Source organism: Paraburkholderia aspalathi, from assembly GCF_900116445.1.
In the GTDB taxonomy this organism is placed as follows: Bacteria; Pseudomonadota; Gammaproteobacteria; order Burkholderiales; family Burkholderiaceae; genus Paraburkholderia; species Paraburkholderia aspalathi.
The window spans coordinates 115,343-200,764 of the sequence record NZ_FPBH01000016.1 but is presented as its reverse complement, the minus strand read 5'-3'; the positions used below and the strand labels follow the sequence as shown (position 1 = coordinate 200,764).

68 protein-coding genes, 7 pseudogenes and 2 riboswitches are annotated in these 85,422 nt (G+C 61.9%); of the genes and pseudogenes, 36 read left to right on the top strand and 39 right to left on the bottom strand.

The window, feature by feature from the left end; translation table 11 throughout:
• Nucleotides 1–634: 634 nt before the first annotated feature.
• Nucleotides 635–1,558 carry a flagellar brake protein gene (locus BM438_RS23835; protein ID WP_093638806.1) on the top strand — a complete coding sequence of 308 codons (924 nt, stop codon included), beginning with the start codon at nt 635–637 and terminating at the stop codon, nt 1,556–1,558.
• Between the two features lie 47 nt (nt 1,559–1,605).
• On the opposite strand, the gene BM438_RS23830 is transcribed toward BM438_RS23835, so the two are convergent.
• From BM438_RS23830 to cobW, 4 genes are all read right to left on the bottom strand, one after another.
• A complete protein-coding gene (locus BM438_RS23830) occupies nt 1,606–2,196 on the bottom strand; it encodes a vWA domain-containing protein (protein ID WP_093638803.1) in 591 nt (196 codons plus the stop codon).
• Nucleotides 2,197–2,276: 80 nt separating this feature from the next.
• Nucleotides 2,277–3,338, bottom strand: coding sequence for a magnesium chelatase ATPase subunit I (locus tag BM438_RS23825; RefSeq protein WP_093638800.1), 1,062 nt, complete (start codon nt 3,336–3,338; stop codon nt 2,277–2,279).
• The gene (gene cobN / locus BM438_RS23820) at nt 3,335–7,135 is read right to left on the bottom strand and encodes a cobaltochelatase subunit CobN (protein WP_093638797.1); all 3,801 of its coding nucleotides are present in this window, start codon (nt 7,133–7,135) and stop codon (nt 3,335–3,337) included. Before cobN ends, BM438_RS23825 begins: the two co-directional genes overlap by 4 nt.
• A gap of 6 nt (nt 7,136–7,141) precedes the next feature.
• Nucleotides 7,142–8,242 carry a cobalamin biosynthesis protein CobW gene (gene cobW / locus BM438_RS23815; protein ID WP_279630559.1) on the bottom strand — a complete coding sequence of 367 codons (1,101 nt, stop codon included), beginning with the start codon at nt 8,240–8,242 and terminating at the stop codon, nt 7,142–7,144.
• A 184-nt stretch (nt 8,243–8,426) separates the two neighbouring features.
• Nucleotides 8,427–8,699, bottom strand: a riboswitch (cobalamin riboswitch).
• 79 nt (nt 8,700–8,778) lie between these two features.
• Nucleotides 8,779–9,006: riboswitch (cobalamin riboswitch) on the top strand.
• Nucleotides 9,007–9,230: 224 nt separating this feature from the next.
• Between cobW and cobA the strand changes: the two are divergent.
• The 5 genes and pseudogenes from cobA to bluB form a co-directional block, all read left to right on the top strand.
• Nucleotides 9,231–9,953 (top strand): annotated as a pseudogene (gene cobA / locus BM438_RS46855) (uroporphyrinogen-III C-methyltransferase); the annotation flags it as partial.
• Nucleotides 9,954–10,481, top strand: a complete 528-nt coding sequence (locus tag BM438_RS46850; protein ID WP_406550530.1) for a cobalamin biosynthesis protein — start codon at nt 9,954–9,956, stop codon at nt 10,479–10,481.
• Nucleotides 10,478–11,080, top strand: coding sequence for a cob(I)yrinic acid a,c-diamide adenosyltransferase (gene cobO, locus BM438_RS23805; protein ID WP_093638791.1), 603 nt, complete (start codon nt 10,478–10,480; stop codon nt 11,078–11,080). The genes BM438_RS46850 and cobO overlap by 4 nt, the downstream gene beginning before the upstream one ends.
• A 3-nt stretch (nt 11,081–11,083) precedes the next feature.
• Nucleotides 11,084–12,382: a cobyrinic acid a,c-diamide synthase CobB gene (locus tag BM438_RS23800; RefSeq protein ID WP_093638788.1), complete on the top strand. Its 1,299-nt coding sequence runs from the start codon at nt 11,084–11,086 to the stop codon at nt 12,380–12,382.
• The gene (bluB, locus tag BM438_RS23795) at nt 12,366–13,025 is read left to right on the top strand and encodes a 5,6-dimethylbenzimidazole synthase (RefSeq protein ID WP_093638785.1); all 660 of its coding nucleotides are present in this window, start codon (nt 12,366–12,368) and stop codon (nt 13,023–13,025) included. The genes BM438_RS23800 and bluB overlap by 17 nt, the downstream gene beginning before the upstream one ends.
• 23 nt (nt 13,026–13,048) lie before the next feature.
• Here the strand turns inward: bluB and BM438_RS23790 are convergent, their stop codons facing one another.
• From BM438_RS23790 to BM438_RS23775, 4 genes are all read right to left on the bottom strand, one after another.
• The gene (locus BM438_RS23790) at nt 13,049–13,645 is read right to left on the bottom strand and encodes a DUF4136 domain-containing protein (protein WP_244179443.1); all 597 of its coding nucleotides are present in this window, start codon (nt 13,643–13,645) and stop codon (nt 13,049–13,051) included.
• Between the two features lie 34 nt (nt 13,646–13,679).
• Nucleotides 13,680–16,202, bottom strand: a complete 2,523-nt coding sequence (locus BM438_RS23785; RefSeq protein WP_093638778.1) for a CHASE2 domain-containing protein — start codon at nt 16,200–16,202, stop codon at nt 13,680–13,682.
• A 66-nt stretch (nt 16,203–16,268) separates the two neighbouring features.
• Complete coding sequence (locus BM438_RS23780; protein WP_093638848.1) at nt 16,269–17,654, bottom strand: FecR family protein; 1,386 nt, start codon at nt 17,652–17,654, stop codon at nt 16,269–16,271.
• A 62-nt stretch (nt 17,655–17,716) separates the two neighbouring features.
• Entirely contained in the window at nt 17,717–18,454 is a 738-nt protein-coding gene (locus BM438_RS23775) for a response regulator transcription factor (RefSeq protein WP_093638774.1), read from the bottom strand.
• Between the two features lie 1,627 nt (nt 18,455–20,081).
• Here BM438_RS23775 and BM438_RS23765 point away from each other — a divergent pair.
• Together BM438_RS23765 and BM438_RS23760 are read left to right on the top strand one after the other, a co-directional pair.
• Nucleotides 20,082–20,693, top strand: a complete 612-nt coding sequence (locus BM438_RS23765) for a rhomboid family intramembrane serine protease (protein ID WP_093638770.1) — start codon at nt 20,082–20,084, stop codon at nt 20,691–20,693.
• A 334-nt stretch (nt 20,694–21,027) separates the two neighbouring features.
• Nucleotides 21,028–21,354, top strand: a complete 327-nt coding sequence (locus tag BM438_RS23760) for an H-NS family nucleoid-associated regulatory protein (RefSeq protein ID WP_093638766.1) — start codon at nt 21,028–21,030, stop codon at nt 21,352–21,354.
• Nucleotides 21,355–21,417: 63 nt separating this feature from the next.
• Here the strand turns inward: BM438_RS23760 and BM438_RS23755 are convergent, their stop codons facing one another.
• The 4 genes from BM438_RS23755 to BM438_RS23740 all read right to left on the bottom strand — a co-directional run bounded on the left by BM438_RS23755 (nt 21,418) and on the right by BM438_RS23740 (nt 27,245).
• On the bottom strand, nt 21,418–22,032 hold the full coding sequence (locus tag BM438_RS23755) for a hypothetical protein (RefSeq protein ID WP_093638761.1): 615 nt from the start codon (nt 22,030–22,032) through the stop codon (nt 21,418–21,420).
• Between the two features lie 507 nt (nt 22,033–22,539).
• Nucleotides 22,540–23,868, bottom strand: a complete 1,329-nt coding sequence (locus tag BM438_RS23750) for an NAD(P)/FAD-dependent oxidoreductase (protein ID WP_093638758.1) — start codon at nt 23,866–23,868, stop codon at nt 22,540–22,542.
• 465 nt (nt 23,869–24,333) lie between these two features.
• Nucleotides 24,334–26,445: an acetate--CoA ligase family protein gene (locus BM438_RS23745; protein ID WP_208620701.1), complete on the bottom strand. Its 2,112-nt coding sequence runs from the start codon at nt 26,443–26,445 to the stop codon at nt 24,334–24,336.
• Between the two features lie 17 nt (nt 26,446–26,462).
• Nucleotides 26,463–27,245, bottom strand: coding sequence for an enoyl-CoA hydratase/isomerase family protein (locus BM438_RS23740; RefSeq protein ID WP_093638755.1), 783 nt, complete (start codon nt 27,243–27,245; stop codon nt 26,463–26,465).
• 247 nt (nt 27,246–27,492) lie between these two features.
• On the opposite strand from BM438_RS23740, the gene BM438_RS23735 reads away from it, so the two are divergent.
• Nucleotides 27,493–28,827, top strand: coding sequence for an MFS transporter (locus BM438_RS23735; protein ID WP_093638752.1), 1,335 nt, complete (start codon nt 27,493–27,495; stop codon nt 28,825–28,827).
• A gap of 18 nt (nt 28,828–28,845) precedes the next feature.
• Here the strand turns inward: BM438_RS23735 and BM438_RS23730 are convergent, their stop codons facing one another.
• Nucleotides 28,846–29,637 (bottom strand): IclR family transcriptional regulator, encoded by a 792-nt coding sequence (locus BM438_RS23730; protein WP_093638748.1) that lies wholly within the window; start codon nt 29,635–29,637, stop codon nt 28,846–28,848.
• A 405-nt stretch (nt 29,638–30,042) separates the two neighbouring features.
• Here BM438_RS23730 and BM438_RS23720 point away from each other — a divergent pair, with 405 nt between their 5' ends.
• Nucleotides 30,043–30,843: a substrate-binding domain-containing protein gene (locus tag BM438_RS23720; protein ID WP_093638742.1), complete on the top strand. Its 801-nt coding sequence runs from the start codon at nt 30,043–30,045 to the stop codon at nt 30,841–30,843.
• 665 nt (nt 30,844–31,508) lie between these two features.
• Here BM438_RS23720 and BM438_RS23715 read toward each other — a convergent pair.
• From BM438_RS23715 to BM438_RS23705, 3 genes are all read right to left on the bottom strand, one after another.
• On the bottom strand, nt 31,509–32,108 hold the full coding sequence (locus BM438_RS23715; protein WP_093638739.1) for an NADPH-dependent F420 reductase: 600 nt from the start codon (nt 32,106–32,108) through the stop codon (nt 31,509–31,511).
• A gap of 76 nt (nt 32,109–32,184) precedes the next feature.
• On the bottom strand, nt 32,185–33,231 hold the full coding sequence (locus tag BM438_RS23710) for a zinc-dependent alcohol dehydrogenase family protein (RefSeq protein ID WP_208620700.1): 1,047 nt from the start codon (nt 33,229–33,231) through the stop codon (nt 32,185–32,187).
• An 86-nt stretch (nt 33,232–33,317) separates the two neighbouring features.
• Nucleotides 33,318–34,334, bottom strand: a complete 1,017-nt coding sequence (locus BM438_RS23705; protein ID WP_093638732.1) for an alcohol dehydrogenase catalytic domain-containing protein — start codon at nt 34,332–34,334, stop codon at nt 33,318–33,320.
• Between the two features lie 96 nt (nt 34,335–34,430).
• Between BM438_RS23705 and BM438_RS23700 the strand changes: the two genes are divergently transcribed.
• Nucleotides 34,431–35,099 (top strand): TetR/AcrR family transcriptional regulator, encoded by a 669-nt coding sequence (locus tag BM438_RS23700; RefSeq protein ID WP_244179442.1) that lies wholly within the window; start codon nt 34,431–34,433, stop codon nt 35,097–35,099.
• 901 nt (nt 35,100–36,000) lie between these two features.
• Here the strand turns inward: BM438_RS23700 and BM438_RS23690 are convergent.
• Both BM438_RS23690 and BM438_RS23685 read right to left on the bottom strand, forming a co-directional pair.
• Nucleotides 36,001–37,092: a TIGR03118 family protein gene (locus BM438_RS23690; RefSeq protein ID WP_093638722.1), complete on the bottom strand. Its 1,092-nt coding sequence runs from the start codon at nt 37,090–37,092 to the stop codon at nt 36,001–36,003.
• 561 nt (nt 37,093–37,653) lie between these two features.
• Nucleotides 37,654–38,083, bottom strand: a pseudogene (locus tag BM438_RS23685) (arginase family protein); the annotation flags it as partial.
• Between the two features lie 2 nt (nt 38,084–38,085).
• Between BM438_RS23685 and BM438_RS23680 the strand changes: the two are divergent.
• Nucleotides 38,086–38,394 (top strand): annotated as a pseudogene (locus tag BM438_RS23680) (ATP-binding cassette domain-containing protein); the annotation flags it as partial.
• Between the two features lie 226 nt (nt 38,395–38,620).
• Here the strand turns inward: BM438_RS23680 and BM438_RS23675 are convergent.
• Complete coding sequence (locus BM438_RS23675; protein ID WP_167378445.1) at nt 38,621–39,205, bottom strand: TetR/AcrR family transcriptional regulator; 585 nt, start codon at nt 39,203–39,205, stop codon at nt 38,621–38,623.
• A 690-nt stretch (nt 39,206–39,895) separates the two neighbouring features.
• Between BM438_RS23675 and BM438_RS23665 the strand changes: the two genes are divergently transcribed.
• The 6 genes and pseudogenes from BM438_RS23665 (at nt 39,896) to BM438_RS23640 (ending at nt 46,264) form a co-directional block, all read left to right on the top strand.
• Nucleotides 39,896–40,480 (top strand): cysteine hydrolase family protein, encoded by a 585-nt coding sequence (locus BM438_RS23665; protein WP_167378444.1) that lies wholly within the window; start codon nt 39,896–39,898, stop codon nt 40,478–40,480.
• Nucleotides 40,481–41,077: 597 nt separating this feature from the next.
• A pseudogene (locus tag BM438_RS23660) lies at nt 41,078–41,272 on the top strand (MarR family transcriptional regulator); the annotation flags it as partial.
• A gap of 56 nt (nt 41,273–41,328) precedes the next feature.
• Nucleotides 41,329–42,870: an efflux transporter outer membrane subunit gene (locus BM438_RS23655; protein ID WP_093638713.1), complete on the top strand. Its 1,542-nt coding sequence runs from the start codon at nt 41,329–41,331 to the stop codon at nt 42,868–42,870.
• A 53-nt stretch (nt 42,871–42,923) separates the two neighbouring features.
• The gene (locus tag BM438_RS23650; protein ID WP_093638710.1) at nt 42,924–44,336 is read left to right on the top strand and encodes an HlyD/EmrA/EmrK family protein; all 1,413 of its coding nucleotides are present in this window, start codon (nt 42,924–42,926) and stop codon (nt 44,334–44,336) included.
• Nucleotides 44,333–45,883: a DHA2 family efflux MFS transporter permease subunit gene (locus BM438_RS23645; protein WP_143131745.1), complete on the top strand. Its 1,551-nt coding sequence runs from the start codon at nt 44,333–44,335 to the stop codon at nt 45,881–45,883. Before BM438_RS23650 ends, BM438_RS23645 begins: the two co-directional genes overlap by 4 nt.
• Nucleotides 45,884–45,985: 102 nt before the next feature.
• On the top strand, nt 45,986–46,264 hold the full coding sequence (locus tag BM438_RS23640; protein WP_167378443.1) for a DUF3331 domain-containing protein: 279 nt from the start codon (nt 45,986–45,988) through the stop codon (nt 46,262–46,264).
• Nucleotides 46,265–46,291: 27 nt separating this feature from the next.
• Here the strand turns inward: BM438_RS23640 and BM438_RS47060 are convergent.
• The 6 genes and pseudogenes from BM438_RS47060 to BM438_RS23605 all read right to left on the bottom strand — a co-directional run.
• Nucleotides 46,292–46,622 (bottom strand): annotated as a pseudogene (locus BM438_RS47060) (phage integrase family protein); the annotation flags it as partial.
• A 56-nt stretch (nt 46,623–46,678) separates the two neighbouring features.
• Nucleotides 46,679–46,981 (bottom strand): annotated as a pseudogene (locus BM438_RS23630) (protein mobD); the annotation flags it as partial.
• Nucleotides 46,982–47,681: 700 nt separating this feature from the next.
• Nucleotides 47,682–51,167 carry a DEAD/DEAH box helicase gene (locus tag BM438_RS23620; protein WP_093638704.1) on the bottom strand — a complete coding sequence of 1,162 codons (3,486 nt, stop codon included), beginning with the start codon at nt 51,165–51,167 and terminating at the stop codon, nt 47,682–47,684.
• Between the two features lie 201 nt (nt 51,168–51,368).
• A complete protein-coding gene (locus BM438_RS23615) occupies nt 51,369–52,148 on the bottom strand; it encodes a DeoR/GlpR family DNA-binding transcription regulator (protein WP_093638701.1) in 780 nt (259 codons plus the stop codon).
• A 114-nt stretch (nt 52,149–52,262) separates the two neighbouring features.
• Entirely contained in the window at nt 52,263–52,664 is a 402-nt protein-coding gene (locus BM438_RS23610) for a type II toxin-antitoxin system MqsA family antitoxin (RefSeq protein ID WP_093638698.1), read from the bottom strand.
• Nucleotides 52,665–52,666: 2 nt separating this feature from the next.
• Nucleotides 52,667–52,962: pseudogene (locus BM438_RS23605) on the bottom strand (type II toxin-antitoxin system MqsR family toxin).
• A gap of 166 nt (nt 52,963–53,128) precedes the next feature.
• On the opposite strand from BM438_RS23605, the gene BM438_RS23600 reads away from it, so the two are divergent.
• Nucleotides 53,129–55,633 carry a GcvT family protein gene (locus BM438_RS23600; protein ID WP_093638695.1) on the top strand — a complete coding sequence of 835 codons (2,505 nt, stop codon included), beginning with the start codon at nt 53,129–53,131 and terminating at the stop codon, nt 55,631–55,633.
• Here BM438_RS23600 and BM438_RS23595 read toward each other — a convergent pair.
• The 3 genes from BM438_RS23595 to BM438_RS23585 all read right to left on the bottom strand — a co-directional run bounded on the left by BM438_RS23595 (nt 55,630) and on the right by BM438_RS23585 (nt 57,641).
• Nucleotides 55,630–56,169: a cytochrome b gene (locus BM438_RS23595; RefSeq protein WP_093638692.1), complete on the bottom strand. Its 540-nt coding sequence runs from the start codon at nt 56,167–56,169 to the stop codon at nt 55,630–55,632. The two genes, BM438_RS23600 and BM438_RS23595, sit on opposite strands and share 4 nt — an antisense overlap.
• A complete protein-coding gene (locus BM438_RS23590) occupies nt 56,166–57,257 on the bottom strand; it encodes a catalase family peroxidase (protein ID WP_093638689.1) in 1,092 nt (363 codons plus the stop codon). The genes BM438_RS23595 and BM438_RS23590 overlap by 4 nt, the downstream gene beginning before the upstream one ends.
• Nucleotides 57,258–57,371: 114 nt before the next feature.
• On the bottom strand, nt 57,372–57,641 hold the full coding sequence (locus tag BM438_RS23585) for a DUF4148 domain-containing protein (protein WP_093638685.1): 270 nt from the start codon (nt 57,639–57,641) through the stop codon (nt 57,372–57,374).
• A 167-nt stretch (nt 57,642–57,808) separates the two neighbouring features.
• Between BM438_RS23585 and BM438_RS23580 the strand changes: the two genes are divergently transcribed.
• From BM438_RS23580 to BM438_RS23570, 3 genes are all read left to right on the top strand, one after another.
• Nucleotides 57,809–58,534: an anti-sigma factor family protein gene (locus BM438_RS23580; RefSeq protein WP_093638682.1), complete on the top strand. Its 726-nt coding sequence runs from the start codon at nt 57,809–57,811 to the stop codon at nt 58,532–58,534.
• A 143-nt stretch (nt 58,535–58,677) separates the two neighbouring features.
• Nucleotides 58,678–59,196 carry a sigma-70 family RNA polymerase sigma factor gene (locus BM438_RS23575; protein WP_093638677.1) on the top strand — a complete coding sequence of 173 codons (519 nt, stop codon included), beginning with the start codon at nt 58,678–58,680 and terminating at the stop codon, nt 59,194–59,196.
• Nucleotides 59,193–60,020 carry an anti-sigma factor family protein gene (locus BM438_RS23570; protein ID WP_093638673.1) on the top strand — a complete coding sequence of 276 codons (828 nt, stop codon included), beginning with the start codon at nt 59,193–59,195 and terminating at the stop codon, nt 60,018–60,020. Before BM438_RS23575 ends, BM438_RS23570 begins: the two co-directional genes overlap by 4 nt.
• Before the next feature lie 28 nt (nt 60,021–60,048).
• Here the strand turns inward: BM438_RS23570 and BM438_RS23565 are convergent, their stop codons facing one another.
• From BM438_RS23565 to BM438_RS23555, 3 genes are all read right to left on the bottom strand, one after another.
• The gene (locus BM438_RS23565) at nt 60,049–61,107 is read right to left on the bottom strand and encodes a lipase secretion chaperone (RefSeq protein WP_093638669.1); all 1,059 of its coding nucleotides are present in this window, start codon (nt 61,105–61,107) and stop codon (nt 60,049–60,051) included.
• 4 nt (nt 61,108–61,111) lie between these two features.
• The gene (locus BM438_RS23560; RefSeq protein WP_093638666.1) at nt 61,112–62,206 is read right to left on the bottom strand and encodes a triacylglycerol lipase; all 1,095 of its coding nucleotides are present in this window, start codon (nt 62,204–62,206) and stop codon (nt 61,112–61,114) included.
• Between the two features lie 105 nt (nt 62,207–62,311).
• Nucleotides 62,312–63,247: an AraC family transcriptional regulator gene (locus tag BM438_RS23555; protein ID WP_093638661.1), complete on the bottom strand. Its 936-nt coding sequence runs from the start codon at nt 63,245–63,247 to the stop codon at nt 62,312–62,314.
• A 207-nt stretch (nt 63,248–63,454) separates the two neighbouring features.
• On the opposite strand from BM438_RS23555, the gene BM438_RS23550 reads away from it, so the two are divergent.
• Nucleotides 63,455–64,375 carry an NmrA family NAD(P)-binding protein gene (locus BM438_RS23550; RefSeq protein ID WP_093638657.1) on the top strand — a complete coding sequence of 307 codons (921 nt, stop codon included), beginning with the start codon at nt 63,455–63,457 and terminating at the stop codon, nt 64,373–64,375.
• Nucleotides 64,376–64,401: 26 nt separating this feature from the next.
• On the top strand, nt 64,402–64,602 hold the full coding sequence (locus tag BM438_RS23545) for a hypothetical protein (RefSeq protein WP_093638653.1): 201 nt from the start codon (nt 64,402–64,404) through the stop codon (nt 64,600–64,602).
• Nucleotides 64,603–64,746: 144 nt separating this feature from the next.
• On the opposite strand, the gene ribA is transcribed toward BM438_RS23545, so the two are convergent.
• Complete coding sequence (ribA, locus tag BM438_RS23540) at nt 64,747–65,397, bottom strand: GTP cyclohydrolase II (protein ID WP_054036395.1); 651 nt, start codon at nt 65,395–65,397, stop codon at nt 64,747–64,749.
• Between the two features lie 267 nt (nt 65,398–65,664).
• Between ribA and BM438_RS23535 the strand changes: the two genes are divergently transcribed.
• Nucleotides 65,665–66,108: a CBS domain-containing protein gene (locus BM438_RS23535; protein ID WP_054036399.1), complete on the top strand. Its 444-nt coding sequence runs from the start codon at nt 65,665–65,667 to the stop codon at nt 66,106–66,108.
• 336 nt (nt 66,109–66,444) lie between these two features.
• Here BM438_RS23535 and BM438_RS23530 read toward each other — a convergent pair whose 3' ends face one another.
• Together BM438_RS23530 and BM438_RS23525 are read right to left on the bottom strand one after the other, a co-directional pair.
• A complete protein-coding gene (locus BM438_RS23530) occupies nt 66,445–66,789 on the bottom strand; it encodes a DUF4148 domain-containing protein (protein ID WP_093638649.1) in 345 nt (114 codons plus the stop codon).
• Nucleotides 66,790–67,059: 270 nt separating this feature from the next.
• A complete protein-coding gene (locus BM438_RS23525; protein WP_093638644.1) occupies nt 67,060–67,707 on the bottom strand; it encodes a DNA-3-methyladenine glycosylase in 648 nt (215 codons plus the stop codon).
• 394 nt (nt 67,708–68,101) lie between these two features.
• On the opposite strand from BM438_RS23525, the gene BM438_RS23520 reads away from it, so the two are divergent.
• Together BM438_RS23520 and BM438_RS23515 are read left to right on the top strand one after the other, a co-directional pair.
• Nucleotides 68,102–68,464, top strand: coding sequence for a BON domain-containing protein (locus BM438_RS23520; protein WP_093638639.1), 363 nt, complete (start codon nt 68,102–68,104; stop codon nt 68,462–68,464).
• A 436-nt stretch (nt 68,465–68,900) separates the two neighbouring features.
• A complete protein-coding gene (locus BM438_RS23515; protein WP_093638634.1) occupies nt 68,901–69,983 on the top strand; it encodes a calcium:cation antiporter in 1,083 nt (360 codons plus the stop codon).
• A gap of 46 nt (nt 69,984–70,029) precedes the next feature.
• On the opposite strand, the gene BM438_RS23510 is transcribed toward BM438_RS23515, so the two are convergent.
• Complete coding sequence (locus BM438_RS23510) at nt 70,030–70,923, bottom strand: LysR substrate-binding domain-containing protein (protein ID WP_093638630.1); 894 nt, start codon at nt 70,921–70,923, stop codon at nt 70,030–70,032.
• A 564-nt stretch (nt 70,924–71,487) separates the two neighbouring features.
• On the opposite strand from BM438_RS23510, the gene BM438_RS23505 reads away from it, so the two are divergent.
• The 7 genes from BM438_RS23505 (at nt 71,488) to BM438_RS23475 (ending at nt 77,942) form a co-directional block, all read left to right on the top strand.
• The gene (locus BM438_RS23505) at nt 71,488–72,582 is read left to right on the top strand and encodes an ABC transporter substrate-binding protein (RefSeq protein ID WP_093638626.1); all 1,095 of its coding nucleotides are present in this window, start codon (nt 71,488–71,490) and stop codon (nt 72,580–72,582) included.
• Nucleotides 72,579–73,562, top strand: a complete 984-nt coding sequence (locus BM438_RS23500; RefSeq protein WP_093638621.1) for an ABC transporter permease — start codon at nt 72,579–72,581, stop codon at nt 73,560–73,562. Before BM438_RS23505 ends, BM438_RS23500 begins: the two co-directional genes overlap by 4 nt.
• Nucleotides 73,559–74,422 (top strand): ABC transporter permease, encoded by an 864-nt coding sequence (locus tag BM438_RS23495; protein ID WP_093638616.1) that lies wholly within the window; start codon nt 73,559–73,561, stop codon nt 74,420–74,422. The genes BM438_RS23500 and BM438_RS23495 overlap by 4 nt, the downstream gene beginning before the upstream one ends.
• A 49-nt stretch (nt 74,423–74,471) precedes the next feature.
• Nucleotides 74,472–75,545 (top strand): ABC transporter ATP-binding protein, encoded by a 1,074-nt coding sequence (locus tag BM438_RS23490; RefSeq protein WP_093638613.1) that lies wholly within the window; start codon nt 74,472–74,474, stop codon nt 75,543–75,545.
• Nucleotides 75,546–75,635: 90 nt separating this feature from the next.
• Complete coding sequence (locus BM438_RS23485) at nt 75,636–76,460, top strand: transporter substrate-binding domain-containing protein (protein WP_093638610.1); 825 nt, start codon at nt 75,636–75,638, stop codon at nt 76,458–76,460.
• A gap of 67 nt (nt 76,461–76,527) precedes the next feature.
• On the top strand, nt 76,528–77,283 hold the full coding sequence (locus BM438_RS23480; RefSeq protein ID WP_093638605.1) for an amino acid ABC transporter permease: 756 nt from the start codon (nt 76,528–76,530) through the stop codon (nt 77,281–77,283).
• A 2-nt stretch (nt 77,284–77,285) separates the two neighbouring features.
• Complete coding sequence (locus tag BM438_RS23475; RefSeq protein WP_093638600.1) at nt 77,286–77,942, top strand: amino acid ABC transporter permease; 657 nt, start codon at nt 77,286–77,288, stop codon at nt 77,940–77,942.
• A gap of 80 nt (nt 77,943–78,022) precedes the next feature.
• Here BM438_RS23475 and BM438_RS23470 read toward each other — a convergent pair whose 3' ends face one another.
• From BM438_RS23470 to BM438_RS23460, 3 genes are read right to left on the bottom strand one after another with little or no spacing between them, the layout of a single operon-like run.
• Nucleotides 78,023–79,303, bottom strand: a complete 1,281-nt coding sequence (locus BM438_RS23470) for a c-type cytochrome (protein WP_093638596.1) — start codon at nt 79,301–79,303, stop codon at nt 78,023–78,025.
• A gap of 9 nt (nt 79,304–79,312) precedes the next feature.
• Complete coding sequence (locus BM438_RS23465) at nt 79,313–81,547, bottom strand: xanthine dehydrogenase family protein molybdopterin-binding subunit (protein WP_093638593.1); 2,235 nt, start codon at nt 81,545–81,547, stop codon at nt 79,313–79,315.
• A gap of 1 nt (nt 81,548) precedes the next feature.
• Nucleotides 81,549–82,004 carry a (2Fe-2S)-binding protein gene (locus tag BM438_RS23460; protein ID WP_093638590.1) on the bottom strand — a complete coding sequence of 152 codons (456 nt, stop codon included), beginning with the start codon at nt 82,002–82,004 and terminating at the stop codon, nt 81,549–81,551.
• A gap of 348 nt (nt 82,005–82,352) precedes the next feature.
• On the opposite strand from BM438_RS23460, the gene BM438_RS23455 reads away from it, so the two are divergent.
• Nucleotides 82,353–82,751 (top strand): hypothetical protein, encoded by a 399-nt coding sequence (locus BM438_RS23455; protein ID WP_093638585.1) that lies wholly within the window; start codon nt 82,353–82,355, stop codon nt 82,749–82,751.
• 468 nt (nt 82,752–83,219) lie between these two features.
• On the top strand, nt 83,220–84,038 hold the full coding sequence (locus BM438_RS23450) for an alpha/beta fold hydrolase (protein WP_093638581.1): 819 nt from the start codon (nt 83,220–83,222) through the stop codon (nt 84,036–84,038).
• Between the two features lie 169 nt (nt 84,039–84,207).
• Here the strand turns inward: BM438_RS23450 and BM438_RS23445 are convergent, their stop codons facing one another.
• The gene (locus BM438_RS23445) at nt 84,208–85,173 is read right to left on the bottom strand and encodes a peptidoglycan DD-metalloendopeptidase family protein (protein WP_093638577.1); all 966 of its coding nucleotides are present in this window, start codon (nt 85,171–85,173) and stop codon (nt 84,208–84,210) included.
• Between the last annotated feature and the right edge of the window lie 249 nt (nt 85,174–85,422).

Below are 85,422 nucleotides of genomic sequence, written 5' to 3'. Positions count from 1 at the left end.
GAGTCCGCATTCACTACCGAAGCGCCGCCCACTTCAACCACCCGGCACCGCTTCGTTCTGCGTCGCTGCATCAGCAGCAGAGAAACGAGATTATGGAGATCGGTCGGCACGTCGTCAATCCCCTTTGCGCAATTATTTTCAAAAAGTTGAGAGACACTCGAACAGCCCCTGTCCACGGCGACAGAAAAATGCTTAGGTATCCAAGTTAATTTCAAGCGATAGCAGTGATCGCAATTTTTTGCAAGCGAGAGGCGCCAATAACTAACGAGCGAACTCACGCCACAGAAGCGCAACCGAAGGGAGTGGCGTTATGAAGAACTCTTCGGCGCGCGCAGCGCCGCCGGAAGTATGACTCCCTTGTCACTAGCGCATGCATGGGCACGAACACAGATTCCAGATGCACCACTACCCGTGGCAGACCACGGTGCCCACTTAGCATTAGCGGTTTGAGCCGCTTTCTTTGCTTATCTTTCTTTGCGGCGGCAAAGAAAGTAAGTGCCGCCCCGCACAGGGGCAACGCTAATAGACCACTAACAATTCAAGGAAAACCACAAGCCCTAAGCAAACAACCCCTAAAGCTCCCAGCCAGCACAGCCGTAAACAAGTAATCCCGCCACATATTTACCCACCGACCATGGAAAACCAGACAGAAGCCCAAGCGACGGCCCCAACACCGTCACTGACTCTGGAAGCCGTGCCGGTAGGCACCCCGCTAAACTGGCCGATCGCAGACTCCAACGGCACACTCCTCTTCGCCGCCGGCACCATCCTGGCGACCACGGACGAGCGCCAATTCCTCTTCGCCAACTTCCACCCGCACCGCGGCGACCTGTTGGAAAAGGCCCCACAACCAGAGCCCCAGGCCGATCAACCCACCACCGCCAGCCTCACACTAAAAGACATGCACCTGACAATAGGTGCATTAGTCGGCGTGCGCTCCCAACTCGGCAGCGGCGCCCCGATGCATCCATGCCGCATCATCGGCTTCGCGCCCAACCATGCGCTCTTCGTCACGCCGCCGCTGCAAGACGGCCGCATCCTCCCGCTACGCCTCGGTGAAAACATCGAGATCGTCGCCATAGCGAGCCATGCCGTGTTTCGCTTCGTCTGCACGGTCGAGTCCGTGTGCCGCGCCCCATTCGACTACGTGGTGCTATCGAAGCCTGGCGTGATCCGCCGCCTGCGCGAACGCAAGTCGATCCGCGTCCACGCGCACCTCCCGGTGCGCTTCGGCATCGGCGAAACCGGGGATTCATATGACGGCCTGGGCCTCGCCAAAAGCATCAGCGCACTCGGTATGTCGCTGGCCGCTTCATGGACGCTGGGTGCAGTCGGCGAACGACTACGCATCGCCTTCAGCCTCAAATCGGCGGAGATGCAAACGGAGATCGAAACCACAGCAGTCATCCGCAACGTGCAGAAAGGCAGTGCGCCGGGCGAGCCTTCAACCCACGGGCTCGAGCTCGATCAACTCGACGCCGCTCAGCAGATGGCGATGAAAGTCTTCGTATTCGACCGCCAGGACGATGTGCAGTACTGGTCCAACGGTTTGAAATAAGCGCACGAAAAAGACGTGCAGCAGCACGTCGCCCGTGACGCTCAGACTCAGGCGATCAGTTCGTCCGGCGTAAACAGCGCCGCGCCCCATGCATCGGCAAGCGTCCGGCAACGGCCCAGCCGTATTGCCGCTCGCTCGAAGTCGACGAATACCACCTCGTCCGCATGACGCGGCCGCGCCGGCTGATCGCCACTGCGGCCGTCGGTCAGGATCCACAGCCAGCGCTGCTGCGCGGGCTTGCGTCGGGCGCTGCGCTCGAGCACCTGCGCAGCCTGACGCACACCGGACGCCAGCGGCGTCCCACCGCCACCGCCCACCGGCCTTAGCCACCGTTCATTCCACCAGCGCGGCACAGCCGGACCGAAACGCAGATCAGCGCCAGCCCCGCCAAAACACACCAGCGCCGCCTCGGCGCGAGCAGCGCTTGCGCGATCGAACAGCGCGATCAACAGACCCTTGGCGAGCGCGAGGCGTTGCCCGCCGAGCATGGAACCGGAGCAATCGAGCACGAAGCAATGCAGCACACCGCTCCGTGGTGCTTCTCGCGCGAAACGCAGATGCTCGGCGCGCAACGTGTCCCGACGCTTTGCGATGAGCGTCGGCAGCCATGCAATGCGCTTGCCCGGCGCACCTTGCAAGCGGCTGCGCGGACCTGCACCGGCACCTTGCCGCCATCGAAAACCGCTGCGCGAGTCAGCGGCGGCGCCCTTCCGATGGCTCAGCGTTTTTTTGCGTTGAGCGGAATGACGCCTTTCACCTGCGCGACGCCCGCAGGCTGCGGCGGCAAGTAACCCCAATCGCTATCGCCGGCGGCAGCGCCTGGCGTTGCATCAAGCGAAGATGACGAGGACGCTGCATCCGCGTCGGCAGCCTGCCGCGGCGCTTCGCTCTCACGTGCGTCGCCACCTGCACGCGCCTCGCGATCGTGGCGCCGATGCATCAGCACCGACTCAGCGACACGCTCGACATGCTCCGTCGTCACCGCATCCGCCTGCTCCAGCGCCGCCAATGCCCGCGCCGCGCGCAACATCACGAGATCGGCACGCAACCCATCGACCGCCGCGTCGATGCACAGTGCACTGACATGCGCATGCACGGCGTCGTCGAAATCGAGTTGCGGCAGCGCTTCACGCGCCGCGCGAATCCGCTGAACATACGTTTCCTGTTGCTGCGTATATCCCGCGCGAAAGCCTTGCGGATCGAGATCGAACGCCAGGCGCGCCTTGACGATCTGCTGACGCACCTGCGGCTCAAAACAGTTCTGCAGCCCGACCATCAAACCAAAACGATCGATCAGTTGCGGCCGCAACTCGCCTTCTTCCGGATTCATCGTGCCGATCAGCACGAAGCTCGCATCGTGGCTATGCGAAACGCCATCGCGTTCGATCGTATTCACACCACTGGCCGCCGCATCGAGTAACGCATCGACGAGCGCATCGGGCAGCAGGTTCACTTCATCGACATACAGCACGCCGCGATGCGCTTTCGCGAGTAACCCAGGCGAAAAACGCACTGAGCCGTCGCGCAGCACGGTTTCGATATCGAGCGTGCCGATCAAGCGGTCTTCACTTGCACCGAGCGGCAAATTCACCAATTGCCCTTCGGGCAACAATTCAGCAAGCGCGCGCGCCGCGGTCGATTTCGCCGTGCCACGAGGCCCGCTCACCAGCACGCCGCCCAGACCCGGATCGATCGCAGCGAGCAGGAGCGCCTGCTGCAATGGCGTCTGGCCGATCAGCGCGGCAAAGGGAAAGGCGGGCCGTTGGGTCGCAGCGTTCATGTTTGCATTCCTTCAATCTGCTGCTCGCTCGCGAGCAGATGCTGTTCGACTTGCGCGCGATAGTCGCCGGGCGCCTGCCACAAACCGCGCTGCATCGCTTCGAGCAGACGCTCGCAGATCGAATGCATGGCGTGCGGATTGTGTCGCTGCAAGAACTCGCGTGTGTCGGGGTCGTTCAGATAAGCATCGGTGACAAGCGCATATTGATGATCGGCGATCACCCGCGCGGTTGCATCGTAGCCGTAGAGATAATCGACCGTCGCCGCAATTTCAGCGGCGCCCTTATAGCCATGGCGTTTCACGCCATCGAGCCATTTCGGATTGACCACGCGCGAGCGGACCACCCGCGCGATCTCTTCGTGCAGCGTACGCACACGCGGCGCGGCCGGATTGCTGTGATCCGCGTGATAGATCTGCGGTTGAGTGCCAGCCAGGTGCCGTACCGCCGCGACCATGCCACCCTGGAACTGGTAGTAATCGTTCGAATCGAGCAGGTCGTGTTCGCGGTTGTCCTGGTTCTGCAGCACGACGTCCATCGCGGCGAGGCGTGTGCCGAACGCCTGGCGCGCTTCTTCGCCGGCGCTTTTCTGCGTGTAGGCGTAACCGCCCCACGCCTGATAGGCATTCGCGAGATCGGCGTCGGTTTGCCATTGCTGCGAGTCGATCATGTCCTGCAGACCCGCGCCATACGCGCCGGGCCGCGCGCTGAACACGCGCCAGCCGGCGCGCTTGCGCGCCTCGGCGGCGTCCATACCGCGCGCCATCAGCGCATCACGTTCGCGCAGCACGCGCGCGCGGATCGGGTTCAGGTCCTCGGGCTCGTCGAGTTCGGCCACGGCCTGCACGGCGGCGTCGAACAGATGCATCACGTTCGCGAAGGCATCGCGGAAAAATCCGGATACGCGCAACGTGACATCGATACGTGGCCGATCGAAGGCTTCGATCGGCATGATTTCGAAGTCAGTCACGCGATGACTGCCTGGCGCCCATTTCGGCCGCACGCCGAGTAAAGCAAGTGCCTGAGCGATATCGTCGCCACCGGTGCGCATGGTTGCGGTGCCCCATACCGAGAGGCCGATCGCGCGCGGATAATCGCCGTTCTCCTGCAAGTGCCGTTCAATCAACTGCTGCGCGGATTTCAAACCGAGCGACCATGCCGCTTGCGTCGGAACGGCGCGCGTATCGACCGAATAGAAGTTGCGGCCGGTAGGCAGCACGTCGGGCCGTCCGCGCGACGGCGAACCGCTCGGCCCCGGCGGCACGAAACGCCCTTCAAGACCGCGCTTCAGGTTCAGCATTTCCTGCGAACCGCAGGCGTCTAGCCGCGGCAATACGTCGTTGCGCAGGCGTTCGATCACACGTTCAGCTTGCGGCAAAGTCCCGCTTGCGGGCGCCGTACCGGACGTTTCATGGCCGCACACTTCACGCAACATCTCAGCCGCCAGCAGTTCCAGACGCTCGCGTGTATCGCCACAATGCCGCCAGGGCGCATCGCTCACCCGCTGCAATACCTCGGGACGTGGACCGTCCCACGCCGCAGCCCAATCCACCGACAACGGATCGAATAGATGGTCCATCAGCAGATCACGCGCCAACGCGTCGATCAAACCAGCCTTGCCGCCCTGGCCATCGCCGACCGGGAAACGCCCCAGCGCCAGCAACGTATCGCGCCGCTGCACACCTTCAGGCGACTGTCCGAACGTATGCAAGCCGTCGCGAATCTGCGCCTCCTTCAACTCGCACAGCCACGCATCGACGCGCGTCAGCAGCGCATCTTCATCGTCCTGACCGTTCGGCTCCGCAAGACTCAACTCGTCATGCAGCTTGTGCTCGACGATGGTCGCGAGAATGGTGCGCCTCAACAGCTTCGAGCGGCGCGGGTCGACCATCAGTGCTTCATAGTATTCGTCGACCTGGCGCTCGAGGTCCTGCAACGGCCCGTAACTTTCGGCGCGCGTGAGTGGCGGCATCAGGTGATCGATGATGACGGCCTGCGCGCGACGCTTCGCCTGACTACCCTCGCCCGGATCGTTGACGATGAACGGATACAGATGCGGCATCGGACCGAGAATCAGATCGGGCCAGCACGCATCGCTCAACGCGACGCTCTTGCCCGGCAGCCATTCGAGATTGCCGTGCTTGCCAACATGCACGACCGCGTCGATGCCGAACTGATGACGCAGCCAGAAATAGAACGCCAGATAGGCGTGCGGCGGCACGAGTTCAGCGTCGTGATAGCTCGCGTAGTCGCCCTGCTCGCGCGAACGCGAAGGTTGAATGCCAACGAACACTTGCCCACAACGCCAGCCCGCGATCATGAAACGGCCGCGCCGCAACGTTGGATCCTGCTCGGGCGAGCCCCAACGCGCGTTCAGCGCATTGCGAGCTTCCGCCGGCAACGCGTTGAAGTACACAAGATAGTCGTCGAGCGCGAGGCTTTGCAACGCAGGCCGCAAATCACGCACGACCGGATCGTTGGTCACGCCTTCGGTCAGCTTCTTCAACAGTGCGTCGCCGTCGGTGGGCAGCTCAGCCACGCGATATCCCTCATCACGCAACATTGACAGAAGTCCGACCACCGAGGCCGGCGTATCGAGCCCCACGCCATTGCCGATGCGCCCTTCGCTCATCGGATAGTTGGCAAGGATCAGCGCGAGTTTCTTGTCCGCGTTATCGAGCGTGCGCAGGCGGCACCAGCGGCGGCTCAGTTCGGCCAGAAAGCCGACGCGTTCGAGGTCCGGTTGGTAGCGGACCACATCGACTTCGGTATGCGGACAACGATAGGCGAGCCCCTTGAAACTGATCGCCCGCGTGATGATGCGGCCGTCCACTTCCGGCAGCGCGATATGCATGGCGATATCGCGCGAATTGAGACCCTGATTGTCCTTAACCCAATCTTCACGATTACCGCCGCTCAGGATCACCTGCAGCACCGGCGCGTCGCCGGCGAGCGCAAGCGGCTCGGGGTCGTCGATAGCAGACGCGGCGAATGCGGTTGTATTCAGCACCAGCGCAACATCATGTTGCGCGCACAACTGCTGTACGACGTCGCGGCTCATCGCATCTTTAAGCGAAGTAATTGCGATCGGCAACGGATTCAGACCTTGTGCTTCGAGTGCATCGATCAGGGCGTCGAACACCGCTGTGTTGGCCGCCTGCAAATGCGCCTTGTAGAACAGAATCGCAGCGACCGGCGCGTCATCACGCCAGCGCGCCTGCCAGTCGGCAATGGTCGGTGTGTCGCGTTCGGGATGGTAGAGCGTCGCGGCAGGCAAGGCGCGCGGCAGCGCAGGCTCGCGCCCCCAGCCAAGCGAGCGGTACGCGATAAAACGCAGGAACGCCTCGGCATTCTGCGGTCCGCCTTCACGCAGATAGCGCCATAGCTGATGGCACAGATCGGCGTCAGCGGTGCTGCGCGCGAGCAGATTCGGGTCTTCCTGCAGATCGCCGGAGAACATCGCGAGCGTCTGCTGCTTGCGTTCGGCAAGGGCGACCACCTGTTCGATGCCGTACGGCCAGTACGCCTCGCCGCCGAGATGATCGACCACCACGACACGCGCATGCTGCAACACGTCTTCGACATAGAAATCGATCGAAGCCGGTTGCCGCAAATACGTGACGTTCGCAAGCCGCACGCTCGGAAAACCCTCGCCCAGACGCGGAAACACGCTCGCGAGCAATGACAGCGTGGTATCCGCAGAACTGAGCACCACGATATCGGCGGGCTGCTGATCGATCCGGATCACGCCCTGGGTATCGTCGACAAAACCGCCCGGCGTGGTGCGCAGCAGATGCATGACCGGTTACGCCTGTTGCGGCTGAGCGTTCGCCACGGCGCCCAAGGCGGCGTCGAATGCCTGTTGCAACGCGGCCTGGTCGAGGTCTTCGCCGATCAGCACAAAGCGGCTTTGTTGCTCGGCGCCCGTTTCACCCGCTTGCCAGCGCCGGTCGAAGTAACTATCGAATCGGCGGCCCACGCCCTGTATCACCAGACGCATCGCGGCACCCGGCAGCGCCGCGAAACCTTTGACGCGGTAAATCGTGTTGGTTTCGACGAGCCCTTGCAACGCGGCGATCACAGCTTCGCGCGACGAAACATTCGCGTGCACCACCACCGAATCGAACTCGTCGTGATGATGATCGGCGTCTTCTGCCGAACCATGGTGATCGTGACGCAGATGAATCGTTTCTTCCGACGCCGCTTCGAGGCCCAGCAGCGTATGCAGATCAAGTTGACCCATCTGCGCGCGCACGATCTTCACTTGCGGCGGAATTTCTTCGCGGATAACGGCTTCGACAGCAGCTTGACGCGCTTCGTCGAGCAGATCGGTTTTGTTCAGAATCACCAGATCGGCCGCCGACAATTGATCTTCGAACAATTCGTGCAGCGGCGATTCGTGATCGAGATTCGGATCGGCCTTGCGTTGCGCATCCACGGCGACCGGGTTGTCGGCGAACTGGCCGCTCGCCGCGGCCGGGCCGTCTACCACGGTGACGACAGCGTCGACGGTAAAGCTATTCTTGATCTGCGGCCAGTTGAACGCCTGCACCAGCGGCTTCGGCAACGCGAGACCTGACGTTTCGATCAGCACGTGATCGATCTGCTCGCGGCGCTCCACCAGCTTTTCCATCACCGGGAAAAACTCCTCTTGCACGGTGCAGCACAGGCAGCCGTTCGCGAGTTCATACAGTTGCCCTTCGGTCTCGACGCCGTTCTCATCGCAGCCGATACCGCAACCCTTGAGGATTTCCCCGTCGATGCCGAGCTCGCCGAACTCGTTGACGATCACCGCGATGCGCTTGCCGCCCGCATGCTGAAGAATGTGCCGCAGCAGCGTGGTCTTGCCGCTGCCGAGAAAGCCCGTGACGATGGTGACGGGGATCTTGCGCATTTGAGTTTGCATCGTGAGGTCCATCCGTAGGAGTTGCTCGTGCACGCCGGTGCATCGTGTATAGGCCGGGCAAACGGGGCACATACCCCAAACCACGACATTAACAAAACACGGGGACGAACAACGGCGTTGCCGAGGCAACAAAAAACTGGAAACGAGAATGAGGTCATGAACGCGCCACCGCATCCCCGCGATGGTCGTTCTTCGTAGTCTGGCCGGTATCCGGGCTGGCGAAAGCGCCGCTTCCCCTTCCCGGACGAGTGGTTTCTCGCCCAGTGGTTATATGCCGACGCGGCCTTGCGCGTGGACATCGAAGCCGGCTCCGCGGCGCTCAAGAACGCACCGCTTTTCGCTTACCGTTGCGGGGGCAGCACAGGTTGACCCGGTCCATTGCAGGTAGGCACCCTGTTTCCCGTTTAACTGCATGCGCACGAGCGCGCACACGAGCACCAAAGTGCGTGCGAGTTTAGGCCGAGCGCCCCCTGCCGTCAAGGAAACGCGGGCTTCGGCAAGGCCTTTCCACAGTGCCGGCGCGGCCTGCCGTGTGCTATCGTATGCGCGCGTTTGGTGCCCGCATATGCGATCGCATGTGCAGTTAAACGGGAAACAGGCCGCGCTCGCTGCGCTCAACCTGTGCTGTCCCCGCAACGGTAAGCGACCTGCGGTGCTTTCGCATCGCGCATGCGTTTTTGATGCCACTGTCCGACGAATCCGGACGGGAAGGCAAAACGCATGAGGCCGCCAGCCCGGATACCGGCCAGACGCGGAGGCAGCGAACGTCACGCTGCCGGCCGCCGGAATCCGCGAGGGACGGATGTGAAGGCGCTGAAGCACGACGTGGCGCGGCCGTTGGCGTTTTCCTGTGGGAAACGCGGCGAGCGGCGTTTTTCGTTGCGCGTAATCTGTTGCACCGCATGACCTCAATTTCTGCCGCCTCCGGCATCTTCGCGCCTCGCCCGCTCCCGCTTGTCACGACATGGCGTGCGCCATGCACGCCGCGATGAGCCGCGCCTGGCTGATCGGCGCCGGCCCCGGCGACGTCGAACTGATGACGCTCAAAGCGACGCGCGCGTTGGCGCAAGCCGATGTGGTGCTGGTCGACGATCTGGTGAATCCTGAGGTACTGCAGTTTGCGCGCGCCGACGCACTGGTCGTGTATGTCGGCAAACGCGGCGGCCATCCGTCGACGCCGCAGGCCGGCATCGTCGCGCAAATGCTCGAGCATTTGCGGGCGGGACGCAGCGTCGCCCGTTTGAAAGGCGGCGATCCGTTCGTATTCGGCCGTGGCGGCGAAGAACAAGAAGCGCTCCATGCCGCAGGCATTAGCGTCGACGTGATCAACGGCATCACCGCCGGGATTGCGGCGCCCGCGGCAATCGGCATTCCTGTGACGCATCGCGATCACGCGCAAGGCGTGGTGTTCGTCACCGGACACGGCGCCGGCAGCGGCGAGCCGGACTGGGCCGCGCTCGTCGCTACGCGAATGACGCTGGTGATTTACATGGGCATGCGGCGACTGAACGAAATCGTCGACGCATTGCTCGCAGCCGGGATGAGCGCCGATACGCCGTGCGCCGCGATCGAATCGGCGACGCGCCCCGAGCAACGGCATGCGCTCGCGCGGCTCGGCGAGTTCGCCGATACGGTCTCCCGCGCCGGGCTCGGGTCGCCGGCGATCGTGGTGATCGGCGGTGTGGCGTCGTTGGCTTTGGCACGGGATGCGGTGAAAGTCGGCAGCGAATCCCAGCGCCACGCAAGGAAAACGCTAACCGTCGGCATCGGTTGTCGTTTGCACAGCTCCGCCGAGGAAATCGAAACGGCTGTGCGCGCCACGCTCGGCTCGCATTCATTCGACGAAATCAGTACGATCGCCTCGGTTGACCTCAAAGCCCACGAAACCGGCTTGCTCGAATTTTGCGCACGTCATGCGTTGCCGCTGAAGCTGTTCAGCCGCGAGCAGATTGCGGCGATCTCCGTGGAGGATCCGTCGGCGGCCACACGCGAGCACCTCGGCATAGACGGCGTCTGCGAGCCGTGCGCCTTGCTCGCTGCGGCGACCGAATCTGATGCGGCCCATGCCTCAATTAGCTCAATGACCCCAGTTGCCTCGTTTGCAGCCGATACCGCCAACGCACGGCTACTCGTGCGCAAAACCGTACATGCCGGCATCACCGTCGCGATAGCATCGACCACCGCCCGCCTCGCCTGCGAACACGCAAACAACGACACTCAAGAACAGGACCTTCCATGAAGACCGATCCCGAATCGCATCAACGCATGACCGAGCGCCGGCGCGAGGGTCACGAGAAGAAGCAGGCCAGCGCCACCGTCGAAAAAGGTCTGCTGATCGTCAATACCGGCACCGGCAAAGGCAAAACCACCGCCGCGTTCGGCATGGCCGTGCGCGTGCTTGGACACGGCATGCGCCTCGGCGTCGTGCAATTCATCAAGGGCGCGCTGCATACCTCGGAGCGCGACTTTCTCGGCGCAATCGCCAATTGCGACTTCGTCACGATGGGCGACGGCTATACCTGGAACACGCAGAATCGCGACGCCGACATCGCCACCGCGCGCAAAGGGTGGAACGAAGCACGCCGCATGATCGAAAGCGGCGACTATCAGATGGTGATCCTCGACGAACTGAACACCGTGCTGAAGTACGAATACCTGCCGCTCGACGAAGTGCTGTCGGTACTGACCGGGCGCGCGGAGATGCTGCACGTGGTGGTGACCGGCCGTCACGCGCCGGACGCGCTGATCGAAGCCGCCGACCTCGTCACCGAAATGCGCATCGTCAAGCACCCGTATCGCGAGCAAGGCGTGAAAGCGCAGCGCGGCGTGGAGTTCTGAGCGATGTCCGCTTGCCCCGCCCTGTTCATTAGCGCTCCCGCGTCGGGCCAAGGCAAGACCACGATTACCGCGGGTCTCGCGCGCTACCATCGGCGGCTGGGGCGACGCGTGCGCGTATTCAAAACCGGCCCCGACTTTCTCGACCCGATGATCCTCGCGCGTGCCAGCGGCACGCCGGTGCTGTCGCTCGATCTGTGGATGGTGGGCGAAACCGCCTGCCGGAACGTGCTCGCGCAGGCGGCGGCCGAAGCGGATCTGATCCTGATCGAAGGCGTGATGGGCCTGTTCGACGGCACACCGAGCAGCGCGGATCTGGCAACTACGTTCGGCGTGCCGGTGCTCGCGGTGATTTCAGCGAAAGCGATGGCGCAGACCTTCGGCGCGGTCGCTTTCGGCCTTGCGCAATTCAGGCCGGAGGTACCGTTTTACGGCGTGCTCGCCAATCGCGTCGGCTCACCAAGGCACGCGCAAATGCTCGAAGAGGCTTTGCCGCCAGACCTGCGCTGGTGCGGACACATCAGCGGCAACGACGAAATCGAACTGCCCGATCGCCATCTCGGCCTGCATCAGGCGGCGGAAATCGACGATCTGGACGCACGTCTGGATCATGCCGCCGATGCGCTCGCGCAAACCGCGCTGGCCGAATTGCCGCCGCCGGTCGAATTCGGCACGCCTATAGAAGAAGCGCCGCCGCGTCTTCTGGAAGGCAAGCGCATCGCCATTGCGCGCGATGCCGCGTTCTCGTTCATCTATCCGGCCAACGTCACGCTGCTGGAGACACTCGGCGCGCGCATCGACTACTTCTCACCACTCGCCGACGAAGCGTTGCCGGAGCACGCCGACGCCCTGTACCTGCCAGGCGGCTATCCCGAACTGCATGCTGAATTGCTCGCTGGCAACACACGCAGTGCCGCAACGATCCGCGCACACGCTGCAGCAGGCAAACCGGTCGTTGCCGAATGCGGCGGTATGCTCTACCTGCTCGATGAGCTGACCGACACGGGCGGCACCACAACGCCGATGCTAGGCCTCCTGCCCGGCCATGCAACAATGCAAAAGCGCTTCACCGCGCTCGGCATGCAACAGATCGACAGTCTGCACGGTTCAATGACCGGCCACACGTTTCACTACTCGAAGCTGACGACGCCGCTCACGCCGCTGCGTACAGCCACCCGGCCAAATCTCGATGCCCCCGGCGAGGCCGTGTTCCGCGCAGGCTCGATCGTGGCAACCTATATGCATGCTTATTGGCCCTCCAACCCGGCCTTCACGGCCGCCCTGTTCCATGGCGAAGCCTTTTAACGATTCCGAGCGCGAAGCCGTCTACCGCGCGATTTACGAGCGGCGCGACATGCGCCATTTCGTGCGCGACCCGGTTGAGCCTGCCGTATTGCAACGTCTGCTCGATGCAGCGCATCACGCACCGAGCGTCGGCTTCATGCAGCCGTGGCGCATCGCGCGCATTACCGACGCGGCCTTGCGCAGCGCGCTGCACGCAACCGTCGAAAGCGAACGCCTCGCCACTGCCGATGCACTCGGCAAGCGTCGCGAAGAGTTCATGAAGCTGAAAGTGGAAGGCATGCTGGAATGCGGCGAACTGCTGGTGATGGCGCTGATGGACGGCCGCGAGCGTCACATCTTCGGACGCCGCACCTTGCCGGAAATGGATCTGGCTTCCGTAGCGTGCGCGATCCAGAACATGTGGCTGGCCGCGCGCGCGGAAGGTCTGGGAATGGGCTGGGTGTCGCTATTCGACGTCGACACGGTGCGCACGCTGCTACATATGCCCGAGGGCGCACGGCCGGTGGCGATTCTGTGTCTCGGCCACGTCGATCAGTTCTACAGCGAGCCGATGCTGGAAACCGAGCGTTGGGCGAGCCGCATGCCGCTTGCCGAGTGCGTTTTCGAAAATCGCTGGCCGGAAGACGACAAAGCGCCGGAGTAAATGCGGGCGCAGAAGTCTGACTGCTATGGCTGGAGAGGCTTGAGCGAAACCACAGCCGGCACGCCGCCCGCCTGATCGGCCCGCAGTTTCACGCGCCAGTCCGGCGGCGCATCGAACGGAAATTTTGCCAGCGCGCTTTTCACGAGCACCGGCATCGCATGCAATGGGTCGGGATCTCGATCGCTGCTGGCCGCACTCACCTTGTAGACTTCCTGTCCGCTCGACTGCTCGAAGAACCGCAGCGTCAGCCCGTGCTGATAAGCGCGTCCGCCGAATAGCGAAAACGGCGGTTCGGGCGAGCGATTGCACGCACCGGGCGCGCAGTCAGTCGCGCCCACGCCGATCGCGGCCGGCCGCGTGTCATACGCAATCGACAGTAAATAGTGCGCAGACTTGGCCGCCGAATCGGTGAAGCCGTTCTTCGCCAGCTCATCGCGCAGCATGGTTTCAAATTGCGGATGATCCGCGCTGGAATCCTGCGACGGTATGCGCGCAATCGTATAGGTGCGCTCGCCCTGCAGCACGGCTGAAGGATTCGCCGTGTGCACGTCGGCGTTCAAACCCGCGCATCCGGTCAGACTCGCCGCGGCGAGCGCGGCACAGATCAATATCGCTTTCACCGGCTTCTCGCTTCGATAAGATGAGTGTTCATAGTCATAAGCGTGGCGTTGTGGACACGTCGGCTTGCGCTTCGTCGAGTGCCGGCAGGGAAATCGTAAATGCAGTCCCCTTGCCTGGCGCGCTGACCACCTCGACGTCGCCGCCATGGCGCGTCACGACGGTCTTGACGAATGCCATACCCAATCCGGCGCCGCCCACTTCCGGCCGCTCCGTCTCGTGAAAGCGCCGGAAGCGCTCGAACAGGCCCGCCTGCTGCTCCTCGGGAATCCCATAGCCTTCGTCGCGAATCGTGCACGATACACGTTTTGCCGCAGCGGGCGCGGCCATTTGCGCAAGGCCGCCTGGAGCGCTGGGACCGCCGAGGCTCGTCAGGCTGCACGTGATCTGCGTATCCGGCGGACTGTACTTGACCGCATTGTTCAGAATGTTGACGAGCGCGCGCGTCATCAGCGACCGGTCGGCGCAGATCCAGTGGCCGTCGTCGGCATCGGTTCCGTCGGCCGTATCGGTTTGCAGCGTGATGCGCTTGGCGTGGGCCTGCGGCCAGACTTCGTCGCTGGCGTCGATCAATAGCTCGGTCATGCTCACCGGTTCGAGCACATAGGTTTGCGATTCGGCGCGCGCGAGTTGCACGAAATCGTCGGCGAGCGTCAGCGCGCGTTGCGCATAACGCTCGATGCGTTCCAGCAGGCCACGCGCGAGCACCGGCTCGCTGCGCGCCCGCTCGATCTCCACCAGCGCAAGAATCGAAGCCTGTGGCGAACGCATATCGTGCGACAGCAGCCGCAACGCGTCTTCGCGTTGACGCTCGGCGGCGTGCAAGGCCGATACGTCGACGAGGCCCGCGATCCAGCCCGTCGTCTCACCTTGTTCGTTCGTGCAATTCGCATAGCGCAGCAGATGGTCGCGCTCGTCGGCGTCGCGCACCTCGACGCCTTGCGCCATCAGCTCGGCGAACTCGCTGCGTGCGGGATCGAGCAGCGCCGGCCACTGGGCATGCGCGAGAAGATTGTTTTCGGCGTCCGACGCTGCGCCACTGTCGATGGTCTTGACCAGCGTCAGTCCGCCCAACACCGCCCGCATCGGCCGGCCTTCCGGCAGCGGCGCGCCAAGCCGCGCGAAATGCGCCTTGGCGGCATGGTTCGCAATCAGCACGATGCCTTCCACGTCGCTCACCAGGATCGGCTCGGGCATGCTGTCGAGGCTGTCCCATACGAAACGCTTCATGTCCTGCACGCGCTGCGCAGCCTGCGCCATCAGCGCCATATGCTGCTCCAGCACGTCGCCGCCGAACTCGCGGCGGCGCTGTGGCGTTTCCGGCAGGAGGTGCGGTTCGTCGGCGAGGCGCTGCAGCTCTTCGCGCAGATAAGCCATCGTCATTTCGAGGCGCCGCCAGTTCCAGATCGGATACACCACGATCAATCCGGCGATCGCCGGCACCGGCGACATCCACAGCCGCGCGCCGTACAGCAGCGCCGCGCTGCCGACGGTGGCAAGCGCGCCCAACGCGACGGTCAGCAGCAACGACCGTCGCGGCGAAAGCACCAGAAAGCCTGCGAGCAGCGCGGCGAGCGGCACCAGCGACACCACGAACAGCACCCACGGCCTGGCGGGTTCGAGCTCGCGACCGGTCAGCAGCGTATCGAGCACGTTCGCGTGGATATAGACACCGGGCAGCGGCCCCAGCTCACCCGACACCGGTGTGGCAAAACGGTCGTACAAGCCGGACGCGGTCACGCCGATCAGCACGATGCGTCCGCACAGCTTGTCCGCGGGGACGTTGCCGGCGAGCACATCGGCGAAACTCAGCTTCGCATAGTTCTGCGCGTTCGGACCGAAAGGAATCAGGAAGCGGTCCTCGCCTGCGTCATGGTCATCTGATTGGGCCGCCGCCTCGCCGGAAGACGGCCGGGGCGGCCGCTCGTTCAATTGCAGAGCGCCACGCTCGACATCCTGTGCGACCGGCACCATCAATTGCGGCCAGCGCGAATTTGCGTCGCCCTCGAACCGCGCGACGCTGCGCACAATGCCGTCGCTATCGACTTCAAGGTTAATATGCCCAAGCCCCGCTGCCGCATGCGCGAGCGGCGCCACCGGCTCGACCGCGACGCGCCGACCGGCGCTGTCCGGCGGCGTCAACAGCATCGGCAGATAGGTGGGACTCAGGGCGACCGCGCGCGCGAGCTCGGCGTCTTCAGCATTGGCTTCTGTAAACAGCACGTCGTAGATCACCGCGGCGGGCTTCGCCTTCGCAATCTGTTCGAGCAGCCTCGCGTGGACGCTGCGCGGCCATGGCCAGCGGCCAAGCTGCGCAATGCTGGCGTTGTCGATTTCGAGCACTACGATATCGCGCAGCAACGGTTGCGCGCGCAGACTCAGAAAGCGGTCGTAGACCAGATGATCGACGCCGGCGGTCAGCCGGCCGAGCGAACTGAGCAGAATCACCACAATGCCCAGGCAGCCGATCGCCACCCACTCGAGCAGGAAGCGGCGGCCGGCGCGCCGTCCGAGACGGGCGCGCGGGTCGAGGCTCAGGCGCGTGTGTGTGGTCGGCAAGGCGTGGCGTGGTTGAGAGCTAAGGAACGGGTCGGTTGTCGACCCGGCCCCGTGAATCTACCAGCGTCAGCGTGCAAGCGTAAACGAGCGGACCGCGCTGCTCTTCTCGTAGAAGCGGCCGTTTTCGAACTGCTCGGCGACGATCGTCCAGTAGTAGACGCCGCCCGGCAGATCGCTCACCACGATCTGGCCGCCCGTCAGATCGGTCTTGTCGACGAGCGGGTGACGCAGGTCGGCAGTCGTGGCCAGCACAAAGCGAAAACGCGTCTCGACCGTGGAGCGGCTGACGAACCAGCGGAACTCGTAATCGCGACTGCCGGCGCGTGGGCCTGCCGACGCATTCAGACCCAGTTGGCGCCGCTCGAAACCGTAAACCTGCGGCAGGCCTTCGAGGCCGTTCGAGTCGACCGCGGCAATGCGCACGAAATATGTACCGTCGGCCAGATCGCCGAAGTCGGCATGCGGCGCGTTCACGCGCAGATCGCGGATCAGGTCGAGCTGATCGGCATCGCGCGCAATCTGGACGCGATAGGCCACGGCGCGCTCAGCGGGGACGAGGTCGAACGCGACGGTTTTGCTGTCCTGCACTTTGGCCGGGTCGGTAAGCGACGGCGCGGCCAGCAATTCCACCGGACCGCCGATCGCGCCGCCGGCCCGCGTGACACTGCCAAAGCGCGCCTTGACGAGTTGCGCCGACGCCTGCAGCGGTACGCCGGGTGGAGGCGCGGCGATCCGGCCATTGACGGCCGCCGGGTCGACGCCGACCGCTCCGTCCAGCACCTCCACCGCCGTCGTTTGGGCGTCGCCGTCGTAGGCGACCTTGAAGCGCGTGCCGCGTACGCCCGCTACAACCGATGGCGAGCGGATCTGGAAGCGGTCGTCCTTTTTGGTGGCATGCGTGACCTGGCTTTCGACTTCGCCATGCTGCAGATCGAGTACGCGATCGCCCGAGCCGGTCAGCACGGTGCGCCGCAGCGTGCCGATATCGAGCACACCGTCCTGCGACACCGTGATGTGCGAGCCATCAGGCAACTCAAGCGTGACAAAGCCGTTATGGCCGGTGCGAATGCGGTCGCCCTCGCCGAGCGTCGTGCCCGCGGTGAGCGGCGTAAAAGGATTCTTGCCGAAAGCGTGCTCCACCGGACCGCTCGTCGCGATCACGCGCGCCGACTCGGGGTCCTGTTTGAGCCTGTCGGCCGGCAGACGCAGCGTGATCCCGGCCGGCATGCGGCGTGGCGCGGGCACATGATTCAGACGGCTCAACATGGCCCAATCGCCGGAGTCGCGCAGATAGCGGCCGGCGATTTCGTACAACGTGTCGCCGTCGTGGGTCACGTAGGACACATAGACGGGCACAGTCGTTTTGCTTCGGGGCTTCGGCGCGCGCGACGGTTGCGCATCCGCCGACACCGGCGCGAAGCACGTCATTGCAATCAGACCGGCGGCCAGCATCGCGCCGGCGCGCCAGCCCGCTGAACCTGCACGGCCGGACACTACCCCATCGAAAGCAACCGTCACGCATCCCCCGCTTCGGGGCGTTCTTCGGTCGCCGCGGGCGGCGAGCCGGATTCGATCCGTTCGAGCCGGTACCCATAGCCGTAGATCGGCGTCAGACGATAGCCATGCTCCGGGCGCAAGCCGAGCTTGCTGCGCAGCATCGACACGTGCGTGTCCATCGTGCGCGACGGAATGTCCGTCGCCTGCTTCCAGATCACATCGAGAATGTGCGCGCGCGAGAGCGGCCGGCTCAGATGCTGGAACAACAGCAGCGCGAGCTCAAACTCCTTCTGCGTCACGGCGACGGTCGCGCCGCGCACCACTACGTGCTTCGCGCCCAGATCGAATTCGAATTCGCCGAAAACTTCTTTCGCCGCAGCCGGCTTCAGGTGATACGCCCGGCGCAGCAAGGAGCCGACACGCGCCAGCAGAACCGCCGCAGAGACCGGCTTGACGACGTAATCGTCCGCGCCGGTGTTGAGGATCGAGGTGATATCGGTTTCGCGGCCGCGGCTTGTCATGAACAGGACCGGCAAGCGCTCGGAGAGGCTTTCGCGCACCCAGCGCAGCACCTCTTCGCCCGACATATCGGGCACGTTCCAGTCGAGCACGAGCAGGTCGAAGGTCTGGCGCCGCAGTTGCCGCACCAGTTCACGGCCCGCGCCGAAAGCATGACAGACGTGGCCGGCCGCAGACAGCGTTTGGCAAACTAGATCGGCTTGAGCCGAATCGTCATCCAGGACTGCAATTCTCATAAAACCCCGCAACGCGACATCGTCCTTCGTAACTGTTGGCCGGTGAGCCGGCAGATGGCCGGGATGGCGGTGCGAACACCGACGATCCAGCTTCCTGTTTTCATCTTCGGCTGCACTCTTTTTCGATTAACGGTCCTTTGCCTCGCGCCCTGTTCAGCTCTGCCGCCCCACTGTCTCGAAATTAGCGCGCATTTTTTGGCTTTAACGCGCTGATTACCGAAGGGGCAGATCATCATAATCGAAAACGGCCGTTCTTTTTCCCGGATGCACTTATGCGCTTATGCAGCTATCCGGCCCGGCTCGGCCACTGCGGGCCGCTCTATGGGATTTTCCCCGACGTCTCTCAGGTTCTGCCTGTTATTGAAATCGACCTCAATGGGTCGTTATACGAGTCAGTTGGTCTCGCTCGCACGGTGATTGGCCCCGTCTGCCTTTTGTCCTATCGGGCTGTGCCCCCCGGCGTTCAGGAAACAGCGATTTGACAATTTGCGAGTCAGTATAGGAACAGTCTCAAAATAAATCGTTTAAGAATTGTTAGATCGGTTTGAGGGTGCGATTGCAGATATACATCGAAACACACAGACACCACAAAAACAACTTTAAAAACAATTGCTTATGACAAAAATCGGATCAATCAACGTAGTGGCGACGTGCGCTATCGCGTTGCAAAACTTCGCGGCCAGCGTAACGTTTAGCGTAGGTTTTTTTGCAACTGAAAGTAGTCCGAAAACCGACATCAGACCGAAGATGAAGTTCGACGCCAGACGGGCCAAGCTCCTCCAGCCGCAACAACACATAGCGTTCGACGACTTCCCCGGCTTACGACTCGAAGCTACGGCGACGCGACGCACTTGGACGTACCGATACCGATCGCCTCTCGACGGTAACATGCGACAAATCAAGCTCGGGGATTGACCAGCAATGCCTCTCGCCGCCGCAGTCGTTCAGTGGGAGACAAAACGGGGCATCCGTGATACTGGCGAAGATCCCGCCCTCGCGCGACGCCGGGCCAGGGGGCACGTCGCCGTACTGGACGCCAAACATGGTCTCGGTGCATATACCGTTCGGTGACTGACTGGCCCCGAGATCACTGCTACGAAAAACAAGCGCATAGAACGTGCGACTGCGCATCGCGTACCGCTCGTCGGTCGGGCTGAGCTGATCGTCCGGAGGCGATGAGCGATTTACGGCGCCAGCTATTTATTTCCTTACACTGCGCCGAAACCGGGACGCCGCCCAGCCAAGTCACGCAAATGCATTACTCAGGCGAGTGTCCGGCAGATCATTGCCCGCTGCCAACCCTACTGGAAGGGAAACAACAAGCTGGTGACTGATCGTCCAATCCCTGTGACGGGACGGACGCCACACGATCTTCGTCGTACCGCGCGCACGATGCTCGGCGCGATGGGATGCGCAAACGCGGTAACTGAAGAGATAATTGGACACATCAAGCCGGGTATCGTGGGGGTCTACAACCTTTATACCTACGATGCCGAAAAGCGAGAGTGGCGCCCGCCTTGAGGAACTGGCCTTTTAACAGTGTATCGATCAGCCGTAGGCTTTCCTCCGAGTTCCGCGGTAGTCCTTTACCAAATGAGGCTGAGCCGAAATCTTTGGAGAATCGGACATGTCGCAACCCGGTGTTTCATTCGCCCCATCGCGAGCCGCTGGTTCATTCGTCGACCAGCTCAAGGCCCGGGTCGTGCTGCTCGCCGTCTTTGTTGGCTCCATTTGGGCGACGTTCTTCCTGTCGGTTTCGATGCCTTTCCTGCATCTGAATCGGCATGGCGTTGTCCCGCGCACGCTAAGCGGCCTGCAGGGCATCCTGTTTGCGCCGTGGCTGCACGCCGGGCTGTGGCACATCACCGCCAACACAGGCGGGCTGCTAGTGCTCGGCTGGCTCACGATGTGGCCGCGCATTGCTAATTTCTGGCAGGCGACCGCCGGCGCCATCCTCGGCGCGGGACTGTGTGCGTGGCTGCTGGGCGCGCCCTATTCTGTGCACATCGGCGCGAGCGGCGTGGTGTTCGGATACGCAGGGTATCTCGTCGCACGCGGTGTTTACACGCGCAGCATCATCTCGATTCTCGTCGCCCTATTCGTGGCCAGTAGCTACGGACTGAGTATGCTGCTCGGCGCGCTGCCCCTCTACCCGGGCGTATCGTGGCCAAGCCATCTTGGTGGCGCGATTGGCGGCATCATCGCCGCGCGACTGTCGCGACAAAGCCTGCGCCCCTAGAAGGGTGACGACTGCTTCTCATTGTGGACGAGACATCGAGAGTAGACACCGCGTAACAACGCAGTCGAAAGGCCCATCAGTAGCACCAGCAGCAACGAGTTACATCCACCGGCACAGATGCCGCGGTCTCGGTACGCTTCATCATCAAACTAGTTGAGACGAACGAGCCAGCCGGTTTTGCCACTCTGCCTGCAACAGTGTTTTCAGGAATCGCACATCGACGGCAGCTTTTCTCAACAGGATACTTCGCATGTTCAAATCATCTGGTAGCAGCGCGCGTCGGCGAGACGACACGAGGCCGCTACGAGGCTGGAATTTCGAAGGGGAAACAGACATGGATGAGCAAAAACGCCAAAGTATGATTGCATACCTTCGTCGCAAGATGGCTAAGGTTGGCATCAAGGTCGGCGACGTCGCGTTGGCCATCGCCGAAGAAAGAGCGCACCGAAAGTCGGCACGTTACCGCAATGCTTTCGGCGACACTTGGGATGGCAAGGGGGATATGCCTCAGTGGCTTAGGCAAGCCACAAGCGCCGGGCAGTCACTGGCCCACTTTGCTGTCGAGAAGTCGTCTACATCGACTAGCCGCGGACGTCCGGCGATTGACTGGAGTCGGGATCCGTTCGCTGGCACGCGCCTGGCGACAGTTCGGCCGTCGTAAGCGCCATGTACTAGCGGTCTCACTCTTGTTATTCATCAAGTTGCCGAAGAAAACTGCAAAAAATCAGGATGGCGATCGCTTCCTCGTCGCGACCTTAGGTGCAGCGCGGCGAGGCTTGGTGGTCTCGAGAGAGGATAGCGGGCGCTTCCGCGTCGCCGCCTGGTTTGCGACGGTGGTCGCGAGTTGCGATCTCAGCGCGTCGAGTTCCCTGACGTATGCCACATTCGAGCTGCGAAGCGCTTCCGGATTTCCCTCCACGACGCCTGCGCGATGACGCGCGTCGCCAAGCTGAACCTGCAGCGCCCGGATTTCCTCCCGGTGCCGGGCCTCGCCCTGCTCCGCCCTGCGCGCGGCCGCTTCAAGCTCCTTCTGGAACCGCGCGCTCACGCCCCGCTCACGCTCGATCTCAAGGAGCGCCCGCTTCTCGGCTGCCCGTAAACGCCCTTCCGCGAGCTCGGCGCTGCTCCGCAGTTTGTCGAGTTCACCCGAAAAATCGGCCCTCGCCTGCACCAGTGCCCGGTCACGCGCACCGATCTCGTCCTGCTGTCGCGCGACTTCAGCCTCAAGCGCCTGACGCATCGCCTCCCCGGCGGCCTGCGCCTGTTCAAGCTCCTGAATGCGCACCTGTGCCGCCAGCAACGCGCCGGTGCGCTGCTCGAGCGCCGTTTCGGTCCGCACAAGCTCAGCCTGCAGTGATGCTGCCTCGTTGCACGCGCTGGCCTTCTCTGCCTCGGCGTCAATCCGCAGAGCCTCGAGCGCCGCCTGCGCCGATGTGGTGGACTTCCCCCACAGCGTCGCGACCAGTTCTCCTCGGGCATGCGTCGCTCACGACCACCAGTCAGTATCTTCACGTGGACGACGATCGTCGTCATCGCGAAACAGATGAAAAGCACCGCATTGACTGGTAGTCCAGACGGCTGAAGTTCGGCCTTGGCCGTCATTCGAGGATCGACGTCGGTCTGGCCGCTACGGATCCTTTTCCTGACATTCGAAGGTTGGCATTCGCGAATGATCGGCTCCACCGCTAGCGAATGCGTACTGCGACCCTTCTCCGTCATACGAGGTCAATCTAGATACCCGGCCGCTTTTCGAACTGCAACGGCCGCTAATCAATACAGTTGAATCGTGCTGGAGGTTCAATCTCCCGGGGCAGACTGCCGCGATAGGCTCGCCCGCGGCGTCGACTCACATCATTTCGGGGCTGCCCAGTTTCGTTCCGTCGGAAAAGCGGGCCAGTCTGTAGGGTTCAATGTCGAACTGCGGCGCCTCGTCCATTACCAGCCGGCTCGCGAGCATGCCTGCACCTGGCCCTAGTCCAAAGCCATGTCCGCTGAAGCCGGATGCGATCACAAGACCGGGTTTCGCATTAACCTTCGAGATGACGGGAACGAGGTCCGGCGTCGTGTCGATCGCGCCCGCCCATGCATGAGCGATCCGCAAGCCCGCCAGCTCGGGAAACACGCTGGACACATTTTGCAGGGCACGTTCGAGCCATTCGGTATCAGGCCGGGGATCCAGCACCCGCGTTTCTTCGAACGGCGAGACTTCATCGTCGCGCCAGGTTGCGCTTGCCTCCGGTCCGTGGAAGAAGCTGGCGCCGACGCGAATCTTCAGTTTTTTCTTCAGCTTGCTGCGGAACATGGTGCGGAACTTCACCGAATGCCGCAGGTTTTGCGGCGCGAGTTCCACGCGTCCGTAGCCGGGAACAGCGATGGTGTAGCCCCCGTCCAAGCGCCTCCTCAGCGCGAAGTTAGGCCCGGAGAAACAGCCTTCAATGACCCCCGGCGCCTCAGCGGTTCGCAACGCCGTTCCCATCACGTTGATGGCGGGCAGATCGATGCCGTGATGCTGGCAGAACAACGCGCTCCAGGCGCCTCCCGCGAGAACGACGGTGTCGGCTGCCAGCCGGCCGCGCTCCGTCCAGATGCCAGAGACACGCCCAGCGCTCGTGTCGAGACTTCGTACCGCGCAGTTCTGATACACCATCGCGCCGAGACCTTGCGCGCCGCGAGCAATCGCAGGCGCGGCTTTCGACGGCTCGGCGCGGCCGTCCGTGCCAGACCACAGCCCTCCAGCCCACTTCGCACGTCCGGACGGAATGCGCGCTGCCAGTTCGCGCGCACTGAGGATCTCGCTGTTAAAGCCGACTTCCCGGGCGCGTGCAAGCCACGATTCCCACTGCGCGATGTCCGATTGATACTCCGTGCCGTACAGGATGCCTGCCTTACGAAACCCAATGTCCTCGCCCAGTTCTTCGCTTAGTTCGCTCCAGCGTTTGAGGCTCTGCATCGCGAGCGGCAACTCATGGAGGTCGCGGTTCTGCTGACGCACCCAGCCCCAATTGCGCCCCGACTGCTCGCAGCCGATGACGCCCTTTTCCAGCAGAGCCACCTGGACGCCGCGTCGCGCCAGTTCATACGCGGTGCTGACGCCAATAATGCCGCCGCCAATTACCGCGACATCGCATCGATCGGGGAAACCTTCGCTATCCGTGACTTCGTCGATCCTTAGCATTTCATAGCCGTTGGTTGCCGCTTCTTAGTACGTTACTGCAGTCAAGACCGTCTGAAATGCGCACCTGAAGCGCGATTTCATCATCCGCAGATACTGGCTACGATTTTGGTATGTTCCACCGCTTCGCTGATAGGACGATCCTGTTGTATCCGAAAGGGATACAACGATGATCCACCAGGCGCTGAGGCAATTCTTGAATTGCTATCTTGCAGACTGTTGCCGAGATCAGGTTTCTGCTACGCCACATTCTCACGCTCTTGCTTCCTGGTTACCGGTAGGCGCGCACACCTACTTTTCAAACGCGAGCGAACCACACTTCGTCGAAATGAACGTAGCAAATGGTTCGCTCGCCGAGCCCTTCGATCGGCAATCGGGAGGTCGATGTGGGTGGGATTTGCCACCTCGCTCTCGGCACGCGCAAGATCGGCGAACGGGGATGTTTCGTCGAGTGCGACCAGAGCCTCGTCATTCGTCGTGAGGCTCCGATGCGAGTACAGCAACGCCGTCAGCCGCCCGTACGCCTTGGCCCGCAGGCAGCACGAAGATCGGATTGATTTCTGCTTCGACAATACGCCCGCCAAGCTGCACCGCCATTCGCGCAAAGGCGACGATTGCGCTTACGAGGGCATCAATATCAGCGCGCGGCCGTCCACGATACCCGTCTAGCAGGGGCCACGTTTTCAGTTCGTGGATCATCGCGAGCGCGTCTGCGCGCGACAGCGGCACTTCGGTGGAGAGCAGGCGCATTGTCGTGTCCTTGAACAGTTCCGCTGTGACGCCGCCCATGCCGAGCAGCAATGCTATGCCTAACGGGTCTCGATGAAGGCCGAGAATCAGTTCCGTTCCACCGGCCACCATTTCCTGAACGAGAAACGCATTCGCGGATACGCCAGTCGCGGTTTCAACGTCGTCCCGCATACGGTTCAGGCGCGCCCCGATGCTGTCAGCTGTGACCCCAACCGCGACGCCACCCACATCGCTCTTGTGGGTGATCGTGTTCGACAGCAGTTTGAGCACGACTTTGTCGCCCAGCTCGCGAGCGGCGCTCGTGGCCTCATTCGCGTTCGTGACGACACGCTCGCGTACCGCCGTCACACCGAAGCGGGCAAAAAGCTCTTTCGCCTGCGCTTCGTTTAGTGATCCGGCGGGTAGATCGCTCACGTTGACGTCTGCTTCGGAGTGTTGTTTGTCCAAATTCACGGCGCGTTGCATGTACTCGCCGTGCTGCCACATCGCCGCAAGTGCGCTAGTCACGCTTTCGGGCGATGGGAACGCCGGCACTGCCTGCTCGTTAAGCAACCGTGTGATCTCCGGCGCGTGAGGGCTCACAAATGCCATCACGGGTTTGTCACTCCCGGGCAGCGAATCGCGGATCGCGTTAGCCATCAGGTCAGGCATCGCGAGGCCTGACGATCCAACGATAACCACGACTGCGTCGTAAGTCGGACTGTCGAGTAGCGTGCCGATCGCACCGCGCAGCAGAGCCGGCTGCAGACCCGCGAGCGTCACGTCGATCGGATTGCGGTCGAGCACTGCATGATCGCCGGTCTGGAGCGCGCGCAGCTTTGCAGCAGTCGCTTCATCGGGAGGCGGGGTCTCAAAGTTCACCATGCCGAGGCTGTCGGTGACGAGCGTGCCGGCACCGCCGGTCGAGGTCAGAATCGCCACCCGCCGCCCGGAGAGCTTGCGACGCGTAGCGAGCGCATGAGGGATGTCGAGCAAATCGGAAAACCTCTGAGCACGAATGACGCCGACCTGGCTGAAAAGCGCGTCATACATGCGGTCCGAACCGGCCAGCGCGCCCGTATGCGAGACCGCCGATCGTGCGCCTGATTCCGAGCGTCCGATCTTGAACACGACGACCGGCTTGCCCGCGGCGGCCGCCCGTAACGCCGCACGCCGGAATCGTTCCGGATGACGCAGCCCTTCCATGTAGAGCGCGACAACGGAAGTCGAATCATCGTCAACCAGATAGTCGACGAAGTCTGCCATGTCGAGATCTGCTTCGTTGCTCGTCGACACCAGCTTTGACAGGCCAATACCGCTTGCTGCCGCCCGCGACAACAGCGAGCCAAGGATCCCCCCGCTTTGTGACACCACGCCGATCCCGCCGACTGTAAAAGTGTCGGTCTCCAGCGCCCCGCTTGCCGACAGCGTGATGCTATCGGTGAGGTTGACGAGCCCGATCGTATTCGGGCCAAGCAGGCGCATGGACCCTGCTGCCTCGATCAATTGCGCCTGCCGCTTCGCGCCTTCCTCGCCAATTTCTGCATAGCCGCTCGCCAGCACGATTGCAGCGCTTGTCCCGCGGTTTGCCAGATCCCGCACCGCAACGTGGGCGCGCTCGGCGCCGAGCAGCACGATGCCGACATCCGGTGCGTGCGGCAACGACGCTACATCGGGATAGCAGGGCAGGCCATCGATCGAGTCGTAACGCGGATTGACAGGGTAGATGTCGCCGTCGAAGCTGTGCTTCCGGAGGTAAGCCACCGGGCGCCCTGAAGTCTTGGCTGCGTCCGCCGATGCGCCGATTACGGCTACGCTCGCCGGGCGCATCAATTTTGAAATTGCATTCACGTCGATCTCCTTCGTGCTCACTTGGTTTTGTTCAGGAATGCGAGCACCGAGTCGCGATGTTCACTGCTTGTGTAGCAGACGGCCTGTGCCTGGCTACCTTGTGAAAACACCTGATGCGCGGACAGTTCGTAGCTCTGGTTGAGGATGCTCTTGCCAAGCGCGAGCGCGGTGGCCGAACCCTGGCTCAATTCGGCGGCCCAGGCATGGGCGTCGGCGATGAGCGATTCCGGGTCGCTCAGGCGATCCGCGATGCCAATTTCCAGCGCTTCCTTTGCATCTACCTTGCGCCCGCTGAAGATCAGTTCCTTCGCCCGCGCGAGGCCGACTCGACGCGGCAATAAGTACATGCCGCCACCGTCGGGAATCAGCCCGCGTTTGATGTAGCTCCACGTGAAGCTCGCTTCCTGGGACGCGAGGATAAAGTCGCAGGAGAGCGCCATATCGGCACCGAGACCCGCGGCCGCCCCGTTGACGGCAGCGATGGTCGGTTTGGGCATCGAGTAGAGCAGATTGACCGTGTGATGCACGAGTTGCTGGCGGGACCAGCCATTGAACGCAATCTCGCCGGCGGGCGCTTCCATGCGCTGCGCCATACCGCTGACGTCTCCGCCAGCGCAGAACCCCTTGCCGTTGCCGGTCAACACTACGGCGCGCACCCCCCGGTCGCGCGAAACGGTGTCCAGCGCCTCGATCAGTTCGGCACGCATTTCGTTGGTGATGGCGTTACGTTTTTCAGGACGATTCAGCGCGATCATGGCGACTTGCGAGTCGATAGTGACTTGAATGGTGGATGTGCTCATGCGTGTCTCGATGGTTGAATTGGAGTCGACTGACAAGGTCAATCTGCCAATGCAGCTTAGCCCCACCTGCCGCCCAAGACACCCCGTTAATTCCACTCTGTGGAACGGAGCGTATTTCATCCCAAGGCCCGATAAATTCCACTGGATGGAATTGGCGGATTGTCATCGAGCGTTCGGCGCCGATAATGGATTCCAACGCAGGACACTTGCCACGACGATCCTGCGGCCCATACAAGCCGGAGACATGATGCACGCAGCCCGTTCCAATCCAATCGACGTCAGCGCCGTCGCGCAACCGCAGACAGAGGCCGTCTACAGGAAAGTCACCTGGCGGCTGCTGCCGTTCCTCTTCGTTTGTTACGTCTTCGCTTATCTGGATCGCGCCAATATCGGCTTCGCCCACCTGCAGTTCTCGCGCGATATCGGTCTTTCCGACGCCGCATTCGGTCTGGGTGTAGGGCTCTTCTACGTGGGGTACATGCTCTTTGAGGTGCCGAGCAACCTGTGGCTCGCGCGAGTCGGCGTGAGAAAAACGCTCATGCGGATCATGGCGCTATGGGGCATTGTTTCGGCGGGCACCGCGTTCGTGCAGACGCCGACCCAGTTCTACATCGCGCGCGTGCTGCTGGGCGCAGCGGAAGCAGGATTCTTCCCGGGCGTGATTCTCTACTTCACCTACTGGTTTCCGGCCGCGCGCCGCGCACGAGTCACGTCAATCTTCATGACGGCGATCTGCGTATCCGGCATCATCAGCGGGCCTGTGTCGGGATGGATACTCAATAGCATGTCCGGCTTACTCGGCTATAACGGCTGGCAATGGCTGTTCCTTCTCGAAGGATTCCCGTCAGTCATCGCCGGTGTCTTTGCCTATGTCTATCTGACGGACCGCCCCGAGCAGGCGACCTGGCTCACGGACGACGAGAAAGCCCTCCTGCTCGCGGAGCTTAACCGCGACGCGCAAACGAAGGCTGCACGCGCTCATGGTTCGATCTGGGTCGCATTGAAGGAACCGAAGTTTTATTTCCTCACCTTCGCATACTTCAGCGTACCGTGGGCGAGCATCGTCGTGCATATCTGGGCTCCGAGCGTGATCCAGAAAAGCGGGGTATCGAACTACTGGCACATTGGGCTTCTTTCCGCGATTCCGTATGTGGTCGGCGCAGTCGCGATGTATCTGCTCGGCCGAAACTCGGATCGTATGTTGGAGAGGCGGTGGCATTTCATGGCAAGCGCATTGATGGCCGCGCTGGGCGTCGCGCTTTTGCCGGCGGCGGCCAATCACGCAGGCATTCTGGTAGCACTGCTTTGCGTCGCGACGGCTGGCTATCTGGGCATGCTGTCGCTTTTCTGGACGATCCCACCCGCGTACCTGTCGAGCACCGCCGCAGCAAGCGGCATCGGCCTCATTAGCAGCCTCGGTCAGTTTGGCGGGATTTCGGCTCCTTCGGTGATCGGCTACGCATCGACGCACTTCGGTAGCAGCGCCGTGGGCCTCTATGCGGTTGCGTTCGTCTCCATACTCGGCGGTCTTGCGGTGGTGCTGGGTATTCCAGCGCGCGCGATCAGTGAACGCCGGGAATGAAAGAGAAGCTTGCCGTCTTCAGCCTTCGAGGCGCGCACATGCGGCCGTAATCTCGTCGCGCAGACCCAGCAGGGGCGCTGCCAGTTCGCTTACAACGCTGTCGTTTGACGCCGCCGTGCGGACGCTAAAGTTCAGGACCAGCAAACGATGTCCGGGAATGGCGAGGGGGGTCGCGAGTGCGATCACTTCCGGTTGCCAGCTTGCAACGCAGAAGCCTCTTCGGCGCACATCGTCTACAGCTTCGGTGATCTCCCGCGCGAGACGCTCCCAGCCGCTCCGTTTGCGCCGCTTGAACGCGTCCATCAGGGCGGTGAATTCCGTCTGCGGCAGCGCTGCGAGGTACGCGCGCCCGAGCGAAGTCAGTTCCATCGGCACGCGTTGTCCCGAGACGATCGTACGTAGTGAGGCTCGCTGGTTATAGCGAATGGACTCAAGGTAGACCATCTCTTCCCGGTCGGCGCCCGCGATTCCGACATTGATGCGCTTTGCCTGGGCAGTGTCGCGGATTAGCGGTCCTGCAGCATTCAGTACCGTGGATCCGCTGCGCAACGCCTGCGCCAGACTGAGCACGGGCAGGCCTAGTCTGTACGCCCTGCGTGCCGCATCGTGCTCGAGATAACCCGCCTCGACGAGCGTTCGCGTAAGGCGGCTCACCGTTGCCTTCGGCAGGCCGGTGCGTTCCGCGAGTTCTCCATTGCCGAGAAGCGTTGCACCGGGACCGAACGCGCGCAGCAGTTCGAGCCCGCGTTCGAGCGATCGATTCGATGGGGTAGCGTTCGATTGCGGTTGTTGATTCGTGTGGTTCGCCATAGGCAGTGGGATTGCCGTGCTTAACGTGAAAAGGTCGATTGTCGATGCCGAATCAGACCGCATCGTAGCGCCGCGGCCAAGTCTGCGGATCATCTCGCGATTGGCGTCCGGAGCGGCAACCTGTAGGAGGCGACGTTTTGTCGGCGCAGCAGATGGTACCCCTCCTGGATTTCGTGTGGATATTTGCAGAATCGCTGTGCAGTTGCGGGCTTTTCTTCTGAGAGCCGGATGGTTTTGCGGATCTTCAGTCCGGCCGGGTTCCCAACCGACCGCACCAATTGCTGGAGCATGCGCAAATTTGTGCTTCCTGCCGGCGACATCTTCCCTGAAGCCACTGCATGTCAGTACATGCAGTGAGATTCGACACCTGAAAAAACCGTAGCTTTACTAGAAAAGGATAATCCGATGGTCATCAACATTGCAAAGCTCCGACGCGCGACCGTGTCTGCCGCACTCTGCACCGCGTCACTATTGTCAAATGCGGTTCATGCCGCTGACGTTCATGTTCTGGCAACTGGAGCGCTCTCAGCAGCGTTTAGGGAGCTCGGACCAGGGTATGAACGGCAGACCGGGAATCACCTCGTCATATCGTGGGGGCCGTCATACGGTACGTCCGCTGACGCGTTACCCATGCGCATTAAGAATGGCGAAGCAATGGACGTCTGCTTCATGATCCGCCCTGCGCTGGACGAACAGATCAGACAGGGCAAGTTTCTCCCGGACACTCGCACAGATCTCGTTGCGTCCCGAATTGGCGTCGCGGTCCAGGTCGGCATGCCGAAGCCGGATGTCAGTACTGTGGAAGCACTACGTAGTGCACTGCTCGCAGCAAAATCTGTAGCATTCTCTGAAGGAGCTAGCGGCACCTATATTACTGAGACGTTGTTCCCCAAGCTTGGCATCGCGCATCAAATGAAAGCCAGGAGTATTCAAATCAAAGGGAAGGAACTGGTCGGAACGGCCATTGAGCGCGGCGACGCTGAACTTGGATTGCAACAGATCAGTGAACTTCGCGCCATTCAGGGGATCCAGTACGTCGGGGCGCTCCCGCAAGAAGTCCAGAAGGCAAGCGTCATTTCCGCCGCCTTATCAACAAACGCGCAGGAGCAGGAAGGCGCCGCAGCCCTCATTTCTTACCTGAGAACGCCGACAGCATCGGCAGTATTCGAAAAGACGGGGCTTGATCCAATCAAGCCCGGGAAATAGATCGCATTGGTCCTCCCGTCGTGGTGCCCCCGGAGGATAGGCCACCGAGACACTCGCTTCGCTCGTTGTTAGGCCTGTCCGAGCGGGAATGGGGCATGACCTTTGAGCAAGATAGCTACGGTGCTTCGTTTGATCCAGTCAATTCAAGCGACGGCCCGCTCGCCCAAAGCGGTCGTTCATGGATTTTCGCGGGGTATCTCGTTTGGGTCGAGAGCACGCATCCGCTGAATTTCGGCAGGACTTTGGCAGGCGTTAGGTTGTAAGCGTCCGGTCAGTAGCGCATAGCAGACGTGCAAGCCAAGATGTTCGAACGGCGGCAATGGCCGACCAGCAGACTTTCCGTGCCCTGCGCGTTGCAAAATCGCGCCAACACCGCTTAGAGCGCCCTGCTCTACAACGCCTCGCCGAGGTTTGCCACGATAACGGGTGTTATCGCCACCGCTCTGCTCCACAATGCCTTGGCGAGTTTTGCGGCGATAACCCGCGTTATCACCGCAATCCATCTATACACATCTGCCGCGCGAGGACCAGGTGGCTCGCGGCTGGCCCCTCTGGCCTCGACAGTCGAAGTGGCGTCCCGCCAACGGCAGATCACAAAGACAACCGGACATCCAGCCGCTCTGCTTCCCGACATAACGCGACATTGGTTTGCATACCTTGCAGTCCTATGCGACGACCCAGTCGCGGCCAGCAATCGGACCACCCGCTTGCTGCATGCGACCGCCCGAAACCAGACCGCCAAGATCCACTGATGCGTAGCCAAAATCGTTGACGAGTCCGATCACCACCGCCTTTGCGTCATCTTCGTCACCGGAGACGAAGATGACGCGTTTTCCGTCATGAAACTTCGGGCCCTTGTCGTAGTGCTCCATGCGGATAGCATTGAACGCCTTGACGACGCGAGCCTCTGGCGCGTGTGCCGCGACGATCTCGCTGGCGCCCGTGCCCCCCAAGTCTGCCAGAACGAGCTCCGGCTCCAGTTGTGTAAAAGGGTTAGTGGTATCCACCAAAATGCGGCCCGCCCAATTGGGCAGCCCATCCAAGGCCGACGGGACTTGAAGCCACGGAACGGCGAGCACGACCAGCTCGAGCCGAGCCACCTCCTGGACCGTATCTGCCGACGCGTTCGGACCGAGTCCGGCCACGACATTGCCCAAAGCCTGCGGCCCACGACGAGCACTCAGGAGAACCTCATGTCCTGCTTGAATGGCACTCCTGGCGATGGACTGCGCTACAGCACCGGCTCCAATAAAACCAATCTTCATTTCGACACCTCAGCGGCAACGTAAGTCAACGAAGCCATGCTCGTCCAGGAGCACGGCACGTGGTAGAACAGCCAGGTCAGTTCGATGAGCGCAAGTCGAGCAGCACCTTGCCACCCTTGATTGCGTGCGCGACGGCCTTTTCGAAGTCCGCAAGCGGATAGACGGCAGCCACAGGCAGCTCAAGCTCGCCGCGAGCCATCAGCTCGGCAGACTCCTTGATTGCGTCCATGATGTACGGCAGATATTCGGGAAGGTCGATGTATATGCCGCGCACGACGATGCCGCGAAGATGCAGGTCCACGGCCTTGAGCGGAGTGACCAGCTCGCCGCTTGTGAACGCATAGCTCACCAGCGTACCGTTTTGCGACAGCACGTCGATCAGGCGCACCGCAGCCGAACCGCTCAGGCCATCGATGGCCAGACGGACGTTGCCCGGACCGACCGCGGCCTTGGCTTTGTCAGTGGCGCCCGGCTCATCGACGAGAACGACGTCCCCACCAGCTTCCTCCAGTTCCTTGACCAGTTCAGGACGACGTACGAAATTGATGGTCCGCAGGCCGCGCTTCTTCGCCAACGCGATCACCGTGCGGCCGATGCCGGAGTTGGCCGCATTTTGCACGATCCAGTCGCCTTCTTTGAGGTCAACAAAGCGCCCGAGCAGAAGTACGGCCGTAGGAGGATTGATGCGCAGCATGGCCAGTTGACGTGGATCGACGCTGGCAGGCAGCGCAATCAGCCCCTTGGCCGGGATCACCAGGCGCTCGCGCCAGGTCAACGCATAAAGCGGGGGCAATACGCGGTCGCCGACTTTCACGTTGGAGACATTCGAGCCTGCCTGCAGAACTCGCCCGACGCCTTCGTTGCCCACGATCGAGGGCAGCGGAGTCGAGTAGGCGAAGCGATTCGTGATGACGGCCAGGTCATTGCCGTTGATGGGGGCATACTCCATCGCGATCAGGACTTCATCCGGGCCGGTGCTGGCCGGCTCCGGAAGATCAACGAGTTTCAGAGTCTCGACGGGGTCGCCGAAAGCGGTGTTCTGGATAGCACGCATGGCTTGCGTCCTTTCATAAGATGCTTGGCTGGAAAGCCGAGAGGCAATACTTCGGCGCTCGGCGCTCATTTCGAAATCGTGCAAAGACCGGGGTGAACGCTACGAGGCCGCCCCTCATGACGAGGAGCGCCTCACATTGCGCAGGACGCGTAGCGCTAGAACGCGAACAGCACCATGCCGGCCCTTCCCCTGCGGTACGTATGTTCGAGCGCTCGCAGGTAGTCGCTCGCCTGATATCGTTCCGCCACTGGGAAAAGGCTCGGGAAGTTGCGTGCCAACTCGAGCGCCTTGGCCAGGTCTGCTTCGCGTACCGTCGCAGCTTCGAATTGCCAACTGAACAACGACACCCCCTTGATGGTCAGCGCTTGAGGGGCGATGGAACGAATGTCCGTCGCCGCTCCTCCCAGGGAGCCGTAGCTAATGATCGCTCCGCCCCGGGCCAGGAAGCCCGCTACGTCGGGCAAGAGCACGCCGCCGACGCCATCGAACGCCACGTAGACGGGCTTGTTCGCAAGCGCAGCGCGAAGTTCGTCCTTCCAGCCCTGGTTCTCCGTGGCGATGACAGAAAGGCTGGGGCGAGCAGCTTTAAGCGCTTGCGCGCTCGCCGCGGAGCCGGCGAGCAGGATCGGATTGACGCCCGCTTCGACGAGCAGATGAGTGAGCAGCCTTCCGACGGCGGAATTGGCAGCCGTCTGAATAACGGTGACATCTTCGCGCTTGTCTTCAGGCAACGCGTTGTGACCAGCCCTCATCGCAAGGCGTGCCGTCAACGTGTTGACCAACATCTGCGCTGCGACCTCATCGCTCACTTCATCGGGCACGGGTATCAGCGACTGGACAGGCGCGGCGATCCTGGAACTCCAGGCACCGTTGACGGGAAAGAAGGCCACACGTGTGCCGACCTGAATCCGGTGTGAAGGGGCAATGTCAGCGGCCAGCGCTTCCACCACCCCTACACCTTCGACGCCGGGCACTCGACCTCCCCTCGGAATGAAGGGAGCCGCCCCGAAGGCGGGGGAAGCTGAGACGCCCAGCAAGTCGCCCGGATGAACCGGTGCGGCGGACACACGCACAAGCGCCGCTCCGCCCACAAGAGAAGGGGCATCGGAAAATGCTTCCAGCGTGAGCACCTCGGCGGGCTCGCCATGGTTGGTGTGAACAATTCGCTGCATCAGAGACTCCTTTCGCAAGCATATGATTATTGGAGCGATCGCTCCGTTATGGCAGAATAGGTTCATCTCTACAGCATGTCAATTAATTTTGGAGCCATGACTACAAAAAACGATACCCAACCCCGGCGCAGCCGCGGCAGACCCTCAACCTTTGATCGTACGGAAGCCCTGAACCGAGCCATGAAGCTCTTCTGGGAGCAGGGATACGAAGGCGCATCCTTTGACCAGTTGATCCATGCCATGGGGATCAGCCCCTCGAGCTTCTATAACTCGTTTGGCAGCAAGGAGCAGCTTTATAAGGAAACGACTGACGCATACCTGAGCATGTCCGAAGTCTGGTTCGCTGGCAGACTGTTCGGCACGGCCGACACGCGAGAAGCATTCAAGAAGCTTCTCGATGCTACCGTCGTGGAGTTCACTCGAGACAGCCACCCATCGGGCTGCATGATCTCTCTGGCCGGCACTCACCTGCCCCCCGAACTCGCTTCTATTCGTGAGACGATGGCCGAGCACCGTGCAAACGCTGAAGAGATGATGGCGCAGCGGTTGCGCAAGGGGGTCGAAGACGGCGACTTACCGCCTGACACCGACGTGCCTGCACTTGCTGCCTTCTACAGCGCCGTGACCCGCGGAATGGCCGTCCAGGCACGAGACGGAGGCGGCCCGCAAAAGCTGAAGGCGATCGCAGATGTCGCCATGCAAGCATGGCCAGCTCAAAGCGGTCGGGTGATATCTGCAAAGCCCCGGGGGACTCGCGCTGTCTGACCGACAGTGCCGCACAGAGTGGTCCAGCGCCGGCGCTCGCAGGGCCGCGATTTGGAGCGTCATGCTCTGCTTCCTTTCGTGGACTGACGCAGCATCGGCACACCGTGGGTGAGTGCGTATCCTTCGGTGCTCAGAATGCAGTCGGAAGTAGGTCCGAGTTATGAAGCTCACGCTCGACCACAATGTCATCATCGACTTGGCAAGTGGCTATATCAATATCGCCCGCCTTCGCGAGATCCTTGCAAAGAGCGGGCAACGTGATCGACGTGTTTTCACACACTCTGGACCCGAAGCGGTCGCTCAAGTATGTCGATAGCGGCCATTCGTTATAGGGCATCCCACAACCACCAGTCAACTACTTTCCCGACGGCCGGATCTACGACGCCAACTCGGAACACCGGGACGTTCTTCGAATGATCTGGAATCGCATATCTGTCAATCTTTCGAACGATGCTGCGAGAGAAAGCGGCTCCCGCAGGAAAGAAAATCCAGAAATTCGTTTCTATCGCTACGAGCGACTCCAAATCTGTAGGTGCGTCGGCAAAGTCGGGTACGCTGAGGGCCGATTACTGGTTTTGACCGCGGGTGAGGTTGCGGGCTCGGAGCTGAGTGTATTCGCAGAACCACGCTTCGCATGCATGTTGCCTGCATCGATAGTCGCCATGCGACGTACGCGCTCATTATCTTTTCAGGCGCCCTCGACGAATGGCGCCCTGCCAGTTTGAGCTCCTTCGATGGAGATGACAATCCCACTGGCGATCGCTCCGTTTCAATCCTGACATGTTGACAAAGTCGGTTCGCACCGCCTTTGCGCTCCACCACAGGCGTCTGAATGGGACCGCTCGCGGTCTCTGGCGCCACGCTTGACGATACTGCATCGAGCCTGTGGACCTTTGGCCGGCTACATCGATGAATCGATGCGTCCATAGACACCCGTCGTCGCCGTCGGACCTGCCGCGAAAAACAGCGTGTTGGAAGGCTGGTTGTCGGCGTTGTTGCCGAACGCCAGGCCCCAGAGTCCTTGCTGCGTCACCTTTGAACCATCGGCCTGTGTGAGCGGCCCTTTCGAGTCGCCAGTCGCAGGATCGAACGCGTTGATGGTGCCGTCGCCGAAGTTGCCGATCAGCAGGTCGTTGCTGAACACGCCGAAATTGGCCGGCGCCATGGCGATCCCCCACGGCGAATTGAGCGGCCCGTTTGATGCGATGCGCTTGAGCAGGTGGCCAGCGGTATCGAACGCATCCACCACGCCGTTGCCCGCACCGCTTTGATCTCTGTGACCATCGGGCCCGAGCTTCGCATACGCCACATAAATCGTAGTGCCGACGGCCTGGATACCGAACGGATTAAAACCCGCAGGTACGTTCGGGTCGCTAAAGGCGCCGGCAACCGTGACTTTCGTGAAAGTCTTGTCGAACATATCAACTTTGCCGTTATGGAAATCGGCGGCGTACAGCATGCTTGCGCCGGCGTTGCTGGCAATCGCAAGGCCTGTGTATTCGGCTCCGCCCGCGCCGTCATCGTGAACGGTGACAGCCTGCGTCGGCAGCACCTTAGGCGACCAGGCCGCGATCGTGCCGGCCAGCGTGGCAAAAATGAATGCCGCGTTACCCGTTGCGCCATTCGCCGTGACGGCGAAGTCCGTAGTACCGTTGAAAACGATACCGGTCGGACTCGCGGGTTGACCGCTTGCGGCCGGCGGTAGTGTGACCACGAGCGACTGCACCACGCCATTGCCGTCATACAGCGACGACTTCTGCGTATTGTTGTCTGATACCCAGACGGGGGTGGTCGGACCGAACGCGATGCCCCAGCCGTTTTGCAGATTGGGGTCGACGTGCGGCGCGGCGACGCTGCCGTTGGACACGAGAATGGTCGACTTGAATGTACCGGCGGTCGGTGTGGGCATATTGTTACCCGAATTGCCGCCGCACGCGGCAAGTGCGAGCGTGGCCGCTCCTGCAAGCGAGAAAACAGTTGCAAGCTTATGCATGTCACCTCCTGATCTTTGGACGATTTGCCTGTAGTCCCCGCGCGGCACAACCACTGGCAACGCGCGTCGACCCCTTTGTGTTCTGAACGAGCGCACCAACCCGCAAGCGGCGTCGATGGCATCCTTGCCCTCGACCTTCGCGCCGGCGGTTCATCGTCATTGCGCATTGAACGATCAAGCACGCGTGTTTATTCCGTGCGATCCGTATTCGAGCCACCTGAGGTTCACATTGCGGGGCATTGGTGCGCACGGACGTTGATATTCACTTGCGGCGCCCGGATGACAATTGACTTTCAACGGCAGCTACAGATCCCCTTGACTGGCTCACCGCGAGTCGGACACTGACACTCCGCGGACGCAGACTGGATGACCTTTTCGCTTGAAGTACGACAGTATCGTGCACGGGTGAATGTCGGGAGTTCTGTCGCATTAATGCGGAGAAAGTAAAGTTAGAAGCTGACGAAAACCGTTTGGCCCTTCGATGAAGCAGACTCTCACGCCACGAAAAACGCTTGCTCCGATAATTGCCAAGGTTCTGAAGCGACTGCGCTATCCACTTGAAGCGATGACTAGCGCGTCCGCCTGAAACTGGCTCACGACGTTCAGCGCTTTGTCCAACTGATCGAAGAAAACCGATTCGGGCGAGTGATGAGGCATCGGAAAGTTCGCGTTGTAGCCGTGCCCCTCATTTACTCCGCGTTCATCGTCGAATCCCGCCACGACTGGATTCCGCTGCGACCGCCGCACTATTGATGTAGAAAAATCCGTCTGCCGCTTCGACGCGCGCGTGGTGACCAGGAGAACGTGAGAGTGCATACGTTTCGCGCGCACCTTCGAGAACGGCCTGCGCCGCGGCTGCGGCACATTGCGCAGACCAGTAGGCAGACTCATATATGTGCGGGCCGACAGGGCAACTTCCGTCTGCAAGATAGCGACCCGCTTTCGCCAGTATTCCGCGCAACGGATTGCCTTCGCGAATGAACACGTTGGAACTGCGATGCATATCCGGTGGAACTGTCTGGCGGCCAGCAGCAGCGTGTGGCGATTGCCCGCGCACTCGCAATGAAGCCGGCGCTGATGCTGTTCGACGAGCCCACGTCCGCGCTCGATCCGGAACTGGTCGGCGAAGTGCTCGCCGTGATGCGCGATCTTGCCCGCACCGGCATGACCATGGTCGTCGTTACGCACGAACTCGGTTTTGCGCGGGAAGTCGCGAGCCGTGTGCTGTTCATGGATCAGGGACAAGTCATCGAGAGCGGCTTGCCTGAGCAGGTGCTAGGCGCGCCCACGCAGACCCGCACTCTCGCCGCGAAGATGGGCGCCAAAGTCAACTGGGTTGAGTCAAGCTTCGACCAACTGATGAGTTCGCAACGGTCCCAAAGCGATACGTAAGGATGATGTGGATGTGTCCTATAGCAAGCGGCCTCGGTGACCCAGCGTCGTGCGTCAGATCAACAACACCTTTGTCGCGTCGGCTTGATTGCAATAAGTCACTATTTGACCAACGCAGAATAACGGTCTGGCCAGGCTATCGCGGCTCCTTGCTGCTGCCTGCGTTCGTTCTGGAACCGTTGCCTATACGTTCCTTCAGGTAGCTACCCAAAGCCTGCTGCATCTCTTTGCGGACCGCCGCACTCTTGCTCTTGTCCACCATCCGGGCCCCTTGCAGGGCCGCCTTTAGGATCAGGTATGTCGCCAAGGCAATTCCGGATAGCTCCGAGCGCCTGATCGAGGAATCGAACGTCGTCAACAGATCCTGAATCGCTGCGGAAAGCCGAACCATCCCGTATGATCCTGCTACCACCACCGATGGAGTTTCCGACAGCACCCTGCACGCGGGGCGTTTCGAGACGTAGCCATGCACGATAGAAATCAATCCCCCTGCGAACTCCATAGGTGTCTCGGGCAAAGACAATTGCCACTGATCCAATAACAGGACGATCTCGTCCGTGTAGCGGTTCAACAGCGCGGCCCCGACGCTTTCCTTATTGGGGAAGAACTGGTACAGCGAGCCGATTGAAGAACCTGCGAGGCTCGCAATTGCATTCATGCTTGTAGCCTCATAGCCCGACGACGCGAAGAGTTGCTCGGCTGCGGCGAGTAGATCGGCCACACGCTTCTCTCCGCGCTCCTGGGTAGGCGGCTTCGGTCGCCTTGACGAAACCAGAGTCTCATTCATATTGTCGTTCCATAATGTGAGATTGGCTCTCATTTTGCTGGGTGAGAGGCATCAGCCGCTTCAGCACCCGGGTGCTACCCATTCGCGTCTTCGCACGCACGAAGTTCCGGGCATAACAAACTGATGAAGTTCCTCGATTATGCCAAAAGGTTTGAAGCGGCTGCGTGATTCTGGTCATGATCCTGGTGGCCATAGGGTTCACAGCGATATTCAAGCCCGCAATGCAGACCTCCCCGCTCCCCTGCTCAGATGCTTTCCCAAGGCTTGACAATACTGGAGGAATGCTCATATTATCGCCCAACAATATGAGTATTCCTCGCATTACACGGGGCATGATCCCGATGCATCTTTCAGCCCCGGAAGGTTCTGGCACCCCCTCCCCCATAATTCGCCAGAATCTTTGGCCGACCCTGATCAGGTCGGCTTTTTTTCGACCGGTCAATAGCTCAAGGCCAAAGGGTGTGTCGGTGTCGGCCTGCAGCAGAGCGCGCACAGCCGGATTTGTGGTCTCCGGCAACGGTAACCGCAACCCACCATGTGCGAGCAGCGCCTAGTGGAGAATGCTTTTGTTCATGTTTAGCCTTGAACACGCATCCAATCCAAATCCCAACGGAGAATGACATCATGATCCAACCGCTTCCCATCGATCGCACACGCGCCGCCCTGCTTGTCATGGATTTCCAGAGACTCGTCGTCGACGGCTACGCCACAGACAGTAAGCAGCTTCTCAGCCGGACCGCCAAACTGCTGGAGGCCGCACGCGACGCCAGCATCATGGTGATCTATGTCGTGGTCGCCTTCCGGCCAGGCTATCCAGAGGTGAGCGAGCGGAACATGACGTTCAGTGCAATCAGGAGTTCAGGCCGGTTAGCTGGAGACGATTCAACCATTGAGATTCACCCCGCTGTGGCACCAGGACCGGCTGACACAGTCGTGACCAAACATCGGGTAAGCGCCTTCGCCGGAACCGACCTTGACATGATCCTGCGAGCAAACGGCATCGACACGCTATTGCTCACCGGCATCCTCACAAGTGGTGTGGTGCTCTCGACGCTTTGCGACGCAGCGGATGCGGATTACCGCCTTTTCGTAGTCAGGGACTGCTGCTCGGATAACGATGCGGAGGTCCACCGCGTCCTGCTCGACAAGGTCTTTCCACGACAGGCCTTTGTGACCGAAGCCAGCGCGATCATCTCAATGCTCGCCTGAATGCGGCGGGCAGTGTCGGCGAGGTGGCATCCCGCCATCGCCATTTGACGATCTACCCCATCGGCTCGCGGCTAGGACCGTCCGCACGGACTCTCAGTTTCGGTTGTCCGCGCGATGCCCGTTGACCCACTGCATCGCACGTCTGATCGCCTCTTCCAGCCGGTCAAAACGCCCTCTGCTGGGAAACTCCGACTGGCCACGACCGCACGGTTTATGGCCCTCGTAGCAATGACCATCGCACAGAACCAGCTGTCGAGCATGCATCTAGGCTCGCAGTGAAATCTGTACTGGTCGCGCGAGAACATCGCCTTCGCAATGTTTCTAGATTCACAGACGGCGCAAACGACGAAAGCAGAATCTGCACAGTCGCCGAACGTTTTTCAATGCCATATGAATCCAGCCGAACTAGCGGTTTCGGGCGGCTTGACAAAATACGAGTGACAGTCATATTATGACATCACTAAATATGAGTTCTACTCGCATTTTCCGCAACCTGATCCAGGAATAGGCGTTGCACGGGGACATTTTTGTGCCAACCCGTGCTCAGGCAGCAAAAAGCAGATGAACACTTTGGGTTCCGACCAGTCGTCCAGGGGCCTTGCGCTGACGCCGGAAGGCCAGCGACGCATACCGGCCATCTTCAGCGGCGTGCTGGACGACCTGTTGTCCGGTTTCACACCGGAAGAGGTCGGACTACTTAAGAGCATGTTGAAGCGCGTGCTCGCCAACGCCGACAGCCAGCTATCGGGACCAACCGGCAATGCATCAACCAGCTTTTGCAACGGGGAGTAATGAGTCCGTTGCAGACCCCGCCATCACATTCCACTGACACTCAAAAAAGTCGAGCGATGAAATCCCTTTCCCTGTCCGCGCCTGCACTGTCGTGCCGGGCCGCTGTCACCACAGCGGTGGCAGCGCTCGCCCTTACGGGGTGCGCGAATTACTTCGGTATAGGAAGCGACAAGCAGATGTCGTCGCCGGGTCAGTACGAGTCCAACCAGAGCTTACCGTCACAGGGTGGGCAGTGGCCATCGCTCGATTGGGCCAACCAGTTCGGCGACCCGCAACTGCCCCAACTGATCGCGGAGGCGCTGGAAGGCAGCCCGTCGATCGCCCAGGCGCAGGCGCGCATCGCAAAAGCCTCCTCGTATATCGAAAGTTCGCGTTCGGCGCTCTACCCGAAGGTCAATGCCAGCTATTCGTGGAACCGCGAGATCTACTCGGCCAACTCGATCTACCCGCCGCCCTTCGGCGGCACCTGGTATAGCGAGAACAACGCACTCGCGAGCGCGTCGTGGGATCTGGATCTGTGGGGCAAGAATCGCCAGCGCCTGGGCCAGGCTGTGTCGCAGGAGAGAGCGACCGAAGCTGATATGCAGCAGGCCCGCGTGACACTCGCCGCGTCGGTCGCAAGTGCCTACAACCAGCTCGCGCGCCTCTATGCCCAGCGCGACATCGCTCAACGTGAAGTCCAGAATCGTGAAGAGATTGGCCGCATCACCGACGGCCGCGTCACCGCGGGCCTCGACACCAACGTTGAGCGACAAACGGCGATCGGCAACATCGCAACGACCCGCGCGAATCTTAGCGATCTGGATGGCCAGATCACCGTCGTGCGCTATCAATTGGGAGCGTTGCTCGGCAAGGGTCCGGACCGCGGCCTGCAAATCGTTCAGCCGGTCCTGGCGTCAGGCGGCGCCATCGCTCTGCCGGACAACCTTCCCGCCGACCTGCTGGCGCGTCGTCCGGACATCGTCGTCGCACGCTGGCAGGTGGAGGCGGCACTCCACGATGTCAAAGAGGCCAAGGCCGAATTCTTCCCGGATGTAAACCTCGCTGCGACCGCCGGCTTCGACGCGTTTGGCTGGGGCAAGTTCTTCACTGCGGGGAGCCGCCAGATACAGTTTGGCCCCGCCATTCACCTGCCGATCTTCGATGGCGGCGCTTTGCGCTCACAGTTGAAAGGCCGCTATGCGGACTTCGACTACGACGTTGCCGGCTACAACCAGACGCTCGTCAATGCGCTGAACGATGTCTCCACCCAGGTTGCCTCCATCCATTCGATCGACCGGCAGCAAGCCGACGCGCAGCGGGCGCTGGAGGCCTCGACCAGCGCTTACCAGCTCTCAGTGGTGCGCTACAAGGCGGGCCTCTCTCCCCAATTGCAAGTGTTGTCGGCGGACCAGAGCCGGCTCGCGGCGGAACAGACCGTGACGGATATGAGGATGAGTCGCCGCAATATGCAGATCGCACTGATCAAGGCGCTCGGCGGTGGATTCGACGCCACGAAGGTCGATCTTGTCGTGCCGACCGACGCTCGCGTGGCGCAAGCTCCGCAGTCCGTTCAACCCCTGCCGGCAAGCCGAGCGACGCCGACTGCCGCGGACTGAGCCCGAAAGCTACCCGAACAAGCGACGAACATTGAGAAACCCGGAGCATCGCCATGAGCACCACCGAAGATCCCGTCACTTCCGCAAAACCAACCAGTCCGCCGTATCCACCCACCCAGGCCCAAGCGACTCAGGTTGCCGCGGATCCGGAGGCGACGACCAACGGCAAACGCCGGCTGCTGATGACGCTGTTCATCATTGTGCTTCTTATCGCGGCGATTGCTTATGGCCTGTATTACTTCCTCATCGCGCGCTTTCACGAAACGACCGACGACGCCTACGTGAACGGCAACGTCGTACAGATCACTCCACAAGTAATGGGCACTGTCATCTCCGTGAACGCCGACGACACGCAGACGGTTCACGTCGGCGATGCGATAGTGGTGCTTGACCCGGCGGATTCGAAGGTCACACTCGATCAGGCCGAAGCGAATCTGGCGCAAACGGTACGTCAGGTGCGCACGCTTTTTGTGAACGACAACCAGTACGCGGCGCAAGTAGCGTTGCGCCAGTCGGACCTGTCGCGCGCCGAGGACGATCTGCGGCGCCGCATGACCATCGCGCAAACCGGTGCGATTTCGCTGGAAGAAATCTCGCATGCGCGGGACACGGTGCGCGGCGCGCAAGCATCGCTCAACGCCGCAGAGCAGGAGCTTCAATCCAATCGCGCACTGACCGCCAACACGGACATCACCGACCATCCGAACGTGCGCGCTGCCGCGGCGAAAGTACGCGACTCCTACATAAACTTTGCCCGCAACACCATGCCTGCACCGGTCACAGGCTATGTCGCGCAACGCTCGGTACAAGTCGGCCAACGCGTATTGCCGGGCACTCCGTTAATGGGGATTGTCCCGCTAAACGCCGTATGGGTCGACGCGAACTTCAAGGAAGTTCAGTTGCAACACATGCGCATTGGCCAACCGGTCGAATTGACCGCAGACGTGTACGGTTCATCGGTGGTGTTCCACGGCAAGGTGATCGGCTTCTCAGCCGGCACTGGCTCCGCGTTCTCACTGCTGCCGGCTCAAAACGCCACCGGCAACTGGATCAAGGTCGTGCAACGACTGCCGGTGCGCATTGGGCTCGATCCGAAGGAACTGGAAAAGCATCCGCTGCGCATCGGCCTGTCGATGAACGTCGACGTGACGATCAAGAACGACCAAGGCGGCCAGTTGGGCGCCGCGCCCAACACCATTTACCAGACCGACGTTTTTGCGAGGTATGGCGATCAGGCCGACGCCGAAATCGCCCGGATCATTCAAGAAAACGAGGGCAGCGCAGGCCCGGGCAATGAAGCGCAAGACACGTCCTCGCACCGCAAGAAGCCGACCGTCGGCCACGCGATGCAGCAACCGACCGGGATCGGAAGGAAATACCAGAACAAGTCTTTCGTTTTTTTGCCTCAGCACGGCCTTGAACAATTCGCAGCATCAGGCAGCGAAGAGAAAGGAACGAGGCAATGAGCACGCCGACGGGTACGGCCACGAACCAGGCGTCGGCACCTTTGGTGCCGCACCGCGGCATCATCACGATTTGCATCATGCTGGCGACGCTGATCCAGTCGCTCGACAGCACGATCGCAAACGTGGCGTTGCCGCACATGCAAGGCAGCTTGTCAGCGTCACAGGATCAGATCACCTGGGTGCTGACGTCCTACATCGTCGCCGCGGCTATCGCGACGCCTGTCACCGGCTGGCTCTGCGACCACTTCGGGAAAAAGAATGTATTGCTCACCTCCATTGTGGGCTTCACGGTCGCGTCGGCCTTGTGCGGCGTTTCGATTTCGTTACCGATGATCATTGCCGCGCGTCTGCTCCAGGGGGTATTTGGCGCGTCGCTCGTGCCGTTGTCGCAGGCCATTCTGCTCGACATCAACCCGCGTGAAAAGCAGGGGCAGGCCATGGCGATCTGGGGCATGGGTGTGATGGTCGGCCCGATCCTGGGCCCAACCCTTGGTGGATGGCTCACCGACAGTTACAACTGGCGCTGGGTATTTTTCATCAACGTGCCGATTGGCGCCTTCGCGGTGTTTGGCGTGTTCACATATATCAAGGGCGAATTCCTGCGGCGGGACACCCGATTCGACTTCTTCGGCTTTGCAACACTTAGCATCGCCATCGGCGCGTTGCAGGCGATGCTCGATCGCGGTGAGCAACAGGATTGGTTCGGCTCGATCGAAATCTGGTGCGAGACGCTCGCATGCGCGATCAGCTTTATCTTCTTCATCATCCACACGGCGACCGTGCGAGGACCATCTTTTTTCAACCGGCGCCTGCTCGTCGATCGAAATTTCGTCACAGGCCTTGTGTTTATCTTTGTGGTGGGCGTGATTCTCTTCGCGACTCGCGCCCTGCTGCCGCCCATGCTGCAAACCCTCATGAACTACCCGGTCGCGACAGCAGGCCTCGTCGTCGCACCCAGCGGTATAGGCACGATGTTCGCAATGATGATCGCCGGCAGATCAATCGGACGCGTTGATCTGCGCATTCTCATATTTATCGGCCTTGCGCTAACAGCGTTCTCGCTCTGGCAGATGGCGGGCTATACGATTGTTCTGTCCGAGCGCAACGTCGTTTGGCCCGGCGTGATTCAAGGGCTTGGACTCGGCTTCGTGTTCGTCCCGTTGAGCACCTTGACATTCGCCACGCTAAGTCCGGAGATGCGTGCTGACGGCACGGCTATTTTCAGCCTGGTTCGCAATATTGGCAGCAGCATCGGTATCTCAGTCGTGCAAACGATGCTCACGCAGCACACGCAGATCGTTCACTCGACGCTGGTTGAGCACATCACCCGCTTCAACCCGCTCCTGCACCCCTCGGGTCAGGGGCCTTCTGCCTTCGCGCTTGCTACGCTTGACCAGCAAATCACCGCGCAGGCCAGCATGATCGGCTACATCGACGATTTCAAATTCATGATGTGGATGAGCATCGTGGTCATCCCGCTGCTGTTGATTATTCGACCCGCCAAGCGAGTCAACAGTGAAGACGCGACGCATGCGGTGATGGATTAACGGCACGTGTTTTCGGTGCGAGAGGGTACCACTCGGAGGCGATCGATGATGCGTAAAGCGGACACAGAGAACACGCGGTGTTTTGCGACGGGATGTCGCATCTTGCTGCTCGAACGGCCCAAGGCCGACCTCCTGGTGGTCGACTGGAGCGACGCGCGTCGCGGCCACTGTGGCGGGCAAGAATGGCGCATTGTCACGGCTCGTACAGCGGGGCGATGTGCATTCAGCGGGACGGAGATCCATAAGGGCGACGCGGTGTTCAAACCCAAACGAAGTCAGGCAACGCTTAACGCCGATGAGATGATTCTGGTTAGCGCCGTGCCTGAAACCATGCACGCGGGCGACGGACAATTGACGGAGTATTCATATCTCGCGACATGAAAAACGGTTCCATCGGGACGTCTAATATACGGTGAGGTCCGACAGCGTCGAGATACCGTGCGCGTGCAGGGTAGCGACCGCTCGCGCGGGCAGCCAGATGCCGATGTCGTCACTGATCTTCGGAGTCGGCATGCGCGCGTGCCGCAGGACCTCGATCGCGTCCGCGACCGCCTTCGTGTCCCGTAAACGCCCACCGTCAGTGGTGCGCAAAAACCATGACGAGTTCCGGCCGGCCGACCTGCCGCGCGACCTTCGCCAGCCGTCGGCGAACGCTGCCGAGCACTCCGCGCGCCGACTGCCCTGCCCCTAGGCGCTCCGGCAGGTAGCGTTCCATAGCTTTGCGAAACGGCATGCCGGCACCCCGTGACGTCGAGAAACAGACGGCCGATTGCATCCGGTAGTCTCGTCTGCCGGTCACGCATCGGCCGCCATCCTGGCAAACATCGTGCTAAACAATGCGCGCCAGCGCAGCAATTCAGCACGCTCCCCGATATGCATCATTTCTGCTGCCTTGCGTATCGACAGGCGCTGGCTACGAAGTTCGTCGGCAACGCGATCCGCAAGATCAGGGAAATCCAGCGACTGACCCTGCGCCTCAATGGCCTTGCGCAGATTTGATTCCCGGTACAGGGCGAACTTTTCCGGCGCGCCGAAATAGCCGTTGCGCACAACGCGTGTGACCGCGTTCGGGAACGTCGCACCAAACCTGAGGAGCAGGGCCCCGACCTGGTCACTCCTCCATCCCCTTTCTGTTGTGTTCCGGCACGTAGCGGCTTATCGCGTACCGCATTTTTCTGAGCCGGTTTCCTGCGCCGTGCCGGCCCTGCGGGGTGATCGCGTACTGCGTCCTTGCTTTCCCTGCGAATTCGCCCCTTTCCCTCGGCGCGGCGCATCGCATATCTCAGGGAATTGAGATTCACGTCGATGCCTTCCTGCGCTGCCTGCTCTATCAATTCATTCAGCGTGTAGCCCTTCTCCCTCGCCGCTCCAATTTGCGTCCGAATGGATTTAACGCCGTCTCCCACCTTGAGGTGCTGTTCATCTTTGCTCTTTTCAGGGAGCGCACCCAGTCTGCGTCCAAGTGCCTCCCATTGCCCTCGCGTGAAACTCCGAACAACCGGCATGATTCGCTCCGATGTAACACCGTCACACGCGTCTTGCGTAGGCGTTTACTCATCGTCAATACCAGTTCCTGCCGGTCATCAAGACTGGTGGAATACACCGGAATGCTGAAGAACGTAGGGGAACAGAAAAATATTTTTTATACGGTCGCTCGAATTCCCCTCAGTGCACATGGAGTTCAACATGCTTCATCAAGCGAGCAAACGGGGATTGACGGGTTGGCGGGGAACCTTGCACTTTTGGAGGCGCGTCACGCCGCAGTCGGAATCTCCGCGGCGCGCGCAGCCTGCACTTCTCACCTACTGCTTTCAATCTCCGGCATCGGCGCGAATAGCGCGTCAAGGTCGTCGTCCGAGAACTTGGCGGCGCCGGCGGCGTCTTCGGAGAGAATGCTGTCGGCAAGTCCCGCCTTCTGCTCCTGCAACTCCACGATCTTTTCTTCGATACTGCCCGCGGCAATCAGCTTGTAGACAAATACGGGCTTATCCTGCCCCAGCCGATGGGCGCGGTCGGTCGCCTGATTCTCGGCAGCAGGATTCCACCACGGGTCGTAATGAATCACGGTATCCGCAGCGGTCAGGTTCAGACCTACTCCACCTGCCTTCAGGCTGATCAGGAACAAGGGCACCTCGCCTTGCTGGAAGCGCTCGACCGGCGTGATGCGGTCCGTCGTGTCGCCAGTCAGAATGACGTAGGGAATCGCGGCTTCCTCGAGCGCGTCGGCAATCAGCGCCAGCATGCCGGTGAACTGCGAGAACAGCAGCACGCGGCGTCCTTCCTCGATCAATTCAGGCAGCATCGACAGGAGCAAATCGAGCTTGGCCGAACGCGTGACACGTGCGCCCTTTTCGACCCTTTCCGCTTTTTCCACTTTGCCGCGCTTCCCGCCCGGTTCGCCTGATTCCCCCGGCGCCTCATCAACCCTGATTTTCCGCACGAGACGCGGATCACAGCACACCTGGCGCAGCTTCAGCAAGGCATCGAGCACGATGATGTGGCTGCGCGCGAGACCCTGCGCGCTGACCGCCGCACGCACCCGCTCCTGCATGGCCGTCCGCACTGTTTCGTATAGATCGCGCTGCGCGCCCTCCAGATCGACCGAACAGACGATGGTGGTCTTGGCCGGCAACTCCTTCGCGACCTCGTCCTTACGACGGCGCAGCATAAACGGCCGGATGCGGCGCGCCAGCAGCGCGCGGCGCACGCCGTCACCGTTCTTCTCGATCGGATTGCGCCAACGCTTGGTGAAGTCTTTCTGGCTGCCGAGAAAGCCCGGCAACAGAAAGTCGAACTGCGACCACAGTTCGCCGAGGTGATTCTCCAGCGGCGTCCCCGTCAAACACAGCCGATGCCGCGCGCGCAATCCGCGGATCGCCTGCGCGGCTTTGGTGCTGGCATTCTTCACGTACTGCGCCTCGTCGAGGATCAGCAGGTGATAGTCATGCTCGGCGAGCACCTTCTGATCGCGCCACAGCAACGCGTAAGTCGTCAGAATCAGGTCGTGTTCGCCGATCTGCTCAAAACGCTCCTTGCGCTGCGGGCCGTTCAGGACCAGCACTTTCAGATCGGGTGCGAAGCGCCGCGCTTCCTCGCGCCAGTTGTGCACGAGCGTGGTCGGCACGACGATCAACGCGGGACGGTTGAGCCGCCCTGCTTCCTTCTCCGCGAGGATGTGCGCGAGCGTCTGCACGGTCTTGCCGAGACCCATGTCGTCGGCGAGCACGCCGGCCAGATCGTGTTCGCGCAAAAACTGCATCCAGTTCAGGCCCTGCTGCTGATACGCACGCAGTTCCGCCTTCAGACCACGCGGTACCGGCACCTCGTGCAAGCCTGGGCCGGCCTGCAGACGCTGCGCCAGCTGGCGAATCGAATCGTCGCCCTGGAATTGCCAGCGGCCCGTGCTGTTCAAGGCTTCGAGGCGGCCCGCATCGACGGAGGGCACCCGCAGCGGCGCGCCTTCGGCCAACGTGCCGCCCAGTGCGTCGAACAGATCGACCAGCACGCGCACCACCGGCTTCAGCCGGTCGGCGCGCAAACGCAGGCGCTTGTTTTCTTCGGTCTTCAGCTCGATCGGTTCGTCGTCGGCGATCGCTTCAAGCGCGCCGCCGAGCCAGCGACGGTCGCGCCGGAACAGATCGGCGAGCAGCGGCTCGAGCCGCACATTGCGCTCGCCGATGCGGATGCCCATCTCCAGATCGAACCAGCCGTCGCCCGCCTGCTGCGCGGTGCCGTCGATCGCGTCGATCTCGATGATGTTGTAGCGGAACTCGGGCGCCATCGTCACGCGCCAGCCTTTGCTCACGAGCTCAGGTACAGCGTCGTTGACAAAGGCGGACCAGGATTCGGCATCGGGCAGGCCGAGCATCGTGTCAGGCAAAAGCCGCGACGCGTACACGCGGCTGGTCGGGACTTTCTGCAGGCCGGTCTTGCGCAGTTCGAGTAAGCGCTTCTTTTCGGCTTCGTAGCGTCGGCGGATATGGATGACGTCGCCGCCCGGCATGGGTACGAGGGTGACGCTGCTGTCGACATTGATGCTGACGCCGTCGTAATCGAAGCTGACGCCGGCCAGTTCGACTGCCTCTGATTTTCGTTGCCCCGCCTTGGCTGTGGACGGCAGCGCGTGGCTATTGAGCGTGAGCACCGGCACGGGATCGACGTCGATCACGCGAATCGCGGAGGCGTCGTGCGTGGGCGGCAGCGGCAAATCGGGCGCGATCTCACGCAACACCGAGGCGACAAGCGGCGCTTCGGCGAGCGAGATCGGCGGCATGGCGAGGTAGTCGGGCAACTGCTGGAACGGCAACGACGATTCGACGAAACCCGCTTCATTCGCGACGCCGTCCACGTACCAGATCGGCTCGGTGGGCAGCACCATGGTGGCGCGCGGCTCAGTGCACAGCACGGGCCGCAGGCGTTCGTCCGCCAGCGGTTCCCATTCGATCCGCCCAGGCCGGGTGGCGCCGCGCGACAAAGGCGTCGGTCCATCGTGACCCGGCGCCGGCTTGAACTCGAAGAACAGGCGCCCCGTGGCCATCAGCTTTTGCAACATCTCCGCGCCGCTCGTGCCGCGCAGAACAAACTGGCCGAAATCCTCGCGCGAGCGGCCCAGCCACAAACCGCGCAGGATCGACAGGTCTTCGTCGGAGACAAACTTGGGTTGCTTGAGCAAGGCGGCTTCCACATTGCCCCAGGGCTCGTCGACTTCGACAATCGTGCCGTCCGGATTGCAGTGCGCCCGGTACAGCACGACTTCGTGGCGCATGTGGAACTTGGACCAGTTCAGCAGGTAGGCGAGCGTTTGAGTGCGTGCGGCGCCCGCCTTCTGGGCGACTGCATCGGCGGCCTCGGCGCGTGCGCGAAAACGCTCGAGCCAGCTGACCAGTTCGGGACGTACGCCGGATGGCGGTTGCATCGCTGATCCGGACGGCGCCTGAGGGTAGTCGGCGGACGGGCGCTCATCGGAGTCGATGCCAGTGTCGACGTTGGTGATGTGCTCCATCTCGTCGTGATACTCAAGCTCGGCGAGCAGCAGCGCGGCGACATGCTTGCAATTGCGGCTGACCGGGCAACTGCATTCGCTCTGCGCCCACGGTCTGCCGCCATCGGTCCGGAACCGCACCTGCGTGTGGTAGGGCAGCACCCGTGAGCCCTGCACATAGCCGCTGAGCTTGGCGCCGTCCCATTTCACGTTCGTGACGGCGCCGACCGAGCGTGCCTTGGCGACGGTGTGGTCGCCCAGCCATTCCGTAATCCGTTCCCGATCGAAGAAAACTGACGACATCAGGGTCCATTCCTTTTCAAGCCGGCGGGGGCAACCGTGCGCGGACGCGGAATCGGCGCGGCAGGCGACGAACGGCGACTGCCCGCGCAGTTTCAGCCCGGCATAGATTGCCCGTGGTAACCGGCCATTTTACGCGTCGGACGAAATTAGCTGTGGAGACGGCTTCCAAGGCAGTGCAAGGGACGGATGGCCTGGCTTCGCTCAGAGTGCGGGGTCGCTGGATGCCCCGACGCTCACTTCCAGCCCCGCTGCCGCGAACACCTGAGCGAGCGCCGGCGTTGGCGCCTCATCGGTGACCAGCAGATCGACCGCATCCGGGCCGAAAGCATGTACCAGCGCGCTGTGGCCGAATTTCGCGTGATCCGCGGCGACCACGAGCCGCTCGGCCTGCGCAAAGGCGGCGAGCGAAAACGCCACGTCGGCGGGCAGTGCGTCCATGAACCGGCCCTGCAGGTCGATCGCGGTGACCGAGACGATTGCGTAGCGCACATGGAACTGGCGCAGGAAGGCAAGCACGCTGTCGCCGACTGCAGCGGAGTCGTCAGCACGCAGTTCGCCACCCGCAATGAACACCCGGTTGCCGTTGCGCGGCGCCAGCACGCGAGCGACTTCGATGGAATTGGTCACTACCGTGAGCCGCGAGCGCGCGGTAAGAGCCTGGGCGATGTGCAAGCAGGTCGTACCGCCCTCGAGGATCAGCGAGTCGCCGTCTCGCACGAGTTCGCTGATGCGCGCGCCGATCGCCTGCTTGCCCTCGCGGCTTGCCACCATGCGCCGCTGGAACGGCGGCTCGTCGAGCCGTTCGGGCAGCATGATGCCGCCGTGGACCTTGATGAGCAGGCCGTCCGCGATCAACGGCTTGATATTGCGGCGGATGGTCTCGTCAGACACCTCGAAGCGGCCGGCAAGATCGGTGATCGTGCAGGTACGCTCGTCGCGGACGAGTCGCAGGATTTCAGCTTGGCGTTGGGTGGAGAACATAGGATCGAGACCGGGAGACGGTGCCCAGTCTAGCAAACACCTCATGGTTCGCCAAGAAATCTCAACGCATTCCCATATAAATCCACAATCGGCATGCTAAAACAGCATTAAAACTCAACCTGCCCTTACTTCCGCCAGCAACTCGGGATGGCGATCCAGCACCTTCAACAGCTTGATTAGCGCGAGCGGCGGCTTGGTTTTGCCATTCTCGTACCGCGAAAAAGCGTTCACGCCGCCACCGAAAATTTCCGCTGCCTCGCGCTGATCCAGCTCAAGCTTCTTGCGGACGGCGGCAATGAATGCGGGATCTACTTGCGATGCATTCACCTCCTTGTTGAAGGCAAGCATCATTTGACCCGTGCGGGTCGCCTCGTCCATGTCGAGCACAGCCTCTTCACATGCCGGGCAATAGTCGCCGGTGACGGCCTCGAAGACGGCTGTTTCCCCTTTGTAGACATAGCGCATATTGCGCGTATCCCGCACCAGTTCGGCCGCTCCGCAATTCGGGCACTTCATGCTCACCACTCCTTGAATGACACGACGAGGACGTCATCGACCACCGTCAGTTTCAAATAGACCATGCCTGCTTCAGTCATGGCGCAGTAGACGTCCTGCCAGACCCGGTGGTCCGCGTACTAGTCATGCTTTTTCTGAAAGCACGCCGATCGAGGGACATCACCGTTTCGACAATCGCCGCAGGCCCGAAGCCGAGTGCCGCAGCCCCGATCACGGCCGATTTCGTGATTCTGATCTTCCCTGCACTCGCCAAGCCCTGGACATCGGCCAACTTGCAGTGAGGCGTGTTTTTTTCCACTCTTGCCTCCGATTGATATTAACCTACTTGGTTATAAAAAGGTAGGGCGGCCGTCTGTTACTGACGTATCCGCGACATCCTTTGATCCCACATCAGCCAAATCGATCGTTGCTTTTTGCCAAATTTTGTTGCAATCTACGCACGTTAATTCAACCTATTTCCACACATGTCCACATCCATCCCCACCCACGCCCGTGTCGTCATCATTGGAGGCGGCATCATTGGCTGCTCGGTCGCCTACCACCTGACCAAACTGGGTTGGACCGATGTGGTTCTGCTCGAACAGGGTCAGTTGTCGTGTGGCACGACCTGGCACGCGGCCGGCCTCGTCGGCCAACTGCGCGCGCAGGAAAGCATGACCAAACTGATCCGTTACTCGACCGCCCTCTACGCCGAACTCGAAGCCGACACCGGCCTCGCGACTGGCTGGAAGCAATGCGGCTCGCTCTCGGTGGCCCGCACGGCCGAGCGGATGACGCAACTCAAGCGCACCGCCGCCGTCGCGCGCGCCTACGGTGTGGCGTGCGACGTAATCAGCCCGCAGGAAGCCGGCGATCTATGGCCGGTGATGCGCACCGACGACCTGCTCGGCGCCGTCTGGCTGCCCGGCGACGGCAAAGCGAATCCCACTGATCTGACCCAGGCCCTCGCCCGCGGCGCTCGCACGCGCGGCGCACGCATCGTCGAGAACACCCGGGTCACGGCGATTCACACGCGCACCGCGCTCGAAGACAAGGCAAACGGCACGACAGGCGCACGCGAAGTCAGCGGCCTCGCGTGGCGCAACAAGGAAGGCGAAGAAGGCACGATCGGCGCGGACATCGTCGTGAATTGCGCGGGCCAATGGGCCAAGGCGGTGGGCCGCCTGTGCGGCGTGACCGTGCCCTTGCACTCGGCCGAGCACTACTACATCGTCACCGAACGCATTGCCGGCGTGCATCCTGACCTGCCGGTGATGCGCGATCCGGACGGCTTCATCTACTTCAAGGAAGAAGTGGGCGGTCTCGTGATGGGCGGCTTCGAACCGAACGCGAAACCGTGGGGCATGAACGGCATCCCGGACAACTTCGAATTCCAGTTGCTGCCCGACGACTGGGATCAGTTCGAAATCCTGATGGAAAACGCGTTGCAGCGCGTGCCCGCGCTCGAAACGGCGCAAGTAAAGCAGTTCTACAACGGCCCGGAATCGTTCACGCCGGACAACAACTTCATGCTCGGCGAAGCGCCGGAATTGCGGCGTTTTTTCATCGGCGCGGGTTTCAATTCGATGGGGATCGCATCGGCGGGCGGCGCGGGGATGGCGCTCGCCGAATGGATCGTCGCGGGCGAACCGACGATGGACCTGTGGCCGGTCGACATCCGCCGCTTTGCGCGATTTAACGGCAACGACACCTGGCTGCATGATCGCGTGAAGGAAACGCTCGGCCTGCACTATGCGATGCCGTGGCCGAATCGCGAACTCGACAGCGCGCGGCCGTTCCGCCGCTCGCCGCTGTATTCGCTGCTGCGCGATGACGGCGCCTGCTTCGGCAGCAAAATGGGCTGGGAGCGCGCCAACTTTTTCGCGCCGACACCCGCTGAAGCACAGATCGATTACGCGTTCGGCCAGCAGAACTGGTTACCGTGGAGCGGCGCCGAACATCGCGCATGTCGCGAGGGCGTCGCGCTATTCGACATGACGTCGTTCTCCAAATTTCTCGTCAAAGGACGCGATGCGGAAAGCGTGCTGCAAGGCATCGTCGCCAATGACCTAGCCGTACCGCCAGGTACGACGGTCTACACCGGCATGCTCAACGAGCGCGGCACCTACGAATCGGATTTCACGCTCACGCGCCTCGCCGACGATCAATACCTGCTGGTCACCGGCACCGCGCAAACCACGCGCGATTTCGACACCATCGAAAAAGCGATTCCGCGCGACAAACACTGCACGCTGGTCGACGTCACAGGCCAGTACGCCGTGCTCGCTGTAATGGGCCCGCGTTCACGCGAGTTGCTGCAAAGCGTGTCGAAGGCGGACTGGAGCAATGAGGCGTTCGCGTTCGGCCAAAGCCGCGAGGTCGATCTCGGTTATGCGACGCTGCGCGCCACCCGCCTCACCTACGTCGGCGAACTCGGTTGGGAACTGTACGTGCCGGTCGAGTTCGCAGTCAGCGTGTACGAAACCTTGCAACAGGCAGGCAAGGCGTTCGGTCTCGTCAACGCGGGCTACTACGCGATCGACTCTTTGCGCATTGAGAAAGGCTATCGTGCGTGGGGCCGCGAACTGACGCCGGATACGAATCCGTTCGAAGCGGGTCTGTCATTCGCCTGCAAGCTCGACAAAGACATCCCGTTCCGCGGCCGCGACGCGTTGCTGAAATTGCGCGCCGAACCGCTGCGCCGCCGCATGGTGGTGTTTACCGCCGACGGCGCCGCCGATCGCATGCTGTGGGGTGGCGAAGCCATTCTGCGTGACGGCAAGCCGGTCGGCTTCGTCAGTTCGGCAGCGTTCGGGCACACGCTCGGCTGTCCGGTGGCGATGGGTTATATCAACAATCCAGACGGCGTCGCCGATGCCGCGTATCTGAACGGCGCTCAATACATGATCGACGTCGCCGGCGATCTGCTGCCGGCGACCGTGCATCTGAAGGCGCCCTATGATCCACGCTCGGAACGGGTGAAGGGCTAACGTCCGCCGCGCGCCATACTCGAAAACACCCCATCGCGGCGGATCAGACCATGAAACAGCGCCGCCGCGAGATGCAACAGCACCGTAGCGAACAGTGCGAATGCTAGCCATGTATGCAAGGCACGGAGTAGCGCGAACAGCTCCGTGTTATGCGGCGCGATCGGGGGCAAATGCAGGGGACCGTATAGCGTAATCGGATATCCCCCGGCGGATAGCATCCCCCAACCGATCAACGGCATCGCGATCATCAGCGCATAGAGGATGAGATGCGACAGCCTGGCGACAAAACGCTGCGGCGCCGGCATGTAGGCCGGCAATGGCGGACTGCCGCGCCGGATACGCACGCCTACGCGCAGTATCACCAACAGCAGCAGCGCTATCCCAAGCGGCTTGTGAATCGCGATCAGCGTGGTATGCGCCCGCGACACCGTCGCGACCATTCCCACGCCGATAAACAGCATGGCGATGATCAACGGCGCCATCGTCCAATGCAGGAGTCGCGCGAGCGGACTGAAATGGGTACGCGTCTGTGTCATGAACGCTCTCCGTTCGACTTCGTTTGATGGACCTCGGGATGCAACGATTCTTCGCGCGTGCGGCGCTTATACGACAGCGCGTACGCTGCCGAGCGCGCGGCGAGCAACGGATCGTTGGAAGGCCGGATACCGGCCGGCAAGATGGTCGGATCAAAATTAACATCGCGACAGGCACCGTTTTCCTGCGACGTCGTGTGATCGATCACCAGCGTGCCGGCATCGATATGCTGACGATCGTCGGGCCATTGCATCGTCGCGTCGTCGATGGGATCGCCGGGTTGCGCGACCGTCAGGATCAGATGCCAGCGCAACGGTCCATTTTGCAGACGCTGATCGAGATCGGCTTCGAGGAAATTCTTCTCTTCCTTTTGCGCATCGGTGATCGATGCATACGGCGTTTCAGGCACCATCGCCCAACGCACGGCGCGAGTATTGCCCGCGCTGTCGGTGAACTGGAATGCGTTGATGCTGTAGTACGCGGCGTTCGCCAGACTCGACGATGGCGGATGCGCCTTCACCCATGCCTGAAACGGCTTGGTCTCCGGATTCGCCGCATAAAACGCTTTCAGCTTTGCGGGGTCGGGTTTGCCGGTCGCGGCATCAGGTTTCGCCGCGACCAGTTGCTGATAGAACTGCTCGGGCGTATGAACCGCGAACACAGGTGTCGAATTCATCCCAGTGCGCCACTGCTCGCCATTCTGCAGTTGGAACAGCAACGCCATGCTGCGTACCGGCGAACTCGTGTCGGGCGCGGACGGGTTGCCGCCTGGAACCGCGAAGCGGCCGATGACCGGCGTGCGGCCCGGCGCGAACACGGCAGCACGTGAAAGTACCGAACCGTCGCCGCTACTGTCGAAATACCCCGCCACACACAGGCCCTTTGCATGGTTGCGGCGATAGCCGGGATGAGCCTGGCCGGCCACCGCTTCGAAAGTGTTGATGATACGGGGCGCGGTGAGCCGCGCAGGTGTCAGCCAGCCCGCCGTGTAAGCGAAGCCGCCGGCAAGAGCCGCGACGACCGCGCCAATTGCCGCGAGCCGGCATGGCATGCATGGAGGCGCAGCGTTGGGAACGGATGGTTTTGTCACGACGACTCCTTGACTCTCGGAAAGATGCACTCATCGGCAAACACCGAATTCGGCGATCTATTCCATTCGACGTCCGGCGCGTCCGTTCCGTGTGCGCGCCGGCTATCGATACGGTCAATTGACGCTGCCTGCGGTCGCGGCGCCGCTCGCGACATGGTTCGCGGCGGCCGCCTTGGCGGCGAGTGCTTCCTTGTTGTGCGCGACCTGCTGGGCGAAGATGGGGTTGACTTCCGGATACGATGTATCAGTGACATAGTCAAGGCCGTTCTGCTGGGCTTCGATCAATTCCTGGTACACCTGAGCACGTGTCTTGCCTTCTGCAAAAACGCTCGACGAAGCAGCGAAAACGACGAGGGACAATGCGGCAAAAGCGATCTTCTTCATGATGAACTCCAGAGAGTTTTGTGCGGGTTTGCATGAGGGATAACCACGGGTTTCCGGCTTTTATTCCTGCCTTGGCGCTTCGTAAGAAACAAACTTCGAACGTGGAATAAACTCACACCTGCGTGTGTTCGCCACTCGATAGCTGAAATCCGACGAATGCCGAAACCATGACCTCAACCGCTCCTCCCTCCGATTCACCGCCTTCCGAAGCCGACATTCAGGCCTACGCCGATGGCACGCTGACGCCGGAACGCGCTGCGTTTCTGGAGGACTATCTGGGCAAGGATCCGGCGGAAGCACGCCGCGTAGCGTTCTACGACAGGCTCAACGCGCAAATGCAGCAGGCCTTCCAAACAACTGACGAACCCGTTTCGACCCGCGCCGAAGGACGGCGCGGCGTACTCGGGCGGCTAAAGGCCGGGGAACGCCGGGGCAAAGTGGTGAACGCTGTCGTGGCGCTCGTTCTAACGCTGATCGCCGCGAGCGGCTGGCTGGCCGCCACCCAGGTATCCCGGCAGGCACTCAACAATGCGGCCGTGATGGCGTTGGCGGAAACCGCCACCGCACAGTATTCTGCCGCCTCGCCGACGCGGACCGACGTGTCCGCGCCCAACCTCGCGGCGATCGGGTTGAGACTGGTGGATCAAAGGGTCCTATCGCTCAGTCCACTCCAACGCGCCACCGAATTCATTTATCTGAACGGCGACAACCGCCCCGTCGTGCTGATTTCCTCGCTGGCACCGCTGGCGCCGGCGCAGCCGCAGTGGGCCGCCCTGCGCATCGGCGAGATCAGGTTGCTGACCTGGACGGTGCAATGGCAGCGCTTCGTGGTCGCCGGCGACGCCCGCACCCACGGCCTGATGCGCGCCGCCGACGTGATGACGATGCGCTAAGCCCTTTCCAGGTTTTTGCGCAACGCGACAAAAACAACGGAATAAAATGTGCCCACGTGTGTTTGCACCTCGAATACGCGTGGTGGTTCAATCGACGGCTGCCCACCCGGCGCCTACGAGAAGCCCCACGATTGGGATAGAAAATGGATGTCCGTGACGAGTTGATGGAGCATGTGCCGCGCTTGCGGCGCTATGCGCGAGCGCTGATCAACAATCGCGATCTCGCCGACGATCTGGTGCAGGACACGCTCGAACGCGCGCTCGGCCGTACCGGCATGTTCCAGCCGGGCACCGACCTGCGTGCATGGCTGTTCACGATCATGCACAACGTGTTCGCCAATCAGGCGCGCAAGGCTTCCGCACGCGCGGTTCACGTAGCGGTCGACGACGACAGCGTCCACGAAAGCGAATTTGCCGTGCAGTCCGACCAGACCCGTTCACTGGAAATGCGCGACCTCGACTACGCGCTGCAGCGTCTGCCGATGGAGCAGCGCGAAGTCGTGCTGCTGGTCGGTCTCGAGGAAATGAGCTACGCCGACGTGGCGCTGGCGCTGAACATTCCGATCGGCACGGTGATGTCGCGCCTGTCGCGTGGGCGCGAGCGGCTTCGGGCATTGATGGCGGGCACGCAGCCCGGTGCAAAACTACAGGTGGTGCGATGAGCGACCAACACACGCCGATCGGCGAACAAGAACTGCACGCGTACGTGGACGGCACGCTGTCCGACGAACGACGCGTCGAGGTGGAGCGCGCGCTCGAACAGAACCCCGAGTTGGCCGCACGCGTCAGCGATTATTTCTCGCTGAACAACATGTTTCATGACCGCTATGACCGCGTGCTGAGCGAGCCCGTGCCCAAACGTCTGCAAACGCCTCTGGCCAGTGGGCGCCGCTGGCGCATAGCCGCCAACTGGCCGCAGTTTGCGGGGATGGCGGCAGCGCTGGTGTTGGGCGTGGGCATCGGCGTCGGCACGCATATGGGGCAGGACGTCGTGGCGCCGGTCGCCGGTCAGTCGAACACGCGCCCGGTCAGTGCGGACAGTTCGGAAATGTTTGCGCGGCAGGCCGCGGTGGCGCATGTGGTCTATATGCCCGCCGTCGACCGTCCAGCCGAAATGACTGCGGATCATGAGCAGGATTTCGTGCAATGGCTGTCAAACCGGCTCGGCACCAACGTGCATCCGCCGATGCTCTCGAAGAGCGGTTTCAATCTTTCGGGTGGCCGCCTGTTGCCGGGCGCCGATGGACCGACCGCGCAGTTCATGTATCGCGGGCCGAATGGCGAGCGCGTGACGCTGTGCATTTCGCACCGTCAGGTGAATTCGAATACCACTGCGTTCAAGCTGTATCAGGACGGGCCAGTGAACGTGTTCTACTGGGTCGACGGCGACTTCGGCTATGCGGTGTCAGGCGGGATCGATCGCAAGGTGCTGTTGCAACTGTCGCATGACGTGTACTCGCAATTGACGGGCGCCGCGCCGGGTTGAGATGCCTTGTCAGGTCGCGATAGCGGGTTCAGTTTGCCGAACCGCTGCCGCGATCGAGCGACGCCGCGCGCATCACGTCGCTCGGATTGGTGAAGAACTGCTGGCGCAACTGCGCAATCTGCGCGTCGCGTTGCTGACGCGACAAACCCTGTTTGTCGATCTGCGCGCGCTGGCTCGCATAGTCCGCGTAGCGGGCTTGCCAGGCGTCGTCAGCCTGCTGCATCTGCACGACGCGCTGCGCCGCTTCAGGCCCAAGTGTCTGCGTGATCTGCGCACGCATCGTATCGAGCGAACCGCCCTGCTTCTGCGCTTGACTGATCGCGTCGAGTGCGGCCTGTTGCTGGCGCGCTCGTTCGTGGGCTGCGCGCGTTTCCGGCGGCAGTGTCGCGTCTAGTGCGGTGAGACGCGCCGCTTTTTGCGCTGCGCTCAACGAATCATCTGACGCGATGCGCAGGCGCGCCAGATCCGTATGTTGCTGCTGCGATTCGGCTCCGAAGAACGGCTCGTTCCATTCGCCCATCAAGCGGGCGCCTAAGGCGTCGCGCTGATCGAGCGAGAGCTGCAGCGCGTCGAGGTCCAGCTTTGCGCCGTTCTGGCTTTGGATTGGCGAGGTTTGTGGCAGTTGGTCGAGCGCCGTTCGATACGCGTTGTAGCGCTGCCAGACGGTCACCGCTTCGTCGGCGGCCGGCGTGCCGTCGAGTTGCGCGGCGATCTGGCGACGCACCAAAGCATCGAGCGTCGCGGGAGAGATTTCGTTCTGCGTCGTCAGGAAATAATCGAAGAAATCGCGGACCGCACGCGTGTGCGCGAGGTGGCCGCGGCCATCGGTTGGCAAATGCGGTGGCGACGAACCGTCGAGCGAAGCGGGCAATGCGCCGGCCGCCGACCTGCCGGCCACCATGTCCTTGCCCGAAGCAACCGCGGGTTGCGCAGAGCTCGCTGCATTCACCGCGTGCAACGCTGACGCATCATGCGCGGACGGCGGGCGGTTCACCCACAACGCCGCGCCGGCCGACACCACACCCACCGCCACGAAAACCAGCCACTGACTGCGCGCGCTGCCCTGCTGCCGATCCAATCGCCGCATCCGTTCACACGCCTTGCGTCTTCAGGCGATTCGCCTGCGTGCGAATCACTGCCACCGGGTCGGCCGCGTTCGCGCCGCGCACGCCGAGCAACTGGTTGATCTCGTCAAGATGGTTCCACTTATAGCTGGTGCCGAGCACCTTGCCGTAGAGTGCGCTGCACACCGAGACGAGTCCGTCGTTCTGCCCCGACCGGCGGCTCAGCATGATCGTGCCGGTGCCGTACAGGACGAGTGTCGAAGCATCAAGGAGGTTGGCGGAATCGATTGGCGCGACGCTGGTGTCAGTGGCGCCGGGGATGCCAAGCACGGAGGTCGGCTGAATCGCACTGCCCGCCCACGAGTACAGCAGATGCGTGTTGCCGTTGACGGTTTCAGTCGCGGCGCCCGTTTGGCATGAACCGGGCGCACCGAGGCCGGCACTCGGATAGCGCAAGTTGTAGGCCGCGGCGTTAGCCGTGGTCAGCGTCTGCAGCGCGGCTACCGCATTCTGATTCGTGTTGTGATTACTACTCGTCAGGATACCGAATATATTCGCAAACGCGCCGATGATCGGTGTCGAAAGACCGGTCGGATCTTTTTGCAACGCGTCCTGCACGAAGTCGGCGAACTCCGAACCGCGATGCGGTGTACCGATCGTGGTGACCGAAGCGACGAGTTCCGGCGCTACTGCCGCAACATAGCGCGAGGTCAATCCGCCCTGGCTGTGGCCGATCAGATTCACCTTCTGCGCGCCGGTCGCGGCCAGCACCTGCTTCACGTAAGCGAGTAACTGTTCGCCGCGGCCGTTCGGACCGTCATCGCTCTGAAAGCCCGACAGGTTCGCCACATACACGCTTGCGCCGTGCTGCTGGAGGTCGGACTGAATGCCGTACCAGTAGTCGAGCACGCCGAGATATTTGTCGGTCCCAGTGAGGCCGTGGACGAGGACGATGGGATAGCGGGTTGCCGCATAATCATCGGCGCTGGTGGTCGACGTCGCGGCGACTGCGCGCTCGATGGCAACCGGAGTGGCGATGGTGAGAAGCACAGCGAGCGGCGCATTGGCGACTGCGGCCGCGATCGCCCAGGCGACGATGCGAGAACCCTTCGATTTCGACATGTGACGGCCTCCGGTTGCGAAGTCCGCGTATTTAGCTATACAAATCGATCGAGGGCAATAGAGCCGATCCTCCAAACTGCTTATGCTGCAGTGCGTTTTTAAGGTCTATCGCGGTGTTGCAATGCGACGGGCATTGAAGGCGTCGAGCTCCACAATGCTGCCTGGATTCGCGCTTGACTTGACCAACTCGCGCGGCGTAACGCCCAACAACCGCCCCATCCAATGCGCCATATGACTCTGATGCGCAAAGCCCGTTTCCAGCGCGATCTGACTCGCGCTCAACCTGCCTTGAAGCAATAGCGCTCTCGCCCGCTCCACGCGCCGCTGGACGACATACTGATGCACCGGCATACCGAGCGTTTCGCGAAACAGCACCTTGAAATGCGGGACACTCAACTCAGCATGCACTGCCAGTTCGCCAAGAGTGAGGCGTTGATCGAGGTTCGCTTCGATAAACTCGATCACACGAGCGGCGGTCTTCGGCACCAGCGTGCGACGTTTGTTTTCGAGTTTGTCGAGTGCCGGCGCGCTGCCGATCAGCCGCACCACCATCGCCGTACACAGGCTTTCGGCGTAGAGCGGATCGGACGTATCGTCCGCTTCAAGTTCCGCGCGTAGCGCCCAAGCCAGATGCTGAAAACGCGGGTCGCGCATCTGGAACTGCGGACGAAGCCGCGCTTCGCTCGTCTTCAATTCGAGTTGTTCGACGGTCCTCTGCGCGAAGTCTTCGCCTATCCACACACTGAAAATCGTGCAGGCGGCCTCATCGGTCCACTGCCCGTCGACGCCCGCGGGAATAACATCCGCATCGCCGTGCGCCTGAATCCGCGAATAGCGGCGCTCATTGCACACGCAACGCGCCTTGACCGGCGCACCGACATGCACACCCACGCGATGATGCTTGAGCGCTGGAATCCGGTGCAGCCCGGCCGACACGTTGACCAGTTCCGCGCCGAAGCCCTGCCAGCCGAGCGTCTTGCTCGAGAGAAGCGCGATGCGAGAGCCACTATGCGGCTGCGGTATCGGTGTCACGGCGTTCATTGCTTTCCCTCGTGGATGGCGGCCAATGTGTGTGCATTGTGCTGCGTTTTTTGCTCTTTCGCTTGGCGCGCACCGCTTCAACGCACGTGCTGCGCCGCCACAAAGAAAAACAATCATCCGAATCTGCGCACGACGATCCGTGCCCGCGCGTTTCTCCGTCGCCGTCTCCCTAAGATGGCCGCATACCGACCCAGGAAGGAGCTCAACGTGTACGTGATCTTTGGAGCAGCAGGCAATGTAGGCAGAGTGAGTGCGGCGGCGTTGCGCCGGGCGGGCCGCGAAGTGCGCGCGGTCGTGCGCCACGCGAGGCAAGGCAAGGCGTTAGCGGAAATCGGCTGTGAAATCGCCATCGCCGATCTGCTCGATCCGGCTTCGGTCGCGCGCGCCATCGAAGGCGCGGAAGCGGTACAGATACTCTGTCCAGTGCCGCACGCGGACGCCGATCCCGCAACCACGATGCGGCGCATGATCGACGTGAGCGCTGACACTTTGCGCGCCGACCCGCCGCAACGGGTGCTCGCGCTGTCCGACTACGGCGCGGAACACGCGAGCGGCACCGGCATCACGACGCTCTTCCACGCCCTCGAGACGCAACTCGCACCTATTGATTCGCAGTTGACGTTTCTGCGCGCAGCCGAACACATGCACAACTGGGCGCGCGTGCTGCCGGTCGCACTCGCCAGAGGCGTGCTGCCGAGTCTGCATCATCCGTTGAGCAAGATGTTTCCGACGGTTGCTGCAGAGGATGTCGGACTGCTGGCCGCTGAGCTATTGCTCGACGACAGGCCGGCGAAGGTGTCACCACGAGTGGTGAGTATCGAAGGTGAAACGCGCATCAGCGCGTTAGATGTCGCACGCACACTCGGTGCATTGGCGCACCGTCAGATCACGGCCTACGAAGTGCCACGCAGCGAATGGGCCGCCATGCTTCATGGCGCGGGACTCGGCGAGAACCACGCGCGCCTCATCACGGATCTGTACGACGCACATAACGCGGGCCGCATCGACGTCGAAACGGAGATCAGCGAGCGGCGCTTCGGCGCGACTGCGCTAGAGGGCGTGTTTGCGTCGATCCTGGCGCGTGTCGCTGAAACTTCAGCTGCAAATGCAAACGCCACTGCGCGCTAAACGGCACTCGTATCAGGAGGAATGACATGCATACCTGCCCTTTGCTGCGCGCATCGATGGAATCGCGGAAGATCGTGGAGCGTCGAATCTCGCGAACGCGCGCGACCACGAGCGTCCGCCACTGGATGGCGATCCGGGCAAGTCTTGCGGGACTGACAGGCTGGCGAGCGCTTCGGGACGTGCTGAACGCAATCCCGGATAGCAACGACGACTTTGGCTTGTTCTGATTCGCGGCGGCTCGCGGCTCGATACGCCGTAGACACGCCGCAGAGATGTCATCACCGCGTCAAGGCCGCACTACATTGACGAAACCGACGCCACAACGCCGGCCACCGTTTGCAAACAAACGGTGGCCGGCGTGCATGTGTCGATTATTCGTTTTCGTCGAAGTAGTGCCCAAACTTCAATTGTTTGGTGCGGATATAGCGCTCGTTTTCCTCGCGCATCGGAATCGCCAGCGCCACCCGCTCGCATACCGGAATGCCATGCTTCGACAGCGTGTCGAATTTCTCCGGATTGTTGCTCATCAGGCGCACCGAAGTGACCTTGAGCGTGCGCAGAATGCCTGCCGCGGAATCGTATTCACGCGAGTCGTCGGGCAAGCCGAGATCGAGATTGGCCTCGACGGTGTCACGGCCCTGCTCTTGCAACGCATACGCGCGGATCTTGTTCGACAGGCCAATGCCGCGCCCTTCGTGGCCGCGTAGATACAGCAGCACCCCACAGCCTTCAGCCGCGATATAACGCAGCGCCAGATCGAGTTGTTCGCCGCAATCGCAGCGGTACGAGCCGAGCACGTCGCCCGTCAGGCACTCGGAGTGCAGGCGCGTCAACACGGACGACTGGTTTGCGACGTCGCCCATCACGAGCGCGAGATGTTCGGCGCCGCTATCGGCCACGCGAAACACGTAAGAGGTAAACGTGCCGTAGCGCGTGGGGAGCGTGGCGGTAGCGTCGAGGACGACGCACTCGCCGCTGGGTGCGCCGTCTGTTGCTTGCGACGGATCGTGAGACGTGAGCATGGCGTTGGACAATGGTGCTGACATGAACCCGCAAAATTGGGATGCGGTATGGACCGGCAGTTTACCGCTAATCGGCACACCGCGCCCGGATGCCCGCGTGCCGCGCGCCAAACCAACGCGCATCACATGGCTATCTGAGTTAAACGCATTGCGCGCCACAGGTATTCCCGAGGTCCTTCCGCCGCGCGCCGCGCCTATACTGGAATAGCCTGTCCCTCACGACAGCGCGCCGCATCGGCGTGCTGCACTGCGAAACGGAGTTGCTCCATGACAAGCGTTGCACAGCTTCTTAAAACTAAACCGAACAACACCACCGTCTTCACCGTCGGGGCCGACGATTCCGTCTACGACGCGATCAAGCTGATGGCTGAAAAAGGCATCGGCGCACTGGTCGTGACGGACGGCGACAGCATCGCCGGGATCGTTACGGAGCGGGACTATGCGCGGAAGGTCGTCCTGATGGATCGTTCGTCGAAGGCTACGCCGGTGCGCGACATCATGAGCAAAGCCGTGCGCTTTGTCCGCCCTGACCAGACCACCGATGATTGCATGGCTCTGATGACCGAACGGCGCATGCGCCACTTGCCGGTCATCGAAAACGACCGCCTGGTCGGCATGGTGTCGATCGGCGATCTGGTGAAGAACATCATCGCCGAACAGCAATTCACCATTCAGCAACTCGAGTTCTATATCCACGGCGAACGCCCCTGAGGTTCGCGGCATATCGCAGGTCGCGCCACACGGCGGGCTTCGCGCACTGCTGAACGGGGCGCAAAAAAAGCCCAATCCTTGAAAAAGGTTGGGCGAAGCTACCTTTCGGCAGCGGAGGTTCCTGAATTGTGGACCGTGAGAATGCGCGCCGCATAAAGCGCGCACGTGGGTCGCCGCATCACATTGCTGACTGCTTGCGGAACGGCGGAACGTGCGCTCAGCTAATTTACGCACGCCCCGCTTCGGTCACATCAACTGCCGGCCGGACCAGCCGGCCTCCAAACTTGGTTGCCAAACTCAGTTACCAAACTTAGTTACCAAACTTAGTTACCAAACTTAGTTACCAAAATAAACCGACTTCGGGCCAGACGTCGGTTGCAAGACGCCACCGGCTTGTGACGAACCGCTCACTGCGCCACCGTAACCGCTGGTATCCGCGACGGGTTCCTGCGTTTGCGCGACTGCCGGATTTTGCGCCTGCACACGGCTTTCGGCGGCTTGAGCGTCGCTCGGATAGTTCGTGTCGTTGCTGGCGGCCGGGTTATAGCCCGCTTGTTCAAGCTGAATCAACTGACTGCGGACTTCTGCGCGGGTCGCGGGCTGGTCGCCCGATTGAGCGAACGAAGCTACTGGGACGGCGAGAACGGCTGCAACGGCGATTGCCTTGATGAGCGATTTCATGACTTACCTCCAGATCTGTTTTTTAGCTTCGCTTGCCACACCATGTGAGAAGCGAGTGATTTCAGTCTAGTCACCCAATCATCGCGGGAAAACCCTTAATTGTGAGATAGATAATTGTTCAAAACGCAAGAGTGTGGCGAAACTTACCGCCAAAGACGATTGAAGGCTTCGTTTTACCGTAATAATTGTCGGGATCGTAACCTTTCTGTCTGATGGTTGGAAAATGCGTCTCCACAGAACGTGTTTCGCCGCATTGCCTGACGCTAATGGTCAGATTGACGGACTCGTCAACGCCTCAGCATGCGGTGGCAGCAGCAATTTTCGCGCTCCGCTGACGAACGCGCTGCCGGGTTCGAAAAACCGCAACGGCCGATGCATCTCGCGCGACAAGCCGATGCGGGTCGTCACGCCGATCGGCACATCGCCCGTCTCGATCACACCGATCCACAGGCCATGTCCGCTGCAAAGATCGCGGCCGTCAAACGACTGATCGATTCCCAAGGCCATGGTGAGCCGGCCGGGTCCGCGCGCGAGATCGCGCAGCGGCACGCCAGGCCGCCGCGCCTCCATCAGCGGCAAACCTTCCAGCGGCTCGATCGCGCGAATCAGAATACCCGCGCCAACCTCTTCCGCTTCCGCAGACATGTTCAGCATGTACGAAAGCCCATACGTGAGCCGGATATAAGCGTGGCCGGGAGCGAGAAACATCGAACCGTTATACGGGCGCCGGCCTGCAAATGCGTGGCTGGTCGAATCGCCGAGCGGGTACGCCTCGGTTTCGACAATGCGGCCGCTGATACGGCCTTCGGGAAGGTCGTGCACGAGATATTTGCCAATCATGAAACGCGCCAGCGCGACGGTATCGAGCGGTAAATCGTCACGAAGCAATGGGAGGATGGGTAGAGGCTGATTCGGCATGCAATGCGGACGAGTCGTTAAGCGCAAAGCGCTGGGTTCGATAGATGCGCGGCCTACCCGTGCAGCGGACACGCCAACGGGCGTGCAACCCGCGCCGCATCAAGCGGCGAAGCGCCATCGGCCTGCCTTCATCGGACCATTCGTTGTACCAAAACCTCATTTCCAGGCACCGACGCATTCACCATGGCACTAATTGGAGTATCGTGTGTTTCCGGCTTGCAGGACAGCCTTTGCCGGCATGCGTGTGCTTAGGCGCGCCTGATCCGCTTACAGATTGCAAGAAGTCGCACGACCGCAGCAACGTTCCATTCAGATTTGATCCCGAAGTACCCGCTGGTGCAGTACACCGGCCCATCCCGGGGCCGTCGTATTCATGACAATAGGAGAGAGTTGAATGAAAGCATTCCAGGCAATCAAGATGGTCGGCGGTGCGCTGATCGTTCTGGCGTCCATCAATGCGTACGCGCAAAGCAGCGACGCTGCAGCTCCGGCGGCTCCCGCGGCTTCGTCCGCCCCTAGCGCCAAGGCGGACAAGGCGGCCAACCGCGCACTGGGTCGTAAAGTGCGCAGCGCGCTGTCGAAGACCAAGGGCCTGAGCGTGACCAACATCACCGTGCGCGCACGTGGCGGCGCAGTGACGCTGGCCGGCACAGTGCCTGAGCAGCCGCAAGTCGACCTGGCAACCCAGGCCGCGCAAGCCGTGCCGGGCGTGACGTCGGTCAAGAACGCCCTCTCGATCCGTCCGGTCGGCCAGTAAACCGCGTCGGTCAGCTGTAACGCTTTATCCGGACGCATCGCTTCATCACGAGGCGGTGCGTCCGAACCGAAGCAGCCTGTTTCTTTCCCTGACGCCTGACGCTGCCAACCCGGCAGTTTTAGTCTGCCGATGGTGTTTCACTCATCAAAACCGCGCCGCATTGTCCGCGCAATCCTGCGTCACTCAATCCTTCAGATGCGGAACAGCCGCCGATTGCCTTGTCACCTTCGCCAGTGCGTCGGCACAATCGTCTGTAGTGCCGGATGACAAAATCCGGACCGCCTAGAATTATCCTTTATAATTTAATGCGTTAGAGCACGTTGTTGACAAGTTGGTTTAGCATCTTCGCTCGCTCCCAGGTCTCGTCAACACCGTGCGTGCACGCCGCATCAGTCCCGTACAAGCAACAAGAACACGCATCTAAAGGAAGTCCTGAATGACCACACCCGCGACCGTTTTGCCCCGCTGGACCATCGCCGCGCCCTTCGTTGCCTGGATCGTGCTGGGCATCGCGTATGCCGTGCCGGGCAACGGGCTGCTGCTCGCGCTGATCGGCGTCGCGCTGTGCGCCGCCGTGTTCACAGCGGTGCACCACGCGGAAGTGGTCGCGCATCGCGTCGGCGAGCCGTTCGGTACCCTGGTGCTGGCGGTGGCCGTCACGGTGATCGAGGTCGCGCTGATCGTTTCGGTGATGCTGACCTCCGGCCCGGAAAAGGCCGGGCTTGCGCGCGACACGGTGTTCGCCGCGGTGATGATCGTCTGTAATGGGATCGTGGGCATCTGCCTGCTGGTGGGCGGCATCCGGCATCGCGAGCAGGATTTTCAAAGTCGTGGCGCGGCGGCCGCGCTGGCGGTACTCGCGTCCTTGTCCGTATTGACTCTGGTGATGCCGAACTACACGACGACTAGCGCCGGCCCGGTTCTGTCATCGTCGCAACTGGCGTTCGCGGGGGTGTCGTCGCTGGTGCTGTATGGGGTGTTCGTGTTCGTTCAGACCGTGCGGCATCGCGACTACTTTCTTGCCGACGTTCCCGACGAGGACGTCCACGCCGCCCCGCCGAGCATCGGTGTCGCGCTGGCAGCGGGCGGCTTGCTGGTGGTGTGCCTCGTCGCCGTCGTATTGCTCGCGAAAGTGCTCTCGCCGGTGGTTGAAACCGCGGTCAAGAACGCGGGTGCGCCGCCGGCGGTGGTCGGCATTATCATCGCGGCGCTGGTGCTGCTGCCGGAAGGGCTCGCCGCCGTGCGCGCGGCGCGCGCCGATCGCTTGCAGAACAGCCTGAATCTCGCGCTCGGCTCGGCGCTGGCCAGTATCGGGCTGACTATTCCGACGGTCGCTGCCGTGTTCTTGTGGACTGCTCAGCCGCTCATTCTCGGCATCGACGGCAAGGAAACCGTGCTGCTGATGCTCACGTTGATCGTCGGCACCCTGACGCTCAGTTCCGGACGCACGACGATCCTGCAAGGCGCCGTGCATCTGTCGCTGTTCGCGGCGTATCTGTTTCTGTCTTTCGCGCCCTGACGATAAGGCTCGGGGCCACGCTCTACGCAAACAAGCGGCCCTCTCCTTACTCTTCCCAATGCTCCGCAATCCAGTCGCGGAACAGATTCAGCTTCTGCTGATGCGCGACTGAATCCGGATACACGAAGTAGTACCGCCAGCCGGTCTTGAGCACCGTATCGAATGGCCGCACGAGACGCTTGGCCGCGACGTCTTCGTCGATCAGGGCAAGATCGCTGATGGCGACACCGAAGCCTTGCAAGGCGGCGTTGGTCGCCATGTCGAGCGTGTCGAAGCTCGGGCCGTGTTCAGCGTCGATCGCCGGCGCATTCGCAGCATCCACCTCGATCACCCTGGCAAGCCACATCTTCCAGTCGCGATGGTCGCGCGTTGGATGCAGCAGCGTGTGGCGCGCCAGATCCGCCACCTCGTTCAACGGTTTGTCTTTCAACAGATCCGGCGCGCACACCGGCGTCAGACGCTCCTCGAATAAGGGCACCGCCTGCACGTCCGCGCCCGGTGACGAGCCATAGATGATCGCCGCGTCGAACGGCTCGAGCTGGAAGTCGACGTCGTGCTGCCAGGTGGTGGTGATCTGAACATGCAGCTCGGGATACTCGGCCTGGAAGCGCATGATCTTCGGCAACATCCAGCGCATCACGCAGGTCGGCACCTTCAGCGCGAGATCGGTACGCTGACGCGTGAGCCGCAGCGATATCTCTTCGATACGCGCGAAGCTCTCCTTGACCGCGGGCAGCAACAATTCGCCTTCGGCGGTCAGCGTCAGGCCTTTCGCATGGCGCTTGAAGAGCGGAAACTTGTAGTAGTCCTCGAGCGCGATGATCTGCCGGCTTACCGCGCCCTGTGTCAGGCATAGGTGGTCAGCGGCGCGTGTGAAGCTGCGATGCCGCGCCACGGTTTCGAAAATCTGCAGCGCATTGAGCGGCGGGAGACGTCGCATCTGGATGAGTCCGGTCAGGGATCAGGAAAAGTCATTGCGTGGGCGGGCGGTGTTGGCTGCCGTCACGCCCCTTGAACCAACAGAATACGCGATAAGAATATTTTTCACGCGTTGCGCGCGAGCAAATATGCATGCATTTCGCTCATGACAGGGCTGTCAATTCCGGCCTGAGCGCGCCCGCTTGCACCGACTCAGGGCAGATGCCGCCAGACACCGCACCAGAACCGAGCTTTCCTCATACCTCCCAGCGGGCCGCCCGCGCGAAAAAATCATGGACGTTAACCCCGATACGCCACTGGATTGGCGTTCCCACGGATCGCAGCCAAGCCGCCGCTAGCGTCGCACAAGCGCCAGCCCATGAGATTCCGTCATGCGCTCCATGCGCATATTTCGTTTGTTGAGGGATTTTGACAAACCTAGAGTGCATCAACACGCAACGCAGCCGGTAGCGAGTGAGGTTGGGTACGTGGGATTGAGTAAGGCAGGCAGCGCAAATGGGCGATGCAGCGGCAGCGGTCAAAGCGAATATCACCAGGCAACAGGCGTTCAACACAGGAGACCGCCATGCAAGAGATCAAACGGGGTAGAAGGCAGGCCATCAAGGCAATCGGCGCAGCACTCGCGGCGTCCAGTTTGCCGATGCCGTTCGTCAATCTGCGGGCACAGGAGCACAACTTCGCAGGCAAGACACTGCGCTTGCTGACCTGGTCGGACGACACGGGCGCCGCCGCTTTGCGCAATATCGCCGCCACGTTCACGGCGAAGACCGGCGCCAAGGTCATCGCTGACCGCGCCGACGGCACCTCCGGCATGGTCGCCAAGGTCAAGGCCGCGGGCGATCGTCCCACTTACGACGTCATCACGCTGGCCGGCGTCGGCGCGGCGGGTCTCGGCGACGCGGGTCTGCTGATGAAGCCCGATCTCGACAAGCTGCCGAACCTGAAGGAGGTCGCGCCGCAATACCGCACGGGCGCGAATGGCTTCGGCGTGGGTTATCTGCTGTGGTCGGATGGCTTGATCTACAACACGTCGACGGTCAAGACGGCGCCGTCTTCGTACGAAGCACTGTGGGACCCGAAGTACGCCGGACGCCTGTTCCTGCCGCCGCCCGAATGGGCCGAAGCGGTGGACCTCGCGATCATCGCCGCGAAAATGAACGGCGGCTCGCAACAGAACATCGAGCCGGGCTTCAAGAAGCTGATGGAACTGAAAGATCACGTGATGACGCTCGGCGAGAACCCGAATCAGGTAGCCGATCTGTTCCGCACCGGCTCGCTCGATATCGGCGGCATCTATTCGCCGGCCTTCTTCCCTGACCAGATCCGCAAGCCCGAGTACAAGATGGGCGTGACCTACGGCATGAAGGAAGGCTTCGCCACGCAACTGATGTTCACGGTGATCCCGAAGTCGCACCCCGCCGACAGCGATCTGATCCACGCCTTCATCAACCATTCGCTTGATGCCGGCGTGCAAGGCCGCATGGCTGCCGACGTGCTGAACGGACCGGTCAACTCGAAGGCGGTGATTCCTGCCGAGAGCCGCGCATTCGTGCCGAGCCCGAAGCAGATCGCCGAGAAAGCAATCCTGCATGACGACAAGGCGCTCGCTGTCGTGCAGCCTGCGTGGATCAAACGCTACACCGAAATTTTCTCGGCATGACCGCGATGCTCGCGCGTTTTTCGCGGCGTGCCTCATCGGCGTCGGACGCTGCGTCGGGTGATGCGTCGGGCGCGGCCTCCGGCTCGCCCGGCGCCGCTTCCCGCGCACCGGACGAGCAGGCATCCTCGGCGCTCGCGAAAGCGCGCCCCTGGATTCTGCTCGCGCCGATCCTGCTGTTTCTCGCCATTCTCGGCGCGGCAGCGCTCGTCGTGCTGCGCATGAGCTTTGGTACGCAAGGCAACGAATGGCGCGGCTTCACGCTGCAGAACTATGCCGATCTCATCGACGGTTATTTCCTGAAGTCGCTGTGGCTCACGTTGCGGCTCGCCTTTCAAAGCATGGTCTGCGCCGTGCTGCTGGCGATTCCCGTCGCCCTGGCAATGGCGCGCACCAAGTCGCGGCTCGCGCGGCGGCTGTTGCTCGCAGGCGTGCTGCTGCCCTTGCTCGTCAATCTGCTGCTGCAAGGTTATGGCTGGCTGATCATTCTCGGCCCGGCCGGCCTGCTCAATCACGCGCTGCTCGGCAGCGGCCTCGTCGACCGCCCGGTGATGTGGCTGTATCGCGAACACGGCGTGTTGCTGGGCCTGATTCAGACGGCGTTTCCTCTGGCCGTGCTGCCGTTGTCGAGCGCGATGCGCGCAGTTTCCAGCTCGTATGAAGAAGCCGCGGCCACGCTCGGCGCGACGCGCTGGCAGACGCTGCGTCATGTGTTGCTGCCGCTTGCCATGCCGGGGCTCGTGTCCGGTGCCCTGCTCGTGTTCGCGTACAACGCCAGCGCCTTCGCCGTGCCCCTGCTGCTCGGCGGACGCCGCGTGCCGATGCTCGCCGTGCTGGTCCACGACCAGGTCGCGCCCTTGCTGAACTGGCCCGCCGCTTCGGCATCGGGCGTCGTATTGATGGTCGCGACGCTCACCGTGATGGCACTGTCGCAGCGCCTCGTGCGCCGCACACAACGTCTCGCCGAGGAGCCTCACGCATGAGCACGCCACTTCAATCCCTGCGCCTGCCGCGTTTGCCGATGACCATGCCCGGCCAGCTCGGCAAAGCCACCGCGCTGCTCGCCGCCATCGTGCTGTTCCTCGCCGCACTGCCGATCCTGACGATGATCACGATGTCGTTCAGCGCGGCCGACACGCTCGAATTCCCGCCGCACGCCTACGGCCTGCACTGGTACCGCGCGGCGTGGCACAGCTTCGTCTCGCCGGATGCAAGCGACTCCCTCTCGATGGGCGCCGCGCTCAGCACGAGCCTGATCGTCGCGCTCTCGACGATGGTCATCGCCACGCTCGTCTCCGTGCCCGCCGCCTACGCACTGAGCCGCTACCGTTTTCGCGGCAAACCCGCGGTCGAACAACTGGTGGCCTTGCCGCTCGTCTATCCGCTAGTGATGCTCGGTTTGTCGCTGTTGCTGGTGTTCAACGTGCTGCCGATCGAACTCGGCGTGTTCCGCCTGATCATCGCGCACGTGATTCTGGCGCTGCCGTTCACCGTGAAAAATTGCGCGGCATCGGTGGCCTCGATTGGCCCGGAGTTCGAGGAAGCGGCCTGCGTGATGGGTGCGAGCCCGAGCCGCGCGCTGATCGACGTGATCCTGCCGCTGATGCGCCCCGGCATTCTCGCCGGCATGCTGTTCGCGTTCATCGTCTCGTTCAACGAATTCACGGTGACCTTCTTCCTGTACGGCATCGACACGATGACGCTGCCTGTGTGGCTCTACAGCCGCACGGTGTCGTCGCTCGATCCGACCGTATTCTGTTTCGCCGTATTCATCGTCGCGATCGACTTCGCGCTGATCTGGCTGCTCGAAAAGCTGATCGGCGACGAAGGGGTGGCGCTTTGACCGCCCTTTCGATTCACGCTGCGCTGACGCCTTTTTGCTGGAGCATTCGATGACCCATCTGACCTTGCAGGCCGTGACCAAGCGCTTCAACGCGGCCTATGCCGTCGACAGCGTCGATCTGAGCGTGCCCGACGGCAAGCTGGTGTGCTTTCTCGGGCCGTCCGGCTGCGGCAAGACCACGCTCCTGCGGATGATCGCGGGGCTGGAAACGCCGAGCTCGGGCAGCATCAATTTTGCAGGCCGCGACATCACGCATCTGCCTGCGAACCAGCGCGACTTCGGCATGGTGTTCCAGTCGCTCGCACTGTTCCCGCATATGACCGTGGCGCAGAACGTCGCGTATCCGCTCAAGTTGCGCAAGACGGCGAAAGACGCGCAAGCGCGCCGTGTTACAGAATTGCTGGAGCTGATCCAGTTGCCGCATATGGCGAACCGGCCGGTCACGCAACTCTCCGGCGGCCAGCGGCAACGCGTGGCGATTGCCCGTGCGATCGCCTCGCAACCGAAACTGCTGCTGCTCGACGAACCGCTCTCCGCACTCGACGCCAAACTGCGCGAAGCGATGCAGGTCGAGATCCGCCTGCTGCAACAGCGCCTCGGCATCACGACGATCATGGTGACGCACGACCAGCGCGAAGCGATGACGATGGCCGACGAAATCGTGGTGATGGAGAAAGGCCGGATTGCCCAGGTCGGCAAACCACTCGATATTTATCGCGATCCGGTCAGCGAATTCGTCGCTGACTTCATCGGCCTCGGCAACATCCTGCCGGTCAGCTACGACGGCGCAGGCAGCGTCAGTCTGCCGGGCGGAACGCGCATTGCGGTTGCGCAACCGGCGCGGATGCCGGAGTCCAGCAGCGATATCCGTCTGCTGATCCGGCCGGAAGACGTCTGCGTTAAAACGGCGTCCGGCGCTGCTGGGCAGAACCGGCTCGCTGGCACGGTGACTTTTATCCGTGACGTGGGGGCGTCGCTGGAAGCCACGATCGATTGCGCAGGATTCACGCTAACTGCCGCGACCACGCCGCGCGAAACGCCGGGCCTCACGCTCGGCATGCCGGTGTTCGCGGAGTTGCCACCGCACGCGTGCAAACTGATCGCCGCCCGTGCGGCGCACTGAAACGTGCCGCTGAGGCATGGCACCGAGGCGCGTCGCTGAAGCGTTCACAGAAACCCATTCCAATACCGAGTTTTCGACAGAGGAAAGACCATGAATCAGCCCCAAGTTGCTCAATCGAACACGCGCCGTGTCTTCGCCACCCTCGCCGCGACGCTCGCTTTCACCGGCCTCGGCGCGCTGTGCGCCTTTTCGTCGGCCGCGCATGCGGACGCGCTCGACAACATCGCCAAGTCCGGCACGGTTCGCATCGGCGTGTTCGAAGACTACCCGCCGTTCGGTTCGATCGGCCCGGACATGAAGCCGATGGGCTACGACATCGACGTCGCCAACCTGATCGGCAAGTCGCTCAACGCAAAGGTCGAACTCGTGCAGGTGACGGGCGACAACCGCATGGCCTACCTCGCCGACCACAAGGCTGACATGCTGCTTTCAGTCGGCCAGACGCCGGAGCGCGAAAAGGTGATCGACTTCTCGCAGCCTTACGCGCCCTACTACCTCGCCGTCTTCGGCCCGAAAACGCTGCCCGTGAAGAACGCCGCCGACCTCGCCGGCAAGTCGATTTCGGTTGCGCGCGGCACGCTGGAAGACCTGAGCGTGACCAAAATCGCGCCCCCCAGCGCGAACATCAAAAGATTCGACGATCCTAACGGCGCAATTTCGGCGTTTCTTTCTGGTCAGGTACAGTTGATGGTAGTCGGCAACGACGTCGGCGCAACCATTCTCGCGCGTCATCCGGCGAACGATCCCGAGCAGAAGTTCTCGCTATTCAGCTCGCCGGATCACGTCGGTTTGAACAAGAATGAGCCGCGTCTGAAGCAAAAAGTCGACGAAACGATTGCCAAGGCCCGCAAGGACGGCACCATGAACGCGATTTCGCAGAAATGGCTGCGTGCGCCGCTGCCGGCCGACCTCTGAACCTTTATTGCGCGGACCGGCAAGGCCGGCCCGCGCCGGAGTTTGACCACACGATGAGCGCCACGCTATGACTTATGCGTTCGATTTCAGCGGCTTCGGCCTCTATGCGGGGCTGCTCGCGCGCGGCGTCGCCGTCACGCTGGGGCTGACCGCCGTGTCCACCGTCCTCGGCGGTCTCGTCGGTATTGGCGGCGCGAGCATCGCCGTGGCCGGGCCGAAGTGGGCGCGCTGGGTCGTCGCGACTTACGTCGAGTTGATCCGCAATACGCCCTTCATCGTGCAGTTGTTCTTCATCTTTTTTGGCCTGCCGAGCCTCGGCATTCATATCGACGAGGTGCAGGCCGCGATTCTGGCGATGACCGTCAATCTCGGCGCCTACGCAATCGAAATCGTGCGCGCCGGTATTGACTCGATTCCGCGCGGTCAGGTGCAGGCGGCGCAAGCGCTCGGCCTGCATGGACGGCAAGTATTTCGCTACGTCGTGCTGCCGCAGGCGGTCGCCAACGTGTTTCCCGCGCTGCTGAGCCAGGTGTTGATCGTGATGCTCGGTTCGGCGGTGGTCTCGCAGATTTCGGTGCCCGATCTGACCTATGCGGCCAACTTCATCCAGTCGCGCAATTTCCGCTCGTTCGAGAGCTACGTGATCATCACCGCGACGTATCTGGTGTTGTCGATCGTATTGCGGCAACTCATGAACCGGCTCGGCCGTGGCCTCTTCGCGGGCCGCGTCGCTCGCGGCGGCAGCAGCGACAGCGCGCCGCGTAACTGGCGCACCCGCCTGATGTGGCGCACCGCCGCCCGCACTTTGCCGACGGAGCGCTGATCATGGTCGAATTCACGCTGTGGGACATCGCCCGCAATCTGTTGCTCGCCGCCCGCTGGACGGTGTTGTTGTCGCTGATCGCGTTTGTCGGTGGTGGCATTGTCGGGCTGATCCTGCTCGCGATGCGCGTGTCGCCGTTGCCGTGGCTGCGGCGAATCGTCGTGGTGTATGTGGAAGTGTTCCAAGGCACGCCGTTGTTGATGCAGCTGTTTCTGGCGTTCTTCGGCCTGCCTCTGTTGGGTGTCGATGTCTCGCCCTGGGTCGCGGCAACCGTCACGTTGACGCTTTATACCAGCGCGTATCTGGTCGATATCTGGCGCGGCTGCGTGGAAGCCGTGCCGCGTGGTCAATGGGCCGCGGGCGCGAGTCTGGGCATGACGTTCAGCCAGCAACTGCGCTACATCATCTGGCCGCAGGCGCTGAAGATCGCCGTGGCGCCGACGGTCGGCTTCCTCGTGCAAGTGGTGAAGAGCACGGCGCTCGCGTCGATCATCGGCTTCACGGAATTGACCAAGACCGGCACGATGATCACCAACGCAGCATTCCGCCCATTCCCGATCTACGGCATGGTCGCGATGATTTACTTCGCAATGTGTTTCCCGTTGACCTGGTACGCGCGGGTGCTGGAGAAGCGGCAGAAGGTGGGGCAGCACCGCTAACGCTATCTTTTCTGCGGGTTTATAAAAAACGGCAACCGTTTTACACGGTTGCCGTTTTTTTCATTGTCAGCCCGTTGCTTCTATCGAGCCGCTTGAGTCGACTTCCGTAACTTCGCTACGTCGCCCGCCGTGACAGGCGACCCACCGTTATTCCACCCGGCCCGCACGAAGGTCAGTACATCGGCGATCTGCTGGTCGTTGAGCACCGGTGCGTACTTCGGCATCGGATACGGCGCGGGAATGCCGCCGATCACCAGATCCTCCGTACCGTTCAGCGTCACATTGATCAGCGAGGACGAATCCTTCTCCAGCACGTTCGGATTCCCAGCCAACGGCGCGAGCATTGGCGCAAAGCCGCGTCCGTCGACACCATGGCAGTGCATGCAATACGCCGTATAAACACGCGCACCGGCATCGTTCGCGGGACGGTTCAGCGATACCTTCGTCGCTTGTGGATCGTACGTATAAGGCGGCGAGCCACTGCCGCCCGCCGGCGGTAGCGATTTCAGGTAGGTGGACATCGCGGCGATGTCGGTGTCGTTCATGCCCTGCGTGCTGTTGTTGATCACACTGGTCATCGAACCGAATGCCGACGCATGGCGATTGGCGCCGGTCTTCAGGAACGCCTGCAGATCCTGATCGTTCCAGCGACCGAGGCCGACGTTGTGCTCGCCCGTCAGGTTCGCGGCGAACCAACCGTCGAGCACGCCGCCCGTCAGGAACGCGCTGCCGCTTTCGTCCAGCGCCTTCTCCTGGAATGCGATGCCGCGCGGCGTATGACACGAGCCGCAATGCCCCAGGCCCTGAATCAGATACGCGCCACGATTCCACGCGACATCCTTGCCCGGCTTGTCCTGATAGGCACCCTTCTCCAGGAACACCATGTTCCAGAACTTCAACGGCCAACGCATGTTCAAGGGCCATTTGATGTCCGGCTCGCGATTCGCCTGCAACACCGGCGCGACGCCGCTCATGAAGTACGCATACAGCGCTTTCATGTCGTCGTCGTTGACCTTCGCATACGACGGATACGGCATCGCCGGATACAGGTTGTGCCCGTCTTTCGCGACGCCTTCGCGCATCGCTTTCGCAAAGTCCTCTTCCGTGTAACTGCCGATGCCAGTTTGCTGATCCGGCGTGATGTTTGTGGTGTAGATCTGGCCCATCGGCGTGGTCATCGGCAGGCCGCCCGCGAACGGCTTGCCCTTCGGCGCCGTATGGCAAGCGACACAATCGCCAACCTTCGCAAGATAGGCGCCGCGTTGCACCAGTGCCTGATCCGCCGCTTGTACCGGAGCTTGGGTGAGGAACGGCAACGCCACACACAGCGCTGCACCGAAACCCTTGAGTGTGTTTTTCATGTTGGGCTCTCAGGCGGTTTGTAGTTGACTGCCGACCGGCAATTGCCGCAGCCGCTTGCCGGTCGCCGCAAAAATCGCGTTCGTCAAAGCCGGCGCGAGCGCCGCCGTACCCGGTTCGCCGATGCCGCCAGGCGCCTCGCTGCTCTTCACGATATGCACCTCGATCGGCGGTGCCTGATCGATGCGCAGCATCCGGTAGTCGGTGAAATTGTTCTGCTCCACGCGACCGTCCTTGATCGTGATCTCGCTGTAGAGCGCCGCCGTGATGCCGAAGATGATGCCGCCCTGTACCTGCGCTTCGATCGTGTTCGGATTCACCACCATCCCGCAATCGACCGCGCACACGACCCGCTTGACGGCCACCTCGCCCTGATCGACCGCAACGTCGACCACCATCGAAAAGAAGCTGCCGAACGCATGCATCACCGACACGCCGCGCCCCTGCCCCTTCGGCACCGCGCTGCCCCAGTTCGCCGCCTGCGTGGCCGTATTGAGCACGTTCAGCGCGCGTGGCGTTTTGCCCAGCAGATCCTGGCGATATTTCACCGGATCGATTTTCGCCTGAGTGGCGAGCTCGTCGATGAAACTCTCGACCACGAAGGTGCCGCGCGTCGGCCCCACGCCGCGCCAGAACGCCGTCGGTACTGCATGCGGTTCCTGGCGCACATAGTCGATCAGCTGATTCGGCAAGTCGTACGGCAGATCCGAGGCGACTTCCACCGCATCCGGGTCGATACCATTCTTGAACGCGGGCGGCGCGAAACGCGCCAGGATCGACGAGCCGACAATCCGGTGCTGCCACGCGATCGGCTTGCCGTTCGCGTCGAGGCCGGCGGAGATCTTGTCGTAGTAATACGGCCGGTACATGTCGTGCTGGATGTCTTCTTCGCGCGTCCAGACAACCTTCACCGGCGTCGACACCTGCTTGCCGATCTTGACCGCCTGCGTGACCATGTCGAACTCGAGCCGCCGGCCGAAGCCGCCGCCAATCAGATGGTTGTGCACGACGATCTTGTCAGCCGGCAAACCGGTGACGGCAACCGCGGCGTCCACCACCCGCGTCGGCACCTGCGAGCCGAGCCAGACATCGCAGCCGTCGGGCCGCACGTGCACCGTGCAGTTGATCGGCTCCATCGTGGCGTGCGCGAGGAACGGCTGCTGATACACGGCGTCGACGCGCGTCTTCGCGTTTGAAAACGCGTTGTTTACGTCGCCGTCTTTACGCGCCACCGCACCGTTTTGCTGCGCGGCCTTGGCGAGATCGTCGACGATCTGCTTCATCCCGATCTGCGCGCCCGCGCCTTCGTTCCATTTAATATCCAGCGCCTGCAAACCGCGTTTGGCGGCCCACGTGTGATCGCCGATCACGGCGACCGCGTTATCCACTTTGACGACCTGGCGCACGCCCGGAATCTTCTTCGCGTTGGTATCGTCGACGCTCGCGAGCGTGCCGCCGAACACCGGGCAGTTCGCGATGGCCGCGTAGACCATGTCCGGCACGCGCACGTCCAGTCCGAACATCGCCGTGCCGTCGACCTTCCCGGGTGAATCGAGGCGCTTCACCGCGGTGCCGATCACCTTGAAGTCTTTCGGATCTTTCAACTTGACGTTCTGCGGCACGGGCAGTTTGGCTGCGGCCGTCACCAGCTGGCCGTAGCCGATGCTGCGATTGCTCGCCGCATGAATCACCTGCCCGGCTTGCGCGTGACAGCTCGCCGAATCGACTTGCCATTGCTGCGCGGCAGCGCTGATCAAGACGGTGCGTGCAGTCGCGCCAGCCCGGCGCATCGGCTCCCATGCATAGCGGATCGACGTCGAGCCGCCGGTGAGCTGGCCGCCGAGAAGCGGATCCATGAAGAGCTTTTCGTTCGGCGGCGCGTGGTCGAGCGTGACCGAATCGAGCGGCACTTCGAGCTCTTCGGCGATCAGCATCGGGATCGATGTGTAGACGCCTTGCCCCATTTCGACCTTCGGGATCACCAGCGTGACCTTGCCCGCGGTGTCGATCTGGATGAAAGCGTTCGGCGCGAACACGCCGCTTTGTGGCGCTTCATCCCCATCGCCGCCGATCACGGATTTGCCGGCCTTCTGGTCTTGACTGGCGGCCGGCATGCTGAAGCCGAGCAGCAAGCCGCCGCCAGTTGCAGCTCCCACCGTGACGCCGAATTTGAGGAAGGTGCGGCGCGAGATGCCGCCCTTCGGCGGTTGCGCGTCGTTTTGTGAATCGAGCAATCCCTGGGACATGTCAGGCTCCCTTCGCGGCTTGCTTGATCGCCGCGCGGATGCGGTTGTACGTCCCACAGCGGCAGATGTTGCCGGCCATGGCAGCGTCGATATCCGCATCGCTTGGATTGGGGTTGCTCGCGATTAGCGAAGCCGCCGACATCACCTGCCCGGACTGACAGTAGCCGCATTGCACGACGTCCAGCTGACGCCACGCCTGCTGCACCTTCTGCCCAGCCGGCGTGCTGCCGACCGCTTCGATGGTGGTGATTTTCTTGTCGCCGACGGCCGCTGCCGGCAGCACGCACGAGCGCACCGCGACGCCATCGAGATGCACGGTGCACGCGCCGCATTGAGCGATACCACATCCGAACTTGGTGCCGGTCAAGCCGACGAGGTCGCGCAAGACCCACAGGAGGGGCATGTCGGGGGGTGCGTCGACGGTATGAGTCTGGCCGTTAATGTTGAACGTTGTCATGGGCGGCTCCGGGTGGGGTTTATTGTTTGTCAGGCTGTTTAGACAGAGACGTCGAACCAAAACGCAAAGACTTGCCGTGTTTATTCGACACGCCGTGCTAATACGTCATGCGGCTACTGTTCAATTGCAGGTCAACGAGTACAGTAAATGATGTGCAGCGCGCGTGCGCTGGAAGGGACCCGGAAATTGTAGCCGTGGATAAAGAAGTTCGCCGACAACGTGACATGTCCGCGTGCGCATTCACACGGCGAAAAGGACTTCGCGGCGGCGCTTGCCGGAAGTGAAACGAGATTCAAATCAATGCGTTACCATTGCGGCATTGGTTTGACTATCCGAAGGAGCGGCAAGATGAACGACCAGCAATGCATTCAATTCCTCTCGGAAATTCGCAAACCGCTACTGGCGTTGCATAAATCGATTCTCGATCACGAGCGCGCGGCGTACGAAAAGGAATTCGGCCCTGTGACCCCGGCGGCCTTCCTGCAGGTGCTCATTAACGGCTCGGCGTTCCGCTGGCTTACGCCGCTCTCCACGGTCATTGCCAACGTCGACGAGATTCTCGACGACAAAGAAGCGGACGCCGCCGATCGGCTCGCCGCAGCCGAAGCCGTCTCCGGCCTCTTTTCTCCCGACCAGCCCAACAACGCATTCCTGCCGCGCTACTTGCCGCTCCTGCAAGTCGACCCGGCGATCCTGCATCACCACGGCCAGGTTTCGCAATTGCTGCGCGGCGTTGAAGCGAAGTAGCCGGCGGCGTGTTCCTTCGCCTGGGGCTCGTTGGGCTTCGTTGGCGTTGGCCGGAGGTCGTCGCTTTGGTGGAACGCGGGGGCGTGGCATTCCGCATTGATTGAACCTTCGGCTCCCGAATTCGCTCACCATTGCCGCGCGCACATTCTGGCCTTGGGCGCATCGCTTCGTTGAATACCGAATCGCCGCGTCCTCGACGATTACCAGGCTTCCCGAATCCTGCCAGCACAAAAATACCTTGTTTCAAGGTGATTTATGCGCGTTTCGTAACAGTGCGTTATATCCGCGCCACCCACCATTCAATGCAGCGACGCCGTGCTTCACAATCTTTTCAATTTGCCTGGCTTTGCTGAATAAAACAAAGGTGAGCTTTTGCGGGAGGCACTCGGAGCATGCTACGAAAAGCCGGTCAGCGCGCTTCGGAGCACCCTGCTAAGGTAAGCAGACTTTCTCGCGACGCTCATCATCATGCAAAACTGGCCGCTTCCTGAAAGCTATACGTTCCGTGATCAAACCGTGCGTTTTCGCGTGACCGGCAACGGCCCGCCGCTGGTGCTGGTTCATGGCACACCGTTTTCTTCGTATGTGTGGCATCGCATCGCCCCGCATCTCGCGCAAGTGCGCACGGTGTATTACTACGATCTGCTTGGCTACGGCCAATCCGAGCAACGCGACGCTCAGGACGTCTCGCTCGGCGTGCAGAACGTGCTGCTGGCGGAATTGCTCGCGCATTGGGACCTGACGAATCCGGACATCATCGCGCACGATTTCGGCGGCGCGACTTCCTTGCGCGCGCATCTCATTGATGGGTGCGACTATCGCAGCCTCACGCTGATCGATCCGGTGGCAGTCGCGCCATGGGGTTCGCCGTTCGTGCAGCACGTGCGCGAACACGGCGCGGCGTTCGCCGGGCTACCGCCGTATATCCACGAAGCGGTCGTGAAAGCGTACGTGCGCGGCGCGATTGCTCGCGATATTCCGGACGAAGAACTCGCGCCTTATGTGACGCCGTGGCTCGGCGCAACGGGACAAGCCGCGTTCTACCGCCAGATCGCCCAGATGGATCAGCGCTATACCGATGCGGTCGAAACACGTTATTCGCAGATGCGTTGCCCGACGCAAATCCTGTGGGGCGAAGACGACCAATGGATTCCGCTCGAACGCGGCCGGCAACTGGCGGCAGTCATACCCGAGGCACGCTTTCAGGCGGTGCCCAAGGCCGGTCATCTGGTGCAGGAAGATGCGCCCGAAGCGATCGTTGCAGCGGCGCTGCGCTGGTTCGATTGAAGGAAGGCGCGTTATGGGTAGCCGGTCTGATCTGCCCGGTAGTGGACCCGGAGGACCCGGAGGACCCGAATGCGAGGATGTGACGAAGCAGCGATCCCGGCAAATGACTGGCCGGGATCGCTGCTTGTTTGGTGTTGGCGAAAAATCGCCGGCTGATTCTTAGGCGCGCCTAACCGCGCCCTTGCGGCAAATACGGCATCGGATCAACCGGCTTACCGTCGCGGCGCAACTCGAAGCCGACCGAGACGCGCGAGTTGTTCTCATCGCCCATCTCGGCAATCTGCTGGCCTTGCCGCACGATGTCGCCGATTTTGACCAGTAGCTTGCGGTTATGCGAGTACGCGGTCAAAAAGTCCTTGTTGTGCTGAACGATGATCAGACTGCCGTAACTGTTCAAACCGGTGCCGGCGTACATCACCTTGCCGTCGGCCGCGGCCCGCACCGGATCGCCGGGCTTGCCGCCGATTTCGATGCCGCGTGTTTCGCCCGGCTGGAATGCTTCGACTACACGGCCACCTGCAGGCCATGCCAGCGACACGCCGTTCGCGTGCCGCGAAGTTTGCTGCGCGACTTCGCGTGCCTCGGCGGCGCTAGGCGCGGCTGATGGAGCGGCTGATGGCGTAGCGGACTGCGCCGTTGTCTGCGACGTAGTTGTCGCCGGCGCCTGTTGCGCGGCAAGCGGAGCAGCGGGCGCGGACGCCGCCGCAGCCTTCGCAGCGGCGGCTGCCGCATTGGCTGCCCGCACCGTTTCCGGCGAAGCGACGTGCAACACCTGCCCAAGCTTCAATCGCGAGGACGGCTTGAGCCCGTTCCACGCCTGTAACTGCCTGACACTGCAATGATGATGCTGCGCGATGCGCGCCAACGTGTCGCCACGCTTGACGCGATACACCAACGGCGGCGACTTCTTAAGCGGCGTGCCGTCGTCGGCGGCCGACTGGACCGACGAACCTGCAAGCGCACCGGAAGCCGGCGCGGCAGCCGCTGCCGGCACACCGGACGCAGCCGATGCGCCCGATGCCGCGCCAGTTTGCGCGTCCTGCTGTCCCACATTCGCACAACCGCTGACGGCCAGCGCGACCCACACGCCAGCCAGACTGGCCATCATTGTTCTGTCGAAACGCTTTCCCAACATGTTCGACTCCTGCTTTTTATTGGCGAGCCGGATGCTGCCCTGTCGCGTGCGATGCGCGCATTCTGACGAAGCGCTGCTTTCTGCCGCGACACAGCGAGGCCGCCTCGTGCGGCGCCCACCCGTGCCCTGCCGTCCAACCCAATCCCTTTCGCCTTACTGGATGCCCAGATGCTGAATGCTCGAAAACAGCCGATCTTCCGCGAAAAGGGCCAGATTGCCGATTAAAATTCACGCGGAATTGTAAAGTGC

Excerpts from the sequence above, each read along its gene's own strand:
- BM438_RS23585 (WP_093638685.1), bottom strand. The coding sequence starts at position 57,641 with ATGAAGAAGATCGCTTTTGCCGCATTGTCCCTCGTCGTTTTCGCTGCT.
- BM438_RS23700 (WP_244179442.1), top strand. The coding sequence starts at position 34,431 with ATGACTACAAAAAACGATACCCAACCCCGGCGCAGCCGCGGCAGACCC.
- ribA (WP_054036395.1), bottom strand. The coding sequence starts at position 65,397 with ATGCTCACGTCTCACGATCCGTCGCAAGCAACAGACGGCGCACCCAGC.
- BM438_RS23705 (WP_093638732.1), bottom strand. The coding sequence starts at position 34,334 with ATGCAGCGAATTGTTCACACCAACCATGGCGAGCCCGCCGAGGTGCTC.
- BM438_RS23620 (WP_093638704.1), bottom strand. The coding sequence starts at position 51,167 with ATGTCGTCAGTTTTCTTCGATCGGGAACGGATTACGGAATGGCTGGGC.
- cobN (WP_093638797.1), bottom strand. The coding sequence starts at position 7,135 with ATGCATCTGCTGCGCACCACGCCGGGCGGTTTTGTCGACGATACCCAG.
- BM438_RS23780 (WP_093638848.1), bottom strand. The coding sequence starts at position 17,654 with ATGCTGGCCGCCGGTCTGATTGCAATGACGTGCTTCGCGCCGGTGTCG.
- BM438_RS23800 (WP_093638788.1), top strand. The coding sequence starts at position 11,084 with ATGTCCGCTTGCCCCGCCCTGTTCATTAGCGCTCCCGCGTCGGGCCAA.
- BM438_RS23645 (WP_143131745.1), top strand. The coding sequence starts at position 44,333 with ATGAGCACGCCGACGGGTACGGCCACGAACCAGGCGTCGGCACCTTTG.
- BM438_RS23520 (WP_093638639.1), top strand. The coding sequence starts at position 68,102 with ATGAAAGCATTCCAGGCAATCAAGATGGTCGGCGGTGCGCTGATCGTT.
- BM438_RS23775 (WP_093638774.1), bottom strand. The coding sequence starts at position 18,454 with ATGAGAATTGCAGTCCTGGATGACGATTCGGCTCAAGCCGATCTAGTT.
- BM438_RS23485 (WP_093638610.1), top strand. The coding sequence starts at position 75,636 with ATGAATCAGCCCCAAGTTGCTCAATCGAACACGCGCCGTGTCTTCGCC.
- BM438_RS23610 (WP_093638698.1), bottom strand. The coding sequence starts at position 52,664 with ATGAAGTGCCCGAATTGCGGAGCGGCCGAACTGGTGCGGGATACGCGC.
- BM438_RS23730 (WP_093638748.1), bottom strand. The coding sequence starts at position 29,637 with ATGGCGAACCACACGAATCAACAACCGCAATCGAACGCTACCCCATCG.
- BM438_RS23825 (WP_093638800.1), bottom strand. The coding sequence starts at position 3,338 with ATGAACGCTGCGACCCAACGGCCCGCCTTTCCCTTTGCCGCGCTGATC.
- BM438_RS23600 (WP_093638695.1), top strand. The coding sequence starts at position 53,129 with ATGTCCACATCCATCCCCACCCACGCCCGTGTCGTCATCATTGGAGGC.
- BM438_RS23455 (WP_093638585.1), top strand. The coding sequence starts at position 82,353 with ATGAACGACCAGCAATGCATTCAATTCCTCTCGGAAATTCGCAAACCG.
- BM438_RS23565 (WP_093638669.1), bottom strand. The coding sequence starts at position 61,107 with ATGCGGCGATTGGATCGGCAGCAGGGCAGCGCGCGCAGTCAGTGGCTG.
- cobW (WP_279630559.1), bottom strand. The coding sequence starts at position 8,242 with ATGCAAACTCAAATGCGCAAGATCCCCGTCACCATCGTCACGGGCTTT.
- cobO (WP_093638791.1), top strand. The coding sequence starts at position 10,478 with ATGAAGACCGATCCCGAATCGCATCAACGCATGACCGAGCGCCGGCGC.
- BM438_RS23555 (WP_093638661.1), bottom strand. The coding sequence starts at position 63,247 with ATGAACGCCGTGACACCGATACCGCAGCCGCATAGTGGCTCTCGCATC.
- BM438_RS23500 (WP_093638621.1), top strand. The coding sequence starts at position 72,579 with ATGACCGCGATGCTCGCGCGTTTTTCGCGGCGTGCCTCATCGGCGTCG.
- BM438_RS23465 (WP_093638593.1), bottom strand. The coding sequence starts at position 81,547 with ATGTCCCAGGGATTGCTCGATTCACAAAACGACGCGCAACCGCCGAAG.
- BM438_RS23835 (WP_093638806.1), top strand. The coding sequence starts at position 635 with ATGGAAAACCAGACAGAAGCCCAAGCGACGGCCCCAACACCGTCACTG.
- BM438_RS23720 (WP_093638742.1), top strand. The coding sequence starts at position 30,043 with ATGGTCATCAACATTGCAAAGCTCCGACGCGCGACCGTGTCTGCCGCA.
- BM438_RS23615 (WP_093638701.1), bottom strand. The coding sequence starts at position 52,148 with ATGTTCTCCACCCAACGCCAAGCTGAAATCCTGCGACTCGTCCGCGAC.
- BM438_RS23750 (WP_093638758.1), bottom strand. The coding sequence starts at position 23,868 with ATGCTAAGGATCGACGAAGTCACGGATAGCGAAGGTTTCCCCGATCGA.
- BM438_RS23530 (WP_093638649.1), bottom strand. The coding sequence starts at position 66,789 with ATGAAATCGCTCATCAAGGCAATCGCCGTTGCAGCCGTTCTCGCCGTC.
- BM438_RS23525 (WP_093638644.1), bottom strand. The coding sequence starts at position 67,707 with ATGCCGAATCAGCCTCTACCCATCCTCCCATTGCTTCGTGACGATTTA.
- BM438_RS23560 (WP_093638666.1), bottom strand. The coding sequence starts at position 62,206 with ATGTCGAAATCGAAGGGTTCTCGCATCGTCGCCTGGGCGATCGCGGCC.
- BM438_RS23580 (WP_093638682.1), top strand. The coding sequence starts at position 57,809 with ATGACCTCAACCGCTCCTCCCTCCGATTCACCGCCTTCCGAAGCCGAC.
- BM438_RS23480 (WP_093638605.1), top strand. The coding sequence starts at position 76,528 with ATGACTTATGCGTTCGATTTCAGCGGCTTCGGCCTCTATGCGGGGCTG.
- BM438_RS23470 (WP_093638596.1), bottom strand. The coding sequence starts at position 79,303 with ATGAAAAACACACTCAAGGGTTTCGGTGCAGCGCTGTGTGTGGCGTTG.
- BM438_RS23570 (WP_093638673.1), top strand. The coding sequence starts at position 59,193 with ATGAGCGACCAACACACGCCGATCGGCGAACAAGAACTGCACGCGTAC.
- BM438_RS23515 (WP_093638634.1), top strand. The coding sequence starts at position 68,901 with ATGACCACACCCGCGACCGTTTTGCCCCGCTGGACCATCGCCGCGCCC.
- BM438_RS23490 (WP_093638613.1), top strand. The coding sequence starts at position 74,472 with ATGACCCATCTGACCTTGCAGGCCGTGACCAAGCGCTTCAACGCGGCC.
- BM438_RS23575 (WP_093638677.1), top strand. The coding sequence starts at position 58,678 with ATGGATGTCCGTGACGAGTTGATGGAGCATGTGCCGCGCTTGCGGCGC.
- BM438_RS23460 (WP_093638590.1), bottom strand. The coding sequence starts at position 82,004 with ATGACAACGTTCAACATTAACGGCCAGACTCATACCGTCGACGCACCC.
- BM438_RS23495 (WP_093638616.1), top strand. The coding sequence starts at position 73,559 with ATGAGCACGCCACTTCAATCCCTGCGCCTGCCGCGTTTGCCGATGACC.
- BM438_RS23655 (WP_093638713.1), top strand. The coding sequence starts at position 41,329 with ATGAAATCCCTTTCCCTGTCCGCGCCTGCACTGTCGTGCCGGGCCGCT.
- BM438_RS23740 (WP_093638755.1), bottom strand. The coding sequence starts at position 27,245 with ATGAGCACATCCACCATTCAAGTCACTATCGACTCGCAAGTCGCCATG.
- BM438_RS23535 (WP_054036399.1), top strand. The coding sequence starts at position 65,665 with ATGACAAGCGTTGCACAGCTTCTTAAAACTAAACCGAACAACACCACC.
- BM438_RS23595 (WP_093638692.1), bottom strand. The coding sequence starts at position 56,169 with ATGACACAGACGCGTACCCATTTCAGTCCGCTCGCGCGACTCCTGCAT.
- BM438_RS23475 (WP_093638600.1), top strand. The coding sequence starts at position 77,286 with ATGGTCGAATTCACGCTGTGGGACATCGCCCGCAATCTGTTGCTCGCC.
- BM438_RS23445 (WP_093638577.1), bottom strand. The coding sequence starts at position 85,173 with ATGTTGGGAAAGCGTTTCGACAGAACAATGATGGCCAGTCTGGCTGGC.
- BM438_RS23715 (WP_093638739.1), bottom strand. The coding sequence starts at position 32,108 with ATGAAGATTGGTTTTATTGGAGCCGGTGCTGTAGCGCAGTCCATCGCC.
- BM438_RS23510 (WP_093638630.1), bottom strand. The coding sequence starts at position 70,923 with ATGCGACGTCTCCCGCCGCTCAATGCGCTGCAGATTTTCGAAACCGTG.
- BM438_RS23735 (WP_093638752.1), top strand. The coding sequence starts at position 27,493 with ATGCACGCAGCCCGTTCCAATCCAATCGACGTCAGCGCCGTCGCGCAA.
- BM438_RS23710 (WP_208620700.1), bottom strand. The coding sequence starts at position 33,231 with ATGAGCGCCGAGCGCCGAAGTATTGCCTCTCGGCTTTCCAGCCAAGCA.
- BM438_RS23650 (WP_093638710.1), top strand. The coding sequence starts at position 42,924 with ATGAGCACCACCGAAGATCCCGTCACTTCCGCAAAACCAACCAGTCCG.
- BM438_RS23765 (WP_093638770.1), top strand. The coding sequence starts at position 20,082 with ATGTCGCAACCCGGTGTTTCATTCGCCCCATCGCGAGCCGCTGGTTCA.
- BM438_RS23760 (WP_093638766.1), top strand. The coding sequence starts at position 21,028 with ATGGATGAGCAAAAACGCCAAAGTATGATTGCATACCTTCGTCGCAAG.
- bluB (WP_093638785.1), top strand. The coding sequence starts at position 12,366 with ATGGCGAAGCCTTTTAACGATTCCGAGCGCGAAGCCGTCTACCGCGCG.
- BM438_RS23665 (WP_167378444.1), top strand. The coding sequence starts at position 39,896 with ATGATCCAACCGCTTCCCATCGATCGCACACGCGCCGCCCTGCTTGTC.
- BM438_RS23450 (WP_093638581.1), top strand. The coding sequence starts at position 83,220 with ATGCAAAACTGGCCGCTTCCTGAAAGCTATACGTTCCGTGATCAAACC.
- BM438_RS23505 (WP_093638626.1), top strand. The coding sequence starts at position 71,488 with ATGCAAGAGATCAAACGGGGTAGAAGGCAGGCCATCAAGGCAATCGGC.
- BM438_RS23545 (WP_093638653.1), top strand. The coding sequence starts at position 64,402 with ATGCATACCTGCCCTTTGCTGCGCGCATCGATGGAATCGCGGAAGATC.
- BM438_RS23690 (WP_093638722.1), bottom strand. The coding sequence starts at position 37,092 with ATGCATAAGCTTGCAACTGTTTTCTCGCTTGCAGGAGCGGCCACGCTC.